This is a genomic window from Acidovorax sp. sif1233 (assembly GCF_019218755.1).
Classification (GTDB): Bacteria; Pseudomonadota; Gammaproteobacteria; order Burkholderiales; family Burkholderiaceae_C; genus Acidovorax.
Window position 1 is genome coordinate 1 of record NZ_JAHUWZ010000009.1, and the last position, 112,627, is coordinate 112,627.

Sequence of the window (112,627 nt, forward strand, 5' to 3'; positions counted from 1 at the left end):
CAATTACATCGAGATGTTTTACAACCCTAAGCGACGCCACGGCACTGCCGGAGATACTTCACCGGTAGAGTTCGAAAGACGCCATTTCCAACGGCTTAAAAGTGTCTAGGGAATCCGGGGCGATTCAGACAGGGATCGACGGTGTCAGCGAAAACGGTCTCTTTAGAGGGCAGGTGAGGCGGGGTCTCCACTGCGCGCTGTGGGTGGCACTAAAAGGCTGCTGAAATACTGGTTTGTCCATCGGCTGCCAAGAACATCGACCGCTCAAAACGGGCTACAAGCGATTTTTTCGAACCTGGCAAGGGGTGAGGCACCCTCAAAGTTTTCATTTTTCGAGTCCTCCGACAGTATTTCATCAGCCTGCTAAACACCTGTTGTAGCCAGAACGCACTGCTGCGCATGAGTGAGGCCAGTAGAGCAAGACAACCAGAAATGGGCAACTGAACAGGCTACACAAAGCCTTGTTGGGACGGGATGAGACCACTTGGCCTTCCAGAACACTATCAGCAGATTTTCTGATTAATGCGTATCCCCAGTTGATTCGTCATTTAGGTTTCCACCACCCAGCTGTCGAGTAACCCGAATACAACCGGCAAGCTATCTGCATACGTAGCGCTATAGCCATCCATCACAATTGTTCGATCGACATGCTGAAGTTCTTTCTTAATGAGCTCCCTATGTTCAACCCAGAAAGCTATCAGACGAGTTTTTGGAAATATTTTTGTAATTTCCGCCGTGAGTGATTCAACACTCGGATAACCCAAACTTCTATATCTAGAAACTCGAATAGCACGCAAGCAGAAATCACCAAATTCCTGAGCATTTTTTCGATCAATAATCGGACTAAAGCAAAATCCAAGAACATACTCTTGCATTGCAATATTAATGCCACCACAATCCTCAGATCCGGACTCATCATAAACACCACAACCGATTCCAAGACCACCTGTGCGGCTGTTGTTAGTCAACTGATAAATAACGAAGCCTTTGATATCAGAGCGCGCCTGTTCTAAGTCGAATCCTTCGCCCTTCATTCCAGATTCTTCTTCAAACGCAGCCTCCCCAAAAATATCCTTAGCACTCAACCCATTAACGGCATCAAAAAAATTAACCGCCTTATCGACATACTCGCTTCGAAAGCGCTTAAATATTTCTTGCGAAATACGACGCATGGAACTGAGAGAGAGCGCCACAACTTCGCCATCGCCACTAGCATTCGGATCTTCATATCGGAGCAAAGCCGTGAAGATATTATGAGTCTGACCACCGCGATCCATACTGCAGGTCAACCTGAACGACATCACATCGTTCCAACCTAAAACGCCGTTTGATGGAGATAACAGTTGATCAATAATCGATTGAGGAAATTTGTCTTTTTTTCCGAAAATTCGCTCAGCTATTTCTACTACTTCGGCAACTGCACTCGATCTCGCGCCCTGATCTTCTCCAAAACCGGCCCTATCTAACAGTTGTACTAATGCATATATCAAACGCGATCTGAGTCCGCGATCATCACTTCTACTGGATGAAAATTTGGGCAAGCATGCAATCAATTTACTAATTGACGCACTGACTGAAGCTTTGTCCAGACGATATGCGTTGTTAATAAGAATTCGCCAAAATTGATCCTGAGGCATTTCACCGTTTGCGAGAGCGAACTCCTTCATCGACAAAATCTCATCGATGCTCTTACGCCGGTGTAATACCTCGTCTACAGCCTCTTTATAGAATTTATAAGTCTCAATAGCCAATGGCACCTGGAATCGAACTATGAATTTCAAATATTTTTCCAAATTGCGACCTTGTCCATTGAAGCATGCACGCGAACGAGTAACACCTTCATCGAATTGATCGTTTCGAGTGAAAGAAATAGTAGAAACATCGAACAATTGACGCAACAGAAAAGCGGCAACCGAATCTGAATATTTAATCACCTCCTCAAGCCCTTCTGAATTCTCAATATTGATATTATTATTATTATTACTTGGACGTACAGAAAACGATCCGATTCTATTCTCTGTTTCCTCAAGGTAGATCTTTCGAAAGATTTTTGGATAATACAAGTTCAACAGAATTAAATGAATCAGATCGCAAATGTGAAAATCACTGCCTCCAAGGTTCGCCCGCTCGATCTGCAATAGAAGAGTTAAATTCACAAACCGTTTTACTTTGCGGAGATCACCGAGCAACGGGGCGTAGCTGGGGGCGTTCTTACCACTAACCATCTTCGCAACTTCCGACATGATCAATGACAACTTGTCTAGTGCGTCGGCCGGAATAGTCTGGAAACGCTCCGAATCGCGCTTCCAATCGGTTTTCAAGAACCGTTCGATAGCAGAACCATCTACAAAAAGACTCAATTTAACGGTTATAAATTTCTCCAAAAATTCACGCGCGCGTGCGCCCTCATCTTTACCTGCAATCAGCATCTCTGTGTCATAGCACAAGATGTAAGTCGCACGACTGAGATTGAACGTCCGCCGCACAGTAAACAGAACGTTATTAACTAATTTTTGGTCAAGCCGATCCAAATCATCGATGATTATTATCAAACGCTTTTTTACCTGCTTAAGGACATTATCAATATCCTCAAGGAGTTCATCCATCGTTTCTGTAGATGGTTCAAACGTAAGCTTCAACCCAAAAAAAGATAAATCAGTCTTTCCTTTGACCATCCGCGAGTAGCGAGTCGCCACTGGAGCAAATTCAGGTGTAAAAACTTTTTGTCGTATGCCGCTACAGAGCTCTCGAACAAATCGTTCCACCAAATCTGGGTCGGAGGCATAGCGCAATGGCTGAAACTTTATGACGATGACGGAACGATCTTCGCTCCAGCGCTGTTCTGCCAACTTCAGAAAACTGGTCTTGCCCACCCCCCACGGAGCATCAACACCAAAAACAAGTCCGGAATGTGCACCACTAGCAAGAACAGTCTCAGCGAATTGCTGAGCCTGGGGCCCAACCCCCAGGACATCCTCGGCAGAGCCTTCGATCTCAACATCGAGAAAAAAAGTGAGCTGTGCCTGGTCATCTCCTGATCGGGAAGCTAGCCCGCGGAGCAGTGATGCGCTCAATAGAACGAGTACTGCACACAGGACTGCTGGTGCGTATAAATCGTCCGCACCGGCAATTGCCGCGTGAAAACCTGCCAGCATCGGAGCCAATAACTGATTGGATAAAACACCGATCCCGAAAAGTAGGAATAGATCGATGCGCTGGCTCGCAATGATCCTCTTGGCAGTCGCAGGTACTTGACGAAAGCACGCATACGCCACAAGTATCAGGGCCCCACCGACAGTGATCACAATGGAGTTCGCTTGGCAGCTGTAACTGGCGACCACCACACCAAACGCTTCGCTTCCGACGTAGGCAACCCTGAAAATCTCGGCTAATAGGAAGCCCAAAAGAATAGATTTTGCAAAAACGGAGAACTCAGGCGTTCGGATGGGCAAGCTTTTAGTCAAAAAATTTACTCCTGAAAGGTTCCAACACGTTACAACTGATGGTATCGGCTACAGATGCCGACACCATTCTCCAGCGGTGGGAACCTTCCGCAAAACAGAAAAAGGGAACGATTGCACGCTCCTCGGCAGCGTCAGTCTGTGCAAACAGTGAATGTGCTATACGAGCTAAGAAATTCGCACGGCGCTTGTGATCTTGAGCAGCGATGGCTTGATCGCTGAACAACTTTTGAGCATCACGATGACGGAAGTTGGCTCATCACTCCCGCGCATTTTCGAGACAGGCTGCATGCATAGCCCTTGGCCGACCCGCGATGCATGCTCACCGTCATGCGCCTCCCTGTCCTGTGCAAACCCGCTTTGCGCGAGAGTCGCAGGATTAGATGACTTCTATGTTGAAACAGCACCTCGCAGTTCATCAAGATAGTCAGCCCATCGCTGCATCATTCGCGCGCGGTGAGCCATGTACTGCGTACGGTTGTAAGCGCGGCCATTGGCATCTCTTACGGCGTGAGCCAATTGAGCCTCAATCACCAACGGATCAACATCCAACCGCTCTGCCAGCATCGTGCGAGCCGTCGCGCGAAAGCCGTGCCATGTTTGCACTTCTGGCGTGTAGCCCATGGAAATCAGGGCGGTGCGTACTGAATTCTCAGAAATAGAGCGTTCATGGTTCCGCTCACCCGGAAACACCAGCTTGCTGCGGCCGGTCAAAACGTGCAGTTCGCCAAGAATAGCCACAGCCTGAGTCGGCAGAGGCACGAGGTGTGGCTCCCCGTGCTCTTTACCATCCTTGCCCCGCTTCATGCGAGCGGCAGGGATCGTCCAAAGCGCTGCTTTAAGATCAATTTCCGCCCAGGCCGCAGCCCGCAGCTCCCCCGGCCGCTGAAACAGCAAGGGCGCAAGCTGCAATGCAGTTCGCACGATTGGCCCGCCCCGGTAAGCCTGAATAGCGCGCAGCAACGTTCCAAACTGGACAGGATCAGTGATCGCAGCGAAGTGCCGTCCCCTGTAAGGCGAGAGTGCGCCCTTGAGGTCACCAGTGATATCCCGCCCCACGCGGCCCGTAGCGACGCCATAGCGCCACACCTGTCGCGCGAGCATGAGCCCACGGTCTGCCGTTTCTATCGCGCCGCGTTCTTCGATCTTGCGCAAGGCGGCCAGCAACTCCATGGGGGAGATATCGACCATGCGCCGTTCCCCAAGCCAGGGGAACAGATCGCGCTCGAACTGTCGAAGGGCTCTCGTAGCGTGGCCTTCGCTCCATATGGGAATTTGCTTGGTGTGCCACTCCAGGGCCACCATCTGAAAGGAATCGCCCTCGGGGTTCATTGCCTTGAGCTTTTCCACCTTGCGAGCCTGAACCGGGTCAACCCCGGTGGCCTTCTGTTGTTTTGCAGCATCCCTCGCCCTGCGAGCAGCCGTAAGGGAAACCATGGGGTAGCTGCCCAGCGCCAACTGCTTTTCCTTGTTGTTGATCCGGTACTTGAGAAACCAGCGCTTGGAACCGTTCGGGCTTACCTGCAGATAGAGCCCGGCCGAATCACTGAAACGGGCTTGCTTGCGCTCAGGGGGACAAATTGCGTTGCGGCACTCAAGGTCTGTCAGCATGGGGGTACAAAACGATGGATAACAGTAAGCGGTGGGGGTACAGATTCCCCTATGGCGAACCCCCTTCTACAGAGGGAAGTGGGGGTACAAAACACCGATTTCACCAGATTTCTCTGGTTGTACCCCCATTTGTACCCCCAGTTTGCGTTGGCTGGGGATGGACAAGCCTGGACGGCCATGGACGCTAAGTCCTTGATTTACCAAAGAAAAAGGGCGTCCACTGGATTAGTGTGGACGCCCTTGGACGGGTGTATGGTGGAGCTGGCGGGAATTGAACCCGCGTCCGCCCCAGTAACCATGCCGCCTGCCGGAGCGTGGTGTGAAATCGGTGTGATTTACGAGGACTCGCCACACACCATCAGACACTGCAAATTGTGAAGAATTGCAACTGAACAACGCTGGAGTTCGGGGTGAAATCACCTGCATAGCAGCCCAAAACATCGTAGATCGCCCACCCTACCGCCCAGGCATGGCAGACATCCATCGCCGCGCAACCAACTCATTTCGTGCCCGCTGGCGCCCACGGTGCAGCGCAACCGCAGAAGCCGGTCCTGACCAGGGCGCCGCACACCGAGAACATGATGTAGCCAGTGCGTCGCCAGCATCGCGGGCAGGAAGACAGGATCTGGAGTAGGCGTTCCATCACCAATCGCGCGTCATCCGTCGTCAGTCCTTGTGGCCGGCACACTTGCCATTGGCCTTGCGGTAGCCTGGGCCGCCACGCGAGCCGCAGCCACCTCGACCGCCTCCCCCGGTTGTGTGCGACCTGGAGCCACCACTACGGCGTCCCCGGGCTTGGGCCTCATTGGCGACCAACCCTGCGAGACCGGCAAGCAGCGCTGCACCGAAGAGACGGCGCTTCATTGCTTAGTGCCTTCTTTGCCAGTGTATGGATTCACATTTCCCTTGTGACTCCAATTATTGGACTTGGTGCTGTCTGGGTTCGTCGCACGATGCGGCGGGACATAGGTGCCGTTCTTGGTTGTGTGCCCTGCAACACTGTGGCTACCGCCAGAACTGTGCCCTCCGCTTCCTCCCTTTGCTACAGCCAGTGTGCAAGCGGCCAACGCCGCGACCAGGATCAGTGCCTTTTTCATATTGTCATTCCCTCCGCGCAAACAATAGCGCACTGAAATGGTGCACAAAGCAAAGCTATCGCACAAGGGAATTTTCGCCAACTTGAGCGCAATGGATTGCGACAGATCAAGAGAGGCCCTTGCCCGTCCTGCCCCATGCAAACATGGTCTCTTCCCGCTCACCCCACTCAGACGTTACCCCGGCCACATCCACGGGGCCCCAGGGGCGGCCATCGATTCGCAGGAACCGCCACCATTCACATGTGCGCTCCGACCAGGATGACGCACATCGTATTCCCAATGCGGCCACGGCATCGGCATCACGGAAATCACCGCGGACGGTCAGCCTTTGATCGCACCATGCAGCGACATCAGTCGCTGCGCGATGCCGTCGGGGTCGATTCGCATGTTGCTCATGGGGATAGTGCCCGCGCAAACGTGCTCATACCAGACGTGATACCCGGATAGATCCGGCATCGGCTGACCAGCGCACTGGCGGATGGCGGCAGCTATGCCAGGGGCGCCAAATTCGCCCAGCTCCTCACGGCCGTCAAATACTTGGGCCCGGTAGTTCCCGGGTTCGATCTTGTCGATGCGCAGGGTCAGAATCATCAGCAGTCACAGGATCAGGAAACGGCACAGCCACGGCGTGAAATGCGGTCCAGAACCACAGCCCGGTCTTCTTGCGAGGGCTGCTCTTGAGTCGGTAGGAGATCCGCACTTTGCCGAAATCAGAAGTATCTACTACGGCAGAAAGCTCGGGCGGCTGGCCCTCGCATGCGACAGGCAGCAGCTTTAAACAAGCCGAGATGTCATCTCCCCTGATCTTGACCAAAATCCCTCTGTCCACACCGAACTCGATCATTTCAGCCTGCTTTCTGGTGGCAGCGCAACGGTGGCCACGCCCAGGGGTTGCCGTGGCGCGATCCAGTGCACCCACAGGCCTTTAAGCCAGGCCAGCGCGCACACGACGGCCACCACGGCCACACCCCACTGGCCGCTATCCCACACCGCCCAGAACCAGAACGGCTGGCTCATCAGACCGACGATGCAGGCCCAGCGCTGAAAGCGCAAACTACGGCTCTGCGATAACCAGATCGCAGTCGGGCCCAACAGGGCTATAGCGGTTTGGACGATCTGATCGGACGGCATTTCCTGATTGTGCACTACTGTTTAAAAACCCAGCTCGATCAAAATCACTCCCCTAGAGAATGAACTGGACCGCACGGAGCCACTTTTGCACGCTCCTCTTGAGCCCGCCGCCTACCTGGGCCTGAACTCTGGCACTCACGTCGCCCGGCACTGGCGCGTGCGTGGACAGTATCTCGTTGGCTCGCTCGTCGGCCCGTGCGTCACGCTGGCCGCCGCGTGCGGGTGCTGCGTCGCGGGCTCGCTGATTTGCTAACCCGCGCAGGTCGTCCACGGAGTCGCTGCAGGCGCTGCCTCATGGACGCAGTCTCGCAAAGAATGTACCGAGTGACGAGACCCGGTCGGAAGGGCATCACCCGTCGCTTCGACGGAAGAAAAAACTTTCCCTCCTGCGGCGATTGCCCAATAATTTGTCGCAGGAGCGGATACCCGTCTGCCTCCGCCATAACAAATCATAGACTTGGGGGGGAATTACATGCGATACCTAAAACCATTATCCTATGCGATTATTGTTTGGACGCTTTTTTTCGCAAACATCGCAGCAGCTCAACCTGCCAACTTCAAACCAAATGGCTGTGGTTCAGGCTGGAATGTTTACTTAGTCCCTGACTCCATTCCATTGCTTAGCTGCAACTTTGCCAATTCATGCAATGATCACGACGCATGCTATTCAAAATGCATTAATTCAACTGAGGGAGATTGCGAATACAGAAAATGCAGAAAAGGAGGCGAGCTGTATGGCAATACGATCTGCTTCAGCGAAAATAAGTTCAACATACTAGAGGGAAAAGCAATTAATCGACGCCAAGCTTGCGATGATAATTTTTATACATCCATGCGCCAAGCAAACAAAGGAAAATGGGCATGTGAAGCCCTAGCAATTGTTTATCAAAAGGCGGTTAAGGATTTTGGACTTGATGCATTTATTGGAATGGGAGGTTTTTTAAAGATCACCGCATTGCAACAGCCCGAAAGCGAATACAACAAAGCTATCGCAGATTTTTTCAAAAAATCTTCGGAGCGAGATTTCCAAGAATTTGTCAAAAATTATGATGCAGGCAAGCCCTCTGTCAACCTTTGCGGAAAACTAAAATTCTCTGAAAATGAAGGCCTTACCAACGTAGACTCGGAGGATCAAGATGCATGCAAAAAATAACATTTTCCATCTGATAACATTGTGGCTAGCGATACTCTTTGCTGGAGTCACAATTTCGACGCAATCTCATGCGCAAAATTTGGAAGAGCAGATGTGGAAGCAGCGTGAACTTGTACACGGCCTTTGCAAAGACTCTATTAGAAAAGCGCTAACTTTACTTCGCCCACATCTCTCCGACCATCCAAAACTTCAAAACGACGAGAATCTTGTGGTTTTTGTGGAATGGATAAATTTTAACGCATACGCACAATACTCTCACCAAAGAATCTTTATTACAAGCGCATTTTGCGAATATACCTTTTTGTTAATGCGAGCTCAACTACTTGCACATCACTATGACATGCCCGCAAGCGCATTAGTGGAATACACAGACTATCTCGGACAGAAAATTCGCCACGGAGAACGAGAGGTCAAGAGAGGCGAACTATTCAAACACATCATAAATCCGTACGAAGTCTATTTCAATCTAGATTTATCGAAATTAAATCAAAAATCTCGAACTATAATTGATTCGGTAATTCAAGATGAAATGCCAAATTTTCTCCTTTCAGTTATTGGCCATGAATTGGGTCATTTAATAAAAAGCCATAAACCATATAGCGTAATTTCAAACAAAAAGGCTCGCGAGCAAGAGTACGAAGCAGACGAATTCGGCTACAACATCGTAACCAAAGCGTTAGGAGAAGCGCCCCATCCAGCATTATTTATAGGAGCATTACAATTATTTGGTGCCAGAGAAAAATTATCAGCTGCAAGCGGCGCAACCACCCACCCAAGACCTGAATGTCGACAGATTCGAATAATCAATTCATCAGGAATATTAAAGCAAATAGAAAATGATGAAAAGATGAGGCGGGATTTTGAAAAAAAATCTGATGTATCTTATGAAAAAACCGTTTGGGCAGTTAAAGAAGGTTTAAAGGCGTGCGCCGAGTAGGTGCGCTGTGGTGAAGTTACTCACCATGAGTCTGAGTCTTTGCCGTGCGACCAGGTTAGAGTAGGTTGTCTGCTCCACGCAGAAGTCTGGTGCCAACGAACACCCTGCGATTGATCCGGGACCCCCTCCCCAAAGGGCGCTGTGTGACGGTTGATATCTCTTCGCCTAGAGTCAATCCTGAGGACGTCCATCCCGCCCCCCAAGTTTCACTGGCCAGGCTTCCCGATGGGTTCGGACATCACTTGCGTGCCCATCAGCTTTTTCGACCATCCCTCCATACGCGGCGCGGCAGTCGTTGAATACGGCTCCGAGGGCAGTGGCGTACTCAAGGACGGCGGCGGGGGGAGCTGCAGCGAGTCGGCGGGCGGCTTCGGCGGATTGGTCCCGCAGGCCGTCAGAGACAAGGCGCAGATGGTCAATTTCAGTGCGCAATAGCGTTTCACGGGTACGGGCAGCATTCAGGGACTCCTGGTAGGTGGTGGTGATGGCGCGCTCCTCGGCGCGGGCTTCCTTGACGGCCTCGAGCTTTTCGCCCGCGGCCTGCACCTTGGCGCCGGCCATTTCCAGCCGGACATTGGCCACGGCGGCATCCATGCGCGCGTCCTGGTAGAACCAGGCGGCCAGGGCCGCGACGATGGCGGCGATCAGATGGGTGTAGATCACTGACTTCTCCCGTTGAGCCAGTCGCGCAGCGCACTGCGACGCCACTTCCCGCGCACGCGCAGGCAGACTTCCCACACGATGAACAACAAGGTGCCGGCCCACTTCAGGGCCCAGTCCCTCACCGCGCACCCCCGGTGTTCCAGCGCACGGTGCCTTCGATGCATAGCTGGTATTCCTTCCAGCGGCGGTTGAAGAGGCCCTGGCTGTAGGCGCCCCCGGCCCTCACCCACTGCAGCATGGCCAGGCATGCCCCGCCCTCGTCGCCCGCGTTGAAGCGGCGCACCAGGGTGGACTTGCGGCCGGACTTGAGCCAGCACCAGCCATCGGCCTTGCCCGGAGCGCCCAGGCCGGTGTTCACGGCCATGAGCGTCCAGCCGTCGTACTGGCCCTGCGTGGGCTCCCGGTCCAGGCAATCGAGCACGCCCTGGCCGAAAACCTCTGTGTGGCGCTTGAGCGTGGCGCGCGCCTCGGGCTCGGTGACCGCCTTGCCGGGCACCACGCCATGGGTGTTGCCGTAGCCGTCGGTCCACACCCCTGCGATGTCCTTGTACGGGAGGGCCATGAAGCCCTCCAAGGCCATCAGCAGCACAAACGCCCCGGCGCTCAGCGAGCGGCGGGGGTTGTCGCGGATGTATTGGCCGACCGTCACTCGTCGGCTCCCAGCGCGCCCAGGTCGGTTTCCACGGGCCGGCCGCGGCGACGGTCTTCCTGGCGCTCTTGATCGCGGCGCGCGTCGCGGCGCCACTTCCACACGAGGTAGCTGGCCTGCAGGGCGACGAACGCGATAGAAGCCAACACCAGCCAGTCGCTGAGCGGCAATCCCGCCATCCGGGCCCCGCCGGCTGCAGCCGCCCCGGGCGTGGCCTGATACGCGGCCGTGGCCAGGTCGTGCTTTTGCTCAGCGCTCAAATGCTGGTGGATGCCCAGCAGGGCGAGCAGGGTTGCGAGACGTTTGTTCATGAGCCCGGATGATTCCGGGCAATGCCAAGAAGGCCCAACCCTATACCGGGGGCGATTCGGGCGGAACGCTGGATTCGCTCGGCCACCCTGCGAGAACGTCGATCAGCTGCAGGGCCTGCGCATCCTCGCCCGCCGCATCAATCAGGTCCTCGATGCGCTGGCGCGCACCCGTGAGTGCCCCGTGGATGGCGCGGTAGGCGTCGTCCTTCGCTGCGATGCGCTGGGCAAGCACCAGGCGGTCGATGCCGCGCGCGGCGGCCGCACCGTCGATCCACGGAGTGAGCGCATGCGCATCGGCAAGCAGCGCACGCGCCTCCGAGGTCTGCACATGCCAGCTCTCGCGCTCGCTGGGCGGGTAGCCGGCCGCGATCACTTGCATGCGGCGCTCGTACTCGGAGGAAAGGGCAGCCAGCAGGTCCGCGCGGATCTGCGATGCGTTGGCGGGTGCCGGCGGCGTGTAGTCGGCCTCGCACTGCGCGATCAGCGCTGCATGCTCTGCAGCATCAGCGCCGAGGTCCGTCCGCAGCTCGTTCATTTGCGAAGCGTCGTAAGCGTGGCACTTCACAACGTCGCCGTTTTCATCGACCCATGTGGCTTCGATGGCAGGGGCGTTCTCATAGCGGATCAATTGCTTGAGGATCACGAGGTAGCCCCTTTCAGCACACGAAAATTGATGGTCAGGGCATCGGACAGCCCCGAGATCGTGGTGTTCTCGATGTAGACCGGGACGGAGCCCGTCGATGGCACACCGGTGCGCACCTTGTAGTTCTGCGGGCTGCTGCACCACACATCCACTCCGTCATCCGTCCCGATCAGCGAGTTGTTGAACGTGAAGGCAACGGAGGTGCCGCCAGGCAGCGATGCGTTGTGCGTCGTGATCCTGCCGCAGGGCTTGTTGAGCGTGACCGCCGTGGACTTGTTGGTGGGTTGCGTGACCGTGCCACCCGCCCCCGTCCCATATCCCAGCAATTGCGGAGTGCTCAGCTGCGCGCCCGCCGGGGTGACATTGAAATCCACGAGCGCCGCACCGACCAAAGTGTTGGCGGCGACAGATGGGTAGTTGCGTATGTAAACGCCACCGGAGCCGGCCTGGACTTCTGTTGATGCAGCCGCCCCTATGCTCGTTCTCCCGCCGGCCGCGAAGTAATAGTTGGCGCAGATACCAATGGTCTTGTTTGTGTCATGGCTCCACAAGGAGCTCCATGCTGTCACGAACTGGATAGGCGTCTTGTCGGTGTCCCAAGCCGAGGCCGCGCCACCGATGCTGAACTTGCCGGTCGTGCTGATCGTGAAGCGCGAGGTGTTGCTCGTGAGGAACGACAAAGGGAGGTAACTTCCGGTGCCGATCTGACCTGAGCGGACCAACGCCTCCGTTGCGCCGATCTCGAGGCGAATCAGGCTTGCGTTGTTCGGGTCTGAAGCGTTGTACGCGCGCCAGCCCGCTGTGGTCCCGGTGCCCGACGGCATCACGGCCACGTCGGTCACCGCGTTCGCCGCGGATGTCTGGAACACGAGGCGGTTGCCCGCCGTCGCGTTCGAGAAATCCCCGATGAAGCGGCGAGCCAGCCCATCGACAACGATGTTGCCTTCGATGCTGGCGCTGGTCCGCGACACAAAAAGCGATGCGATCCAAGCCTTCAAATTTGCGAAAGTCAGCTTCTTCAGGCCGTTGGTCGCTTCGCTGTCCACCAGGCCCAATTCGTCGGCATCCACCGGCGTGGTCTTGGCAGCGGCCGCGTGAATCTGCGGCGCTACGACTGCGTCGTCTTCCCGCAGCATCGCCTTGTAGGCGCCAACAGCGGTGCCTACGGCTACCCGCGACTCATCCGAAATCAAATACGGCTCGCCCTGCGCGAGCGCGTTTGCGCCCGCCGCAGTATCCAGCTGCGCACGAGTCCCGCGTTTGAACCGGATGGCCGCCATGGTCAGAACGTTCCGCCGTCCACCACGTTGACTGCCAGGGTCACGAACCCATTGCCGGCATCCTTTGTCCAGCTCATGCTGGCGTTCATGCGCATGACGCCATCAGTGCCGTCCGTGCCCCAGAGATACCCGGACGTGCCGCCGGCCACCACGGCGACTTTTTCGTCGGTCGCACCCGTGGGGATGTTCAACGCGGTCTTGAACGCGTCGAACGTCATCTTCTTTTCTTTTTGGCCCCCAGATTCGCTGGCGTCGTGGATGATCAGCAGGTCGTCCGCACCGGACACGCTGGCAAGCGTGGCCAGGTCGTCAATGGCGGGCACCACGGGGAGCTTTGTCGTCGCGTCCGTGGCGACGTGCAGCGTACCGCGGTCGGTGGTGACCATCGGCTCGCCGGCGAGCATGCCCGTGCTGGGGAGGTTGGCCTTGAGGCCGCGTTTGATCTGGATGCGGGGCATGGTGGCTCCTTAGAAAAATGTTCCGCCGTCAATGACCTGCAACCCTAGGTTTGTGCGGGCTGCGGCCTTCTTGGTCTCGTCGTCAAACTCACTCAGGCGATTCACGACGAGCAATGCGCCGCCTGTGGCATCGCCGGGCGGGCCCGGCGGACCAGGAATACCCCGGGTAACAACGACCGTGGCCGGCTCCGGCTGCTGCACCACGACGGTTTCGCCTCCCGGCTGCGTGATGACCACCGAGCGTTCGCTGTGGATCACCACGGCCTCGCATTCCTGCGGCAGCACCACGGCGTTCATGGCTCCTGCCTCCACGGAAAGAGCAGCACAGGCAGTTCGTACTGCGGTTCTGCTTCGCCCGTCGGGCGAAAGACAGTCACGCGCGCCACACATTGGGTCCAGGCCGGCGCCACTTCACCGTACTGCAGGGCCAGCGTCTGGGCCTTCGTCATCTTCAGCCGCAGCCATGCGCCGTCGAGCAAGATGCCTCCTTCCTCCGTCGTCAGGGTGAAGATCACATCCAGCGGATTGCCGTCGCGCAGGAACTCGGCGATGGCTGTGCAGCCCGTGTAGTCCTCGCGCGTGGCGTCAGACGCGGGCGCAAGGGCACCGCTGCATACTTTCACCAGACGACCACAGTCCAGGCGCACCGGATAGGGGTATGTGACGCGCTCCAGCGAGAAATTGAAGGTCGTGCCCCGATAGATGGGGGCCGTCAGACTGGCGGGGGAGTTCATGCCCGCCAGTCTCCGTCCGGGCCGCACATTGGCGAAACCCTATACAGGGCGCATCAGGCTTGCTCCTTCGCCAATTCCCGCATCTGCTGGCGCAGCGCCTTCGGCGCGGTGTCGGCGATCCGCTGGGTGCGGTCCTTGCCCATTTCCCGCACCTTCTTCCACACGTCGGGCATCTTGACCACGATGGGCTGCTCCGGGTTATTCCGGTTCCAGTCTGCAAGGCGCTCGCGCACCCGCTCCAGTGCTGCCTCGTCCTTGTTGAACAGCGCCTGCGCCCACTGGGCCTTGATGTCGCTGCTGGTCTGGACGTAGAAGCTCTTGGACCGCTGCATGAAGGAATTCGACTCCTGCACCTCGGCCACGCTGCGCGGCTGGAAGCCGATGGCCTTGGCCACCGCCTCGTCCAGCGTGGTGTCGATCACCTTGTAGCCCTTGGTGTCCTTGTAGATTCCGCTCGTGGCCATGTCGATGCCCTTGGCCGCATTGCGCACGGCGGTGGGCGCAACCTCGAGCGCCGCGCCCCCCACATCCCCGGTCAGCGCCTTGCGCGCCGCGCCGAAGCCGCGCGCCACCAGGTCGCCTGCCGGACCGGCCACTTCCAGCAGATCCCGCTCCCGGTTCGGTTTGGTCAGGAACAGGCCGGTGCCCGGGATCAGGTTGCCCATCCCCAGGCGGCCCGACACGTCGATGGGCGCCCCGGGCAGGCCGGACACGCCCTGCTCCATGAAGGTTGCCAACTCCTTGCCCAGCGCGTCGCGCAGCACCTGCTTGCGCCACTGCTTGGTGCTCAGGTTGTAGCCCATGAGCTGGCCCACGCCGTCGATCAGGTCTTCCAGGTCTTCCATGAACGGCAAGCCGCCCGCGCCGCCCATCAGCATCAACATGGCAACCGCCCAGCCGACGGCCCGGCGGCCCGCCGCGCGCTCGGGCGAGCCCGGTTCACCGGCGTTCCAGGTGCGCTGCATCAGCTCCAGGTAGGAGATGCTGTAGGTCTTGAAGGTCATGAGCGTGCCGCCCACGGCGCCCCGCCCCCACTTTGGCTTGTTGGCCTTGCTGTAGAGGAACTGGGTTTCGAGCACAGCGCGCCGGGCGAAGTCGGCCGGCCGGTCCAATCCCTTTTCCTTGGCCAGCCGGTACGCCGCGATGAACGTGCTGCGGCGATTGAACTGCTCGGCCAGGGCGAACGGCTGGCCCCATGCCACCTTCGCGCGTTCCCAGTGGTTCGCCGCCGTGGCGCGGGCATCGCCCAGCCGCGTGCCATCGCCGGTGCGCAGCGTGCCAGCGCCCCGAGCCTGCGCCATCAGCTGGTGGATTTCCTGCGGGCTCACCACGCCGTCGTCCTCGGCGTGCTGCAGCGCGGCGGCCAGGTCGGCCTCGTACCGGAAGCCCTTGGTGCCCATGTCCTTGAGTGCCCGGCCCATCTGTGTGCCTGCGGCGCGCATGCCGCCGAACTGGCTCAGCCACGGCAGCGTCACCGTGAAGGGCTGGGTGGTGTTCACGAAAGCGGACGCCAGCGAGCCGCCCAGGTACTGGGCGAACAGCATGCCGCGCACGGCCTGCCCCTCTTCCTGCGGATCGCGGATGTACCCCTGCAGGCCCACGGCCACGTCGCGCAGCTCGCCCTGCTCCTTGGGGATGTTGTTGATCGCGGTTTCCATCGTGCCCGCATTCAGCGCGCCCGCGCCCTGGCGGGCATTGGAATAGACAAACGAGGCCAGCACGCGGCCCACGTCCTCGGAATACCCGGCGATGCCCTTGCGGTGGATCAGGCGCTTGAGCGCGCTGTGGTTGTTCTTCGCCAGCTTCAGGTACTCCTGAAACGCCTTGTCCCGGGCATCACTGCCCTCGGCGCTCAGGCCCAGCATGTTCCCGAACATTTCCAGGCTCTCGGGCGTGATGCCCTGGAAGAGCTTGTAGGCTTCCTGGCTCATCGTGCCCGAGGTCACGGCGGCGCCCGGGAACGCGCTGGCCAGGCGCATCCGCATCTGGTTGGCCTCACGCATGGTCTCGAACATTCCGAAATACTGGCGCTCGCCCGCGGCATCCACCACGTCCACGGTGTACCGGCCAAAGCGCGACAGCGGTGCATAGCCCTCGGCCATCAGCTCCTTGGCGCGTTCGTAGCGGTCCACCACCTGGTTGTTCAGTGCCATCAGCCGGTCGGCCTGGTCAGGGTCGCCCCGGGCGTCATCCTGGAGCGTGCGGGTCAGCAGCTCCATCGCGTCGGCCAGGGTGGCCTGCTCGAGCACGGCGTCGCGCATCGGTGCGTACTGATCGCCCAGCGCGCGCAGCATGTCCGCCCGCGTGGTCACGTCGATAGAGCGGTCAATGGCGGCCCGCGCCTCCTGGTACAGGCTCACCTGCTGGTCCGTGAGGCCGAACATGCCCCTGAGCTCATCGCCCGTCCAAACCACCCCGGGCTTGAGCACCTTGCCCTCGAAACGGGAATTCACGCTCGCCTCGAACTGCGGCAGCGGCAGTCCGCGCCACATCTGCAGCACGCTGGGCTCGATCCGCCCGGCGGCCAGCATCAGCTGCGCCTTGTCGTCGGCCGACATGCTGGCGTACTTGGCCGTCAGGTCATCGGCCAGCACCGGCTTTCCGTCCACGTCGCGGCCCCACATCAGTGTGCCCTCGAACAGCGGCCGCGCCAGCGCCTTGTTGTCCTCCGCGCTGATGGGCTTCTTGGTCAGGTCGCGCCAGGAATCCACACGCGGCAGCAGGCGGGGCGCGAAGTCGGCGGCATCGTTCGCCAGCAGGGCCACGTCATCAATGAAGCGCTGCGCCGACTCGAACACAGGCTTGAACGCCGGCGCCCGCTCGCCCAGGTGGCGCATGGTGCCGACCGACTTGTCCCACAGCGACACCTTGCCGGGGTGGCTCAGCGCCTGCTGGATCTGGTCCAGGGCCGACGCTTTCATCTCCTGCAGCTTGCTGCGGCTGAACATGGTGTCGCCATCGTCCTCGGCGTTGCGCTGTTCGATCTCCTGCGCTAGACTGAGAACGTCCCCCGCAGAGCGGATGGAAGTCAGGTCAATGCCGTCGGCTTTGGCAGATGCGTCCACCCACACAGCTGCGGGGGATTTTTCGTTGAAGTCCACCGCCTCCACCGTGTAGAGCGGATTGGCATGATTGGCGTCCACCGTTTCCTTGACGGTGAGCTTCGCCATCAGCATGCGCCCATCCATATCCATGGGCACGAAGAAGCGGTGCACAGCCCGGACATTAGTGTTCCCGTCCCGGTCTTCCTTGCTCCACCCGAAGATCGCGCCTTGGTACAGGTGGTCGAGGTTTGCCACTGCGCGAGACTGGGCCTGGGCACTGGCCGACTTCTCCACCGCCTTGCGGCTGAGCATCTTGTCCAGCGTATTGCGCGACACATTGGCCTGCAGTCCCGTCGCCTCATTGGTGAGCGCCTTGCCCTGGAACTCCTGGGCTGCCACCCGCGCTTCCGTGAACGTGGATGCTTGGCGCAGCGGACTGTCATCCGCGCGAGAGAAGCCCGGGTCGCCACTCGTGCCGCCGCCGTCGCCGCCCCTTTCAACCCAGCCGCGCGCGGGCAGGATGTAGGCCTGGATGATGTCGTCGTCCGTCATCCGCAGATTGCGGAAGCCCGGCACATGGGCGCGCAGAAAGTTGCGGATCGCGGCCACGGCGCGCTGCACAAAATGCAGCCGGGGGTTCTTCTCCGCCATCTCCGCCAGCACTTCCTCGGCGGCCTCGCGCACGCTCAGCTCCCGCACGCCGCGCAGCCCGTACTCCTGGATCTTGGCCGCCACCTCGGCCTCGCGCATCGTGGCCACCTGGTTCAGAACCAGATCCAGCTCGCGCCCGAAATTGCCGCGCAGCCCGTGGTGGCCCAGCACCTCGTGGAACAACACGCGGGCGGCATCGGTGGGCGTGTTCAGCCGCGAGGCCATCAGGTAGGCCTTGCCACGGTAGTAGAAGCCCTCCGGCGCACCGCGCGCGCCGCCGCTGCGCTGGCGCAGATCGGCCCTGCGGGCAGCCTCCGGCACCCGTGGGTCTTGCATGTCGAAGGCCACCACCACCGCGGGCGCGTTCGGGCCCCATGCAGAGCGGATCGCATCCACCGTGGCGGACACGGAATCGACCGCCTGGCGCTGCGCCGCCTCCGAGTAGGCCGCCGGCCGCTGCACGACATTGAGGAACGCCTGGGCATCAAACTCAGCCGCGCCAGCCTCGCTCTCGGTTGCTTCCCGGCGGAATAGCGCCACGCCGCCGTCTTCGCCTTCGCGGGTCTGGATCACCTCCACCAGCCTGTCCAGCGACTGGTTGATTGCCGCGCGCTCGGCCCCGGCGGGGAACGGGCGCTTGAAACCCCACGGCGTGGCGATGACCGCGTTTTCCGGGCCATAGTTCAGGAAGGGGCTGCGCCCTCCCCGTTCGGCGATCTTGTCCTCCACGTAGCCCTGGAAGGCGCGCGCGGCCAGTTCGTGGGGGCGCGTCCAGTAGTCCTGCCCGCGGCCCTGGTCCAGATCCGTGGCGTTCATGACGAACTCCGTGGGCACCATACGCGACTTCTCGCTGGTGGCCTGCGCGTCCGCGAGCATCTTCAGCCGGGCGCTGTAGTTCTGCATACGGCCGCGCAGCCGGTCCAGCGGCCCGTCCTGGTCCGCGCTGAAACCCTGGCGGCCGCGTACCGCCTTCATCACAGCGCTGAGCCGATTGAGCGCATCGTTCGTCCAGCGGATGCCCGAAGTGATCGAGCGGCCCGAGCCCTTGGACTCCACGCGCAGCTCCAGCAGCTCCCCCGCGACGATCTTCTCCGCGACCGAATCGAACTCGGCCAGCTGCTCGGCCGTGGCCGCCTTGTTGTGGCGTTTGTAGTAGCGCGCATCGAGGTCGCGGGCCAGGTCGGCGCGGATGCCGTCCAGGCGCTGCTTCACCTCCTGGCGGGCGGTGGCCACGAACTTGTCCGCGCGGGCCGCATCCTCCACATAGGCCTCAGCCTTGCGCGAGATCGTGCGCATCACGTCCCCATAGGCGTCGCGTAGCTCGGGGCGCAGGCCGGAGCGCTCACCGCGCGTGCCACCGCTGGCCATGTCGTCCTCGGGAGCGTCATGCACCCGCAGGGAGCGGGTGCCATCCTTGGCCACCACCCACTCGGCGGGCGCCTTGCCGTCCTGGCGCCCGAAATAGTGGTCCAGCGCATGGAACCACTCGTGCGCGAGCGAGCCCGCGCCGTTCATCTTGGTCAGGTTGATGACCACCTTGTCCAGCTCGTAGTGCGCACGCGCGCCGCTCAGGCCATGGCCACGGGCACCAAACGCCAGCGCCAGCTCTCCGTTCAGGCTGATCGCGCGCGGCGGCACGTCCATCACCTCGGCCAGGTCCAGCAGGCCGTCATAGGCATCGTTCAGCAGTTCCTGACGCTCCTGCTGGTTGTTCCAATTGCCGAACTCCACGCCCCGAAAGCCGAACACCTCCGTGAAATCGCTATCCCGCGCGTCACCCGTGCGGCGCTCCGCGCCCAGGCGCTGGTCGGACGGCGGGCGCGGCAGATCCGCCTCGCCGAAAGTGGTGTTCGTCTCGATGATGGCCTGCGCGTTGACCACCATGTACCCCAGCGCCGCTTCGCGGGTGGGGAACACCTGGTCCACCACCTTTACGCGCTTGCGGTCGCTGACATCGCGCCAGATTTCATACCCCGCGCCGTCGCCGCGCACCGGCACCACGCGGTGCTTCTGGCTGACCGCCAGCAGGGGCACGGCCTGCTCGGCTTCCTCGCGCGTGGCGTAGGTTTCCCGCCCCATCTGGCGCGGCTGATTGAACGCATCGAGGCGGCGCGTGTCGCGCACCGCCCAGCGCCCCTCTTCGTCCACGCGGCTGCTCTTGACGATCTCGCTGATCTCGAATCGGCGCGCCCAGGCGGGGCGCTCGTCAGCGCTGCGCGGGCGGCGCACCTTCGCGGCGGGGCCGGCCTTGTCCTTGCGCGCGCCGCCAATTTTTTCACCGAAATCGGTGATGCGGTCGTTAGTGGGCGCAGGCGATTCCGCTACAGAATTTGCAGCATCCTGCGCAACACTGGCAGGCGCTGGAGCTGGGTTATTCTTCGATTCCTCGGCCCGCTGTTGCGTCTCCGGCAACTTCATCCGTGCCCGCGGCCCGACGCGCAGTTCCTGGGCCGTCGGCTCAGTGCCATGGTTGCGGGGTTGCGAACCCGGAGCGAATTCAAACTTCCCGGCACTGTCCTGGACCACCTGACGGACATCGACACTCCAGCGGTTTTCCTCGGCCGCCGGGTGGTAGGCCAGCACCACGTCGAACCCGCTGTAGCTGCGGACCACGTTGCCAGGGGTGAAGTAGGCCGCCCGCGCCTTCGCCTCGTTTTCTGCCTTCTTGGCCAGGATTCCGCGCGGCGCAGGCTTCTTGGGTGCTGCAGGCGCAGCTGGCGCGCTCGCGCCGGAGGCTGCGGCCGATTCCGCCAGCAACCCGCGCAGCGGAAACTGCAGGCGGTCCTGCCCATCCACCTTGATGTGCCCAATCTTCACGCGCACCGCGCCGGAGCCTCCCTCGAAGGTGTAGCCATCGTGCACGCCGGTGCGCATGTCGGCAGGGGGCTTCGCCCCGAGCCAATTCAGGTATGCAAGAGCGGCCTGCCGCGCGGCTTCCGGCGTCAAGGCATCACCGTGCGGCTTTGCAGCGCCCTTCTTTTCAGCTACGTTTTTGATAGCTTCTGGCGCTTTGCCATCAGGCGCTGCGGACTCGTTCCCGCCATCCTTTTGTGCGCTGGGCGAGTTTCTCACTGCCTCCAGCGCCTGCTCCACCGGCGCATCGAGCACGATGGCCTTCACAGGCTTTCCTTCCTCGGCGGCGGCCAGTGCCTGGTGGTGCCCGTCGATCACATGGCCATCGCTGGACACGATCACGGCGCGGTCCCCGGTGGCGGTCTTCGCTGCCTCCACCTTGGCGGGCGAGTATTCCGCCTGGGTGGGCTTCAGGTCGGCGGCGTTCACCGCGGTGGTTTCGTGCGCGATGCCCTGCGCGTTCAGGTGCTTGACCAGCCCGCCGTGCGACTGTGCGGGCACCTGCGGCATATCGGCGCGCGGGATGCCCAGGGTTCCCGTCTCCGGCGCGAAGGTCTGAACCGCCTTCGCCTCGGCGGCCCGGAGCTGATCCACCAGCTTCTTGCGCCGTGCCTTGAGCGTGACGGGCACCTTGCGGCTTTTCATCGCCGCTTCGATATCGCCGCCGCCCTGGCCCATGGCCGCCGGCGCCGTCTGCAGGATCTTGGCCTCTACGTCGCGCAGCTGCTGGCGCAAGGCTTCGGTTTCGCCGCCTTGCGCTTGAGCTTGCGCGCCAGGCGCTGGCGCTGCTTGCGCTCCAGGGTTCGTAGCAGCGGTGCTGCCATCAGCTACCCCTGCCGCGCGCGCGCCGCGCGGGCCTCCGCTTCCTTGAGCATCTGGTGCTGGGCGTGCGACTGCTGACGCTGCTCCGACTTGCGGCGGTTCCGTGCGAGCTTGCTGGGCTTGGGTGGCTTCAGGGCCATTGGAGGTTCCTTCGATGGTGGAGGTGGAAAGGTCTGCCGGCACCGGGCCGGCGTCCTCGCTCAGCGAGGCAAAAGCGGCATCCGCGCGCTCGGCGCCTGGCACGGTGCCCGCCTGCTCGGCGTCCAGCTCGGCCTGCAGGGCCTGCTTCTCACGCTTCGTGCGACGGCGCTCCAGTTCGCGGGCGAGCTGGGCCCGCACGCCCTTGTCCTGGGCCGAGCGGAAGGCGGTGGAGAGCTGCACGTCGCTCCAGGCAGAAAGGCCGGTCGCAATTTCCCCGGTGTCGGGGTCGATGCCATCTGCTGCGGGCTGCTTCTTGGCTTGCTTCGAGGCCTCGCGTTCCCGCTCCTGCTGCGCAGTGGCGAGGGCCGCGTCCGTCTCGATGGCGGCCTGCGTGTCGGCAGCGTTTTGCAGCTGCTGCGAAACGCCCGTATCCAGGGCCAGGGCCGCCCCAGCAGAAAGGGAACCCGCACGGGGGTCGATTCCCGCGCGCTGGCTTGGCGTTTGCTGCTCGTCGGCCAGCGCCAGGTTGCCCGTCTCGAAGTCACGCGTGAATTCCACGGTGTTCTCGCGGGCGGGTGCCGCCCCGGGCTGGGTCTCGAAGTCCGCTTCGGCCACCCGTGGGGCATTGGCGTCCACTGCAGCGCCCGTCACCGTGGGCGCGTTGGGATCTACAACGCCGGGAGCAGTCGTCCACGCGGGGACCGATGCCTCGGCCTTCGCCTGGGCATCCGCTGCAGCGGCCTCCGCAGCTTGCCGCCCGGTGACCGCCTGCGAAAGCGGGTCGGCGCCCTGTTGGGCACCGTGACGAAGGCCATCCAGCGCGCCCATGCCAGCGCCCGTGATTCCACCCAGCGCCGCGCCCATGGCAGCAGCACCAGCCACGCCCTTGCTCGGGTCAATGCTGGGGTCATAGGGCACGGCCGCACGTTGGCCCTCGTACTGGGTCACGCCTTCCTCGATACCCTCCTGCAGGGCCTCGGACGCGCCCGTCTTGAGCGCACGCGCCACCGTGCCGCCGGTGAACCCCTTGGCTCCAGCCAGGATCTTTTCCGCGCCAAAGGCGCCACCGGCGCCGCCGACAATGGCCGGGAACACGCTGGCCTGCCGGCCCGCCGCTACCGCCTGGTCCTCGGTGGCTCCCGCCTTGGTCGCCAGCTCGTAGGCAGTGCCAGCGGCATCGCCACCAGCCATCGCAGCCCCTGCAGCCACGCCGCCAGCGCGGCCCGCGAGTTCCATGGCCTTGGCGCCGCCACCCGCAACCCGCGCCGCCGTCGTGGCCCCCTTCACCGCAAGGCCCGGCCCCACGAAAGAACCCGCAGCCTGGGCTGCGGCCAGCACGGGGTTGTTCACGATGTGCCGCCCCACGGCGGCTACTTCATCGCCCACGCCCTCGGCGGCTGCCAGATCCGCGCCCAGCCGCTGCTTCTCGGCCTTCACCACATCGGATTGCTTGTCCTCACCCGCCTTGACGATGTTCTTGTCGATCCACTTGGACACATCATTGCCTGGCTTCACGAAGTTGGCAGCGGAAGACACGCCGCCGGCCGCCGCATTGGCGGCTTCGATCACGGTGTCGTTGATCGCCGCACCTATAGAACGCTTCGGGGGCTCGGCAAGAGATCCCTTTTCCCAGTCAGTTGCGGATTGCGTGGTGGGAGCTTGAATGCTGCCCTTTTCCCAGTCAGTATTTGCCATCCCCCCACTGTTCCGCCAAGGGGATCAGATGCGAAACCCTATGCTGGGATGAAGGTACGCACTGGACTACGATGGAACTCTCACACCACCATTACCAACGGGATTCTTCCTTAAGGGCTGGGGACAGACGCAATGAGCCCCGAAATCGCCTCTGGGTCCAAGCCTCGGGCGTGTTCGCAGTAGCTATCCGCCCGCTTCCGATCATCTCCATGGCGATAGAGAATGATCATCCGTCGGAGAGGCTGTGCGTAGGAGAGAAGACCAAGCTCTCTCACCATGGCCGGCCGTCAATTTAATTGCTCGATATCCGAGATGCTTTTGCATCAACTATTGCCCCGTAACCTACGGGAAGCTTCTCTTCACTAGCTTGGAATGTCTCTTCCTTGACAGCATTAAATTGCTGTTTCGCCGCTTGTCGCGCGGCCTCCAAAACCAACTCGCCCCTCAGCGTGTGAAGACTCAACATACCCTCAAACAACCCCCACATCTTAATGAACACAAAGGAAACAACAACAACCTCGATAAAACAGAGAATACGCCCAAGACTAACCACAAAGTCTCTGACATCAATTACAACAACTTCTTCCCTGCCCTTAGAAACTGCAGCAACAACAATTACCACAATCAAAGCTATCACAGTAGAAGCAAGTAGCCCCACCCAATAATACTGCTGCCGAGAAAGTGATTTTGTAAGCTTCTCAGCCTGACTCGGCGTTAGCTTATCTGCTTGAATGAAATTAGCGGTCAATGGCATTACCTGAACGAGGGACGCCGCAAGAAAACCAAGAAAAGCGATTAATCCCTCCTTCATATCAACCCAGACACCAATTGGCGTGCCCAATGCTGCCCCCGCCCCTACAACCAGGGGCAACACAATGGAAGCAATGGAACGCAATTTCATTCAATTCCGAACTTCAGTTCGCCTCTATTTTTCCTGATGTAACAAATTCTTGATACGCTTTAAACATCGAACGCCTAACATCAAAAGGATCTAGCAATGAGCCGATCATTTGATTATCATCAACTTGAGCACTCAACAGCCGCACCAAAGCAGGGAATTGCAATCGAATCTGACCACTAGTATCAAGCTCCTGATTCTTAGACTTGATTTGCAACTCACCATCGGGCAAATTACGAAGTCCTGTTTCCAATTGTTTAAGCGCCGTACGTTCTATTCTTCTTCGTTTGGTTTCAAATCCTATATGAACTCGAACCCGGAGATCAGCATCCGCGGGAACCGCACTGAGCAACGAATCAACGCTAGCATCCCCATCCATTAACTCCGACAATACTCTTGCAGCGGTGTTTCTGTTTATTCTCCTGGCGGCACCGACACTCTCATCGTTCCCCTGCGCTTTTTCCTGCGTACTAACATTTACAGGCCTAGCAGCAACGCCTCCAACAATAATCTCTTGAATGTCTTGCAAATCCCCACCGACCGCATCGGGATTAAATTTTGCAGCAAGAACCACGGGAAGATTTTCAGGAAGAATATTTGTTTTTTGACTTAAAAGCCATGAAAAGTAATTCTCGAGATCCGCTGTCCTAAGCGACATACTCTGAACCACAAAAACATGATCACCCTTGATCATCCAAAACATTTGGGAATGAACATACTCGCTCATTTCTGGCGCCTGCATCTGCTGCACGGGCAGCGCAGCTGCGTTCTCATCGGCTATCTGACACAGCGCTTGAAGATGCCCCCTTGTAAAATGAAGGATATCGCCGGAAACGCACATAAACTCCTGCGTGCCGGGCATGAACAAGTTAATGAAATAACTATCTGTTCCTATAACTTGCAACCGCGACTTATATCTTTCACGGATCCTCACACCTTCGCCATCAGCACTTTCCATGGCGGCTCTCACCATCTGTTCGAGCGTCTGAGGCGCACCAACAGGGCGCTGGTACTTCCGATAGTAGATCTTGACTGCTTTTTTACCCGCCATTGAAAATGCTCCTCCAGAAGAGAACCACATCGTAACGAAGTACAACACTTGGATACTGTATTTATTTACAGTATACGGGAGCGGCAGCGTAAGGGCAACGCCACGGACCGCTGGCGGTGTCTCACTACAAATTCGAAGAGGAAACAACATATGGGAACCTTCAGCCCTATCCACTGGCTCATAGTGGCTTTGACGGTAGCGCCCCTGCTGGCGCTCTTGATGGTCCCCACCTGGCGCATTCTGGAGCGCGCAGGCTACTCAGGCGCCTGGGCCTTGCTGATGTTCGTGCCCTTTGTCGGCTTCGCCCTTCTCTGGGTGCTCGCGTTCGTCAAGTGGCCCAACGACACACAAGGGAAGACACGCACCAGCGTCCCGTGGATCGTTGCTGGGATCGTGATGCTCCCGCTATCGATCGGTGCTGCGGTTGTCATGGCAAGTGCCGATGTGAGACGGGTGGCCACTGCGGAGCAGCTCCCTCAGTCGAAGTCCCCACCCCAGGGCGTCGACTGGGAGAAGGGCGTTATGACACCACCTCCCAGCAAACCCTAAGCGCGCGGCACCCACTTTTGTCCATCCCATACGGCAGTCTTGTCGCCGACGGTCGAGACGGTTCCTACGGGGCGTGAGCTAGGGTTCAACAAAGCAGGCCCGCTTTTCGGTGGCTCCGCTCCCTGCCCCTCCATCCGCTTCATCTCTCCGGTACGTTCGTTCACCGCACCCAGAATGCTCTCGGTCTTGTTGCCCTGAGCATCCGTGCCCCCCTGCAGCGCCACGGCCTTCCAGCTATCGCCCTTGCCCGTGAGTGCCTGCAGCGCCTGCTGGGCCTGCGTCTTTTGCTGCTGCGTGGAATTGGGGTCGGTCAGCACGCCACGCAGCTCTTCCTGCTGGAGCGCAGCCCGGGTCTGGAAGCCGCGCACTGCAATCTCGCTGTCAGCGCGGCGACCCTCGATCCCTACCCGCTGCTGGTCCACCTGGAAGCCGCGCACCGCGCGCTGCGTGGCGCCGTCCTGCTGCAGGCCCTCACGCTGCAGCGCGCCGTTCTGCCGCATGGCCTCCTGGTCCATGCCGGGCTGAAACCCGCGCGCGGCCATGTCCGACCGAAGCAGGGCCTGGTACTCCATCACGTCCGGGTTGTTCTCGGCGCCCTTTCCACCCCAGCGCCGCGTGTTGGTGATGCTGTCGGCGGAAACCTTGGCGCTGCGCAGGTCGTTGCGCGCCTGCCAGTCGTTGCCGCTGTGGCGCACGGTGGGAGCGGTGATGCCCGCGGGCGCAAACCCGCGTTCGGTCGATGGCGCCGGCGCAGGGGACCAGCTACCGGGCACGAAGCCACGCGCCACGTTGTCGCCAGCGCCCATGGACTGGGCGCTGGGCTGTCCCGTGAAGCCCGGGGCGAACCCCATCCCGCTGGCTTGGTCGCTGTACTGGCCGGGGCCGTGCTTGAACACGCCGGGCTGTACCTCCGCCCCCGTGGCACCGCCCGCTGGCGCCTGCGTTCCCGTCGCCAGGCGCTGGTCGGCGGGGTTCGGCGTGGCCACGGGTGCCGGGCGCGGCGTGGGCGTGGCGGCCGCAGGTGCGGCTGGTGCGGGCGGTTGCGCGGGCGAGCTCGTGGCCGCGTACAGCCCGGCGGCGCCGGCCAGCGGCGGCGCATAGCCCGCTACCCCCTGCGCGGCCGATGCGGCAGGGGCCGCGGCGCCGGCGAGCCGGCTACCTGCCCCTGCAACAAAGCCCACCGCGCGCGGCACAGCGGCGGCGCCGGGCAGCGCGGCCAGCGTGTTGGTCACGTTGCGGCCCACCTCGGTGTTCGCCGCGCTGTCCTGCGAGCCATCGGGCGCCGGCGCGGTCAGCCCGCCGGTGGGGATGGTGCCGACACGGCGGCGCAGATCCTCGTCAGCCGAACCACCCTGCGCAAAGAACATCTGCGGCTCGAAGCCACGCGGAACAATCGCCGTGTCGGGCGCGGGCTCGTGGGTGGCATCAACGGCCCGCTGCAGCGCCTCCGTGCCCCCCATGGCGTGCACGGTGTCGGGCGGCAAGACGAACTCGCCCGGCTTCACCATGGCGGGGATGCTATCGGGCGCCTGGTTCTGGGCCTGGGCCAGGGCCGCCTCGTGGCCGGGGGCAAAGCCCCGGACGGCGGGATTCGGTGCGGGCTCGCTGGCCTCGCGCTGTTTCTTAGGTTGAAAGCCTCGCATGGATGCTCCTGTTCATTCAATCCGCAGTCTCTGCTCCAAGGGGGCAACCGCATAACCCCATACGCGGCTACGCCAGGAGCGAGTCCCAGTCGGTCACGTCGCGCTCGGTGCCGCTGTAGCCGCCCTTGCCACTGACCTGGTTCATCAGCGTGGTGACCATGTTCCCGAACAGGTCCACCACCTCATTCGCGTTGGCCATCTTGAGCTTGCCCAGGAAGTCATTGCGGTCCTTGGCGGCCGTCTCATCGAACTTCAGACCGAACCTGCGCATGGCGGTCTTGCGCATCAGCCCGGTCAGCGCGCTGTCGAAGCGCTCGTTCAGGGCGATCACGTTGTTGGCCGAATCCACCACCTGGTTCTGGTCGTTGATCCACAGCCCGCGCGCGCGCAGCTTGAGCTTGAAGGCCTCGGCCACCTGCTGCTGCAGCTTCTTGACCCGCTCCATGCTGGTGTCCAGCGAGGCCCGCACGAGCCGCATCTTCTCGGTGCGCTCCTGCTCCAAGCGCTGCGCGTGCGCGCGGGTCAGCGCCTCGGTCGCCGTCGCGATGCTGCCGCCGTGCATGCGCGCCAGCGCATCCATCGCCTGGCCGGGCGCGAACCGATGCCCGGCTGTTGCCGCCGCTCCCAGGATCTCGCGCTCCTGCGCAAAGGACTGGCGCCGCGCGAGCAGGAATGCCGTCTCGGCGGGAGTGCTGTCCACGATCTCGCTGTACGACATGCCGATGGCGGAAGCCAGCGCCTGCCGAACGAAAGCCTCGGCATCCGCGCCGGCCGTCCCCAGCCCCGGAAAGAGCATGTCCAGCTTGTCCGTGTAGTCCTCGAAAAACGAGCCCACCACGTTGTCCAGGAACAGGGGCATGGCCTGGATATCGGGGTCGCGCCCTTCCAGGTCGGCCCGGGACAGGGCGCCCGAGGCGCTGTTGTAGAGGTCCGGAAAACTCACGTCCATCACGTCGGGGCGCGCCCTCACGCTGCGCAGCGCCCCGTTGATCTCCTTGTCGATGTTGGAGCGCATCGCATCGTCCGCCTTCAGGATCATTTCCGAGATCCGGTCGATGGCGGTGTAGACGATGGCGGCGGAGATGCCCTGCATCCCGATACCGGCTGATGTGGCCATGGCTTACCCCTCGGCGTCGATGTTGTTGGATTCCTGGGCCGTCGAATTCACGCTGACCCCGGCGCTGTTCAAGGCCGCCGCCGCCCGCGAGGAATACCGGCGCAGCAGCTTGATGTGCGCCTCGGCGGACATGCCGTCGATGGTGTTGGCGCGGTCGATGCTGGCTTTCAGCTTCTGAATCACCGCCTGGTGGGAGTCGTCGAACGTCATGATCCGCTCGTCCCAGCCCGACAGCTCCGCGGTGCGGATGTCCATGCGGGCCTTCACGGCCTGCTCGTGGCGCTGCATCTGGGTCAGGTAGTCGTTGTTGCGGCCGAACACGTCGAACATCAGGTGCATCTGCGTCATGACGTGTTCCATGGCCGCATCCAGCGCATCGTTGTAGGCCCGCAGCAGCGCCTCGGCGGCGTCCACGCGCAGCTTGTGCCTCTCGCCCGCGCGGTCGGCTCGCATCTGCACCCCCGCGCGATCCAGGTGCAGGCCGGCCATCTGCGCCGCCACGGCGCGGTGGGCCATGGCCGCGCCCGGGGGCACCGCCAGTGCGCGGGCGTCGGCCCAGCCCGCCACGGTGTTCGCATACCCGGTGCCCTGCTGCATCCGGTGGTCGTAGCCCAGATAGCCCAGGCCATCCCCGCCGTTCACGACCTTGCGCAGCCACTCCACGGCCACCAGGAAGCCCGGACCGACGGGCGCCACCGCGGAGATCACGCCCTGAAACTCCAGCGCCCACCGGTCAGCCACTTCCTTGAGCTGCCCGCGCACCGCCTGATCGTGCGCGGCCACCATCGCCGAGGCCTCGTCGCCGGCGTACCGGCTCAGGAAGGCCTCGATGCTGGGGGCACCGCCGCCCGCGCTCACGCCGGATACAGACCCCGCCGTGCCGCCCAGCGTGAGCGACGAGAAGTTCGATGCGTTCGCGTAGCTGCCGAGCGCCATGTTCCAGGCCCGGCCCAGCAGCCAGTCGAACAAGAGTGCCGAGGGCAATGCCCGTCCGTTTGCCATGTCAGATCCTCCGTTGCGATGCAACCACGTCGAACGTCACCGAATCCAGCTCAAACGCGTCGGCCTCGCTCGTCAGGTCGAACGTGAAGTAGTTGGCGCTCAGGCCCCGGCCAGGGTCGAAGCGCTGCGTCCGCATGTCCCTATCGACCCGGCGCGCGCGGTAGGTGTACTCCGAGCAGCCATCCTTGATCCGCAGGAACAGGACCCCGCGCGACGACACCCCCGCGTAGACGGCACGGAGGCTCTTGAGGGCCTGGGTGCCGAGATCGTGCTGGCCCAGTGCAATGCCGGAAGTGATGGGCGCGCCGGCGTCGTCCTCGCCCTTGAGCAGGTACACACCGTCCGTCCGAGCCCCGAAGTGCTTGCCGTTGACCACCGCGAAGCTATTGAAGCCGTACTGGTCGTAGCGCGTGCTGGCCGAGCTGCGGGTGTTGACCACCCATGCCTCGCCATCGTCCAGAAGCGCCCCGCCGTCGGCACGGTGGGCCAGCACCACCACGCGCTCCCCGGCGCCGATCAGCTCCACGGCCCCATCGAGCAGCGTGGCCGTGTAGCTGGCGGCATCCTGCGCCGTGATTCCGTTCATGGCCTGGGCCGTGACCGTGGCGTAGCCCACCGCCTCCACCGCGCCGCCCACGCGCTCGATGAACATCAGCGCGATGTAGGTGGACTGGTACACCGGCATGCGCGTGCCGATGCTCTCCACGATCTCCACCAGAGGCGTCATCTCGCCGCCATAGCCCAGGAACCGGAACCCGCGCATGGATGCGCGCAGCTCGGAATAGGACGCCTCGGACGATGCCCGCATCTCGAATCCGCGCATGGAGGCCTCCAGCCGGGCCGTGGGCGGGAAGGTCATGGACATGCCAAAGCGTTGCATCGAGGCCGACAGCACCGAGTAGGTCACACTGCCGTCGGGCTCGCCCATGCCGGCCACCATGGAGAACGGCCCGAACGAGCCCACCAGGGGCGTGTAGTTGGCGATGTCGGCCGCGATCATGGCGAACGGCCCCATGGAGCCCGTGATGCCCTCCCCCTCGCCAGCCTCCATGCCGAAGCCGCGCATGCCGCCGAAGAGGTTCCACACCACCACATCGGAGAACTGGGCCGCGAAGGCCTGCATCGGCAGGACCAGGCTGGTTTCCGGGGATGCGTCGGCGGTCATCTCGAACCCGGACATCACGCCGTTGAGCGAGCCATCCTCCAGGTCTCCCCACGCGCCTTCCTCGAACTTGGGGTTGTCCACGGCGTCGTAGGCCAGGTACAGCGTGGCGTCCAGCGCGTAGGGCCCGGGCATGCTGAACGGGCCCGCCCACAAGGTGAGCCCGTTCACGATCCATTTGATGAAGTTGCCGTACAGGAGGGCGCTCACCAGATCCCTGTCGGTGCCGGGCTCTCGCTCTGCGCGCACATCCGCATAGGGCGTATCGAGCACTGGCTCTCCGTCGTGGATCATCCGCACATAGTCGGCGGTGACCACCAGGCCGTAGCGCAGGTGGTCGTAGCCGCTGCGCCCCACGGTCGGCAAGGCCGACACCGGCACCAGGCCGACCGCGGCGCCGCCCTGGCGCGCACCCTGCACGTCCGGCAGGTCAAAGGAGATCATGCCGTTCCAGTCGGCCGGCACGGACTCGACGCTGTGCGCTCCGCTGTTCCAACCAGCGTTCAGGCTGACCGCGGGCTCTGCCTGCGCATCCTCGCCGTCCTCGCCAGCCACCACCACCGTGCCGTCGCCAGTGCCGGGGTCAAACACCGGGCCTGGGATGGTGCCCGGCGTACCGCTGATTCCCGACGAAGAGCCAGCGCCTCCACCGCCCCCGCCACCAGAGTCCGGTGGCTCGTTCACGCCATCCAGATCCCCATCGGGCCAGCACATGTACTCGAAGCGCGACGGCACCCCGGAAACGAAACTCGTGACCCACACATTCCCGCACGGCATTGTGTTTCTCCTTAGCTTGAGCGAACACCGCCAGGCTGCTGCAGCAGGGTGTAGTTGATCTTGATATGGCCGTTCTGGCAGGTGCCCCAGACCTTCCACACATAGTCATTTCCGAAGTCGGACACGCGCAGGTAGTCCACGCCTTTGTCCGGCTGCACATGGGTGATGATGTGGAAAGGCCACAGCTGGGCCACCTTGGCCATCAGGTCCCCATAGCACGCCGAGCCGGCCGGGGGCAGGCCGCCGCTTGGGCCGCCGCCCCCTTCGTCGTGCGAGCCGCCTTCCGCCGGGCCACCGCCCGCGGGCTGGACGATCTTCTCCAGCAGGTTAGACATACGCGGGCTCCTTGAACTGGTGGTGCGCCATCCAGGGGCGCGCGGGATTGGAAGGCAGAATCTTCCCGTCGCTGTCGCGCAGGGCGACCAGGGGGAGCAATTCGCCGCGGTTGTATTGCAGGGCCGAATCGGACAGGTCTTGCTCGAACCGGTATTCGTTGGCGATGGGGTGCCAATACTGGGCGCCGACCACCACCTGGCCATCGACCCAGGTATCCCCCGGGAGCCCTACCTGCGCGTCGGAGGCCTTCCAGGTGTCGCCGCCATTCTTCGAGGTGTAGACCGTGGCGCGCAGCGATGCCCCCGGCTCCTTGCGGGCCGCGTATACGGGCACGGCCAGCGTGCCCTCGTCAATGGACACCACGAACCCCGCGCGGAAGGACCATGGCGTGGGCAGCAGGCGGCGCGCCCAGGTCAGGCCCCCGTCGTCGGACACCAGCAGCATCGGCCGCGAGCCCGGGTACTCCAGCACCTGCGCCATCCCGTCCTTGTAGGCCCAGTACGGGTCGAACTGCATCCACAGGCGCTTCTTCTTGCCCTCGGTGGTCTTGAGGTAGGTGGCGCCGCCGAACCCGACAGGCACGTAGGGCACCAGCAGCTGGCCGGAGCCCGGCGTCATCAGCCCGGAGCTGAACGTCGCGCCCGGGATGCTGCCGATCTTGGCCGTGCCGCTGATGGTGATACGGTGCACCTCGACCTGCTCCGCGCCGAACTGCTGGAAGAAGGAGAACGCCAGCAGCGTGTTCTTGTCCTTCACCAGCATGCCGCCGTAGGGGAAGACGCCCAGGAAATTCAGCGCTGGCGCCACGTAGGTCCACGACTCCCCGTTGTTGGTGCTCCACATGAAAAAAGCATCGCTGGCCGAGGGGAAAATGGAGCCACCTGCGCCGAACTGCATCGCGTGGACGTTCACCCGCAGAACCACGGTGCTGGGCCCCAGCCGGTGCAGCGACATCCCGCGCGCAGCCAGGTAGTGCTGCGGCCGGCCCGCCACGGGCGGGAAGTTGATCTTTCCGAGCGCCACGCCGCCTTCGGGCGTGGTGCGCTTGAACGTCAGCCGGTAGGGGCCGGCGCTGCGCGGGTCATACACATCGTCCGGGGCCGGGTACACGGCGATGATGGAGGTGTACTCCCGCCCGTCGGCGGTCTTGGCCACGCCGGGCTCGCACACCGCGTAGGTGTCCGATGCATCGCCCCCGGGGGGCACGCGCGCGACGCTGGGTGATTCCAGCGTGGAGCCGAACATCACCCCCGAGAAGGCGGCGAACACGTTGTTGTCGTTGAACATGTCCGCGGTCGCCCGAATCGAATTCGAGAAGGACCGTGGCACCGGGTCGAAGCTCAGGCCGCTGTGCACGTCGAACGAGAACACCGGCGCGCTGGTGGTGCCCACCGTGGGGTTGAGCTCCACCACTTCCACGCGCGCCGCGCGCAGCCCGCGCTTCTTGGTGTGCGGCTGAGGCGTGCTGACGATGGCGCGCATGGAGTCGTTGAAATAGCGCGCGTCGCCTGGGATGACGACCTCGCGCACCAGCAGCACCTTGCCGTCGCCCTTGGGGAACAGGCGCCGCTTGCCAGCCTGGGCCGTGTAGTTGGTCTCGCCCAGCGCGTCATAGGAACGGGGCGCCGACTGCGTGGTGAAGCCGTGGTGCCGCGAGATCCGCGTCTGCGCCTTGAAGCCCCCGATTTCGCGGAACGGCAGATCACCGCTGAGCGGGTCGATTTCCGACATGTAGAGGCGCGAGCGCTTGCGCAGCTTGCTGTTTGGCGTCAAGTTCAGCAGCTCATTGCCGGTCAGGTCCTGGCCCTTGTCCGTGTAGGTCTGCGAGGTCTCGTGCACCAGCAGGAAGCGCGGCTGCGGGTCGCTCGTCTCCTTTTCGATGCGCACGAACTCGCCCGACCGCTGCACCGTGCTCTCGGAGTCGCGGTAGGTCATGAATTCGGAGCCGACGGCCACCATCGCCTGGAGCTGGTCTTTCTCCTTGCCGTCCGATGTGCCCTTGGAGTCATCGAAGATCAGCATCAGATGACCTCGCGCGCGCCAATGAAACTGGTCCAGAAGTTGGTGGGTGGTTCGGGCAGCGGATCGCCCGGGAACACCACGGCACGCCAGATCTTCATGCGCGTGAGGCTGGCGAAGAGCGCGTCGCTGGTCGAGTTGAGGTAGATGGACTGCCCGCCGTCCGACGACACGTAGTGACTGATTCCCAGGAAGGTGTCCGAGTCGATCTCGAATGAAGCAACGTCGGGTCCCTGCAGCTCCACCAGGAAATGGCTCGCCACGAACGGAGGGCCGCCGTCATCCCGGGTGCCGTTGTCGTAGGTCATGTTGACCTCGATGAAGCCCGCGTTCCCGTTGGCAAAGCTGATGCGTGGGTGGCCAGCCAGGATGTTGGGGCTGCCCAGGTCTCCGGGGATGGCGATGTCCCCCACATCGCGCGCGCCGGCGGCCGCCGCGGAAGCGACCGCGGAGCTGTACGAGATGATCTCGCCCCGGTTGACATCTCCGAAGTCCGAATAGAACCCGAAGTACGCCCCGCCAGGACTGACGGGCATGGTCATGGGCTTACCCCGGCAGGCTGATCGAGGCGAAGTTCACGGCCTGGGTGTTGCCGGACACCAGCGCCAGCGAACTGATGTTCAGCTCGGCGCCGGACACGCCCACGCGGCCCTGCTGGCGCGCCTCGGTGGTCGAGGCCGCGCCCGTGTCCCCGGGCGCCACGTAGCGGAAGAACACCGCATTGCCCGAGGCCAGCACCGTGCCTGCCCAGGTCTCGCCTGCGGCCTTGCCGATGGCGCGGCCGGCGGCCGTTCCCAGGTTCAGGCCGTCGGAAATGCCGTCGCCATAGACCGTGAGCAGCAGCGTGTGTACCGCGGGGTTGATCGCATCGTCTGCCGTCGCCGGAATGTTGGCCAGCGTGCTGTTGTAGACGTGGATGAAGCCGTTGGCCATGATGCTTTTCAAGCTCCCCGTGTCGAGCATCTTGTTGCACAAACCGGTGGATGAGAGCAGAGGCATGATAGGTTCTCCTTAGAGCGAGAGGGATACGAACTGGAAGCCGGCCAGCAGCTCCAGATAGACAGAGGAATCGAAGGCACGCGGGTTGGGGAAGCGCACGACGGAGAGCAGCTTTCCCGTGCCTGCGCCCTTGGCCTGGGTGGTGCTGATGAACGCGCCGTTGGCCGTGCCGGAGCCCAGCATGTCAAAGCGCGCCAGGCTGGCCGCGTTGGACAAAGCGCCGTCGGCGACCGCGCCCAGATCCAGCAGGAGGCGCCCGCCTTGGCTGTACTCGGTGACCTCCGTCACCAGGGTGTGCAGGCTGGCCGCCGTTTCCTCGCCATCCGGCATATGGGCACCGCTCCACAGGCCGATGTAGAGCGCCGCAGGGCCCGCGCCGCCCTTGAAATAGGCGGTAGCAATGTCGTTCAGGCCCTCGCGGGGCACGCGGTTCTTGGCGCCATACAAGGCTGCGAGAACCATGCCGTTGTCTTTGCGGCGGGTCAGCACGTCGTAGCTGAACCCGCACTTTGCGATTGCGTCCATGGTCATTCCTTCTTGACAATTCGGGCTTCGGCATAGGAGCCGACACCGGCACCCGTGCTGCTGGGCGACGACAGGGCCGCCACGATGGAAGTCATCCCGTCCGCCTCGCGCCACAGCGTGGCCGCCGCACCCGTGGCGGACAGGGCGATGTGCTCTTCCTGGAGGTTTTCAAACTCGCCGGCCTTCGAGCAGGACACCACCCCTTCACTGCTCATCCAGTGCGCCCCGCCGTCCTTGCGGTATCCGGGCTGCTGCGCGGGCGCGCCGTAGGCGAGCACTTCGGTGATGGTCTGCGCCGGGAAGCCGCCTGCGGCGAAAAATGTCTGCGCATCGGTTGTGACGAACACCCCGCCCTCCACCGCGATCACACTGGTGATGTCACCGGGGAACATTTCGTAGCCCGACGACAGGTCGCGCAGATTCGGCATGAATGGCTCGCTGAACACCAGAACCCGGCCTACAGCCACCAGCAAGCGTCCAGCGTGGTGCGCAATGCACGAGCCTGCTGGCATTGGCGTCAGCGCTTGGTCGCCCACCTGACGCGCCACGGTGCCCGGCCATGACGGCGTGGGGCCGGGCTTTGGGTGATACGAGCCGATGGCAATGCTGTCCGAGTAGTAGACGGCCTCGTTGACCTGGGCGTACCTCACCGGCGTGAGCATGCCGAAGCCAAGGGCCACCAGAGTGCGCGTCACGGCGCTGGTCGCGCCCACATCAGCCCGATAGATCGTGCCGGCGTCGCAATACAGCCCGTAGGCGCCGCCAATCGGCGCCCACAGGGAGTGGCAGTCCTGCCCGGCCCGGGCCAGGGTGTATCCCGCGCGGGTCTTCACGGACCCCCGCTGGGTCACATCCACATTCAGCGCGTCCCGCAACAGGTGGCCGCCGTCGGCCAGCTCCAGCTCGAAATCCGGCGCGCGGTTGTCCATCCCGAGAGGAAACGGGCCGATGCGCGGGGGCTTCTTGCTGCCGGGGGTCACGGGAGGATCGCCTGGTTGTGGTGGGCCTGATCGACCCGGGTCGTCCGGCGCGCGTCCGAATCCGGCAGCGGCCCGAAATACTTGGTGAACTCGCGCTCGGCCAGAACCGAACGGCCAGCGTCGAAGAAATCGGCGTCGGGGATGCCGAAGGCGCGATGCAATGCCCACTGCACGAGGTGCTGGTGGTGCATCGCGTGGATCTCGGGTTTGTCGCTGGGGTGCGCCAGCGCCTTCAGAGGCAACCGGTAGCACTCCAGCACCAGGGTGTCGCCGGTTTCAACGGCGCCCACCATGCGGATGGTCGTGTCGTCCTGGATGGCCATGCACGCAGGCCGGTCCAGCTGACGCCACTCGTGGATTTCTGCATCCAGCCACTCGCGCGACTTCAGATGCACGGTGCGCCTACGCCCGGTGGGAGAACCAGGGACCACCCACAGTTCGATCATTTCGTAGACCGAAGGGTGCAAGGGATAGGTATGCTTGCCCGCGGTCAGCGGCACGCGGCACACCGCGTCCAGCTCGTCTTCCCGGATCAGCCGCCCGCGCACGCAGGCCTGCGCCTGGGCTTCGTTGAGCCACTGCTTCACGTCGTCATCGGACGAGAAGTACGGCTGCACTTTGTCGCCCGACAGGGTGCGGAAGCTGCGGATCAGGTCGGCGAGGGACAGCGACATCAGGGACGCCCACCTTGAACCAGCGAGGTGACCTGGTTGCGCAGGTCATCCACCTTGCTCTTGAGGTCCAGTTCCACGCCGTAGTTCTGCTTGGCGTAGTCGCCCAGCGCGGGCTTGGACATCCGCGAAACCTCCAGCAGCGTGCCTTCGACTTGCTTCTTGGCCTTCTTCTCGCGTGCTTTCACCTCGGCCTGCGCCCTCTTGGCGAGCTCCAGCGCAGCGTTGTCAGCTTGGCCTTCGGCGGTGCCAGTGCCGGTGGGCGCATCGGTCTTCGCGTCCGCCTTCGCGGCCTTCTGGGGGGCTGCGTCCACCACGCGCTTGAACTCCAGGTAGCCCGCAAGGGCCCGGGCGTCGCGCTCGGACACCAGCTTTTCCTCGCCGGGCAACCAGGCGTTCTTGAGCGGCGTGCGGTCGGTGTACGGGGTCGTGCCCACGTACTGGATGTTTACGAACTTCATGGGGTGTGCCTCCAGGCGATGCAGGCCGGTCGCCCGGCCCGCACGCGGCTTACTTGACGCCTTCGGCGATGCCGAAGATCACGACCTCGATTTCCGACACCTGGTTGTTGCCGGCCGTCTTGACGGTCAGCATCAGGTTGGCGTCCTTGGGCAGCACGATGCTGGGATTGACGGTCGCGTTGCGCAGGCGCGCTGCGGTGGCCAGGGCCAGGCCCGCACCGAAGTAGTCCGCGTCCTGCGGCACGGCCGCGTCGTCCACGCCATCCTTGTAGGCAAAGCCCAGATCGCCGGTGACGGTCGCGGTCATGCCGTCGATCACGTTCACGAAGCTATCCAAGTAGCGAAAGCCCGCGGGCAGATGGCCCAGGTTCACCACGTCGTTCGCAGCAATGGCGGCCAGGGAGTCGGAATTGATGACAGCACCGGTTGCGCTGGTCTTGACGACGTAGCGCAGCGCGGAAAAATTGCCCCAGGGCGTGTTGCCCAGTTGCACGCCGTTGCCGGCGCCCTTCATGTTGATGGTTGCCATGGTCGGCCTCCGTTCTTGAATTGATGGGGGAGATGGAGGCGGGGCCACGAGGGCCCCGCGTGCCTATCAGCGTTCGCCCGGGATGAGCTTCACCACGGTGTCGATGGCCATGGCGCCGATGTCGGTCCAGTGCTTCTGGCCGTTGCCCTGATCCACGGCGAAGCGGACCTTTTGCAGGCCCTGGATCACACCGATCATCAGTTCGCGCTTGTCCTTGTGGTCGAAGGTTTCCTCGTTCCAGAAGAACGGCATGCCCGACAGACCCGAAGCCGCGAAGGCCTGCATCAGCGACTGGCCGCCCAGCAGGATCGCGCGGTCCACCGCGTGGGTGGCACCGAACGCCGCAGGCACCACGCACGAGCTTTCAGCCTCGGAAGTGAAGCTGTTGGCGTAGCGGATCGTGTTGCCGGCGTAGAAGCGCACGGGCTTGGGCTGCTTGAGCAGCAGGATGCCATTCCACAGGGCGGCTTCACCCAGGAACAGGGGATGCTTCTTGGCATTCGAGGCACGGTTGAGGGCCGCCACCTGGAACTTGCGGAAGTCATCGTCCTGCGCAAAGGCGTGGTACTGGGCGGGCGACAGCAGCAGCGCGCGCAGCGGTTCGTCCTCGGCGGCAATGTCGCCAGGGATCTTCACGCGGGGGGGCGGCAGCGGCAGCGACTCGATCAGGACGCGGATGGCGTCCACGACCGTCATGCTCAAGTCGTCCGTCGTCTGCAGCGCAGCCTCGCCGGCGTTCACCGTGAAGGCCTTCACGCCGTTGGTGCCGTCCGCCATGTAGTGGCGGTTCTTGGTGGGCGCCTTGACAGGATTCACCAGCAGTTCAGCGAACTCGGGGTCGTCCTCGGTAGGCAAGCGCCACTCGATGTTGTCGTGGAAGCCGCGGGCACCGGCCACATGGGTCAGGATCGACTGATCCAGGTAGGCATCAGCATGCGACTGCGCCACGGGGCGGGCCAGGCGCGTGAAGTCCACGGCCGAACGCAGGTTCGTCATGGTGTCGCCCAGCTTCACCGGGATACGGGCCTGATCCACGCGGGTGCGGGCCTTGTCGTACGCCAGGCCCTTGCCCTTGCCTTCCACCATGCGCGAGCCCATGGTGGGGCGCATCTTGGACGGCTGCACGAAGTGGAATTCCACCTCGTCGCCCATGCCGCGCGAAAGGTCCATCGACTTCACGATGGGGAAGTCCGCGCTGGACTGCTTGCGGATCATCTCCGCGACCTTGCCCTCACCCTTGGGCAGAGGGCCCGAGAGCTGGCCCAGGCGAGAACCCCGGTTTTCGGCCAGGGCGAACATGCCGGCCGCCTGGACGTACATGGCCTTGTCGGAGCCGGCCGGAACGTGGCTGTTCATGGTCATAGTGACCTCCTTCGATGGGATGGGGGCGACTCATCACGAGCGGCCCACGGGTTTCTTAAACTGCGTTCAACAAGCGCTCAATCTGCTCGTTGCTCATGTCCTGCATGCGCTCCATGAGCGCATTGGGGTTGGTCCCGGCGGAAGCCAGAACCTGCTGCGTCACGTCCTGGTGCTGCTCGCCCGCTGCCTCCGACAGCGAGTTGGGGACACGGCGTTGCACCTCCGGCGCGTTGCCCTTGCCCTTGTCCTGAGCGCTTGGCGCGGCGGCCTTGCCGGTCTGCGCCTTGAACGTGTCGATAATTTCAATCACCTGCTCGGCCGTGCCCCCCGTCTTGGGGTCAAACACAGCCTCCACAGAGCTGCGCGCGAAGCTCGGGAGCGACTGCTTCCAGGCTGCGAATTCAGACGACTGCACGACTTCATCCGCGTCGGCATGCTTGTCGTAGATCGAGCCGTAGTGGCCCTCCTTCGCCACCTTCTCATCACGCTCGCGGAGCGGCTTCAAGGTCTTGGCGCTTTCCTCCATCAGCTCCGCGCGCAGTTCGTCGCGCGTGCGCTGCACCAGCGCCGTGATCCCCTTGGCAATGTCCTCTTCCGTGAAACTGCCAAAAAGGCTCATGTCCACGCCCTGCGCGATGGCCGCCTTCGCTACATCCAGGTTCTGGTCTGCCGTGGTCTGTGCCTGCCCTGCATCCGCACGGGCTTGTGCACTGTCCTCGGCCTTGCCCAGGTTCGCCTGCTGCTTGGTGGTCAGCTCCGCGAGTTGTGCGCGAAGGGTCTGGTTCTCGCCTTCCAGCGTCTTGTTGCGCTCGCGCGCAGTTTCCAAACGCTCATAGGGGATGGTGTAGTTGCCGGACTTGCTGGCAATCGGTGCGCCCTTGGGCTCTTCGCCGTCGGCATGCTCGGTGCGGGTCTTGTCCTGCTCCGTCTGGCCCTTGTCGCCCTGCGCTGTGGAATCCACCACAGTGCCAGCGCCGGTGCCAGTACCATCGGCCGCGCCATCGTTGTTGCCTTGATTGCCTTGGTCGCCCTGACCGGCGTCATCGCCATCCAGCGATTCACCGTTGAGGGCCTTTTCGAGAAGTTCTGCGGGCGTGAGTGCCATGTCTGCGTGCTCCATCCCAGCTATCCGGCTGGGCCTGCATGGGCATGCGATTGAGGGCTGGCCAGGGCCGAAGCCCCAGCCTTCCACTCTCCTGCTGCGGGAAGTGCCACCTCATCCCGAGGTTGCGTATCGCCATCGGCTTGCGCGTCTGGCTTGAAGGGCAGTATCAAAGCGATGCCCTGAAAGGCTCCGCCCTATACCGGGCGGACACAAAAAAGCCGCCTCGGCGGGCGGCTTTCAAGGAGACATGAAGCACGTCTGGCTATGTGGATGGGCACATGCGCCACATCGGGGTCACGCGGGGGCGATCACGTTTGACCAGGCGCAGGATGAAAGCCTTGGCCGCCACGAGGGCAACGCTGGGCTCGCGCTGGTTCGGGCTCGCGGGCTGCACCACTGCATCCACACGGAAGCCGTCCAGCACAAAACTCCAGGCACGGTGCACGGCGGACACCACGTAGTCGCGAGAGGTGACGGCGACCGAGGCGAACGCACCGGCGGCGGCAGCGCAGGCAATGGCGGCGATGGCGAAGAGGCGGGAAGAACGGGACATGGTTGGTACTCCTGTGAGGTGCCGTGGCTGCAGCGAAACCCCTTGCCTTGACGGGGAAGCCCATGCTCAGGCCGGGGCCCCAGATTGCATCGCCCTATGCCGGGCGGCGCGCACAGATGCGCAGCGGGTACACGTCCACCCTGATCTGAACATCGTGGTGGTCACGCAGGTGGCAGATCGCGCGTCCTGGCTGGATGGTCCCGGTCCGAAAATCCATGCGATTGACCAGCTCCTGCAGCGCATCATTGACAAACGGTGCGACGTGCGTGCCTTCCGTGTTTCCGGTCACGGTCACGTCAATGCTCAGGCGAAGCTCGGGGCCCATCACTTCGAGCTCCGGGTCTTGCGGGCGGACTTCGCTGCAGGCGCCGAGGTTTCCGGACTCGGGAGCAGCACCAAGACGGTCGCGGGCACGGCCACGCTCGTAATTTGTGCACCTCCGTCGTATGGGCGCTCGAACACGCAGACCATTTGCCCATCGTCATCCAGGCCCGCCGCCACCATCACCTGCGTGCCACCCACAATGCACACGCGCTTGCCCACCATGGTCGCGTACTGTTCCGCGTCCCGGTCGTACACCTTGGCCAGGATGCTGCGCACGGTCCCGACCTCGACTTTCAGGTTTTCGACCGCTTGCAGCGCGCCAGCCTCCACGCTCGCCGCGCCGTGTTCGACTCTGGCCAAACGATGCTCGATGACCTTCATGCGCTCGAACAAAGCATCCGCTGCCTTCGTGGCGCCCTGGTAGGACTGAACCAGCCTGTCGCGCTCGGAGATGGCGCGGCTCATGGCGGAATTGATGACGGCGTTCACCCGTTCCTCGATGGCTTCGAGACTGGGCGGCATGGTGGACTTGGGGGGCATGAGCACTCCTGGGTAGTTGAGGGCTCCGATGCTCCGCGCGACATCGGAATTGCCCTCGCCCTATGCCGGGCGCCTCACTGCAGGTTGTCGGCCACGGCCGGCGTCTCGATGCCAGCCATCCCCTGCCCTGCTTCCTGCGCCACCGGTGGAAACGCCGGGCTGGTGTTCTCCCGCACGCCCGGCGCCGTGCCCGCTTCGGCCTGAGCCTCGGGTCCAGCCTCGGGCTCGGGCACCGCGGCCGCACCACCTCCGCCCTGGATGTACGGGCTCTTGATGTTCATGGCGGCAGTCACGTCCGGCGTGGGGAAGTTCGGATCCACGCCGCCAGGGCTTGGGCGATAGCCCGCGCCCTTCATCACCTCGTCGGCAATCGGCGCGATCATGGGCATCTGCGCGACCTGCGCCCCCGCCTGCATCGCGCTGAACGCCGACTGCACGCCCACCTGCACCGCCTCGCGGATCAGCTTCTCGATCTGGGCGTCGCCAATGCGTTCCTTCAGGTCCAGCTCGCGCACCTTGAGGTCGTGCATCAGCTCCAGCTTCACCTGCTTGCGGATCTGCTCCGGGTCTGCCTGCGCGCCGGCCTGGGCGATGCGGATCGCTTCCACCACCTGCTTCTTGCGTGGCAGGTCCATGAGGTCGATCATGAACGGCATCACCACCTGCTGAATCTCGGGAGTGGCGCCCTTCACCGCCTCGGACAGGGCATTGAGCTGCTGGGAACGGAAGCCGCTCGACGTGGGCACATCCTCCAGCGCCACCTTCAGGCGCGCGCGCTGCACGTCGTTGCTCATGAGCGTGATGCCCGTGTCCGGGTCCACCTCTGGCTTATTCAGCACCACGCTGCGCGGGGGGTTGAGCACATCGCCCTCGATCACCACCACGGTTTCCTCCTTGCCGATGTCCTCGATGATGAGGGCCATGAGCAGTTCGCCCACCAGCGTGCGCGAGTCCTGGAAGTTCTCCATGAGATCCGCCAGCGAAATCTGCGACTGCTCGACCTGGGTCTGCTCCTGCACGCCGCTGGTGGCCGAACCCGTCTGCCCCTGGAACGCCGGGGTCACGGGGCTGACGCGCGAAATGGCCCGGCGGCTGTCGTCCATCAGTTGGAACTGCTGGGCATTGAGCTGGAAGTCCCGCTTGCGCTCGAAGATCCCGCCACTAGCCATCTCGTCCTTGTCCAGCACGAAATCAGCATCGACGCGCGAGGCCATCTGCCGGAACTGCTGATCGTTCATGATCACCGCACCCTTCGTGCGGATTGTCTCGACGGACGACATGCCCCAGCGCAGCTTCGCAATGGTGCTGTTCAGGTTGTCCTGCGGGAAAAGCATGTCCCGCACCAAGCCGTAGGGGATGCCGGTCAAGTCCTCGGAGCACGCCATCACCCGGACATAGGGGAAATGGCGATGCGGGTACGGGCTTGGGCCATCGAACAGGCAGTGTGGGCCCATCCAGTAGGCGCGGCGCACCACCGGAATCAGTTCCTCGACCAGCTTGCCCCGGCCCAGGGCCAGGGCCGCCGCGTGCAGCTCATTCCCCGCGTCGTACTTGACCGCGCGGCCGTCCTTCATCTTGAGCATGACGGTTGTCACCCAGCGCCGGTACCACAGCTCGGTGATGCAAACCGTGTTGTTCTCTTCGTTGTAGTAGGCGTCCTCCTGCACCGTCCATGCGCGCTCCGCCTCGACCGCGGAGCGCAGGCCGGTGGACTGGCCGCCTTCCAGTTCCTGGATGGAGAACTCGGCGATCCACTTGTCCGCCCCGTTGAGGATCAGCGTCGCGTGGTCGCGAAACATGCGCGCGGCCCGGGTGCGGCTGATCCAGCGGCGGCGATACAGCCACCGCGCGTCCGACAGGTCGGGCTCGATGGCCTTCATGTCCCACCAGATCTCATTGCGGTGGATGTACCGGCACTTGTACGGGTACTCCAGCGAGTTGGCGGCGCGCGACACCTCCACCCAGCCGATGCCCACGGCCACCGAAGGACGGAAGGCCTGCGACAGCGCGCGGTCGGCCTTGCTGTGCCGCTCCGCCTTGTTGAGGCGGAAGTTCATGGCGTCCGCCATGTCCTGGCTGCCCTGATCGCCGTCCGGCGTCACGCGCCAGTCCTTGCGCGTCTTGGCCTCGTAGCCGCAGACCGCGCCGATGGCCGGGCCGATGACGTTCTCCTTCGCGGGCGGGATGCCCATGTCCTTCATCCGGCGCAGCAGTTCGGTGGACAGCTGGTTGCCGTCGGCATAGTCCGCCTCGTGGTCGGCCTGCGCGCGCCACGGCGGCTGCGCCAGGGCCTCGCGCACGATGGACGCGAACTCTTCCATGCGCATCGGCTCGTCGCGGCCGTCCTGCAGTTCGTCAATGGGTGCTTGGTGGGTTGCGTTCATGGTGGTGCGCCTCATGTGCGCCAGTCGGGTGCTGGCGGCATAGAAAATTCGTGATTGGTGCCGTAGGCGTCGTCGGTGGGCTGGTAGAGGCCGGATTCCTTGGCCTGAGCCCACTGCCGCAGGGCGTCCGCGCCCTCGGTGCAGCCGTTGCTCTTGTCGGGCTCGTCCAGGAACTTGGTCAGGGCCTGGCTGTACTTCTTCCGGTAGCCCCGCAGGCGCTCCAGCCCGAAGGCGCAGGCCTCCTTGTCGAACCAGGCGCCGCGCATGTGCTTGCGCAGGGTGTTCACGCCGGTCATGAGCTGGGTCACGCGCGGCACGATCACGAACTTCTGGCCCGGCATCAGGGCCTGCAGCATCTGCTTGGTGGACTTGTTGGTGTCACCCAGGCGCTTGTGGTCCGCGTCGTGCGGCAGGTAGTGCTTGCCGAAGACAAAGCCCAGGCTCTGCAGGTGGCGCACGTAGTGCTTGAGGTCTTCGTCGTGCTCTTCGTAGTAGCCGATGAAGCGGTCCTCGCCGCGCAGCTGCTGGGCGAACCAGATCGCGCAGCCATCCGAATTGCCGATGTCCCAGAACGAGTGCACGGGCAGGTCCAGCACCGGCACGTTCGTGATGCCGCCGCGCTTGGTCAGTTCGGTGATGGCCTTGGTGAGGTAGTGGCCCTCGGTGGACTGCTGGAAGGCTTCGCGCGGCGTGGACGGGTACTCTTGCCACATCCGTTCTTCGCGCCCTGGAAAGTCGGCCGATAGAGTTGCCGCGTACCAGGCCCGCTGCTCCATGTCCAGCTTGCTGCCCGTCTCCACTTCAATGTCTTCGAAGTAGTCATGGAGCTTGGGCGGCACCACCACCAGGCCAGCGTCCATGCGGTAGGTGGGCTCTTGCCACCAGGCGTAGAAGTGGAAGCGGTAGTCGCGCTCCGTGAGTTTCTGGTGGGCGTGGTGCAACGCCTCGGCGCGCGTGCACAGTTCGTAGAACTCCCCGTTCGCGCCCTCGGCCGTGGATTCGATCACCAGGAAGCCAGTCAATGGCACCGCGGGGATGGAGCCAGTCATCACCTCCTTGGCCTTCTGCGGGTACTTGGCGCAGATCTTCCCGAACTCCGACACATGCAGGCGATGGATCGTGCCGCCCCGTACGGACGTGGCCACACGCATGCTGCTGTTGTTGTGCGCGAAGCGGATTTCCTTCGTGCTGGCGCGGGCCAGGGGGAAGCGCTCGCGGATTTCCTCGGGCAGGTGGTCGTAGGCGAAGATCACCTTGTCCCGAAAGATCGACTCCGCTGTCTCGCGGTCCTGGGCGATCATCCCGCACCGCTGGTTCCCGTTGAACAACGCTTCATCCAGCCACAGGATGGCAATCAGGGTCGTGAACCCCAGTTGGCGGGCCTTGAGAATGATGTTGCGGTGCCACAGGCGCTTGATGAAGCGACGTTGGGCGCGGTTGGGAATGAACGGCTTGACGAAGGCCTCGTCGCCGTTGTCGCCCTTGACGATGATCTGATACAGGCACCCGCTGAACAGACGCCATTCCGGATCGGCGAGGCTGCGGGCCAGCTCTTCCTCATTGGTCGGGATGCGCGCGGCAGGCTGGACATGCACACGCTGCAGCTCTCGCGGCTCGTGGGGCCAGATCTTCGCGTCAAGGCCGCCCGCTTCATCACCTGGGCCAGCAACCCACAGGTTTTCGTCCTCGTCCACGCACTGATCCAAGAGAGCTGCGGCCATGTCAGCTCCCGTCGTCGTCGATGTCGTCCGGCTGCGCTGGCAGACTGGATGCGGGGCGCTCAGGGTCGTCGGCCACGGGCTTGAACCCATTGCCATTGCCCGCGGCGATGCGATGCAGCAGCGAGGCCAGCGGATCGGTCTTCTGCTGGTTGTCCTTCTCGTACAGGCCCAGGTGCTTGGCCAGCTTCTCGATGGCGTCCAGCTTGGAGTGCATCTTGACCTCGATGCCCTCCTTCGTCTGCTTGGCGCCTGCGTAGAGAGCTGCAGCGCGCGGGCTGAGCTGGCGGGTGTCCTTGAGCACCGTGCGTGCCTGGCCATCGCCGCCACAAATGGGGCAATCGGCCTTGGGCAGCAGCAGGGGGTTGAAGCCAATGCCGCCAGCTTCATCGAACTCGGCGGGGTTCTTGCCCTTCTCGACCCAGGCCTCGCGGTCGCGGTTCATCTCGCCCACGGTGCGCTGGTACTTGTGGCCCTCGCCATAGCAGCAGCGGCAGCAGCCGGTCTTCACCTCCACAAGGTCGCGCGCATCGGCGAAGGCCACATTGGCGATCTCCAGCAGCACCAGGTCCGCCGTCACGCCAGTGCGCGCCTGCTGGGCCAGCCGGGCTTCGGTGATCGCGGACTGGATGTACGGTTTTGACAGGTTCTCCGAGGCCATCTGCCGCGCGGTGTCGGCGCTGTAGCCTGCGCGGATTGCTGCCTGCGTGGCGTTCAGGTCCACCAGATACTCGTCCACGAAACGCTGCTGTTTCGCGGTCAGTCCCAGTTTTGGCGTGTATGCGGTGCTATCAATTTCGACTGATGGCGCAGGCTTCGGAGCGGCGGCGGCGCGCTTCACCGCTGGGCGTGCTGGCGCCTTCTTCTGGGTGGCGGGAGCCTTGGGTGCGGTCTTGGCAGGTGCTGCCTTCTTTGCAGGTGCGGCTTTGCCTGCGGCCTTCTTAGGGGCAGCAGGCTTCGGCAGAGTCTTCTTGAGGGGCGCGGGCTTCTTGCCCGCAGGGGGTTTGGCCATGCCCGGGAGTGTTCCGGTGCATGGCTGCGCAGCCTAACCCTATGCTGGGCGGCACATGAGCTGATGTGCGCAGTTACGCATGCGAGCTGATCTCTCTGCGTGCCAAGCGCGATTCCAGTTCTTCGACAAGTTTGCTCAACTTCCCAACCACCGATGTGCCACGACCCACGACCGCTGCCCGGACGTGGTCCGCCATTTCCGAATCTGTGCGAAAGACATCGACATAGGGGGCATACATGGCATGAAGCGAGTCCGCATACACGCTGTCACTGAGCCCTTTTTGATTCCCACCAAAAAAGGCGTGCGCCAAGAATCTCCAGTCCGTGACGACCATTGCGTAGATTCCGGGGCATGCCGTCTTAATCTCCTCGAAAGAAAACTCGCGCGTAGGCAAGATGTCGCTCTTTTCAAAATGCGTGGCAACAATTTCCCGAACCATCGCCTCCTCCCATTTCCGCCAACCCGCGCGCTTTTCAACTTCCGTTTCAGATAGCCGGCTAACTCGTTCTGCCATCACGCGCGAAGCCCTCCCATTTGCTTCGCTAGCTTCCCGAACAATTCTGCGTAGCCTTGCAGCAAACTCGGGGGCAACATCGATTGAGGAAGCCAAGCGTTCAAAATCGTTCAAGGCATCGAAATATGCATCGGTCAGCTGATTCCATGTAATTTTTTCTCGGGCGGCATCAATAAATTGCCGCTCTAACCCGGGAGGGCACGTTATCTTTCCGCGCTTAAGCAATTCGGCAACCTTGGCTGCATTCTCCTCGCGGTACATGCGCACCAGCTCCGGCAACGCCCTTCTTCTGAGCTCTCTACTTGCACCCCTTTCGCTGAGCTTCAGATTTGCTCTGGTCGTGCAATCACGCATCGTGAACTCGAGAGTGGGTAGCCAACGACCGCGTGGATCTACAACCGACGTAGGGGGGCATACACCTGCGTTAAGCGCGTGGACCTCAGCTTTCCCAACGTCGACTATCGACTGAAGAGCACGATTTCCGCATAGTTCACGCAACAAAGCCAACTTCTGTATTGCCAGAAAGACGGACTGCGAGTTCAGCGGCATCAGTTCAGAAATATGCGCTGAAGAAAAGTAGACGCAGATCCTTTTCTCCGCAACTGCAGTGCGAAGATACGCGAGTGTTTCCCTTAAGGCTGGCTCCCTGTCCAATAGTTTCGTGTTTGTGAGGTTCGAGTAATCAGAACTGTCGAGATATAGAGAAAGCATCACGGCACCGCTTAGTCAACCAAAGCCACATTTTCACCGCCACAAGAGCCCCGGATGCCGGGCCACGAACCTCCGCAAGAACTCCAGACCCCTACCCGTCACCCGCGCCACGCGGCTGAGCTGGCGCCCGTTGGTTTTCGTGTCGTAGTGGTGCACGGCTTCCTTGAAATAGCCCTGGGCCACGTAGCGCGCGGCCGGGGCGTTATCGGGCAGGATCACCCCCTTCTCGCGCAGCGCCCGCTCCAGCTTGCGCACAGGCACGCCGATGGTTTTGGCAGCGTCGCGCACCAGGACCGTGCCGTCGGCGTTCAGCATCGCGTCGGCGTAGACCACCTTGGGGCGGGCGGCGGCCAGCGCGGCCTGCTGCAGCTCGATCTGCTCTTGCTGCTCGGCGGCCAGGCGCAGGGCCTGGGCGAAGCTCTGCGGCACGCGGCCGGCCTCCAGCTCCTGCCAGCGCTTCACCACCTTCATGCGCGCCACCGGGTCGTAGCCCAGCAGCAGGGTGAGGCAGGTGTCCTTCTCGAGGGCGAATTCCTCGTAGGTCTGGCCGTTCTGGGGGTGTCTCCAATTCTGGATGGCCCCGCCGAACAGGGCGCCCAGCTGGTCACGCAGCGCGCGGATGTCGCGCATGACGTGGAAGTGCTCCTTGCCCACCAGGCCGGCGATCTCCCGGCTGGTCATGGTCAGCGGGCTGCCCGCCAGGTGTGTGAGTGCGTTCATGGGGGTCTTCCTTCCTGCTATGCGATCAGGGTGCCCTGGCGGTCGTCCGCCTTCAGGGACGCCTTCAGGGCCTTGATTTCCCGGCCCTGCTTCTCCACCACGGCGGCCAGCTCAGTGGCCAGGAACAGGTGGGCCTTGGTGCTCTCGATCACGCGGGCGTCCTCCGCGAAACCACCCAGCGCGCGGGCCGCGCGGCGTGCCTCAGTGGGCGTCAGGCGGACCATGGCGTCGCCAAGTTCCAGCTTCACCCACCCGTCCGACAGCATGGTGCAGCTCAGCTCGCGCGGCTCCGGGTAGCTCTCGACAAGCTCATAGATCCCGCGCAACAGGCGCTTGAGCTTGCCGTCATCCACCAGGGCGCGCAGGCGGTCGTCCACGATGGTCAGCTTCAGGCCCGTCAACTCCGCCACCGTATCGCGGGTGGCGATCTGATCCAGCTCGCGCAGGTCGCGCACGGCGTCGAACACCCGCTGGGTGCTGGTGATGTTCTTGGCTGGCTCTGCCGCGGCATCGGGTTGCTGGGAGGTGGTTTCAGTCATGAGGCCTCGTCGGTGGGGTACTGCGGAATGCGTGCGGGCCACAGGCCCAGGGTGTTGAGCTGGCGGCGCGTCTGCGCAGCCATGGCGCGGCCCAGGTCGATGTGGGCCTGGCGTCCGCCGGCAATCAGGCGGTATTGATCGAATGCGACGTGGCAGCCCTCGATGCCGGGGCGGGTGCAGCACAGGGGCATGGCGCGGCGGTCGTCCCGCTTCAGGCCCTTGCCCTTGCCGTCGTTCTCGTGGGCGTGCTGGCTATAGCCTGCGATGCCGCAGTGCGCGCACGGGAGACTGGCCACTGCGCGGCGGTACTGCTCGCTGCGCAAGGGTGCGGGGCTCTTGCGCATGGGCATGCCGGTGCTGCAGCCGACCATCAGAGCAGCGCGCGGCACTACGCTTTTGATAGCTGCATGCGCACGCGCATCAAGGCGTGCGTCTCGATCCGACTGGGATTTCGCGGTGGTGCTGCTGGCACGCGGCCAGGCCGAGCGCTTCATGGGGGTGCGGCGGGTCAGCACCGCGGCACCTCGGCAGAGATCCGGCGGCCATCCGGCGCGTGCACCAGCAGGCGGGTGCAGTACCCGTGCTGGATCTGCTCTACGGCAACCCGGTATTCGCCGAATCGCCCCCTCACGGTAGGTGGTGGCGTGCGCAAGCGCTGGCTGCCCCAGGGCGTCTCTGGCTGGACCACGTCCAGCAGCCGCTGCAGCATGGCGTACGGCTCCACCAGGGCGCTATTGCGCAGCTTCGCGGCGGCGGCTGCACGGCGGTTGAATGCCGGGCGCTTGACTGTGACGCGGCGGCTCAGCATGGAGCCCCCTGCCCTGCCCGGACCTGCATTTCGGCATCGGAACGCAACTCGGCCTCGGCCAGCGCCACCACACCGGCCGGGGTCTGGCGGCGGAAGCGCACCGCCGCAGTCAGCAGGTAGCGGCGCTGGGCCGGCGTCATCTCGTAGGGCTGCTCCTGCGTGGCGCACGCGGCCATGTCCTTGGCGAAGCGCTTGGTACCGCTGCCGGGCGGGAAGGTGCACGCAACCAGGGCGCGGGCGATGGTCTTTTCGTTTTCGGTCACCGGGTCGCTCCTTCCAGACGGCGGTTGTTCGCGTTTTCGCTGCGCCAGACCTCCACGCGCAGGCGCGCGGCCTCCAGGCGCCAGCGCAGCAGCTCTTCACGCTCGATGGCGGCCTTGATGCCCGCCAGCACCTCGATGTATTCGGGGTGGCTGTATGCGAACTGCTCCCGTGCCGCAATGGCCTTCTCGGTGCAGGCATTCATCAACAGCGCCTTCTTGCTCTTGCGGAAGTGCTCCAGGTGGGACCGTTCGGCCTTGGCCTGGGCGAACTCCTTGGATTTCTCGATCAGGTAGTCCACCGCCTTGTTCGGGTCGATCAGGTCAGCCATGGATTGCCCCCTGAGAGCGACGGAACGTCCACGCCACCATGGCGGCGTCACGCTCGTGCTGGTTGCTGCTGGCCTGCCAGCCGGTGTAAACCGCGAAGTTCTCCGCGCCGCGCTTCGGACCCTTGGCGGCCGGGCTGATGCCGTGGGCCGGGATGCCCAGCTCTTCGCACACGTCGGTGATGAGGCGGCACCACGCATCCACCTGGCCCAGGCTGCGCGCCGTAGCCAGCGCAACGCCCCGGGCGGCCTTGGCCTGCGCGGTCCAGGCGTGGGACTGCAGGCGCGAGTCCTCGAAGATCACCCGCGCGGGCGAGGCCTCCCGGATGGTGCGCTCGATGAGAGCGGGGCCGATGGTGTCCAGGCGCGTCAGCACGCCATCAACGAACGTGGCCACGCCAGTGTTGGCCCCCGGGTCAATGCCAAGGATGAGACTCATGTCCGCCCTCCCGAGATCAGCCCGGAGAACATCCCGCCGGCGGCGCGCACCGCGATGGACTCGCCGCGGCGGTACTTGCTCAGGACCGACGTGCTCACGCCCAGTTCCTCGGCCAGCGCAATGCCGGTCTTCTCGCTGGTCTGCACGTAGTTGACTTGCTCGGGGGTAAGCGCCGCTCGCTGACGACCTATCGCTCGGTTGGCCAGGATGCGGTTGGTCTGCCCCTTGAACTTGCCGGTGCGCTGCAGCCAGGCGCCATAGTCAACCTCGCTGGTGCACTTGATGTGCCCCGGGAAGCAACAGGCGCGCTCGTCGCAGGATCCGTACACGCGGTAGCCCTCGGGCACGGCCTTCTGGTTGATGCAATGCCACACCGCGCGCATGCCGCACTGCGTGCGCATCTCGCCTGCGGCCCGGGTGTAGTCCGGGGCGTAGATGTTCGGGCGGCCATCAGGACGCAATGCCCCGCGCCACAGCCAGTGGCCATCGCCGGTGATGACGCAGCGGCCCTTGATCTCTTCGAGCGTTCTCATGCAGCACCACCCTTCCCGCGCGGGAAACGCAGCTTGCCCACGGCATTGCGTTCCAGAAAGCCCAGGCGCACCAACGTGCGGATGTGCCAGTCAGCGCTGGAGAGCGCCAAGCCGAAGCGCACGGCGACGTTGTGCACGGGCGGGAGCTGGTCGTTCTCGGCCAGGAAGGTGCGCATGTACTCCAGCACCTGCAGCTGCAGGCTTGAGGCGACGGCGGCCTTCTGGCGGCGCAGCGTGGAGCGCGCTGGCTGCGAGCCAGGGCGCAGGCGGGCCGCGATATCGTTCGCTTCCTGCATGAAGTTGCTCACTGCCATGACATACGTCCTTCCAGGCCGAGGGCCAAGCGTGCATCCCGCAGGGCGGCACAGGAGACACTGCGATCTCCCGCCACCGCGCGCGCCACGATGCGGCGAGCCCAGTCCTTGCCGTCGCACCGCGGCTCCACCTGCACATCCACCGGCATGACCTCGGGCGCCGGCAGGCGCTTCCAGCCCTCCAGCTCGGCCACGGTCTGGCGCGGCATGGCCGCATCGCACAGCTTCTCGAACTGCGGCAGCGAAGGCGGGTACTCGGGGTGCGTGGCTTTCAGACGCTCGGCGGCCAGCTCGATGATGGGGCCGGGGTACTTGGCCAATGCCGCCGACCAGACGCGCAGCGCGGCCAGCACACCCTTGTCCTTGCCCGCCTCGTTCAGCTCGCCGGTAGCGAACTTGCCCGCGAACACATTGCCGTACTTGCCGTGCAGGACCAGGAACAGCTTGCGCACGGTGGTGTCCTGTTGGTCGGCCTCGTGGCCGGTGTGGCCGTGCAGCTGCTCATCGGCCATGGTTGCGATTTCGCGGCTCATACCCGGACTCCCTCGAAGATGGCGGCATGCGCGCCAGCGAACTTGTGCGCGGACTGCGCAGGCGGCGGCGTGGGCGGGGCTGCGCCGGTCTGGCACTGCGTTGCCCACTTCTCGGCGTCGGAAAGCAGCAGCTTGACGGGGTGCATCTGGTTGAGCACAAACGGCTCCTGCACCTTCGCCACGTAGTGGTACGCCACGCGGGCAGCGCGCTCCGCCCCCACCCGGTCGATCACCTTCGACATTTGCGCAGCCACCATGGCGTTCCACATCGGCCAGGCGCCGTAGCGGCCGTGGTAGGCGATGGCATACGCGCACCAGGCATCGTGGGTTTTGGCTTTGTCGCCGGGGTAGCGCAGCTCGGCGGGGATCTCGTGGATCACCCCCTTCTTGTCCGTCACCCTCATCGGCTCGGCCACGGCGTCAGCCTTGGCTGAGATAGGTGTAGTAGTCTTGTGTGTAGTCTCTGTACTTATGTCGGATTGCGCTTTGCGCAGTTCGTCGAACGACGATTTCGCAGTTCGAGTGCGACGCTTTCCGCACTTCGCGGGTTGCGTTTTCCGCATTTCCCGAAATGCGTTTTCGTCGTTCGGGAATTGCGCTTTTGTCCATACCTCGTAGGCGGCGTCAATGACGTCCGGAACGAGCTTGAAATAGACCTTGTGCTCCAAGCGGCGATTCGTCTCCACGAGGTAGCCCCCGTCGCGCAGCTGAGCCCGCGCCGTGGCCTGTTCGCGGTACGACAAGCCCGTCTCTTCTTCGAGTTCTCCGGAGGTCTTGTAGATGCCCAACTCGCTGTCGCTGCCACGCCCGTGCCAGTAGTGGAGCTGGGCGAACAGAATGGCGGCGTTCACGCTTCCGAAGAAGCGCGCAAGGCGCGGGTAATAGGCCACCGGGCGGCCAACATGGGAAAGGGATGCGAACAGGCTCATCAGTGCCCTACCCCCGTACCACGGCGCGCCGGCCGCCAGTGCGCTTCACCGCCTCTTCGCGGCCGAACTGGGCCGCCTGGTGCGCGCGCCCTGCTTCATGCGCAGGCGTGCCAGCCTGGGCGGAATGGATGTTGCTGTGCCCTACCCGGCGGAAGCTGGGAGGCTGGGTCAAGAGCTTGTCGCGTTTCCAGAGGCTCATGAGCCCTCCCCGTATTCGGGGCCCCCAAAAGGCCCTATGAGCTTCGCAAGCGCGTCGGTACGCTTGGCGTCATGACTCAACCGCTCCACCACCATCTGGTCGTAGCTCTTGCCGTGAACAAGGGCGTACACGCAATTGCGGATCTGGTTGGACGAATCGGTGCGCTGCATCGCGCACTGCTGCAGGAACAGCGTGTGCGTGTGCTCGTCAACCTTCGTTTTGAGCGGGTAGTCCAGCTTGCCCAGCGGTCCAGCGATGCCGCGGGCGAACACAGGGGCGTCCTCGGCATCAAGCTGGTCCTGGACCTTGGCCAGGATGCGGTCGCAGGCCTCGGGGTCGAAGTCGCGCAGCAGGTCCAGCAGCCGGTTGGCGGCGGCCTGCTCTTTCGCAGTCAGTTTGGGGGTGGGATGGGTCATGGGATGGTTGCCCCCCGCGTCGCGGGAGTCGCAGGGGAATGGGTGGATGGGTGGTCAGCGCGTGCGCAAACGGATGCGGCGGCCGCGTCAGGCGTGGACTTCTTCGGCGACCCGGCGCTGCGCTTCGCGCAAGGCCTGCAGGTGCTGCAACTCACGCTGGAAGAGCTGACCTGCGGCCGTGCCGATGGGCCACGCCTGGAACTGGTGGATGGGCTGCCCGGATTCGAGCGCCAGACGGGCGCGATCCAGGACGATGGAACGGGGGACGATGGGCTCGGTCATGGCTCACCCGGCCGCGATGGCGGTTTCAGGAGCTGCGCCGCTATCGGCCGCAGGCGGAGCAGTTGCGAGTTCAGGCCAGATGAGGTGCCAGTCGTCTGGGCGCAGGTCGCGCCGAGTTACCGCGCCGGAAGTGGCGCGTTCAATGGCTACGCAATGGGTTGGGCCAGGCCTGCGATTCGCATACCCGTGCTGCCATTGGCGTATCTGAGCATCGCTGGGCACGCCAGAGCGCTTGCGCAGTTCACCAACCGTGAGCGCCCCTGGGCTCGCTAAATATTCGGACAAGTTCATGATGCCCGAATCTATAGCATTTGCTACCTACATTCAAGTAGCCAATGCTCTTGTAGCGCCTGCTACTGTTCTCGGTATGGACGAACAATCAATTCAGACGTGGCGAATTCAGCGGCTGGCCGCTATGGTCGAGCGAGAGGGAGGGAAAGCCGCTGCGGGGCGGAAGCTCGGCTATCGCGACGGAGCTTTCGTTGGGCAGATGCTGCGCGGCGAACGGCCAATTACGGAGAAAACGGTCCTGGTTGTCCACGGGCTCTTGGGCTACGCCGGGTGGTTCGATCCACCGACAGCCGATGGCCGGGTTCCAGTCGCCGCGCCTCACGCCGCTCCTTCGTCAGACCCGTCCGAACCCGCTGACTTTGTTATCACCGAGTACGCCACTGGTGGGGGCATGGATACCCAGGGTCAGCTCTTGCTGGACGATCAACCCGGGATCATCAAGAGTTGGCGGGTGAGCCACGACTGGGTGCGCCTGAACGTCCCCTCACATACAGGCATCAGGAATCTCTGCATCGTGACCGGCTTTGGCCCTTCCATGCGTCCCATGTTCAACCCTGGGGATCCCCTTCTGGTGGATACCGGTGTGAACGTGGTCAACCACGAGGGGGTCTACTTCTTCCGCGTCGGTGAGGAAGGATTCATCAAGCTCATCCAGCGCGTGCCCGAGTTTGACGGACCAGGATTCAACCTGCGGATCATCTCCAAGAATCCGGATTTCCCGTCCTATGACCTCTCGCCCAAAAACCCTCACTTTCAGGTGCTTGGGAAGGTGCTGACGGTGTGGCGCAGCGAGCAATACTGATTCCCGGCAATCTGGCCGCTCTGTTCGTCGCCATGGCGTGCGTCTGGCCGCAGGCCGCCACCGCTCGCATCGAACGCGACCGCGCGCAGGTGCGCTCCTTCCGTGCCGAACACCCCTGCCCCTCCACGGGCCGCACGCGCGGAGCCTGCCCGGGTTGGCATGTCGATCATGTGATTCCGTTATGCGCAGGCGGGGCGGACAGGCCCAGCAACATGCAGTGGATCACGCGCGAGGACCACCGATTCAAGACGCTGGTGGATGTGAGGGAATGCCGGAAACACCGGCGAAAAGGACTTCAATGAGCACCTGGTACAGATTGGATGTAGGCGACCTCACACAAGCCGCGCCCCATGTGGCCAACACGCAGAGGGCATTCATGGCTCCGTATTTGATAGCGCCGGCCGGTTCTGGCCGTGCTCTCTTCCAACGCGAGAATGCCGAAAGCGGCATGGTTGAACTGTTCTTTACCCCTCAGGCGGGGGACGTCGCTGGCGCCTTGGGTGCAGTCCCGTGCGAAAAGCCCGGCATCGACAATGGACACATCTTCATGCTCGCAGGCGACGATGAGCTACGCACGTACTTCCCGGGGCAACAGCAGCAGTAGCGGCGCCAAACGATTCTCAAACTTAATGCCGGTGCCACTGATCCCCTCTGGCCCGTCCAACTTGAGGCGAATCTGCTGACCATCCGGCAGGTGCAGCACGAACAGCACATCCCTCTGTATCGCCTCCACGAAGCCACGCACTGTTTCCGCTTCCAGCTGAGTCTGCGCCCTGACTGGCCTACTGATCGACGGCTCCATATCACTCCTTCCAAAACCGCCCCAGGGGCGGTTTTTTGTTGCTCGCCCGGATTGAGCGTAGAGGCAGTTTAGAGAAAAAACCCCGACATGAGTAGCTTTTGCTATTGACTTAATAAGTAGCAATTGCTACAGTCCATCCGTCGTACCAACAAACGCGAAACGAACCGGCCCAGACGCACACAGGGCCACGCCGACCGGAGACGCGAGGGGTTCCAGGCCTGAGGGCTGCAGCGTGTTGGGAGCGATGGGCACCACGGTATCGACCAGGCCGCCCGGGCTCCTTAAAAAGTCAGCTGCCGATGTTGCTGGTCTCCCCTGCGAGACCTTCGTCCGGCAAATCGCACCTTCGGGCATGGGCCGAAGCTATGCGCGGTGTCTCCACCGTGCCCAGTCCGCCAAAGCGCGGTCACGGCCAAAGGAGTGAGGGGTAGACGCCCAAGAACAGAAACGGTCACGCCGGTTGGAATGCCGGCATGCCCTTCGCAAGAGGGGCGATCCCAGATGGCTTTGCGCTGAGCCATCTGGGATCGAGAAGATAAGACAGGGCGAGTGCCTGGAGTGCGTCAACACCCCAGGCACCCGCCTCCGCCGTGAGTGCTCACGGCATTGGCCAAGACCCTGCCACCTGATCAGGCCGGGGCATTATGGACTATGCCGCACATGCAAGAAGTGAGATGCGCCAGCTGCAATCGCAAGCTGGCAGAAGGACTTTTCCAACAACTGAACATCAAGTGCCCGCGCTGCGGGACGCTGAATTCCATGAGGGTCGAGAACCCCTCTCCGTCGAGAGTCGAGAACTCCGAACCAGAGTGCCAGCGAGCGCCTTCATCAACTTTGACTTAAAGGCAATCAAATGACGCTCTCTCTCAATGTGTCCAAGACTGTTGGCCCCGGCAACCCGGCAGGTTCGTATCTCAAAACGGACAACTACTCGGGCGTTTTCATCGACGTCGCCCCGGGCACGTTCGGAAGTTCGCCGGAGGCCCACTGCGGCGTCGCATTCTTCTGCGATGGGGTCCCGACTAACGCACCCGACAACGTGCCCTGGACGGGCCAGGCCCGTGGCATTACGTTCTACGCGGACCACAGGATCTGCTGGGAGGATTGGACAGGAAACGGCAATGAGAACCACGACCACATCCCTGGCGCTTACTGGGAGGAAGGTGTTATCTACCTCGTCACGGCGACGTACACGGCAACTGACGTGGGGCTGGGGGTATACAAAACCGACAGCACTGGCATTGTCGCTCTGGTTGCCAGTGCGATCCGCACCCGTCCATCCAGCGGCAAGGGCACGCATGCTTGCGTATTTTCCTCCGACGGCGGAACCATTGGCTGCTGCCCTAAGGCGCTGTACGGCTGATGGATAACTAGCCTCCTGCGCATGGAGGTTTCCCGATGGCGCATGCAGGCCAAAGGGATTTAACAAAGGGCCCGCTTCATGCGGGCCTTCTTACGCCCCTCGCAAGAGGGCCATCACACAACCGCCGAAGGCTCCTTGAGTAGCCTCCAGCCGAGCGCGATAGGTTGGAACGTGAAACCGTGGGGTTCGATTCCCCGGGCGGTTGTGTGATGGTGAATGCGCAGTGGTGATGCGCCAATGTCGCCGTAGCGGTGACGCTCGGGAAATCCGCGAGTTGGGGTTGTGCCCATGCGATAGACAGTAGACGGCGAGCCGGGACACCGGAGCCAGGCTGGGATCACCTCCGGCCACCATCAACCAGCAGCGGCAATACACGATTCGCCAGCATGAGCTCCCAATACTGCGACCTGGCCAGGCTTAGGCGGTTAGTAGGGGCAGGCAACAGTGCATTCTTTTTCGTGTGACACCTCGGAGAGACGAGGACCATCATTGAAGCGCGGCGAATAGGCGTAGTGCGCAAGGGAGGTGGGGAGCGCGCTGCAGCGTGTCCACTGGCTCTAGGGGTCTGGGGAATCGTGACGACCCAGGGCGCTTCAATGATGGTGACAACGCGAACGCCTCCAAAACCTGCACATCGGCGGGGCAGGCGCCATCAAGAGCGGGTCGGGGGGTTCCTGGCCGCGTGCGCAGCAGGTGGAAGCCCTGCCCTGCTTATCATTGTCCCAACGACGGAGGGACGTATGGCAAAGGCTTTCATGGTGATGATGGTTGCGGTGGTCGCACTCATGGGCTACCTCATTCACAAGCACGAGCAGAGCAAGCCGCCAAGCGACATCAGCGCGCCCTCTCCATTGAGCGAATCCCCAAGGCCCCGAACTGTTGACGTTGCACGTAGCGTTTCCAGCACTCCTCAGTACCGGTGCGACGGCAGAACCCATTGCTCCCAGATGTCGTCCTGTGATGAGGCGACTTTCTTCCTAAAGAACTGCCCCAACACCAAGATGGACGGGGACAACGACGGCATTCCGTGCGAGCAGCAGTTGTGCTAGCCCCGTTCAGCCAAACCGAATCCTGATTTCAGCCCGCCACGCGCGGGCTTTTTTCCGACCGCGCCGGGGAGTCTCCTCCCTCCCTCCCTTCTCAGTTCCCCCGGCACGCCCCGCAAGGGCAGCGGTTCTTTCTTCCCCATCGGCCGCGCACCCTGGCCGGCATTCCTTCCCCCTCGGAGATTCCTATGAACAACGTCAACGAGACGGTGCAGGCGTTCCTGCGCCCGCACCTTCCCTGGACCGCTGCGGAGCGCGAAGCGGTGGCCCAGGCCGAAGCCCGCCAGCGCGCCGAAGACCAGCGCCGCCAGGACCGCGCGCTGATGGACCAGCAGCAGAACTTCCGCTCCATGGGGGCACTGCGATGAACAGCCTCATCCAGCAGGTCCGCACCGCCCAGGTGCGCGCAGGCGAAGACGCTGTGCTCGCGAACCTCCGGAGCCTGGGCCTTGTCAACATCGACCCCGAGCCGATGTCGCAGCGCGAGCAGAACATGGCCATGTTCATCCGCCGGATCGTGTCGTCGGCGCGCCGCCATTGCGAGGACGGTTCGCCGGTTCTCCAGATCGCGAACGAGGCCTGGAAGTACCTGCACCAGAACGGCCTCCATGGCTCGCCACTGCGGGATGCTTCGCCAGATACCCCCGCCGTGCATCCGGAGGCTGCGCAGGTGGGCGCCACGCTAGATCCCGACTCCATCGAGCAGGGAGAGCCCACATGAAAGTCCTGATCGTCTGGATCCTGGGCCCCCTGATCGCCTTCGGCATGGCCGCAGTGGCGGGTACCACCTACAACGACCGGGCCGAGCTGCAGGACGCCCACCACTCCCGCGACTTTGCCGCCAGCGAGGTGTGCAAGGGCCAGCCCTTCGAGTGGGAAGGCGACGTTCTGATCTGCCTCCGGGAGCGGCCATGAAGCACTGCGCCGGACCGTGCCAGCAGGGCCGTCTGCCCTGCCCCAACCCCACCGACTGCGAATCCGACGATATCGAGCTGACGCACCTGCAGAGCCTGTGTCTATTGGCCGCTCTGTTGCTGACCTTCGCTGCGGTTCTCGGCTTCGCAGCCGCCTTCATCCCCTTTTTGCGCTGAACAGAGACTTCCATGACCGCAACATCCACCGACGAGAAGCACGCTGTAGGGCTCGCTTCCGAGAAGGCGTCCCTTCCGTTGGCTCCGCTTTCGGCCGGCCAGCTGGCGCCCACCTCCCCCGCCGGCCTCATGATGTCCGTGCTCGCCCAAGGCGGGAGCCTGGACCTGTTCGAGCGCATGCTGGATGTGCAGGAGCGCTGGGAGCGCCGCGAGGCCGAGAAGGCTTTCTACGACGGCATGACCCAGTTCCGTGCACGGAACATCGTGATCCCCAAGCGCCGGCTGGTGGAGTTCGACAGCCGCGTGGGGCACACCGAATACAAGCACGCCGTCCTGTCGGACGTGACAACCCGCATCGGGCCGCCGCTTTCGGAGCTGGGCTTCTCGTGGTCCTGGAAGATGCGCCAGGAAGGCGGCGCCATCACGGTCACCTGCGTGCTGCGCCACCGCCAGGGCCATGCCGAGGAGGTTTCCCTCACGGCCCCGCCGGATCCCAGTGGCGGCAAGAACGGCATCCAGGCCGTCATCTCGACCACCTCCTACCTGGAGCGCCACACGCTCAAGGCCATCACGGGCACGGCCGAGGCGGATGAGGACGACGACGGCAAGGGCGCGCCGCCCTTCGGTACCACGGACCAGGATCTCAATGCCGACGAGGCGCGTGGCAAGGTCACCGTGCTGGATAAGTGGTGCCAGGATGCCCGCGCCACCAAAACCCGGGCGGACCTCACCCGGGTGATGAAGGCCGGTGTCGCGGTCTTCAAGGCGGCCAACGACCGCGACGGCTACTCCGCCTTCAAGTACGCGATCGAGCAGCATGGCGCGACCCTGCCACCTGACGGCCGGAGCGCCGCAGCATGAACGACATCCTGTTCCGCTGCTCCAGCCTGGGCCACCTGATGCCCGACCCCAAGACACGGGCCGAAGGCGACCTCTCCACCGGCGCGCGCACCTACCTGCGCCAGCTGGTCAAGGAGGAGCTCTTCGGTGTGGAGTTCGACATCGGCGGCAAGGAGATTGAGAAGGGCATCCGCGTCGAGGAGGAGTGCATTGCGCTGCTCAACACCGTGCGCGGCCTGACGCTGGCCAAGAACACCGAGCGCAGGACCAATGGCCTCATCACCGGCGAGTGCGACCTGTTCAACGCGCCCCAGCGCCGCGGGCACGACATCAAGGCCCCGTGGTCAATCAAGACCTTCCCCGGCTGGCTGGTGGACTGCGTGACACCTCTCTACGACTGGCAGATGCGCGGCTACATGGCCCTGTGGGATGCCGACGAGTGGGAGGTGAACTACGTGCTGGTGAACACCCCCGAAGACCTACGCCGGGGCGAACCCCTCGACATGCATGTCGTGGACCACATCCCGCGCGAGCACCGGCTGACCACCTGGCTCATTGAGCGCGACTTCCAGAAAGAAGCCCTGATCCGCGAGCGGGTCGAGGCCGCCCGCTGGTACTACGGCCAGCTCATCCGCGAATTCGACGAAGGGCATCGCATCGACAGCGTCATCGACGTGATCGCCCGCGAAGTTTCAACCGCTACCCAGCAGCGCAACCAAGTGCGACTTCCCACCCTTTTCTGAGGCATCCCATGACCGAAACCACGAGCACCGCCGTTGCGGCGCCCCAGGCGCCCGGCGCCATCCTCTCCAAGCCCCTGTCCATCCGGGATACCGTGTTGGCCCAGTTCAAGGACACCGAGGCGGGCCTGCAGGCCATGGCCGACAAGTACCGCAACGTGGTCTACGACGTGACCACCACCAAGGGAATGAACGAGGCCAAGGCCGCCCGCGCCGAGCTGCGCGACGACGGCCGCCTCGCGATCACCCGCGCCGAGAAGAAGGTGAAGGCCGATGTCGCCGAGCTGAAGGAGGTGATGGGCACGGAGGTGGAGCGCCTGGTGGCCATCGTGAAGCCGGTGGAAGAATCCATCGACGCGCAGATCAAGGTCGAGGAGAAGCGCAAGCTCGACGAGAAGGCCGACCGCGAGCGCAAGGAGGCGGAGCGGGTAGATGCCCACCGGACGAACATCGAGCAGCTGCGCGCTTATGTGGCTCAGGCCGAAGGCCAGCCGCTGGAGATCATCAACGGCGCCATCGAGAAGCTTCTGGAGATGACCTTCGGCCAGGAGTGGGAAGAGTTCGCGCAGCAGGCCCAGGCCGAGCGCGACAACACCGTGGCCGGCCTGCGCAACCTGGTGCAGCGCGAACAGCAGCGCATCGAGAACGAGAACCTGCGCGCCGAACTCGCTGCGTTAAAGGCCAACGCCGCGCCGCCGCCAGCTTCATCTGCAGAACCGGAGCCCGCGCTTACCCAGCAAGCACCAAAAGCTATTGGATTCATAGCAGATAGCGCAGCCGATGCACCTTTTGAGGTGGACGACTGGGGCGCCATGGAAGCGCTGCAGGAGGCTCCCGCACCGGCGCATGCCCCTATCGCGGCCCCCGCACCGCCAGCCAGCTCGGAAAAGGCCTATGCACGCGGTGGGTGGAGCCGCGCCGCTGCAACCCCCTCTGCCGCCACGCCCACTGAGGCCTCTGCCCGGGATGACGGCACGAGGGTGTCGCTGTCCCAGCTCAAGGAGCGCATTGCCCCGCTGAGCATCGACGCCGCCGGCCTGGAAACCCTTGGCTTCAAGCATGTGTCCGCGGGGGGCACCAGCAAGCTCTACCGCGCCTGCGACCTCCCGGCCATCCGCGACGCGATGGTCAAGCACCTCCACTCCATCAACTTCTAGGAGCACCGCCTCATGAGCGAATCCCCGCCGCCCGGCACACACAAGGTCGTTACCGAAATCACCGACGAGCAGTGCACGCACGCTACGGTCAATCTGGGCAAACCCATCATCGACCTGCTCAACGAGTACAGCCGAGATCACGGCCACATGCTGGCCGTCTTCGGCGGGCTCTATGCGATGGGCTGCGCCCTGGCCAACATCGGCGCCAACCTGGAAGACCCGAGCACGCTTCAAGAATCGTTCGCGCCACTGCTGATGGGTTACGACGCCGTCATGGCGCAAAAACAGCACTGAGCCTCCACCGTTTCCCCCATCCGAATCCCGCCCCGTGCGGGCTTTTTTTTGCCTATTCACAAGGATTTCTATGAATGCAAACCGTTCTGCCCCGCCCATCGGCTCCCTGCTCGCCGCCATTCTGCTGGCCGAGTTGATGACCGCAAAACGCGGCCCGACTATCCGCCTCGGCCAGTTGTCTCCTGGCCAGGAAGATCTGCTCGCGGGCAAAAAATGCAGCGATCTCAGCTGCGACGTTTGCCACCCCGCAGCTGCCGACACCCAGCGCGCCGCAACTGGAGCGGGCGAGGACACGACCAAAGCCGAGGAAGCCCAGGGCGCGCGCGTCAACGGCGCCATCGAGATTTCGCCGGACATCGCCGAGTTGGTGGGTATCAGCACCCCGGGTTTCGACCCCGACAGTCTGGAGGGTAACACCCGTCTGCTCGCGGCCGCGTTCATCACCAACGTGCGCAAGCTGGGCGATAAGGCGGTCAACAGTTTTCCGGCCGCCGGCGCCAAGCTCAGCGGTATCCGCTTCGTGGAGAACACCATCCTCTCCGCGCTCCACACCTTCACCACTCTGGCAAAGAAATCGTGATGAGCGCCGCAGCCAAGAAGCAACCGGCCATTCCCATGGCTCCGGTCAAAAGCGCTCAGCTCCGGGCCATCGGGTACGACGTGGCCAACGGAGTGCTGGCCGTGCAGTTCCAGCGCGGCGGCGCCATTTACCACTACCCCGGTGTGGGCGCGGACGTGCACGCCGAGTTCATGGCGGCCAAGTCCAAGGGCGCTTTCTTCGCCCAGCGCATCAAGGCCTTGCCCTTCACGAAGCTCCCCGCGGCTCCTGAAGTTGAGCGCCTGCCAGCCGACGACACCGAGGGCGGCGCCCTGTAGGCGTTGACCGTTCCCGCAACCGCCCCGCCGCGAGCGGGGCCTACCCCCCCCACGTCTATGTTTCACAACCTCATCATCTACCGCATCGCTCCGGGCTGGGAGTCCGACGTGCAGACCGTCGGGGACGCCCTGGCCAAGGCGCCCTTCATCGAGTGCGGCGCCACGCAGGAAAAGTCCCTGGGCTGGGTGCCTCCCCGCGGCGAGGCCCACGGCGCCATGCTGGAGAGCATCGGCGGTCAGTGGATCGCCCGCTTCATGACCGAGGGCAAGACCATCCCCGCCAGCGTGCTGGCCCGCAAGGTCAAGGAGAAGGCTGACCGCATCGAGAAGGAAACCGGACGCAAGCCGGGCCGCAAGGAGTCCAGGGAGCTGAAGGACGAGGCGAAGCTGGACCTGCTCCCCATGGCCTTCACAAAGCAATCCACCATGTGGGTGTGGATCGACCCCAGTGCCCGGTTGCTGGTGCTGGACACGGGCAGCCAGGCCCGCGCGGACGAAGTCGTCACGCTGCTGGTCGAATCGCTGCCTGGCCTGTCGGTGTCGCTCATCAATACCCAGACCAGCCCGCAAGCGGCCATGTCCCACTGGCTCAAGGAGCAGGAGCCGCCGGCGGGCTTCACCGTGGACCGCGAATGCGAGCTCAAGAGCGCCACCGAGGAAAAGGCCGTGGTGCGCTATGCCCGCCACCCGCTGGACATCGAAGAGGTGCAAGCCCACATCGACGCCGGCAAACTGCCCACCAAGCTCGCGCTCACCTGGGACGACCGCGTGTCGTTCCTCCTGACGGAAGGCCTGCAGGTCATGAAGTTGGCCTTCCTGGACACGGTTTTCGAGGGCACAAAGACCGACGACAGCGGCTTCGACGCCGACGTGGCCATTGCCACAGGCGAGCTGGTCAAGCTGATCCCGGGCCTGATTGAGGCGCTGGGTGGCGAGGCCGAGACGGCCCAGGCGCTCCAGACGCAGGCAGTGGCCACCGCCAAGGTGAACCCCACCGGATCGCGCGACGTGTTGGCATGACCCCGCGTGCAGCCCTGTCCCGATGACCTGGAGCACCCATGGAGCGAAGACAAAAAGACATCTACACCATGGCCGAGCAAGCCGGCCTGTCCCCCCAGCGCTACGAGCGCAAGAGCAACCGGGGCTGCCTCTTGTGCGTCGCGGAGAACGGCGCCGAGCGCACCTTCGCCGTCAGCCTTGGCAATCGCATCGACCCGCGCGGCGACATGAACGAACTGGGTGCCATGAAGCGGTTCGCCCGGGAAAACAAGCTGCCGGAAAGGCCTGCAGCGCCACCAACCACCGCCATCAAGAAAGCGACCCTGACCATGCCCAAGGCACCTGCAGCGACCTCCCAGGCTACGACGAACGAGCAACTGCCCCCTGTCGCCTTCTACCGTGTGTGCGAATGGCTCAAGAGCCAGAAGCTCTCCAACTTCCCCAGCCTGGAAGCGCTCGCCTTGCAGGCGGCCCAGCACATCCAGACGGCCGTCTCCGAGTCGAATGTGAAGCTGGCCCTGGAAGTCACCGGCACCAAGGAGCCTGAGCACTGGTCTGATCCCACCGACCCCAATGCCATCATCGTTCGCGAGCTGTCCCGCATCATGAAGCAGCTGGGCGAGAAGCCCACGCCCGCTTTCGAGCGCTTGGCCACGGTCCTGTTGCCATGAGCCCGCCAGACCACTACGCCACCCTGGGCGTGGCCAGGGACGCCAATCACGCGGAAATCGTCCGCGCCTACCGCCGCGCGGCGTCGCACGCACACCCCGACAGGGGCGGATCCAAGGAACGCATGCAGGCCTTGAACATGGCCAAAGACGTGCTCACCGACCCGGAACGCCGCGCCCGTTACGACGCTGGCGAGGACGACACCCGCCAAGCCGCGGAAGACAAGGCGCGAACGCTGATCCTCAAGCTCTTCGCCGAAGCCATTGAGCAGGATGCGATTGATCCCGTAAAAGGCGTGCGGGCCGCACTGAACACCGGCATCGCGGAGGTCGCTGTGAAGATGCGAGCCCTGAGTCGGGCCATCGTGAGGCTAGGCGCGCAGCGCAACCGCGTGACTGCGAAGACTGAACGCAATGTGTTCAAGGAACTGCTGGACGCCGCCATTGCCAGCTCCGAGGCATCCATCCGCAAGCTCGAAGACACCCGGGAGACTGCACAGCGCGCCATGGACATCCTGGCCGCCGAGTACGAATCGGGGCCCGGGGCCACGCCACGCTCCCCAGACTTCAGCGACAGCCTTGCCTATGGCTTGTCGGTTCCAGGGTCGGCTTTTCGCCCAAATTGGAGGGAATTTTGATGACCACCATGCGAGCGGCAGTTGAGTCCGCCCAACCCGATGCGCTTGATGCCGACGCGCTGGACAGAATCCAAGCCGCGTTGATGATGACAATTGAGCCTGGAACCGCCACGGTTGCGATTGCGCTTCTCCGCGCCCAGGTAGCCGCCCTCTCGGCGCAAGGGGCAGCAGAGCGGGCGGTGCCTGCCGGGTATGTGCCAGTGCCGCAGGCAGTGTACGACGCGCTGCTGGGCTGGTACGACCCAAAGGGCGACAGCATGGCGGTCGTCCGCCCCCTTGTGACCGCGATCAGTGACATGCTCGCAGCATCCCCCGCGCAGCCAGCACCCCGGCCCGCCCCTGGGGTGGAATCGAACACGGCCGGGGCAACCTACGTAGCGGACTACTTCAACGCGCACGGGTTCTACCCGTCGTTACGCGAGACATTCGATGCCGGTCGCGCATCCCATGGGCAAGCACCCGCCCCCTCGCAGCAGGAATCGAACATGGCCGCCCCTGCGCAGGATGGGGAGCGCGAGGCGGAACGCGCAATGTTCAAGGATGCGCACCGTCACCTTGAACTTGACGAGGTGCCTGACGCCTGGGGGCGACCGATGTTCAAGCATTCCCACGTAGAAGCAAGCTGGCTCGGATGGATCGCCCGCGCAGCCCGTGCTGCAGCACCGGCAGCGCCAGCCCAGCCGGGGCTGGAGGGGGAGCGCGACCTGCCAAAGATCACTGCAGAAGATCGTTCCTTCCTGCACTACAACCCCAACACGGATGACATTGTGAAATGGGTCCATGACTACGCAAAGGTAGCCATCGACGCCGACCGAGCAGCCCGTGCCGCAGCACCGGTAGCACCAGCACCTGGGACGCCGAGCGAGGCCGTGAAATTCTCTGACACATCGACGGCTAGCCCCATCGAGAAGACAAAGCGCTACCTGCAGCATTTGGCCAACAAGAAGCCAAACAACCCGTACTTCTTTGACGATGGCTACCCAAGAGAGAGCATTGCTGACGATGCAGCGGCTGCTTTGGCAGTGTTTGAACAACTCGCCGCACCCCAACCAGCAACGGCAGATGCGGAGCTGTGGCCCGCCGCACGCGACGTGCTTTCCGAACGGCGCCGCCAAGTTAGCGCGGAAGGCTGGACACGAGCGCATGACGACAAACACTCTGACGGCTCATTAGCTGCTGCTGCCGCCTGCTACGCCATAGTATCCGTGCCAAGCAGGCGCGGCGAGGTGCCTGTTTCGCTCTGGCCGAAATCGTGGGCGCCATCGTGGTGGAAGCCGAGCGACCCACGCCGCAATCTTATCAAAGCCGGTGCGCTCATCCTGGCCGAGCTGGAACGTATCGACCGCGCCGCCCTGGCCGCCCAGCGGGGAGGTGCCTGATGGCCGACCTGATGACCAACCTCGCCGAACTGGTGACAGAGATCAATCGCATCGACCCGCAGCTGGAAGACCCGCTGCGCCACGCAAAACGCGATTGCAAGCGCGTGGCGTACACCATTCTGGAGCAGGCTGCCGGGCAGGCCTGGATGGCGCTGCAGGCGATTGAGTCGATGAAGGCCGCCGCCCAGCAAAAGGACCAATCATGACATCTGAATTCACAATACGCATGGTGCGAACAGGAACGCTACAACCATGCCCGTTTTGTGGCGCTGGCGAAACTCGCATTCACGTCAACCAGGGAACCTGGAACGGGCGCGGCCACGGCGAACCCGTTTCCGTGGAAGTTCGTCACTGGTGCTCGCCGGATGCGGGTCAGCCCTCGCGCATGATCGCCCGCGCAGGCCGGGACCAAGAATCCGCAATTGCCGCCTGGAACCGCCGTGCGCCAACCACCACGCAAGAGCCGGTAGTGCACTACCGGCTGCTGGTGCGCGGGCAGGACAGGATTCAGGCGAGCGACGAATTCCTGCGCGAGGACGGCGTGACTTGGCGCACCGACCCATCGGGCATCTTCGTCGGGTGCGTCTACGAGGGAAACATCCTACTTCCGGCGCGTCGCCCCATCGAGGCGGCCCATGGCATTCAAGGGGCCATCCATGGCTGACAACATCCGCCAGTTCCCTGGCGCCGAGGTGCCTGAGCAAACCCTTTCCGTGGAGCGCCGCCCATTCGGCTTCTGCGCCCACGAGAAGATCACGCTCGATGAGCACCGCCGCACCGTCAAGTGCACAGCCTGCGACAAGGTGTTCGACCCGTTCAACTTCCTGCAGACCGAAGTACACCGGCTGCAGGACGCCTGGGAGCGCCACCGCCAGGTGCGCGCAAGCCTGGCTGAGCACATCGACCGGGTGGAGGCCTTGAAGAAAGAAGAGGCCCGGCTGAAAGGCCGCATCAAGACCGCAAAGGCGAAGGTCGAGCCGCCCATCGACGTGCGAAACCGGGCACTTTGACCATGGCATCCAGACGTAGCCGCCCGCGCAGGGACCGCCGAGCGCCAGTCCTGATTTCGACCCACCCGAGCCCCGCCCACGAGCGGGGCTTTTTCATGCACAACATGCACGACTCAAAACACCACCCATGGCTTAACCACTGCCATTTCGGCGACGTGCGCGCAGTGCTGCGCCAGATGATCGCCGACGGCGTGAAGGTTCAGACCATCGTCACAAGCCCGCCTTACTGGGGCCTGCGCAGCTACCTGCCAGCCGAGCACGCCGACAAGGCGCTGGAGATAGGCGCCGAGCCGACGCTGGCTGAGTTCCTGGCCAACATGGTGGAGGTGTTCGGCCTGGCCCGCGAGGTACTTGCCGACGACGGCACGCTTTGGCTGAACATGGGTGACAGCTACGCCAACGATGGCAAGTGGGGAGGCTCCAGTGGCGGCAAACACGTCAAGGCCCTCCACGGAGACTCTGGCATAGGCCGCCAGAAGGTCACCTCCGGGCTCAAGCCAAAGGACCTGTGCGGCCAGCCGTGGCGCCTCGCCTTCGCGCTGCAGGATGCCGGCTGGTGGCTGCGCCAGGACATCGTCTGGCACAAGCCCAACCCCATGCCGGAGTCCATCAAGGACCGCTGCACGAAGGCGCACGAGTACCTGTTCCTGCTGGCCAAGTCGGAGAGCTACTACTTCGACCAGGGCGCGATCTCCGAAGAGTTGGAGGCCTCCAGCATTGCGCGACTGGCGCAGGCCGGCTGCGAAGAACAGGCCGGCAGTAACCGCGTGCCCGGCAAGACCAACGGCGCGATGAAGGCCGTTGGTGGCAGTCGGCGCAACAGCTTCGCCCGCGAAACCAAGTATTCCGATGGAGAGCACGGCCAGAAGCCCCAGGCCCGTGCAAATCGCGAAGACATCGACTACAGCGGCCGGCGCAACAAGCGCTCAGTCTGGACGGTCTCCACTCGCGGCTACAAGGGCGCGCACTTCGCCACCTTCCCGCCCGCCCTGATCGAACCCTGCATCCTGGCCGGCGCACCTGCCGGCGGCATCGTGCTGGACCCATTCTTCGGCAGCGGCACCACCGGGCAGGTCGCTCAGCAGCTCGGCCGGCAGTTCATCGGCATCGACATCAACACCGCGAACGAGCCTCTGCAGCTCGAGCGCCTGCGCCAGCCTGGACTGGTTCTATAGGCAGCGTCCAACCCTTCAACACTGCCCGCTCCGCGGGTTTTTTTACGTCTGAACATCCGATGCTCACCCCTCAGTTCATCCTGGCCCTGTCCGCCAAACTGGTCATCGACCTCTTCGCCGGCGGCGGCGGCGCGTCCACAGGCATCGAGCAGGCCCTTGGCCGCCACGTCGATGTCGCGATCAACCACGATGCCGACGCAATCGGCATGCACGAGGTCAATCACCCCCAGACCCGGCACTATCGCGAAGACATCCGCAAGGTTGATCCCCTGGCGGTCACACGCGGCGAGCTGGTGGGTCTGCTGCATGCATCCCCAGACTGCACGCACCACAGCCAGGCGCTGGGCGGCCAGCCGCGCTCGCAGGAGATCCGCTCTCTGGCCTGGATGGTGCACCGCTGGGCAGGCAAGACCCGCCCCGATGTCATCACGCTGGAAAACGTCGAGCAGATGCTGCAGTGGTCCCCGCTGATTGCCAAGCGCTGCCCCGTCACCGGCCGGGTCATCACGCTGGACAAGACGAAGGACGCGGCGGGCAAGACCATGTACAGGGTGGCCGCCCCCGGCGAGGTGGTGCCCCGCAACAACCAGTTCCTGGTGCCCGACCCCAGGCGCAAGGGCAAGAACTGGGAGCACTTTGTGGCCGGCCTGCGCGCCATGGGCTACAAGGTCGAGTGGCGCGTGATCTGCAACGCCAAGGTGGGCTGCCGCAGCACGCGCACGCGGCTCTACATGATCGCGCGATGCGATGGCCTGCCCATCGTGTGGCCCGAGCAGACCCACGCCAAGAAGCCCACGGGCAAGCTCAAGGCCTACCGACAGGCCGCCGAGTGCATCGACTGGAGCATCCCCGGCACCAGCATCTTCGGCCGCAAGAAAGAGCTGGCCGAGGCCACCATGCGCCGTATCGCCTACGGCATGAAGAAGTTCGTGCTGGAGAGTCCAGATCCGTTCATCGTCGAGGGCGCGGCCCGCACGTTGATCCAGATGGGATATGGCGAACGCAAGGGCCAGGCCCCGCGCGTTCTCGATACCCTGGGGCCGCTGGGCACCATCACCGCGGGCGGCCAGAAATTCGCCACCTCCTCAGCCTATCTGGTGCAGGCCGGCCACGGCGAGGGCCAGGGCGACAGCAAGCGCCGCAGCTACGGCGTGAACGATGTCACCGGGCCCGTGGGCACCGTCACCGCGAGCGGAGGCGGCCAGAGCTTGGCCACCGCCTTCATGGTGCAGGCCAACGGCGGCCACAACACCGTGCACGCCCGCGACCTGCGCGACGGGGTGTCCACCGTCACCACCAGCGGCAGCCAGCAGCAGCTCGCCGTGGCCCACCTCACAACGCTGCGCAAGCACAGCGTCGGCCGCGATGCGCGGGATCCGGTGCCCGTCGTCTCCGCCCGCGGCGAGCACCACGCCCTGGTGCAGTACGAGCTGAGCAAGGAAGACGAGGCCGGCGCCCTGCGCTGCGCCGCGTTCCTCATGCGCTACCACGCCAGCGGCGGCCAGTGGGCCGACCTGCGCGACCCCATGACCACCATCACGACGCACGACCGTCTGGCGCTGGTGACCGTGTGGTACCGGGGCGAGCCCTGGGTGATCGTGGACATCACGCTGCGCATGCTGGTGCCGCGCGAGCTCTACAACGCACAGGACTTCCCACCCGACTACGTGATCGACCGCACCTCCAGCGGGAAGGCCCTCACGAAGACCGCCCAGGTCCGCATGGCGGGCAACAGCGTCAGCCCGCTGCCCATGCGGCTGATCGTGGCCGCGAACTATCCGGAAGCGGCCAACAGCACGATGCGCAAGGCCGCGTAACGCTACCTGATCAGCGCTCTTAATGCTATGAATTTCGCAGCAGATAGTGCTTCAGCTTGCGTTAGGTACGGGCCGCCCGGTGGGTCTTCTATCTCGCGGCCAGGGACAGTTTCCAGATCGATGGACTGAATCAACCAGTACCCATTGCAACGCAGCGTCACAGAAATCTCGTGACCACTATCAAGCTCAACGGTCCTTGTCATGTGTCGCATGGCGTTCCTTTCAGCTTGGAGTATGCCGACTTCCAATGTCACGTCACAGCTACCTAATTCATAGCTACCGACGCTTATCAGTCAAGCGCTTGAATCAATTTCACCGCTACCAGGAGGCCCTATGGCCGAGAACACCAAGATCGAATGGACAGACCACACTTTTAACCCCTGGATTGGCTGCACCAAGGTAGGCCCAGGGTGCGATCACTGCTATGCCGAAAACCTCATGGACAAGCGCATGGGCGTGGCTGCCTGGGGACCGGGCAAGGAGCGCGTGCGCACCAAGGCGGCCAACTGGAAGATGCCGCTGCGCTGGAACGCCCAGGCAGAAGCGTTCATGGCCCAGCACGGCCGCCGCCAGCGCGTGTTCTGCGCGTCGCTGGCCGATGTGTTCGACAACGCGGTGGACCCGCAGTGGCGCGAGGATCTGTTCGAGCTGATCCGGGCCACGCCCAATCTGGACTGGCTGCTGCTGACCAAGCGCATAGGCAACGCCGCTGCGATGATCCAGGCCGCGCTGGACAACATGGACATCGGCTACTCGGTGCCCTTTGCAGCCTGGCCGTGGCCCAACGTATGGATCGGCGCTACGGTGGTCAACCAGGAAGAGGCCGAGCGCGACATCCCCAAGCTGCTGCAGGTGCCCGCCCGCGTGCGGTTCCTGAGCGTGGAGCCGCTGCTGGGGCCGGTGGACCTGACGCACATCGATGTCTGGGGCGGCGATGCGGAAATCTACCCACTCAAGGGCACAACCGACTGCGTGGACGATGAGGGCGCTCCGGCCGACGACGTTCCCGCTTTGGACTGGGTGATCGTGGGCGGCGAGAGCGGCCCCGGCGCGCGGCCGATGCACCCCGACTGGGCCCGCAGCCTGCGCGATCAGTGCGAGGCTGCTGGCGTGCCGTTCCTGTTCAAGCAGTGGGGGGAATGGCTCCCTGCCAAGGAGGGCCGCAGTATCACCGGGCGCACGCTGGTGCTGGAGGGCTCGGCGCCGTTCACCGACCACCCGCAGTGGCACGGCTTCGAGGACGGTCAGCAAATTGCCCGTGTAGGCAAGAAGGCCGCTGGCCGCCTGCTGGACGGCCGAGCCTGGGACGGGTTCCCAGCCCCATGACCGCCCCGCCCGACTGGCACGCCGCCGACAAGGCCTACCAGCTCCACCACACCACATGCCCACAGTGCCGCGCCGCCGGGCTCAACCCGGGCGGCCTCGAGCGCTGCCCCGACGGCGCCGAGCTGTGGGCCACCTATCAACAGGCGGGAGATCCGCCGCACTTCACCTGGCTGCGCAAGCGCCGGGGAGGAAAGAAGCCATGACCAGCACCCAAAAGCAGGCAAACAACGACACACATTTTGTTACAGAACCCGCGCAGGGTGGCAGCACAGTCCCACCCCAACCCGAATGGATTCTGGCCTCCAAGTACCAGGACCTGACGGGTGTCACCCGTGAAACGGTGAAGCAGCGCAAGAAGAGCGGGGTCTGGAAAGAGGGGCAACAGGTTGCTGTTGTCGCCAGGCGCCTTTACGTCAACATCAAAGCAGCCGACCAGTGGATAAACGACCAACTCCCCCAACCCCGCCGGGCGTAAAAATTCGGCCATTCGTGGCCGGCGACCGCCTGCAGATCGCATTCACGCTTGATGGAGTGCAGTGCCGCGAGCTGCTCCCACCCTGCCCCATCAACAAGTCGAGCATCCAGCGCGCAGCGTCATTGCGCGAAGAGATCAGGCGCAAGATCGATGAAGGGGTATTCGTCTATGCCGACTACTTCCCCGACAGTCCACGCGCCGCGGCCCCCAAGAGGGACAGCACACTCATGGAGCGACTGCTGAGAAAGCAGCTCGAAACCTACGAGCGCCAGGTCGCCAACAGCCAGCTCTCCCCCTCCACCTACAGTGGCTACAAAAAGGCCCTCACCGGGGAACGCATGCGCCGGTGGCATGGCCTGCAGGTGCGAGATGTCACGCCGAGCATGCTGCGCGAGTGGGTGGCAGAAATGGAATGCACCAGCAAGGCTATCCGGAACACCCTCACCCCCCTGCGCAGCGTTTTCGAGGACGCGCTGAACGATGAGCTGATCGACTTCAACCCGTTCGACCGCGTGGCCCTGACGAAGCTCATCCGCCAGACAGCCAAGGCCAGCGACTACGTGGTCAGCCCGTTCACATCCACGGAGCGGGCGGCATTGCTGGAGGCGTGCCGCCCGGACGAACGACCAATGCTGCAGTTCTGGTTTGGAACAGGCCTGCGCCCCGGAGAGCTGCAAGCGCTGGAATGGCGGCACATCGACTGGGACCGGTGCATTGCCCGCATCGAGCAGAACCAGGTGGCCGGCGTCATCAAGGCGCCCAAGACCGCCGCAGGCATCCGCGATGTGGACCTGGACGCCAGCGCGATTGCTGCCCTGAAAGCCCAGCGCCCGCTCTCCGAAGCCAAAGGCCAGCGCATCTGGTTGAACCCCAGGGACGGGAAACCCTGGTCCACCGACGCCCAGGTGCGAAAGACATTCTGGCTGCCGGTGTGCACCCGATCCGGCGTGGAGTACCGCAACCCCTACCAGGTCCGACACACCTACGCCTCCACGCTTCTGACGGCCGGGCAAAACCCCTGGTATGTTGCCGCCCAGCTCGGGCATGAAGACGTGGAGATGGTTTTTCGAACCTACGGGCGATTCATTCGGGAGGACTACCAGAAGCCCAAGCCTGAATTGCGCATTGTGGGAAGTTCCAGATCGGTGTGAATTCGGTGTGATTTCCGTGTGAATTCACCGACACCGCCAGACACTGCGGGGCAAAGAAAAACCGCCACAGACTGGAGTTTCCAGTGTGTGGCGGTGTCTTGTATGGTGGAGCTGGCGGGAATTGAACCCGCGTCCGCAAGCCTTCATCGGGCAGATCTACATGTTTAGCGGTCTGATTTGAATCTCGCTGCCTGTGTCGCACAGTCGCACGCTACACAGGCCGCCAGCACCCTATTTTCTCGCCCCAATCCAAGGTACCCGGATCAGGACCAGCCCATGTAATTATCCTTGCAGCCGGGAGGCACTGATTGCTCAGAACCCCCTTGCCCAGCCCATCGGCCAACTGTTGCAAGGCTCACTGGCAATTAAGCAGCGAGTGCGAAACGTTCGTCGTTTGCAGTTAGTTTTTTAAATCGAGATTTACGAGCGTGACTCAAGCTCGACATGCACCACACCGATTCCGAACCCACGTCGAAACCAGGACAGCCCCAGAGCCTCTATTTTAGGCGCTCCCCAGCAATTGCAAGAGCTCGAAGGGAGATTTAATTGCGGCATGGGCGCCCCACTCCATCGGATTGGTTTTTGCACCCAGGTAGCCATAGGTTGCGGCCACGGTCCCCATTCCTGCGGCCAAACCTGCCACGATGTCGCGCTCGTCATCGCCAACATAGATGCACTGCCCGGGCTCCACTTTCAGGCGCGCTGCCGCCTCGAGCAAAGGGGCGGGATGCGGCTTCGCATGGGGAGTGGTGTCCCCGCTGACGACCGCCCGCGCAGTGACGAACAGGGGAATGGAGCGGGTCAGCGGGTCCGTGAAGCGGGCTGCCTTGTTGGTAACCACGCCCCATGCCATGTTGCGTTGCAGTATCTGGGATACGAGTTCTGGAACGCCGTCAAAGATGCTGATGCGCTCCGTCATGCACGACTCATAGTTCACAAAGAACTCCTCGCGCATGGTCATGAAATCAGGATGGTCGGGGGCCATACCGAAGGCTTCGCCCAGCATGCCGCGCGCGCCGGCACCCGCCATGGGGCGGTAGCGCTCCAGCGGCAGCGACGGCAATCCGCGGTCCGTGCGCATCTTGTCGGCAGCGGCGCCCAAGTCCGGGGCACTGTCGATCAGCGTTCCGTCCAAATCAAACAACACCGCACGAATATTGTGAAACATGGGTGCGCCCTCAGGCAGTGCGCCGCGTGGCCACAAGATAGTTCACGCTGGTGTCCGCACTCAGCCAATAGCGCCGCGTGAGGGGGTTGTATTCCAGGCCCCGGGTATTTTGTACATGCAGGCCCGCGCTTCGGCAACTTGCGGCCAGTTCGCTGGGTCGAATCATCTTGGCGTACTCATGCGTTCCCCGTGGCAGCATGTTCAGCACATATTCAGCCCCTACGATGGCCAGCATGAAAGCCTTGGCATTGCGGTGGATGGTGGAGAAAAACACCCAGCCTCCCGGTTTCACGAGCTCTGAGCATGCCCTCACCACCGATCCTGGATCAGGTACGTGCTCGAGCATTTCCATGCATGTGACGACATCGAAGCTGGCAGGTTGCTCCTTGGCCAAGGCTTCCACGCTGATTTCCCGGTACTGGATATTGGTGGTCTGAGCTTCCAGCGCATGCAATTGCGCCACACGCAGGGCCTTGGAGGCCAGATCGATGCCCGTCACCTCTGCGCCCTTGCGGGCCATGGAGTCGGCCAGGATGCCGCCGCCACAGCCGACATCCAGAACGCGCTTGCCCGACAGGTCGCACTGCCCCTGGATCCAGTCAAGCCGCAAAGGATTGATCTGGTGCAAGGGACGGAATTCACTTTCAGGGTCCCACCAGCGATGGGCCAATTCGGAAAACTTGGCCAGTTCGGCCGGATCTGCATTGACGGTTTCACTCATGCCAGAGATTGTCCATGAAGGAAGGAAAATGGAGGATAAAACCCCCAGACGCAAAAAAGCCCCGTTGCCGGGGCTTTTTTGTGAAGCAATCCGAGGATTACTTGGAAGCGCGGGTACCGACCACTTCGATTTCCACGCGACGGTTCTTCGCACGGCCTTCGGCGGTCTTGTTGTCGGCGACGGGTTGCTTTTCGCCCTTGCCTTCGGTGTAGACGCGGTTCTTTTCGATGCCCTTGGACACCAGATAAGCCTTCACGGCTTCGGAACGGCGAACCGACAGCTTCTGGTTGTATGCATCAGAGCCCACGGAGTCGGTGTGACCCACGGCAATGATCACTTCCAGGTTGATGTCCTTGACCTTGGAAACCAGATCATCCAGCTTGGCCTTGCCTTCTGGCTTCAGCACCGACTTGTCGAAGTCGAAGAATGCGTCAGCGGCATAGGTCACCTTGGTAGCGACAGCAGGAGCTGGAGCTGGTGCGGGTGCTGGAGCGGCAGCGGGTGCTGGGGCGGCGGCTGGAGCAGCAGCGGCAGCTGGAGCGGGGGCGACGATCGCGCCATCGCAGCCAGGAGCAGCAGTGGCAGGCGTCCAGTTGGCATTGCGCCAGCAGTATTCGTTGGTGCCGTTCTTCCAGACCAGTTGGCCAGAAGCATCTCTCCAGTTGTCAACGGTTTGTGCGCCAGCGGCGGTTGCGAGCGCTGCAGAGGCAAACAACATCGCCACTTTGTTCAGTTTCTTCATGGTTCTCCTCTTGGGGAAAAAGCCGCAGCCGCGCTGCGAATCAGGACGCTTGGGGTGACCACCACCCGAAGCGTTCAAACGATTGTGCCATACGTAACAGGGCAAAAGCGGTGGAGGCTACCCAGGGCCCGTAGGACAAAACCGGAATTGCTTCGATATGTTGCGTGGTCGCTACACGGTCTTACCTCTAAAATGGTTCTCCTTCGCCGCCACCGCCGTCCCCAATGACCCAGTTTGCCAAAGAAACCCTGCCGATCAGCCTCGAAGAAGAGATGCGGCGCAGTTACCTCGATTACGCGATGAGCGTGATCGTGGGCCGGGCCCTGCCCGATGCGCGCGATGGGCTGAAGCCTGTACACCGCCGCGTACTTTTTGCGATGCACGAGCTCAACAACGACTGGAACCGGCCTTATAAAAAGTCGGCCCGTATCGTGGGAGACGTGATCGGCAAATACCACCCGCATGGTGATTCCGCCGTTTACGACACCATCGTGCGGATGGCGCAGGATTTTTCGCTGCGCCACATGCTGGTGGATGGCCAGGGCAATTTCGGGTCCGTGGACGGCGATAACGCTGCGGCAATGCGGTATACCGAAATCCGGCTGGCCAAGATCGCCCATGAAATGCTGGGCGACATCGACAAGGAAACCGTCGATTTCGGGCCCAATTACGACGGCAGCGAAAAGGAGCCGCTGGTATTGCCCAGCAAACTCCCCAATCTGCTGGTCAATGGCTCGGCCGGTATTGCCGTGGGCATGGCCACGAATATTCCGCCCCACAACCTCAACGAGGTGGTGGATGCCTGCCTGCACATGCTGCGCAACCCGGACGTGTCCATCGACGAGTTGATGGAGATCATTCCGGCGCCCGACTTCCCCACCGCCGGCATCATCTACGGCATCAATGGCGTGAAGGACGGCTACCGCACAGGGCGCGGGCGCGTGATCATGCGCGCCAAATGCCACTTCGAAGACATCGATCGCGGGCAGCGCCAGGCGATCATCGTGGACGAGCTGCCCTACCAGGTCAACAAGAAGACGCTACAGGAGCGCATGGCCGAGCTGGTGCACGAGAAGAAGATCGAGGGCATCAGCCACATCCAGGACGAATCCGACAAGTCGGGCATGCGCCTGGTGATCGAGCTCAAGCGCGGCGAAGTGCCCGAGGTGGTGCTCAACAACCTGTACAAGCAGACGCAGCTGCAGGACACCTTCGGCATGAACATGGTGGCGCTGATCGACGGCCAGCCCCGCCTGTGCAACCTGCGCGACCTGATCAGCGTCTTTCTGCAGCACCGCCGCGAGGTGGTCACCCGCCGCACGGTGTTCGAGCTGCGCAAGGCGCGCGACCGCGGCCACGTGCTCGAAGGCCTGGCCGTGGCCCTGGCCAACATCGACGACTTCATCGCCATCATCCGCAACGCGCCCACGCCGCCCGTGGCCAAGGCCGAGCTGATGGCCCGCCCCTGGGACAGCAAGCTGGTGCGCGAGATGCTCACCCGCACGCGCGCCGATGGCGGCGTGATCAACGCCGACGACTACCGCCCGGACGGCCTGGAGAAGGAATTCGGCATGGGCCAGGACGGCCTGTACCGCCTGTCGGAAACGCAGGCCCAGGAAATCCTGCAGATGCGCCTGCAGCGCCTGACCGGCCTGGAGCAGGACAAGATCGTGGCCGAGTACAAGGAAGTCATGGCGGTCATCGAAGACCTGCTGGACATCCTGGCCAAGCCCGAGCGCGTATCGGCCATCATCGGCGACGAACTCACCTCCATCAAGCAGGAATTCGGCCAGCACAAGCTGGGCGCACGCCGCAGCATCGTCGAATACAGCGCGCAGGACCTCTCCACCGAGGACCTGATCACCCCCACCGACATGGTGGTCACGCTCAGCCACACCGGCTACATCAAGAGCCAGCCCCTGTCCGAATACCGCGCCCAGAAGCGTGGCGGGCGCGGCAAGCAGGCCACGGCGACCAAGGAAGACGACTGGATCGACCAGCTCTTCATCGCCAACACGCACGACTACATCCTGTGCTTCTCCAACCGCGGCCGCCTGTACTGGCTCAAGGTCTGGGAAGTGCCGGCAGGCTCGCGCGGCTCGCGCGGCCGCCCCATCGTCAACATGTTCCCCCTGCAGGACGGAGAGAAGATCAACGTCGTGCTGCCGCTCACGGGCGACATGCGCACCTTCCCGGCGGACCGCTATGTCTTCATGGGCACCAGCATGGGCACCGTCAAGAAAACGGCGCTGGATGAATTCAGCAACCCGCGCAAGGGCGGCATCATCGCCGTGAACCTGGACGACGGCGACTATCTGATCGGTGCCGCCCTTACCGACGGCCAGCACGACGTGATGCTGTTCAGCGACGGCGGCAAGGCCGTGCGCTTCGACGAGAACGACGTGCGCCCGCTGGGCCGCCAGGCCCGCGGCGTGCGCGGCATGATGCTGGAAGACGGCCAGAGCGTGATCGCCATGCTGGTGGCCGAAGACGAAACGCAAAGCGTGCTCACCGCCACCGAAAACGGCTACGGCAAGCGCACCAGCATCACCGAATACACGCGCCACGGCCGGGGCACCAAGGGGATGATCGCCATCCAGCAGAGCGAGCGCAACGGCAAGGTCGTGGCCGCCACGCTGGTGCATGCCGACGACGAGATCATGCTGATCACCGACAAGGGCGTGCTGGTGCGCACCCGCGTCTCCGAGATCCGGGAACTGGGCCGCGCCACGCAGGGCGTGACGCTGATCGCTCTGGACGAAGGGTCCAAGCTCAGCGGCCTGCAGCGCATTGTCGAAAACGATGCCAACGTCGCAGATGCCGAGGCCGACGGCGAAGGCCATCCGGACAGCGCAGCCCCCACGGCCCCCGACACCCCGGAAACACCCGACGCCTGACCTCCCGGTGGATGCGGGGCCTGCGGGCCCCCTCCAGGAATGCTATTGAAAGTGAAGCTGCCAGCGCTTACGCCATAAGCGCCAGCAGCCTTTTTGACCAAGAAACATGATGCGCCCCTACAACTTCTCGGCCGGCCCGGCCGCCATACCCACCGAAGTCCTGGAGCAGGCCGCCGCCGAAATGCTGGACTGGCACGGCAGCGGCATGGGCGTGATGGAGATGAGCCATCGCGGCAAGGAGTTCCTGTCCATTTACGAACAGGCGGAAGCCGACCTGCGCGGGCTGCTGGCCGTGCCGGCGAACTTCAAGATCTTGTTCATGCAGGGCGGCGGCCTCGCCGAGAACGCCATCGTCCCGCTCAATCTCTCGCGCGCTGGCGTGGTCGATTTCGTGGTGACTGGCAGCTGGAGCCAGAAGTCGCAAAAGGAGGCGCGCAAGTACGCCAGTGAAGTCAACCTCGTCGCCAATGCCGAAGACACCGGGTTCACCACCCTGCCTGACCCTTCGACCTGGACGGTCAGCCGGGGGGCCAGCTACCTGCACCTCTGCAGCAACGAAACCATCAATGGCATCGAATTCCACCAGTTGCCCGACCTCAAGACACTGGGCAGCGATGCCCCGCTGGTCATCGATTTCTCGTCGCACGTTGCCTCGCGCCCGGTGGACTGGTCGCGCGTCGGCCTGGCATTCGGCGGCGCGCAGAAGAACCTGGGGCCCGCCGGCCTCACGCTGGTCGTGGTGCGCGAAGACCTGCTCGGCCACGCCCTGCCCGCCTGCCCGAGCGCCTTCGACTACAAGACCGTGGCCGACAACCAGTCGATGTACAACACGCCACCGACCTGGGGCATCTACATCGCAGGCCTGACCTTCCAGTGGCTCAAGCGCCAGACCGAAGGCAGCCTGACCGGCGTGGCCGCCATGGAGCAGCGCAACCTCGCCAAGGCCGACCTGCTCTACAGCGCCATCGACAGCTCGCAGTTGTATGTGAACAAGGTCGCCGCCAACTGCCGCTCGCGCATGAACATCCCGTTCTTCCTGCGCGACGAAAGCCGCAACGACGCCTTCCTGGCCGGGGCCAAGGAACGCGGCCTGCTGCAACTCAAGGGCCACAAGTCCGTGGGCGGCATGCGCGCCAGCATCTACAACGCCATGCCATTGGCCGGCGTGCAGGCGCTGGTGGACTACATGCGAGAATTTGAACAAAAACACGCCTGAGAAGGCGCAAAACGAACCCGGCATGCCCGTACGCCCCACGAAAGCGCCCTCGGACACACCGGATTCCTTTGCACCTTCTGAACGCCGGTGGCACACCGGTTGACGAGCAGCCCTGCACAGACATTCCCCATTCATGAACACTCCGCAAGCCTCACCCGACCTCGCCAGCCTGCGCGTGCAGATCGACTCCATCGACCAGCAACTGCTCACGCTGCTGAACCAGCGGGCGCTGGTGGCCGAGCAGGTGGGGGAAGTCAAGAAGCGCGAAGGCACGCCCTTCTTCCGCCCCGACCGCGTGGCGCAGGTCATCGAGAAGATCCAGACCGCCAACCCCGGCCCGCTCAAGGGGCCGCACGTGGCCGCCATCTGGCGCGAGATCATGTCCGCATGCCTGGCGCTCGAATCGCCCCAGCGCGTGGCCGTGCTGGGCCCCGAAGGCACGTTCTGCGAGCAGGCGGCCATTGAATTCTTCGGCGGCGCGGCCGACCTGATGTACTGCGCCAACTTCGACGAGGTGTTCCACGCCACGGCCGCCGGCAGCGCCCAGTACGGCGTGGTGGGCGTGGAGAACTCCACCGAAGGCGTGGTGACCCGCTCGCTCGACCTGTTCCTGCACACCCCCACCCATGTGGTGGGCGAAGTGAGCCTGCTGGTGCGCCACAACCTGCTGCGCACCACGAACTCGCTCGATGGCATCGAGGTGGTGCTGGCGCATCCGCAGGCGCTGGCCCAATGCCAGGCCTGGCTGACCAAGCACCTGCCCCATGCCGAGCGCCGCCCCGTGTCGAGCAATGCCGAGGGCGCCCGACTGGCCACCACCAACCCGGCCTGGGCCGGCCTGTCGAGCGAACGCGCGGCCCAGCAGTTCGGGCTGCACATCGTGGCCCACGCCATCCAGGACGACGCCTACAACCGCACGCGCTTTGCCATCATCTGCCTGCCGCACACCCTGCAGACGCCACCGCCCTCGGGCAAGGACTGCACCAGCCTGGTGGTCTCGGTGCCCAACCAGCCCGGCGCGGTGCACGACCTGCTGGTGCCGCTCAAGACCCATGGCGTGTCCATGACGCGCTTCGAGTCCCGCCCTGCCCGCACCGGCCAGTGGGAGTACTACTTCTACATCGACCTCGACGGCCATCCCGCCCAGCCCCATGTGGCACGGGCCCTGGAAGAACTGCGCAGCCTGTGCGCGTTCTACAAGGTCCTGGGCACTTACCCCGTGTCGTCCTGAGGAGCCACCGCCATGTTCGAACAATTGGGACTGATCGGCTGCGGACTCATGGGCGGCTCGTTCGCCCTGGCCATGAAGAAGGCCGGCCTCGTCAAGCGCGTGGTGGGCTACAGCAAGTCGCCCTCCACCACCGACCGCGCACGCCAGCTGGGCGTGATCGATGTGGAGGCGCCCTCGGCGCTGCTCGCGGTGGCCGGCGCCGACATCGTGCTGCTGGCCGTGCCCGTGGCCGCCACCGAGGCCACGCTCAAGGCCATCAAACACCTCGTCACGCCCCAGATGCTGATCATGGACGTGGGCTCGACCAAGGCCGATGTGGTCCAGGCCGCACGCCGCGCCCTGCGCGACCAGGTGGGCTCGTTCGTGCCGGCGCACCCGATCACGGGGCGCGAAGTGTCGGGCGTGGAACACGCCGAGGCCGACCTCTACAGTGGCCGCCAGGTCATCCTCACGCCCATCGAGCGCACGCTCACCGTACAGCTGCAAAGGGCCGACGACATCTGGACCGCGCTGGGTTGCCGCGTGACCAGCATGTCGCCCGAGTCGCATGACGCGGCCTTTGCCGCGGTCAGCCACCTGCCCCATGTGCTGGCCTTTGCGATGATGAACAGCATCACGGGCCAGTCGACCGGCGACGAATTCCTGTCGCTGGCGGGCCCGGGGTTCCGGGACTTCACCCGCATCGCGGCCAGCGATCCGAAGGTCTGGCGCGACATCCTGCTGTCCAACCGGGAAGAGCTGATCGCCCAGTCCAAGCTCTTCCAGCAGGCGCTGCACACCATCGAGCAGGCCATGGAAAAAGGTGACGCCCAGGCGCTGGAAGACATGCTGACGCTGGCCAGCGAGACCCGCGCGCACTGGCGCATGGGCGCGAAGAGAAAATAACCCCCCTGAGTCGCCTGCGGCGCCTTCCCCCAAGGGGGACGCCACCCGTGGCCTGGCAACGCCAGTTCCACGGTGGCACTGGCCTAGGACACGCCGGTGCACAGGCCATTGGCCTAACCGACAAAACACACCGATGTACAGCACCGCATTCCTCGACCTGCCTCCCCTGCAAACCGCGGCGGGCGAAGTCCACCTGCCCGGTTCCAAGAGCATCTCCAACCGGGTGCTGCTGCTGGCGGCGCTCAGCAACGGCACCACCACCGTGCACGACCTGCTGGCATCCGACGACACCCGCGTGATGCTCGACGCGCTGCGCCAGATCGGCTGCACCGTCGACGAAAACGGCAGCACCGTGCACATCACGGGCCTGGGCGGACGGGCGCCCCAATCGCCCGCCAAGCTCTTCATGGGCAATGCCGGCACCGCCATGCGGCCCCTGACGGCTGCGCTGGCACTGCTGGGTGGCGAATTCGAGCTGTCCGGCGTCCCGCGCATGCACGAACGCCCCATCGGCGACCTGGTGGACGCGCTGCGCCAACTGGGCTGTCAGATCGACTACCTGGGCAATGACGGCTACCCGCCGCTGCGCATCGCCCATGCGAACGGCGTGCCTGCCCTGGCGCTGGCGGCGCCCATCCGCGTGCGCGGCGATGTGTCGAGCCAGTTCCTCACCGCCCTGCTCATGGCGCTGCCGCTGGCCGCCGGCGCGCAGGCCATCGTGATCGAGGTCATGGGCGAACTGATCTCCAGGCCCTACATCGCCATCACGCTGCAGCTGCTGGCGCGGTTCGGCATCGTGGTCGAACACCGGGACTGGCAGCGTTTCACCATCCCCGCCGGCAGCCGCTACCAGTCGCCGGGCAGCATCCACGTAGAGGCCGACGCCTCTTCCGCTAGCTATTTCATAGCACTTGGCGCAATCGCAGCAAGCGCCAATGACCCAAAAGGCATCAAGATCCAGGGCGTGGGGCTGGATTCCATCCAGGGTGACATCCGCTTCGTGGAAGCCGCGCGCGCCATGGGCGCGGTGGTCACGGGCGGCCCCAACTGGCTGGAGATCCAGCGCGGCGCGTGGCCGCTCACGGCCATCGACCTGGACTGCAACCACATCCCCGATGCCGCCATGACTCTGGCCGTGATGGCGCTGTATGCCGAAGGCACCACCACCCTGCGCAACATCGCCAGCTGGCGCGTGAAGGAAACCGACCGCATCGCGGCGATGGCCACCGAGCTGCGCAAGCTCGGCGCCACAGTGGAAGAAGGTGCGGACTTCATCCGCGTCACGCCGCCGGCGCAGGTGCAGGCGTGGAAGGCCGCCAGCATCCACACCTATGACGATCACCGCGTGGCCATGTGCTTTTCACTGGCCGCCTTCAACCCGGCAAGCCTGCCCGTGCGCATCGAAGACCCCAAGTGCGTGGCCAAGACCTTCCCGGACTATTTCGAAGCCCTGTTCTCGGTCACGCAGGCAGCCACGGACCACATCCCGGTGATCTGCATCGACGGTCCCACCGCCTCGGGCAAGGGCACGGTGGCCGCTGCCGTCGCGCAGCGCCTGGGCTACCGCTTCCTGGACTCGGGGGCGATGTACCGCATCACGGCCCTGGCCGCCCTGCGTGCCGGCCTGGCCATCCAGCCGGAGGACGAGCCCCGCATTGCCGCCATGGCCCAGACGCTGCCCGTGCGCTTCGAGGGCGGCCGGGTGTGGCTGGGCAGCGACGACGTGACCGAAGCCATCCGCACCGAAGAGGCCGGCATGAACGCCTCCCGCGTCTCCGCCCTGCCCGCCGTGCGCGCGGCCCTGGTGGACCTGCAGCACAGCTTCCGGCGCCTGCCGGGCCTGGTGGCGGACGGCCGCGACATGGGCACGGTGATCTTCCCGGACGCCCCGCTCAAGGTGTATCTGACGGCCAGCGCCGCCTGCCGCGCCGAGCGCCGTTATAAACAGTTGATTTCAAAGGGTTTTTCAGCTAATATCGAAGACCTTCGCGCGGATCTGGAGGCACGCGACGCCCGGGACAGTTCCCGCAGCGTCGCACCCCTCAAGCCCGCGCAGGACGCTCTGGTCCTGGACAATTCCAACTTGACGATTGATGAAGCCGTCGAGCAGGTGTTGGCCTGGTGGCAGGAGCGTCAGCCCTTCGCAGCCTCTGCGCAGGGCTGACGGCGCGGGGCCCTGGCTGAAATCCGGGTCCCTCAGGCAAAGCCGAAAGGCCTTGCAACAGGCCCACGCAGCCCCTCTCGCGCGCCAGCGCACAGGCTGTGTGGATCGTTAACCTAACCCGCGGTTCTACCGCAAAAAACCACCGCAAGCAGCTATAAAAACAGTAGCAATGGTGCTACTGGAATCCTGTTTGTGGCAAGGAAACACATGTCCGAATCTTTTGCCGCCCTTTTTGAAGAATCCCTGCAGCGTACGGAAATGCGCCCAGGCGAAGTGATCACCGCTGAAGTCGTGCGCGTCGAGCACAACTTCGTCGTGGTCAACGCCGGCCTCAAGTCCGAAGCCTACGTGCCGCTGGAAGAGTTCAAGAACGACAAGGGCGAAGTCGAAGTCCAAGTGGGTGACTTCGTGTCGGTGGCCATTGGCTCCATCGAAAACGGCTACGGCGACACCATCCTGTCGCGCGACACCGCCAAGCGTCTGGCTTCCTGGATGAGCCTGGAAAAGGCCCTGGAATCCGGCGAATTCGTCACCGGCACCACGTCCGGCAAGGTCAAGGGCGGCCTGACTGTCCTGGTCAACGGCATCCGCGCGTTCCTGCCCGGTTCGCTGATCGATACGCGTCCGATCAAGGATCTGACGCCGTACGAAAACAAGACCATGGAATTCAAGGTCATCAAGCTCGACCGCAAGCGCAACAACGTGGTGCTGAGCCGCCGCGCCGTGGTGGAAGCCTCCATGGGCGAAGAGCGCGCCAAGCTGATGGAAACCCTGAAGGAAGGCTCCATCGTTCAAGGCGTGGTCAAGAACATCACCGAATACGGTGCGTTCGTGGACCTGGGCGGCATCGACGGCCTGCTGCACATCACCGACATGGCATGGCGCCGCGTGCGTCACCCATCGGAAGTGGTGACGGCTGGCCAGGAAATCACCGCCAAGATCCTGAAGTTCGACACCGAGAAGAACCGTGTCTCGCTGGGTCTGAAGCAAATGGGCGACGACCCATGGATGGGCGTGAACCGCCGCTACCCCCAAGGCACGCGCCTGTTCGGCAAGATCACGAACATCGCCGACTACGGCGCATTCGTGGAACTCGAACCCGGCATCGAAGGCCTGGTGCACGTCTCCGAAATGGACTGGACCAACAAGAACATCGCTCCCGCCAAGCTGGTTTCGCTGGGCGACGAAGTCGAAGTCATGGTCCTGGAAATCGACGAAGACAAGCGCCGCATCAGCCTGGGCATGAAGCAGTGCAAGGCCAACCCATGGCAGGAATTCGCACAGGACACCAAGCGCGGCGACCGCGTCAAGGGTCCGATCAAGTCGATCACCGACTTCGGCGTGTTCGTGGGCCTGGCTGCCGGCATCGACGGCTTGGTGCACCTGTCCGACCTCTCTTGGAACGAACCCGGCGAAGCCGCTGTTCGCAACTACAAGAAGGGCCAGGAAGTGGAAGCCATCGTGCTGGCCGTGGACGTGGACCGCGAGCGTATCTCGCTGGGCATCAAGCAGCTCGACGGCGACCCATTCACGACCTTCGTGACCGTGAACGACAAGGGCCAGACGGTGACCGGCAAGGTCAAGACCGTGGACGCCCGTGGCGCTGAAATCGACCTCGGCGAAGACATCGTGGGCTACCTGCGCGCTTCGGAAATCTCCCGCGACCGCGTGGAAGATGCCCGCAACGTGCTCAAGGAAGGCGACGAAGTCACCGCTGTGGTGGTCAACGTGGATCGCAAGACCCGCAACATCCAGCTGTCGATCAAGCAGAAGGACATGGCCGACGAACAAGGCGCCATGGCCAACCTGAGCCAGCAATCGAGCCGCGAAAGCGCCGGCACGACCAGCCTGGGCGCCCTGCTGCGCGCCAAGCTGGACAACTCGGAAAAGTAAAGCGCTGACCCGTTAAACGGTCAGACAGCGGGCGCCTCGGCGCCCGCTCTTTTTTCAGCCAAGACTGCCTATGTCCCAAGATTCCATGACCCGCTCAGACCTCGTCGAAGAACTGGCCGCCCGTTTCGGCCAGCTGACACACCGCGATGCCGAATACGCCGTCAAGACCATTCTGGACGCCGTGGGCGAGGCCCTGGTGCGTGGGCACCGCATCGAGATCCGGGGCTTTGGCAGCTTCTCGGTGAACCACCGCCCGCCCCGCATGGGCCGCAATCCGCGCAGCGGCGAGGCCGTGGCCATCCCCGAAAAGCGCGTACCCCATTTCAAGCCCGGCAAGGCCCTGCGCGAAGCCGTGGACAAGCGCACCGCCGAAATGGAAGAAAACTCCGGCACGGCAAGCAACACATCCATTCAAAAATGATAGCTAGCAGCGCTTGATGAGCAAGCGCCAAAGGCCTTTTTGATCTGGATACCAGCCCTCCGGGAGCCCCGCCGCCCCGCATGCGCAAGCTCTTAGAATCGCCCCACCACTGGGGAGACCGATGAAATACCTCCTGTGGCTGCTCAAGGCAGCCATTTTTTTTACGCTGTTTGCCTTCGCGCTGAACAACCAGCAGGACGCCACCGTGCACTTCTTCTTTGGCACCCAATGGCGCGCACCCCTGGTGCTGGTGGTGCTGACCGCCTTCTCGGCAGGCCTGGCCGTCGGGGTGCTGGGCATGGTGCCGCGCTGGTGGAGGCACCGCGCCGCCGCGCGCCGCGCCCATGCCGCGGTGGCGTCCCCCGCGCCGGCATCGGCCCCCGCCGCCGCGGCCAGCACGGCCCCCCCTGCCCCGCCACCACCGCCCGACCTGCCCTCCGCCCATGGAATTTGACCTGACCTGGATTCTGCTGGGCCTGCCCGTGGCCTTCGTGCTGGGCTGGCTGGCATCGCGCTTCGACCTGCGCCAGCTGCGCGCCGAGAACCGCCGCGCGCCCAAGGCCTACTTCAAGGGCCTGAACTTCCTGCTCAATGAGCAGCAGGACCAGGCCATCGACGCCTTCATCGAGGCGGTGCAGAACGACCCCGACACCTCGGAGCTGCACTTTGCGCTGGGCAACCTGTTCCGCCGCCGGGGCGAATACGACCGTGCCGTGCGCGTGCACGAGCACCTGCTCTCGCGCGGCGACCTCTCCCGCACCGACCGCGAGCGTGCCCAGCACGCGCTGGCGCTCGACTTCCTCAAGGCCGGCCTGCTCGACCGCGCGGAAGAAGCCCTGCACCGCCTGGAGGGGACGCCCTTCGAGGCCCAGGCCCGCCTGGCGCTGCTGGCCATCTATGAACGTTCGCGCGACTGGCCCCATGCCGCCACCATCGCCCGCAAGATGCACGACGCCGATCAGGGCGACTTCAGCACCCGCCAGGCCCACTACCTGTGCGAGCAGGCCCTGGCGCTGAGCACCCAGGGGGACCTGCCCGGTGCCCAGGCCCTGCTGGAGCAGGCCGTGGCCGCCGCCCCGGAGGCCGCCCGCGCGCGCATCGAGCTGGCGCGCCTGCAGCGCCTCATGGGCCAGCCCGCCGCCGTGCTGGCCACCCTGAAAACACTGGGCGAGCGAAACCCCGCCGCTTTGCCCCTGGCCGCCGCGCTGCTCGTCGAGGCCGCCACCGCCACGGGGCGCACACCGGAAGCGCAGGCGCTGCTGCAGGCGCACTACGCGCAGGCACCGTCCCTGGACGTGCTCGAAAGCATCGTGGCCATGGAGGCCGCCGACGACGCCACGCGCGGCACGGCACGGCAGCGCTATGTGCAGCACCTGGACAAGGAACGCTCGCTCGTGGCCGCCGCCAAATGGCTGGCCGCCGAGAAGCTGGAGCACGAGGAGTTCCACCCCCAGATCCAGCGTGCGCTGGAGCATGCCGTCAAGCCGCTCACCCGCTACCGCTGCGCGGCCTGCGGGTTCGAGGCACGCCAGCATTTCTGGCAGTGCCCCGGCTGCCAGACCTGGGACAGCTATCCGGCGCGCCGCGTCGAGGAACTCTGAAAGCCGCCGGGCCAGGCCGCGCCACCCCCACCAGGAGACCATTCGCCATGCTGAAGAAACTGCTTGCCCTCTTCGCCGCGCTGTGTGCCGCCGCGGCATTCGCCGCCGTGGACGTGAACACCGCCACCGAGGCTGAACTCGACGGCATCAAGGGCATCGGTCCCGGCCTGTCGGGCCGGATCCTGGAAGAGCGCAGGAACGCGCCTTTCAAGGACTGGGGCGACTTCATCGCCCGTGTCGGCGGCGTGGGACCCAAGAGCGCGGTGAATTTCTCCAGGGAAGGCCTGACGGTCGGCGGCAAAAAATACAGCGCCGCAGCGGCCGCCAGGGCCGAAGCGAAAAACCACCACGGCAGCAGGAAACAAGCCGTGGACCGCAAGCCCCACGGGGGCACGGGGACCGATGCGGCGCCTCCTGCCGCCACGGCGCCAGGGCACGCTGCCGCCGCCAGCGCTAGCAAAAGCTAAGCACGCTCTTCAGGCTTCAGGCCCGCCTCGGCGGGCTTGTCTTTTTGTACCCACCGGCTGCACAACGGCAAGGCCCGGGCAGGGGCTTTGGAGCGAACCCCTAAAATTGTTCGCGCATGTCCCTGATCACCCTCATTCTCCTTCCCTTCATCGGCAGCCTTCTGGCGGCCGTGCTGCCCGCCAATGCGCGCAACACCGAGTCCACGCTGGCGGGGCTGATCGCCGTGTTCTGCACCGTGCAGGTCGCGCTGTGTTTTCCCGAGATCGCCGACGGCGGCGTATTGCGGCAGGAGATCGAGTGGCTGCCCGCGCTGGGCCTGAACCTGGTCATCCGCATGGACGGTTTCGCGTGGATGTTCTGCATGCTGGTGCTGGGCGTGGGCAGCCTGGTGGTGCTGTATGCGCGCTACTACATGTCGGCGGCCGACCCGGTGCCGCGCTTTTTTGCGTTCTTCCTGGCGTTCATGGGTGCGATGGCGGGCGTGGTGCTGTCGGGCAACATCATCCAGATCGCGTTCTTCTGGGAGCTGACCAGCCTGTTCTCCTTCCTGCTGATCGGCTACTGGCACCACCGCAAGGATGCGCGGCGTGGGGCACGCATGGCGCTCACGGTCACGGGCACGGGCGGCCTGTGCATGCTGGCCGGCATGCTGGTGTTGGGCCACATCGTGGGCAGCTACGACCTCGACCACGTGCTGGCCGCCGGCGCACTGATCAAGGCGCACCCGCTGTACCTGACCGCGCTGGTGCTGATCCTGCTGGGTGCGCTGACCAAGAGCGCGCAGTTCCCGTTCCACTTCTGGCTGCCCCACGCCATGGCCGCGCCCACGCCTGTGTCGGCGTACCTGCACTCGGCCACCATGGTCAAGGCGGGCGTGTTCTTGCTGGCGCGGATGTGGCCCGCGCTCGCGGGCACCGAGGCATGGTTCTGGCTGGTGGGGGGGGCGGGCCTTTGCACGCTGCTGGTGGGTGGCTACGCGGCCATGTTCCAGAACGACCTCAAGGGCCTGCTGGCCTATTCGACCATCTCGCACCTCGGGCTCATCACCCTGCTGCTCGGCCTGAACAGCCCGCTGGCCGCCGTGGCCGCCGTGTTCCACATCATGAACCACGCCACCTTCAAGGCTTCGCTGTTCATGGCCGTGGGCATCGTGGACCATGAAAGTGGCACGCGCGACATCCGCCGCCTGTCGGGCCTGCGCACGATGATGCCCATCACCGCCACGCTGGCCATGGTGGCCAGCGCGGCGATGGCCGGCGTGCCGCTGCTCAACGGCTTCCTGTCCAAGGAAATGTTCTTTGCCGAAACGGTGTACGTGAACACCACGCCGATGCTGGAATGGCTGCTGCCCGTGGCCGCCACCGTGGCGGGCATGTTCAGCGTGGCGTATTCGCTGCGCTTCACGGTGGATGTGTTCTGGGGCCCGCCCGCCACCGACCTGCCGCGCCCACCCCACGAGCCGCCGCACTGGATGCGGGTGCCGGTGGAACTGCTCGTGCTGGCCTGCCTGGTGGTGGGCACGCTGCCTGCCTGGTCCGTGGGCGCCTACCTGGCCGCGGCCGCAGGGCCGGTGGTGGGGGGCGAGCTGCCCACCTACAGCCTGGCGGTCTGGCACGGGTTCAACACACCGTTCGTGATGAGCCTGGTGGCCCTGGGCGGGGGCATCGCGCTGTATGCCCTGCTGCGCTGGCAGCGCGAAAAAGGCGTGCTGGATGCGCCGCCGGTCATGCACCACATCAGCGGCCAGCGGCTGTTCGAAGGCACCCTGGCGGCCGTCACCCAGTGGGGCCGCCATGGCCGCCGGATGCTGGGCACCGGGCGGCTGCAGTGGCAGATGCTGTGGCTGGTGAGTGCCGCGCTCGTGGCCTGCGTGCTGCCCCTGTGGGCTCGTGGCCTGCCCATTGGCGACCGGGCGCAGCTGCCGCTGTCTCCGGCCTTCGCGCTGCTGTGGCTGCTGGGCGCGCTGTGCGCCATGGCGGCGGCCTGGCAGGCCAAGTACCACCGGCTGGCGGCACTCACGCTGCTGGGTGGCGCGGGGCTGTGCGTGTGCCTGACCTTCCTCTGGTTTTCAGCCCCCGACCTGGCGCTCACGCAGATCGTGGTGGAGGTCGTGACGACCATCCTCATCCTGCTGGGCCTGCGCTGGCTGCCGCGCCGCGACGAGGCCCTGCGCAAGCCCACGCTGGCCGAAGAGCGCCGCACCCAACTGCGCCGCTACCGCGACATGGCGCTGGCGCTGACCACGGGTGCGGGCATGGCCCTGCTGTCGTTCGCGATGATGAGCCGGCCCTTCCCCGACAGCACCTCCACCTTCTTCCTGGAGCGCGCGCTCAGCGAAGGCGGGGGCACCAATGTCGTCAACGTGATGCTGGTGGACTTCCGAGGCTTCGACACCTTTGGCGAGATCGTGGTGCTGGGCATCGTGGCCCTGACGGTGTATGCGCTGCTGCGGCGCTTTCGGCCCGCGCGCGAGGTGATGGACCTGCCGCCCCAGCAGCGCGCGCTGCCCGCCGATGTGGACACCGACCTGTCCAACCCGCGCCAGACCGCCGACACCGCCGTGGGCTACCTCATGGTGCCCGCCGTGCTGGTGCGGCTGATGCTGCCGTTCGCGACCCTCGTGTCCATGTATCTGTTCATGCGCGGGCACAACGAGCCCGGCGGCGGCTTCGTGGCGGGGCTGGTGTTCTCGGTGGCGCTGCTGCTGCAGTACATCGTCTCGGGCACCTCGTGGGTCGAAGCCCACCTGCCCCTGTACCCGCGCCGCTGGATCGGCGTGGGCCTGCTGGCCGCGCTGGCCACCGGCCTGGGGGCCTGGGCCTGGGGCTACCCCTTCCTGACCAGCCACACGGCCCACCTGCACCTGCCCTGGGTGGGCGAGGTGCACGTGGCCAGCGCGCTGTTCTTCGACATCGGCGTGTTCACGCTGGTGGTGGGCTCGACCATGCTCATCCTCACCGGCATCGCCCACCAGTCGGTGCGCAGCCACCGCTACAACAACGCACGCACGGCCGATGAGGTGCAGGCCGCCGCGGCGACACAGGGAGAAGGCCCATGGAACTGATTCTGGCCCTGGCCATCGGCGTGCTCACCGGCTCGGGCGTGTGGCTGCTGCTGCGCCCCCGCACCTTCCAGATCATCATGGGCCTGTCGCTGCTGTCGTACGCCGTCAACCTCTTCATCTTCAGCATGGGCCGCCTGGGCCTGGCCATCGACAAGGAGCCCGTGCTGCAGCCCGGCCTGCCCCAGGACCTGGCCCACTACGCCGACCCCATGCCCCAGGCGCTCACGCTCACGGCCATCGTGATCGGCTTCGCCATGACCGCCCTCTTCCTCGTGGTGCTGCTGGCATCGCGCGGCATGGCGGGCACCGACCATGTGGACGGCACCAAGGGCAAAGACGTGCAGGAAATGCCATGATGAAGAACACCCCCCTGAGCGGCTTCGCCGCTTCCCCCCGCTCTCGCAGCGCTGTGCGCTGCGGGCAGGGGCACGCAGCCCTCGCGGCGGGGCGGCCCTGGCTCGGCTGCCCTGGCCTGAGGCGCGCCCTTTTCATGCGCAGCGCCATGGAGTCCTGACATGACATCCGTGCACCTCCTACTGGAGCGGCTGATGCCACACCTGATCCTCGCGCCCATCGCGCTGCCCCTGCTCACGGCCGGGCTCATGCTGCTGCTGCGCGAGGAGCGCCAGCGCACCAAGGTCACGCTCAACATCGCCTCGACCTTCCTGGGCCTGGTGGTGGCCGTGCTGCTGCTCGTGCAGGCCAAGGACCCCGCCCTTCACAACAGCCTGGCGGTGTACCTGCCGGGCAACTGGCCGGCGCCGTTCGGCATCGTGCTCGGCATCGACCGGCTCTCCGCCATGATGCTGGTGCTCGCCAGCACCGTGGCGCTGGCCACCGTGCTGTTCTCGGCGGCGCGCTGGCACCGCGCGGGGGTGCACTTCCACCCGCTGTTCCAGTTCCAGCTCATGGGGCTGGCGGGCGCGTTCCTCACGGCCGACCTGTTCAACCTGTTCGTGTTCTTCGAGATCATGCTGGCCGCGTCCTACGGCCTGCTGCTGCACGGCTCGGGCCGCCCGCGCGTGTCGGCGGGGCTGCACTACATCGCCATCAACCTGGCGGCCTCGTCGCTGTTCCTGATCGGCGTATCCATGCTCTACGGCATCACCGGCACCCTGAACATGGCCGACCTGGCGCAGAACATCGCCGCCGTCGCGCCAGCGGACCGCGGCCTGCTGCACGCCGCTGCGGCGGTCCTCGCGGTGGCCTTTCTCATCAAGGCGGCGGTATGGCCCCTCAACTTCTGGCTGGTACCCGCCTACAGCGCGGCCACGGCCCCCGTGGGGGCGCTGTTCGCGCTGATGACCAAGGTGGGCGTGTACAGCGTGCTGCGGCTGTGGACACTGCTGTTCGGCGCCGAGGCCGGCGAATCGGCCCAGTTCGGCGGCCAGTGGCTCATCGGCGGCGGCATGCTCACGATGGCCTTCGGCGCCATCGGCATGCTGGGCTCGCAGCGCCTGGGGCACCTGGCGGGCTTCAGCGCCATCCTGTCGTCGGGCACGCTGCTGGCGGCGGTCGGCTTCGGGCAGAACCTGCTCACGGCCGGGCTGCTGTACTACCTGCTCAGCTCCACGCTGGCCGTGAGCGCGCTGTTCCTGCTGGCCGACCTGATCGACCGCTGGCGCAACGACGGCTCCAACCTCGCCCCCTACGAGCAGACCGACGACGCCCCGTTCCTGTCCGCCGACCTGGTGCCCACCGAAGGCATGAACCTCGACGACCAGGAGGAGGCGCTCATCGGCCAGGTCATCCCTGCGGCGGCGGCGTTCCTGGGGCTGGCGTTCATGGCCTGCACGCTGATCATCGCGGGCCTGCCGCCCCTGCCGGGATTCGTGGGCAAGTTCGCCATGGTCCACGCGCTCTTCAATCCGCTGGGCCTGGGGGCATCCCACGGATTCCAACTGGGGGCCGCGGGCTGGATGCTGGTGGCGCTGCTGGTGGGGTCGGGCCTGCTCGCGCTGCTGGCGCTCACGCGCGCGGGCATCCGCCATTTCTGGGCGGCGCACGACCGCACATCCCCCAAGCTGCTGGTGCTGGAAGGCCTGCCCATCGCCCTGCTGCTGCTGGCCAGCGCGGCCCTGGTATGGCAGGCGGGGGCCGTGATGCGCTACACCCAGGCCACGGCCGACGCGCTGCATGCCCCGTCCACCTATGTGCGCGCCGTGATGACCGCCGCGCCGGTGCCCAACCCGCCCCACGCGGATGCGCCCGCACCCCAAGGAACCACGCCCCCATGAAGCCCCGCAACACCCCCGTGCAGCGGCCCTTCAAGCGCCTGGTGCCCGCCCCCGTGCTCTCGCTGGCGCTGCTGGCGCTGTGGCTGCTGCTCAACCGCAGCCTGAGCGCGGGCCACATCGTGCTGGGCACGGTGCTCGCTCTGGCCATCCCGCTGCTCACGGCCGGGCTGCGCCCGTTGCCCGTGCGCATCCGCAAACCCGGTGCCGTGCTGCGCTTGGCATTCACGGTGGTGGCGGACACCACCCGCTCCAACCTGGCCGTGGCGCGCCTGCTGCTCGCGCCGGGCCGCCGGCGGCACCCCTCGGGCTTCGTGCACATTCCGCTGGACGTGCGCGACCCCAATGCCCTGGCCGTGCTGGCCACGATCGTCTGCATCACCCCCGGCACCGCCTGGGCCGAACTCTCGCTGGACCGCAGCATGCTGCTGCTGCACGTGCTGGAGCTGGACGACGCCGAAGCCATGGCCGCCAGCGTCAAGCAGCGCTACGAACGTCCCTTGATGGAGATCTTTGAATGACACCGATCCTGGATTGGGCCCTGCCCATCGCCCTGTTCATGCTGGCCCTGGCCATGGGCTGCGCGCTGATCCGCCTGCTCAAGGGCCCTTCCGCGCAGGACCGCGTGCTGGCGCTCGACTGCATGTACCTCAGCGGCATGCTGGTGATGCTGGTGCTGGGTTTGCTGTACGGCAGCAAGAACTACTTCGAGGCCGCCCTGCTGCTGGCGCTGTTCAGTTTTGTCGGCTCCATGGCCATGGCCAAGTTTTTGCTGCGTGGCGAGGTGATCGAATGACCGAAGCCGCCGCCATCGCCGTTCTTCCGCTGTGGCTCGAAATCATCGTGGCCGTGCTGGTGCTGTCGGGTGCGGGGCTGGCGCTGCTGGGCTCCACCGGCCTGCTGCGCCTGCCCACGTTCTTCGAGCGCGTGCATGCGCCCGCCATCATCGCCACGCTGGGCTGCTGGCTGATCATGCATGGCACGGTGCTGTACTTCTCGGTGGCCGACCGCAGCCTGGCGCTGCATGCGCTGCTGATCGCCGTGTTCGTGGCGATCACGGTGCCGATCATGTCGATCTTCTTGATGCGCGCGGCACTGTTCCGCGCGCGGCAGATGGGGCTGAATGTGCCCCCGAGCCTGAGCCAACCCAGGGCAGCACAGGAAACCGAAGACTCCTGAATTAATAGCTGCCAGCGCTTGATGGACAAGCGCCAGCGGCCATTTTCATCACTATTCTTGGCCTGAAGATCCGAATCCGCCGCCGCCCGGCGTGTGGATTTCAAACACGTCGCCCGGTTGCATCTCGGCCTGGCCGATGTGGTCCAGCAGCTCCACCCGGCCATCGCTGCGCACCACCTTGTTGATGCCCACGGCACCCGGCTGGCCGCCCGCCATGCCAAATGCGCCATGGTGGCGGCCGTTCGACAGGATGCTGGCCGTCATGGGCTCCAGGAAACGCACGCGGCGGATGCCACCGTCACCGCCCTTCCACTGCCCGGCGCCGCCCGAGCCCTTGCGGATCTCGTAGCCCTCCAGCCGCACGGGGAAGCGGAACTCCAGCACCTCGGGGTCCGTCAGGCGCGAGTTGGTCATGTGGCACTGCACGACGCTGGTGCCTGCAAAACCACCCGCCAGTTGCCCGTTGGCATCCCACACGCCCCCCGCGCCGCTGCCGCCCGAGATCGTCTCGTAATACTGGTAGCGCGTGCTGCCAAAGGTGAAGTTGTTCATGGTGCACTGCCCCGCCGCCATCAGGCCCAGCGCGCCATACAGTGCGTTGGTGATGCAGGTGGAAGTCTCCACATTGCCCGCCACCACCGAGGCCGGCGGGTTGGGGTTGAGCATGCTGCCGGGCGGAATGATGACGTTGAGCGGCTTCAGGCACCCCGCGTTGAGCGGAATGTCGTCATCCACCAGCGTGCGGAACACATACAGCACCGCCGCCATGCACACCGCCGTGGGTGCATTGAAGTTGTTCGTCTGCTGCGCGCTGGTGCCGGTGAAGTCGATGGTGGCGCTGCGGTTCTTCGCGTCCACCTTCACGGCCACGCTGATCTGCGCGCCGTTGTCCAGGGGCAGCGTGAACGCACCATCCTTCAGGCGCGTGATGACACGGCGCACCGATTCCTCGGCGTTGTCCTGCACGTGGCGCATGTAGGCCAACACCACATCCAGGCCGAACTCGCCGACCATGCGGCGCAGCTCCTGCTGGCCCTTTTCGTTGGCCGCGATCTGCGCGCGCAAATCGGCCATGTTCTGCTGCGGGTTGCGGCTGGGGTATTCGCCGCTTTCGAGCAGAGCGACCATCTCCGCCTCGCGCAGCACGCCGCGCTCGACCAGCTTCACGTTGTTGATCTGCACGCCCTCTTCCTCGATGCGCGTGGAGAACGGCGGCATGGAGCCGGGGGTGGTGCCGCCGACATCGGCGTGGTGGCCCCGGCTGCCCACGTAGAACGTGGGCGCGGCCTCGTCGGCAAGGTAGACCGGCGTGATGACGGTGATGTCTGGCAAGTGCGTGCCACCGTGGTACGGGTCGTTGAGCACATACACATCACCCGGCTGCATCTTGCCCGCGTTCTCGCGGATCACCGTCTTGATGCTCTCACCCATCGAGCCCAGATGCACCGGCATGTGCGGCGCGTTGGCGATCAGGTTGCCCGCCGTGTCGAACAGCGCGCAACTGAAGTCCAGCCGCTCCTTGATGTTCACCGAGTACGCCGTGTTCTGCAGCTGCAGCCCCATCTGCTCGGCGATGTTCATGAACAGGTTGTTGAACACTTCGAGCAGCACCGGGTCCACCGTGGTGCCCACCGCATGCTGCACGGCACGGGCCACGCGGCGGTCGAGCAGCAGATGGTCCAGCTCGGTCAGCCGGGCCTCCCAGCCGGGCTCGACGATGGTGGTGGCGTTCTTCTCGGCAATGATGGCCGGGCCGGGGATCACATCGCCAGGGCGCAAGTCTTCGCGCACCACGAGCGCGGCGTCATGCCACGCGGCCACGCCGTCGATGCCGCCGGTGTACATGCGCACGGTGCTGCGGCGCGGCACCTCGCGCGCGGGCTGCAGCGTGTGGCGCGGCTCCACGGGCGCGTCGCCGGGCAGCACGGCCTCCACCGACACGGCCTCCACCACCAGGCCCTTGCCCTGCATGAGGAACGCAAAGCGCTGGCGGTAGGCGTTCTCGAACGCGGCGGTGATTTCGGCCAGCGAGCCCAACGGGACGATGAGCGCGGAGTCGCTGCCCTCGTAGCGCACGTGCACGCGGCGGTGCACCACGGCTGTGCCTGCACCCGCCTGCTGGCGCTCCAGCTCGGTGCGCGCGGTGGTGGCCAGTTGTTCCAGCGTGGCTTCGATACCCGTCAACGCCTCGGGCGCCAACTTGGCCTCCACCGCCTGCTCGCGGATCACGTTCTGGTCCGCCAGGCCCATGCCGTAGGCACTGAGCACGCCCGCCAGCGGGTGCACGAACACCCGCGTCATGCCCAGGGCATCGGCCACCAGGCAGGCGTGCTGGCCGCCCGCGCCGCCAAAGCATTGCAGCGTGTAGCGCGTCACGTCGTAGCCGCGTGCCACGCTGATCTTCTTGATCGCGTTGGCCATCTGCTGCACGGCGATCTGGATGAAGCCGTGGGCGACATCCTCGGCCTTGCGCCCGGCCTGCGTGGCAAGGCCATCGAATTTCTGCACCACGGCATCGCCATCCAGCGCCTCGTTGGCGCCGTGGCCAAACACCTTCGGGAAATGCGCGGGCTGGATCTTGCCCACCATCACGTTGGCGTCGGTGACGGCCAGCGGGCCGCCCCGGCGGTAGCTGGCGGGGCCGGGGTTGGCGCCCGCGCTCTGGGGGCCCACGCGAAAGCGCGCGCCGTCGAACCCCAGGATGGAACCGCCACCGGCGGCCACGGTGTGAATGCTCATCATCGGGGCGCGCATGCGCACGCCGGCCACCTGGGTCTCGAACTCGCGCTCGAACTCCCCCGCGTAGTGGCTCACGTCGGTGGAGGTGCCGCCCATGTCGAAGCCGATCACCTTGGCGTGCCCCGCCAGCCCGGCGGTGCGCGCCATGCCCACGATGCCGCCCGCGGGGCCACTCAGGATCGCGTCCTTGCCCTGGAACACCTGCGCATCGGTCAGCCCGCCCGACGATTGCATGAAGAACAGCTTGACGCCCGGCATCTCGCGGGCGACCTGCTCCACATAGCGGCGCAGGATGGGCGAGAGGTAGGCGTCCACCACGGTGGTGTCGCCCCGGCTCACGAACTTCATCATGGGGCTGGTGGCGTGCGAGGCGCTCACCTGCGTGAAGCCCACCTCGCGCGCGATGCGCGCGGCGGCCTCTTCGTGCGCGGTGTAGCGGTAGCCGTGCATGAACACGACGGCTGCGCTGCGCAGGCCCGCGTCATAGGCGGCCCACAGGCGTTCCTTGAGGTGCGCCTCATCCAGCGGCTCGATCACCTCGCCGCGCGCGCCCACGCGCTCCTGGGCCTCGACCACGCGCTCGTACAGCAGCTCGGGCAGCACGATGCGCCGGTCGAACAAACGCGGACGGTTCTGGTACGCGATGCGCAGCGCATCCTTGAAGCCCTTGGTGGTGATGAGCAGCGTGGGCTCGCCCTTGCGCTCCAGCAGCGCGTTGGTGGCCACCGTGGTACCCATCTTCACGCACTCCACCAGTGCGGGTGTCACCGGCTCGCCAGGTGCAAGGCCCAGCAGGTGGCGGATGCCCGCCACGGCGGCGTCCTTGTACTGCTCGGGGTTCTCGGACAGCAGCTTGTGCGTGACCAGGCTGCCGTCGGGCCGCTTGCCCACCACGTCGGTGAAGGTGCCCCCCCGGTCGATCCAGAACTGCCAGCGGGACATGGGGGAAGGTTGGTTGGACATCTTTTGCTATGTTATTGATAGCTTTTTGCGCTTGTGCACCAAGCGCAGGAGCATTGTTGGATTGAAATACCGTGCGTGCCGCGGGTCACAGGGAGGCGGCCGAGCGCGCCGCCTGGTCGTACATGCCGGAAAGCACACGCAGCAACCGGGCCAGCTCGCCAATGTCGCGGTTGAGCGAATCGTCCGCCTGCAGCGCATCGATCAGGCAGCTCTCGCGGATCTCGCGGTAGCGCTGCACGTAGGCGCGGCCGGATTCGGTGGCGGCATAGGTCACTTCCTTCCCATTCTTCTGCGATGCGACGACCCCCAGGTTCTGCAGCTTCTTGAGCGCGTAGTTCACCAGGTGCGTGTCTTCCACGTTCATGATGAAGCAGATGTCGGCCAGGCGTTTGTCGCGCGCGCGGTGCGTCACATGGTGCAGCACCACCACATCCAGCGGGGTCAGGTCCTTCAGGCCGGCAGCCGACATGCAATGCACCACCCAGCGGTGAAAGGCATTGCCCGCGACGATGAGCCCGAACTCGAACTCGCTCATCTCCGCGCTCTGCGCCGACACCAGGTGCGCGGACGACACGATCGGACCGGAATCGCCCTTGGCCTTGGCCCCTGGTTTCATGAACACCGCCTCCACAACAGTCGAATCTGGCACGGGATATGCATAGGCCATTGTAGGCAACTCGACAATGATTTGTTGGCAATTTGTCAGCGTTTAGGCAAAACACCTATGCCACGGCCGATTGCTTTCTATACAGTGGCTTACCCCCACGATCCACCTTGCGGAGCACTCCATGAAGCGTCGAATCTTCTCCACCACAGCCCTGGGAATGGCCCTGGCACTGGGCATGTCTGCCACCTCGGCCCAGGCCCAGGCCAAATGGGACCTTGCGGCCGCCTACCCGGTGAGCAACTTCCACACGGAGAACCTGATGCAGTTCGCCAAGGACGTGGACACCGCCACCGCCGGCAAGCTCAAGATCACCGTGCATGCGAACGCCTCGCTGTTCAAGGCCAACGAAATCAAGCGCGCCGTGCAGGGCGGCCAGGCGCCGGCGGGCGAAATCCTGCTGGGCAACTTCGAGAACGAGAACCCGCTGTACGGCGTGGACGGCATTCCCTTCCTGGCCACCTCGTATGCCGACTCCAAGCGCCTGTACGACGCGCAGAAGGCCTCGCTGGACAAGCTGCTGGGCACGCAGGGCATGAAGCTGCTGTATGCCGTTGCCTGGCCGCCACAAGGCATCTACTCCAAGAAGGAACTGGCCTCGGTGGCCGACCTGCGCGGCATCAAGTGGCGCGCCTACAGCCCCGCCACCGCCAAGATCGCCGAGCTGATCGGCGCGCAGCCCGTGACCATCCAGGCGGCCGAACTCTCACAGGCCCTGGCCACGGGCGTGGTGGAAGCCACCATGACCTCCGGCTCCACGGGCTACGACAGCAAGATCTATGAAAGCATCAAGCTCTTTCACGACACCCAGGCCTGGCTGCCCAAGAACGCGGTCATCGTGAACAAGAAGGCCTTCGACGCGCTCGACAAGCCCAGCCAGGACGCCCTGCTCAAGGCCTCGGCCGAGGCCGAGACTCGCGGCTGGAAGGTCAGCGCCGAAAAGACCGAGTGGTACAAGAAGGCCCTCGCTGAAAAGGGCATGAAGATCGTCACCCCCGCGCCCAAGCTCATGGCCGACATGCGCCAGGTGGGCGAGATCATGCTGGCCGACTGGCTCAAGAAAGCCGGCCCGGAAGGCGAAGCGATCATCGCGGCCTACCGCAAGGGTGGCCCGGCCACGGCCGCTGCGGCCAAGAAGTAAGCCGTGACCATGCTGCGCCGCTGGCTCGACCGCATCTACCTCGCCGCCGGCGCACTGGGCGCGGCATTCATCGCGCTCATCTGCGTGCTCATGATCGCGCAGAGCATCATGCGCGAGCTGGGCCTGCGCACCGGTGCCATCAACGACATCGTGGCCTGGTTCTGCGCGGCCGCCGCGTTCCTGGCCATGGCGCATGCCTTCAAGCACGGCGACTTCGTGCGCGTGACGCTGCTGCTGGAAAAGCTGTCCCCGCGCCGCTGCCGCCAGCTCGAGGTGGTGTCGCTGGCCATCGGGTCCGTGGCCGTGGGCTACCTCATGTGGGCGGCCTGCAGCTACACCTACGAGAGCTGGGAGTTCAACGACATCTCCCAGGGCCTCCTGCCCATGCCGCTGTGGATTCCGCAGCTGAGCTTCGCGCTCGGCTCCATCCTGCTGTGGGTGGCCGTGGTCGATGAATTCATCATCGTGCTGCGCGGCGGCGTGCCGACCTTCGTGCGCGCCGTCGAAGAGCGCCATGCCAAGGGCGACTTTTCTTCTGATATCTAGAGAAGCCCCCCTGAGGCGCTGCGCGCCTTCCCCCGAGGGGAATGCCACTGGTGGCCCGGCGAAGCCGGCTCCACGGTGGCACTGGCGTTTGGCAGCGCCAGTTTTTGCGGTGCGCTGGAAGCGCATTGCGGTGTGAGTACCGATAACAACAGGCTGCATCGGGCATAGCGCTCATCGGCCCAGAAAGTTCGATATGGATATCTTGATGGTGGGTGGCGTGTTGCTGCTGCTCATGCTGGTGCTGCTGTCCGGCGGTGTGTGGATCGCCATGACCCTGGCGATCTGCGGCTGGGTCGGGCAGGCGTTCTTCACCTCCACGCAGCCGGCCAAGAATTTGTTCTCGGCGTTCTGGGAGAGCAACGCGAGCTGGGAGCTGGCGGCGCTGCCGCTGTTCATCTGGATGGGCGAGATCCTGTTTCGCACCAAGCTCTCCGAGGAGATGTTCGAGGGGCTGCGCCCCTGGCTCAACCGCGTGCCCGGCCGGCTGATGCACACCACCATCCTGGGCTGCGGCATCTTCGGCTCGGTCTCGGGCTCGTCGGCGGCCACCTGCGCCACCATCAGCAAGGTGGCGCTGCCCGAGCTCATGAAGCGCGGCTACGACGAGAAGCTGGCGCTGGGCGCGCTGGCCACGGCCGGCACGCTGGGCATCCTGATCCCGCCCTCCATCACCATGGTGGTGTACGCCGTGGCCGCCGATGCCTCCATCATCCGCATCTTCCTGGCGGGCTTCCTGCCGGGCATCCTCCTGATGCTGCTGTTCTCGGGCTACATCGGCTGGTGGAGCCTGCGCAACCCCGACAAGGTGCCCGCCGCCGACCCGCCCTCCTCCCTGCGCGAGAAGATCCGCAAGTCGGGCAACCTGATCCCCGTGGGCGTGCTCATCGTGTTCATCGTGGCCGTGCTCGTCACGGGCTACGCCACCGCCACCGAGTGCGCGGCCTACGGCGTGGTGGGATCGCTGGGCCTGGCGCTGTGGAGCCGCTCGCTCACCTGGCAGAACTTCAAGGAAGGCCTGATGGGCACCACGCGCACCAGCTGCATGATCATGTTCATCCTGGCCGGCGCCGCCTTTCTCACCAAGACCATGGCCTTCACCGGCATTCCGCGCGAGCTGGCCCAATGGGTCAATGCCATGCACCTGTCGCCGTTCGCGCTCATCAGCGTGCTGGTGGTTGTGTACCTGGTGCTGGGCACCGCGCTCGACGGCATCAGCATGATCGTGCTCACCAGCGCCGTGGTGCTGCCCATGATCCAGCAGGCCGGGTTCGACCTGATCTGGTTCGGCATCTTCATCGTGCTGCTGGTGGAGATCGCCGAGGTCACGCCGCCCGTGGGTTTCAACCTCTTCGTGCTGCAGAACATGACCGGCAAGGACAGCAACACCATCGCGCGCGCCGCCATTCCTTTCTTCCTGTGCCTGGTGGTGTGCATCGCACTCATCACGATCTTCCCGCAGATCGTGACCATCCTTCCCGACCTGGTCATGGGCGTGGAGAAGTAGCCGCCCTCAGCCGGTTCGCGCCGCCGCGCCCGGAGGGCTGCGGCGAGGCCGGCCCCGCCGTGGGGCGCAGGCCGTGAACGGCCGGCGTGGGCCACAATAGCGCCCGCATCCAATTTACGGGGAGTGATCGCACCATGCTCGCAGTCGTGGCTATCTGCATCGGCGCCAGTCTGGGCGCGCTGGCGCGCTGGCGGCTGGGCATGTGGCTGAACACCGTGGGAGCGCTCATGCCCTGGGGCACGCTGGCCGCGAACCTCGTTGGGGGCTATCTGGTAGGCGTGTGCGTGGCCGTGTTCCAGGCCCTGCCCCAGCTGGACCCGGTGTGGCGGCTGGCCCTCGTCACAGGCTTTCTCGGCGGCCTCACCACGTTCTCCAGCTTTTCGGCCGAGGTCGTGGGCATGCTGCAGCAGCAGCGCTACCTGCTCGCGCTGGGCACCACCTCCGTGCACCTGCTCGGTTCGCTCACGCTGACCGTGCTGGGCATCCACACTGCTACTCTTTTGCTAGCAGGGCGCGCCTGATCGTGCGTGATAATCGGGCACAACGGCCGCCAACCACCCCCCATTCAACCCACTGCCGACCCGCGCTCGCGCACCGGCCGGCCGCGTTTTCCTGATCTGCCATGGATGCCAACACCCAACTGAATGAACGCCGCCTGGCCGATGCCTGGGCGGAGCTGCAAAGCCACGCCGCCAACGGCAATCCGCTGCACGCCGACGCCTACCGGCTCGCGTTTGCAGACCCCGAATTCCTGTTCCGCCGCGAAACGCGCGGCATCCGCTTCCAGCTGGAGATGCTCAAGCCCGACCTCGGCCAGATCGAGCAGGGCATCGAGAACACCATCGTGGTCTACGGCAGCGCCCGTTTCGTCGCGCCCGACGAGGCCGCGTCCCAGCTGGCCGAAGCCGAGGCCAGCGGCGACGAAGTGCGCCTGCAGCGCGCGCACCAGGCCGTGCGCAACGCCCGCTACTACGACCTGGCCCGCCAGTTCGCTCGCATCGTCGCGGAACACAGCGAGCTGCAGCCGCCCGCCGACCGCATCTACATCTGCACCGGTGGCGGCCCCGGCATCATGGAGGCCGCCAACCGCGGCGCGCATGACGTGGGCGCGCTCAACGTGGGGCTGAACATAGCCCTGCCCCATGAGCAAAGCGGCAACCGCTTCATCTCGCCGACCCTGAGCTTCAAGTTCCACTACTTCGCGCTGCGCAAGATGCATTTCATGATGCGCGCCAAGGCCCTGGTGGCCTTCCCGGGCGGCTTCGGCACGCTGGACGAGCTGTTCGAGGTGCTCACGCTGGTGCAGACGAAAAAGGCCAAGCCCGTGCCCATCGTGCTGTTCGGCACGGACTACTGGAAGCGCCTGATCAACTTCGAGGTGCTGGTCGAACAGGGCACGATCTCGGCACAGGATCTGGGCCTGTTCCACTACACCGACGACCCGCAGGAAGCCTGGGGCCTGATCAAGTCGTTCTACCAGCTGTAGATCCGCGCTGCGTAGCGGCACGGTACGGCACCACCACCTGCCGGCGGCCGCGTGCGGGGGCATGCCCCGCCACGCTATTGCGGCCCGTGCGCTTTCTCCGGCTTCTCCCCGCCGATGCGCCACGCCAGCCGGGCGCCGCCCAGCCCCGTAGCGCCCACGGCCCAGAACAGGCCGCTGACCCCGATCACCGCGCCGGCCGACCCGAACAGCAGCGGCATCAGCACGCTCGATGCGTTGATGGCCATCAGCCGCAGGCCCAGCGCCTCGCCCTGGCGGTGCGATGGCGTGATCTGGTGCAGCAGGCTCATCACCATGGGCTGCCCGGTGCCCAGCGCAAAACCCAGCAGCACCGAGCACACCCCCATGGCGAATGCGCTGTCCAGCAGCGGATAGGCCCCGAACAGCACCGCCGTCACCAGCATGGCCCCCGCCATCACGCCGCGCTCGCGCAGGCGCTCGGCGACAAAGGGCATGAGCACGCGGATCACCGTGGCGGCGATCGCAAACGCGCCGAAGATGGTGCCGATCACCGCGGCCGACAGCCCACGCTCGTGCCCCAGCAGCGGCACCGCAAAAGCGTGTACGTCCCAGCATGAGGAGATCAGCCAGTTCACGATCAGCAGGCGGCGAAACGGCGGGTCGTTCAGCAGGTCCCACGCCCGCTGGGGCGGGCCGCCCGTGGCGGCGGCGACGCTGGGCAGTTCCTGCGTGCCGCGCACACAGAACCAGCTGAGCAGCGGCAGCAGCGCAAGCAGCACGAAGGCCGCGCGGTAGCCCTCCAGGCTGCCCGCCGCGCCACCCGCGTGGTCGATGGCCAGGCCCGCGCAAAAAGGCCCGATGAAGTTGGACACCGCCGGGCCGATGGACAGCCAGCTGAACACCTGCTTGAGTTCGGTGGCGTCATGGACCGCGCGGCCGGCGTGGCGCTGCACCGCTATGGTGGCCAGGCCCGCCGCCGCACCGGTCATCAGCGCGGAGACACACAGCACGGGAAAGGTCGGAAACACCACCGCCAGCCCCGCGCCCACGCAGGCCACGGCCACCGAATAGCCCACGGGGCGCTTGAGGCCGCGGCGGTCCGCGTACCGGCCCGCGGGCAAGGCAAGGAACACCTGGGTGAGCGCGAACAGCGCCACCAGCAGCCCCACCGCCGCCGCGCTGTACCCTTCGCGCAGCGCCAGCAGCGGCGCAGCCAGGCGCATGCCGGCCATGCTGGCATGCACGCAGACCTGTCCTGCGATCAGACGGGCCAGTGCCCGGTTCACAGCGGGTCGTCCTCCGCATCCAGTCCGGGCAGCGCCGCCGTGCCACCGCCCACGGGCAGCGGCAGGGTGGCGCCGGGGGGCGCCGGCAGGTCCTGCACATCACGCAGCTTGCGCTGGATGGCGCGGGTGCGCACCCCCACCTCGTCGAAACGCTTGGCCGCCGCGTCGATGGACTTCTTGGTGGCCTCCACCACGTCGCCAAACTTGGCGAATTCGGTCTTGACCATGCCCAGCAGGCTCCACACCTCCGACGAGCGCTTCTCGATGGCCAGTGTCTTGAAGCCCATCTGCAGGCTGTTGAGCATGGCGGCCAGGTTGGCGGGGCCGGTGATCATCACGCGGCAGTCGTTCTGGATGGCCTCGACCAGGCCGGGGCGGCGTATCACCTCGGCGAACAGGCCTTCGGTGGGCAGGTACAGCACGGCGAAGTCCGTGGTGTGCGGCGGCGAGACGTACTTGGCGAAGATCTTCTTGGCTTCGAGCTTGATCGAGGCCTCGAACGCGTTGCCGGCCGAGGCGATCAGCCCCTTGTCGGCCGCGTCCTGCGCGTCCATGAGCCGCTGGTACTGCTCCACGGGGTACTTGGAGTCGATGGGCAGCCACACCGGATGCTCGTCGCTCTTGCCCGGCAGGCGGATGGCGAACTCCACCAGCTCATCGCTGCCCGGCACGGTCTTGACGTTGCGCGCGAACTGGTCGGGCGTGAGCACGTTGTCGATGATGGCGCCCAGCTGCATTTCGCCCCAGGTGCCGCGCGACTTCACGTTGGTCATCACACGCTTCAAGTCCCCCACGCTGCCCGCCAGGGTCTGCATTTCGCCCAGGCCCTTGTGCACCTGTTCGAGCCGGTCGCTCACCAGCTTGAAGGATTCGCCCAGGCGCTGCTCCAGCGTGGCGTGGAGTTTTTCGTCCACCGTGCGGCGCATCTCCTCGAGCTTGGTGGAGTTGTCGGCCTGGATGGCCGCCAGCCGCTCGTTGAGCGCGTTGCGCAGCTGCTCCGCGTTTTGCTGGCTGCCCTGCACCAGCCCCGTGAGCTGCTGCGAGACCGCATCCTGCAGCACCGAGAACTGGTTCCTGATCTGGAAGCCATTGGCTTCCAGCTGGTCCTTGAGCGCGCTGGACATCGTGCCCAGCTGGGTCTGGATGTCGCCCTTGAGCGAATCGAGCGTGAGGCGCGTGGCCGCCTGCAGGGCCTCGAAGCGCTCCTGGATGCGCTTTTCGAACAGCGCGGCGCTTTCGCCCATCGCCTCGCGCGACTTGACGCTTTCGGCCGCCAGCGCGGCCGTGGTGGCCGTGAGTTCGGTGCGAAAGCCCACCAGGGTGGCCGACAGCTCGGTGCGCGCGGTGGCGGCATCGGCCTGGCCCTGCGCCAGATGGGCCAGCAGGGCCTTGCTGCTTTCTTCCAGCCGCCCGGCCACGGCATTCTGCAAGGCATCGAAACGCTGGGCCAGGGCCGCATCCTGCGCGGCCTGGCGCTGCTCCAGCCGCCCTTCAAACACTCCGAACGCCGCCAGCAGTTCAGCGCGGCCGTTGCGGGACTCGGCCACGGCCTGGGCCAGGCGCTCGTCCACCGCGTGGCGCAGGGTCTCCAGCGTGGCCTGCGTGGTGTGCGTGAAGCCGCGCAGCTGCTGGCCCATGCCGTCCAGCGCGCCGTCGTTCTTGGCCACGGCAATCTGCGTGGCCTGGGCGGTGTGTTCCAGCGCCTGCAGGCGGGCCAGCCACTCAGGCGGCAGATCGACGCGGGGGCGGCGCAGCATGAGCAGCACCAGCAAAACCAGCACGAGAGCCAGCGCGGCCAGCAGGATGAGGGTATCGGTAGTCAAGGCAGGAATACTATGTTTTTGATAGCTGCTTGCGCATATGAATAAAGCGCCAGCGGCCCTTCTTGCTTAAATTCTCGATGTCACTGCCGGCCACGCGGGCCGGGCACCGGCTGGTTCACCGGCGTGAGTGGCCCACGCCCCCCCAGGAAGGCGATCAGGTTGTCGGCCGCCAGGTTGGCCATGGCACGGCGCGTGGGCACGGTGGCGCTGGCAATGTGGGGCGTGAGCACCACGTTGGGCACGGTGAGCAGGTCGGGGTGCACGCCGGGCTCGCCCTCGAACACATCGAGGCCCGCTGCCGCGATGCGGCCTTCCCGCAGCGCCGCGGCCAGCGCGGCATCGTCCACGATGCCGCCGCGCGCAATGTTGATGAGCGTGGCCGTGGGCTTCATGAGCGACAGCTCGGCGGCGCCGATGGTGTGGTGCGAGGCAGGCGTGTAAGGCACCACCAGCACCACATGGTCCGCGGTGCGCAGCAGATCTTCCTTGCCCAGGTAGCTGGCCTTGCATTCGGCCTCCAGCGCGGGCGGCAGGCGCGAGCGGTTGTGGTAGACCACCTTCATGCCAAAGCCGTGCGCGCCACGCCGGGCGATGCCCTGCCCGATGCGCCCCATGCCGATGATGCCCAGCGTGCTGCCGTGGATGTCGCTGCCGGCGAACATGTCGTAGCTCCACTTGGTCCACCGGCCGGCGCGCAGGTAATGCTCGCTCTCGGTCATGCGCCGGGCCGTGGCCATCAGCAGCGCGAAGCCGAAGTCGGCGGTGGTTTCGGTCAGCACGTCGGGCGTGTTGGTGCCCTGCACGCCGGCCGCCGTCATGGCGTCCACGTCGAAGTTGTTGTAGCCCACGGCCATGTTGGCCGCGATCCTCAGGCGCGGCGCGGCGGCCAGCAGGGCCGCATCGATGCGCTGGCTGCCGGTGGTCAGCACGCCATCCTTGTCGGCCAGGCGCGCGGCCAGCTCGGCCGGGGTCCAGATCACGTCGTCCGGGTTGGCCTCGACCTCGAAGTGCGCGCGCAGGCGCTCCACGATGTCGGGGAAGATGGCGCGGGCGACCAGGATGCGGGGTTTGCTCATGAATCTTTAGTCTCCAATGTATCGATACGGTTGCCGTGCCTTGCAACTGGCGCGGCCCGCACCAGCGGCCACCGTGCAAGGGCCGCCCCGCTGCACTCTGGTGGCATCCCCCTTCCCATCGCGCAGCGATGAGAGAAGGGGGAAGCGGCGCAGCCGCGCAGGGGGATGGTCACTACCGGAACCAGATGAAGGTCATCACAATGAACAGCGGCACCAGAATGCCGCCCGACCACAGCATGTAGCCGAAGAAGCTGGGCATCTTCACGCCCCGGTCTTCCGCGATGGCCTTGACCATGAGGTTGGGGGCATTGCCGATGTAGGTGTTGGCGCCCATGAACACGGCACCCGCGGAAATGGCGGCCAGGGTGGGTGCCAGCGTGGTCATCAGCACCGCCGCGTCGCCACCCGCCGTGTTGAAGAACACGAGGTAGGTGGGCGCATTGTCGAGGAACGAACTCAGCAGGCCGGTGGCCCAGAAATACATGGCCGGGTCGGGCGCGCCGTCCGGCCGGGTCACCGCCGAGATGATGGCGCCGAACGGCCCCTGGTTCCCCGCCTTGAGCATCGCGATGACCGGAATGATCGTGAGGAAGATGCCCGCGAACAGCTTGGCCACCTCCTGCATCGGCGCCCAGCCGAACTGGTTGTCGGCATGCACCTGCCGGGGGGTGAGCCACAGCGATGCGAGCGTCACCAGCACAAGCCCCGCATCGCGCACGATGCCCGGCAGCCCCACCAGGGTGCCCGCGACGTCGAACGCCACGCTCGACTTCCAGAAGCCGCTGAGCAGCACCAGCGCGACGACCGCGCCCAGCAAGGCGAAGTTGATCTTCCCGTCGAAGCCGATGGAGCGGCTGTCGGGCGTCGGGTCGGCGGGCAGCACCTCCTCGCGGCGTCGGCAGTACCAGGTGTCCAGCAGGAAGAAGATCGCCAGCAGCGCACCGACCAGGAACAATGTTTCCGGAAAGATGTGGCCCACCGTCCAGAAGAAATCGACGCCCTTGAGAAAACCGAGGAACAGTGGCGGATCGCCCAGCGGGGTGAGCGAGCCCCCCGCGTTGGACACGATGAAGATGAAGAACACCACCACGTGGGCCACGTGCCGGCGGTTGTCGTTGGCGCGGATCAGCGGACGGATCAGCAGCATCGAGGCCCCCGTCGTGCCCATGAAGCTGGCCAGCAGCGCCCCGATCACAAGCAGGGCGGTGTTGAGCCCCGGGCTGCCATGCAGGTTGCCGCGGATGTAGATGCCCCCCGCCACGGTGAACAGCGCCGTGAGCAGCACCACGAACGGGATGTACTCGGCCAGCAGCGCATGCACCAGGCTGGCCCCGGCCACGCCAGGGCCGAAGGCGATGGCGAACGGCAGCAGAAACGCCAGGCCCCACGCGGCCGCGACCTTGCCGAAATGGTGGTGCCAGAAAATGGGTGCCAGCAGCGGCATGAGCGCGATCGATAGCAGGATGCCCGCGAAGGGCACGCCCCACAGCACCGACAGGGTGCTGCCGTCCACATCCGCGGCCACGGCCAGGCCCGGCAACACGAGCAGGGTGATCAAGAGGCCCAGCGCGCGGGGCGCCGGCATCCGGGTGGCGCGGGCCATCATGCCACCGCGGGGATATCGAACACCTGGCGCAGGTAGGCCAGGTATTTCTCGTCGTCGCACATGCCCTTGCCCGGCGTGTCGGACAGCTTGGCCACCGGCTGGTCGTTGCAGCGCGTCATCTTGATCACCACCTGCAAAGGCTCGTGTGCGGGCGGGCTGCCCAGGTCGTTGGTCAGGTTGGTGCCGATGCCGAACGCCAGCTGGCAGCGCCCCCGGAACTGCTGGTACAGCTCGATGGTGCGCGGAATGGTGAGCGCATCGCTGAAGATCAGCGTCTTGGTCAGGGGGTCCACCCGGTTCTTGCGGTAGTGGTCCAGGAGGCGCTCGCCCCAGGCGAACGGGTCGCCGCTGTCATGCCGCGCGCCGTCAAAGAGCTTGCAGAAGTACAGGTCGAAATCACGCAGGAAGGCACTCATGCCGTACACGTCGGACAGCGCGATGCCCAGGTCGCCGCGGTATTCCTTGGCCCACATCTCGAAGCCGAACACCTGGCTGTCGCGCAGGCGCGGCCCCAGGGCCTGGCAGGCCTGCAGGTATTCGTGCGCCATGGTTCCCAGCGGCGTCACGCCCAGCTTCATGGCATACAGCACGTTGCTCGTGCCCGCGAACTGGCCGGGGCCCGCGGGTGCGCCGGGGCGGCGGTCGCCCGTGCCCAGGCGGGCCACCAGCACCCGCAGCACCTCTTCGTGCCAGGCGCGGGAAAACCGCCGGCGCGTGCCGTAGTCGGCGATCTTGAGGTCCGACAGGCCCTCGCCCTGCAGCAGCGCGATCTTGGCATCCAGGCGCTTGCGGCCTTCCAGGAAGTCGGGCACCTTTTGCGTGTTGCGAAAGTAGACCTCGTTGACGATGGCCAGCACCGGGATCTCGAAGAGGATGGTGTGCAGCCAGGGCCCGCGGATGGAAATGTCAATCTCGCCGTTGTGCTGTGGCGTGACGGTGATGTACTTCTCGTTGAGCTTGAAGAGGCCCAGGAAGTCCACGAAGTCGCTCTTGATGAAGCGCATGGAACGCAGGTAGGCCAGTTCGGCATCCTGGAACTGCAGGCAACACAGCGAGCGGATCTCGTCGCGGATCTCATTGACGAACGGCGCCAGCTGCACGCCGGGGTTGCGGCACTTGAAGCGGTATTCGACCTGAGCCCCCGGAAACTGGTGCAGCACCACCTGCATCATGGTGAACTTGTACAGGTCGGTGTCGAGCAGGCTGGTGATGATCATGGACAGGGCAGGCCTCAGACCGCGGGCTGGTCAGCAAAGCATCAAAGTGTAGGCCATCGGGGCATCCCGCACCGTGCAGGGACTCTGCCCCCGCGCCACGGGCATGCGACGCCATGCGCTGGGGAAAAAGGCCCTTCGCGCCCTTGGGAGAAGCGCGAGAAGCTAACGGATCAATAGCAGGCCCGCCGGTGCTCAG

117 protein-coding genes and 1 other RNA gene (1 of these 118 cut by a window edge) are annotated in these 112,627 nt (G+C 64.5%); 54 read left to right on the forward strand and 64 right to left on the reverse strand.

Features of this window, described 5'->3' with window-relative positions:
* Positions 1–109 (forward strand): IS3 family transposase (locus KW843_RS27025; RefSeq protein WP_370628535.1); only part of this gene is annotated, 109 nt, incomplete at its 5' end.
* Between the two features lie 439 nt (positions 110–548).
* Here the strand turns inward: KW843_RS27025 and KW843_RS22575 are convergent.
* The 4 genes from KW843_RS22575 to KW843_RS22590 all read right to left on the reverse strand — a co-directional run bounded on the left by KW843_RS22575 (position 549) and on the right by KW843_RS22590 (position 7,300).
* Entirely contained in the window at positions 549–3,464 is a 2,916-nt protein-coding gene (locus tag KW843_RS22575; RefSeq protein ID WP_218297404.1) for a P-loop NTPase fold protein, read from the reverse strand.
* Between the two features lie 387 nt (positions 3,465–3,851).
* A complete protein-coding gene (locus KW843_RS22580) occupies positions 3,852–5,072 on the reverse strand; it encodes a site-specific integrase (protein ID WP_218297405.1) in 1,221 nt (406 codons plus the stop codon).
* A gap of 1,418 nt (positions 5,073–6,490) precedes the next feature.
* Positions 6,491–6,760, reverse strand: coding sequence for a hypothetical protein (locus KW843_RS22585; protein WP_218297406.1), 270 nt, complete (start codon positions 6,758–6,760; stop codon positions 6,491–6,493).
* Positions 6,761–7,009: 249 nt separating this feature from the next.
* Positions 7,010–7,300 carry a hypothetical protein gene (locus KW843_RS22590; RefSeq protein WP_218297407.1) on the reverse strand — a complete coding sequence of 97 codons (291 nt, stop codon included), beginning with the start codon at positions 7,298–7,300 and terminating at the stop codon, positions 7,010–7,012.
* Positions 7,301–7,772: 472 nt separating this feature from the next.
* On the opposite strand from KW843_RS22590, the gene KW843_RS22595 reads away from it, so the two are divergent.
* Positions 7,773–8,453: a hypothetical protein gene (locus tag KW843_RS22595; RefSeq protein ID WP_218297408.1), complete on the forward strand. Its 681-nt coding sequence runs from the start codon at positions 7,773–7,775 to the stop codon at positions 8,451–8,453.
* Positions 8,437–9,390, forward strand: coding sequence for a hypothetical protein (locus tag KW843_RS22600; RefSeq protein WP_218297409.1), 954 nt, complete (start codon positions 8,437–8,439; stop codon positions 9,388–9,390). The genes KW843_RS22595 and KW843_RS22600 overlap by 17 nt, the downstream gene beginning before the upstream one ends.
* Positions 9,391–9,561: 171 nt before the next feature.
* Here KW843_RS22600 and KW843_RS22605 read toward each other — a convergent pair whose 3' ends face one another.
* The 11 genes from KW843_RS22605 to KW843_RS22655 all read right to left on the reverse strand — a co-directional run bounded on the left by KW843_RS22605 (position 9,562) and on the right by KW843_RS22655 (position 25,313).
* Positions 9,562–10,053 (reverse strand): hypothetical protein, encoded by a 492-nt coding sequence (locus KW843_RS22605; protein WP_218297410.1) that lies wholly within the window; start codon positions 10,051–10,053, stop codon positions 9,562–9,564.
* 118 nt (positions 10,054–10,171) lie between these two features.
* Entirely contained in the window at positions 10,172–10,702 is a 531-nt protein-coding gene (locus KW843_RS22610) for a glycoside hydrolase family protein (RefSeq protein ID WP_218297411.1), read from the reverse strand.
* A complete protein-coding gene (locus tag KW843_RS22615; protein ID WP_255594884.1) occupies positions 10,699–11,013 on the reverse strand; it encodes a hypothetical protein in 315 nt (104 codons plus the stop codon). The genes KW843_RS22610 and KW843_RS22615 overlap by 4 nt, the downstream gene beginning before the upstream one ends.
* 40 nt (positions 11,014–11,053) lie before the next feature.
* A complete protein-coding gene (locus KW843_RS26855) occupies positions 11,054–11,656 on the reverse strand; it encodes a hypothetical protein (RefSeq protein ID WP_370628532.1) in 603 nt (200 codons plus the stop codon).
* Positions 11,653–12,936 (reverse strand): hypothetical protein, encoded by a 1,284-nt coding sequence (locus tag KW843_RS22625; RefSeq protein WP_218297412.1) that lies wholly within the window; start codon positions 12,934–12,936, stop codon positions 11,653–11,655. The genes KW843_RS26855 and KW843_RS22625 overlap by 4 nt, the downstream gene beginning before the upstream one ends.
* 2 nt (positions 12,937–12,938) lie before the next feature.
* A complete protein-coding gene (locus KW843_RS22630; RefSeq protein ID WP_218297413.1) occupies positions 12,939–13,394 on the reverse strand; it encodes a hypothetical protein in 456 nt (151 codons plus the stop codon).
* Positions 13,395–13,403: 9 nt separating this feature from the next.
* On the reverse strand, positions 13,404–13,691 hold the full coding sequence (locus tag KW843_RS22635) for a hypothetical protein (RefSeq protein WP_218297414.1): 288 nt from the start codon (positions 13,689–13,691) through the stop codon (positions 13,404–13,406).
* Positions 13,688–14,128, reverse strand: coding sequence for a hypothetical protein (locus tag KW843_RS22640; protein ID WP_218297415.1), 441 nt, complete (start codon positions 14,126–14,128; stop codon positions 13,688–13,690). The genes KW843_RS22635 and KW843_RS22640 overlap by 4 nt, the downstream gene beginning before the upstream one ends.
* 53 nt (positions 14,129–14,181) lie before the next feature.
* Positions 14,182–23,208: a PLxRFG domain-containing protein gene (locus KW843_RS27030; RefSeq protein WP_218297416.1), complete on the reverse strand. Its 9,027-nt coding sequence runs from the start codon at positions 23,206–23,208 to the stop codon at positions 14,182–14,184.
* A 418-nt stretch (positions 23,209–23,626) separates the two neighbouring features.
* Complete coding sequence (locus KW843_RS22650) at positions 23,627–24,235, reverse strand: hypothetical protein (protein ID WP_218297417.1); 609 nt, start codon at positions 24,233–24,235, stop codon at positions 23,627–23,629.
* Positions 24,236–24,248: 13 nt separating this feature from the next.
* Positions 24,249–25,313, reverse strand: coding sequence for a GP5 family envelope glycoprotein (locus KW843_RS22655; RefSeq protein WP_218297418.1), 1,065 nt, complete (start codon positions 25,311–25,313; stop codon positions 24,249–24,251).
* Between the two features lie 120 nt (positions 25,314–25,433).
* Here KW843_RS22655 and KW843_RS22660 point away from each other — a divergent pair, with 120 nt between their 5' ends.
* Positions 25,434–25,832 carry a hypothetical protein gene (locus KW843_RS22660; RefSeq protein ID WP_218297419.1) on the forward strand — a complete coding sequence of 133 codons (399 nt, stop codon included), beginning with the start codon at positions 25,434–25,436 and terminating at the stop codon, positions 25,830–25,832.
* Here the strand turns inward: KW843_RS22660 and KW843_RS22665 are convergent.
* The 37 genes from KW843_RS22665 to KW843_RS22845 all read right to left on the reverse strand — a co-directional run bounded on the left by KW843_RS22665 (position 25,829) and on the right by KW843_RS22845 (position 54,868).
* Positions 25,829–27,475, reverse strand: a complete 1,647-nt coding sequence (locus KW843_RS22665) for a hypothetical protein (protein ID WP_218297420.1) — start codon at positions 27,473–27,475, stop codon at positions 25,829–25,831. The two genes, KW843_RS22660 and KW843_RS22665, sit on opposite strands and share 4 nt — an antisense overlap.
* Before the next feature lie 67 nt (positions 27,476–27,542).
* A complete protein-coding gene (locus KW843_RS22670) occupies positions 27,543–28,592 on the reverse strand; it encodes a hypothetical protein (RefSeq protein WP_218297421.1) in 1,050 nt (349 codons plus the stop codon).
* A 3-nt stretch (positions 28,593–28,595) separates the two neighbouring features.
* A complete protein-coding gene (locus KW843_RS22675) occupies positions 28,596–29,594 on the reverse strand; it encodes a hypothetical protein (RefSeq protein WP_218297422.1) in 999 nt (332 codons plus the stop codon).
* Position 29,595: 1 nt separating this feature from the next.
* Complete coding sequence (locus tag KW843_RS22680; RefSeq protein ID WP_218297423.1) at positions 29,596–31,533, reverse strand: hypothetical protein; 1,938 nt, start codon at positions 31,531–31,533, stop codon at positions 29,596–29,598.
* 11 nt (positions 31,534–31,544) lie between these two features.
* Positions 31,545–31,868, reverse strand: a complete 324-nt coding sequence (locus KW843_RS22685; protein WP_218297424.1) for a hypothetical protein — start codon at positions 31,866–31,868, stop codon at positions 31,545–31,547.
* The gene (locus KW843_RS22690) at positions 31,861–33,891 is read right to left on the reverse strand and encodes a sialidase family protein (RefSeq protein WP_218297425.1); all 2,031 of its coding nucleotides are present in this window, start codon (positions 33,889–33,891) and stop codon (positions 31,861–31,863) included. The genes KW843_RS22685 and KW843_RS22690 overlap by 8 nt, the downstream gene beginning before the upstream one ends.
* The gene (locus tag KW843_RS22695) at positions 33,891–34,430 is read right to left on the reverse strand and encodes a hypothetical protein (protein WP_218297426.1); all 540 of its coding nucleotides are present in this window, start codon (positions 34,428–34,430) and stop codon (positions 33,891–33,893) included. The genes KW843_RS22690 and KW843_RS22695 overlap by 1 nt, the downstream gene beginning before the upstream one ends.
* A gap of 4 nt (positions 34,431–34,434) precedes the next feature.
* On the reverse strand, positions 34,435–34,887 hold the full coding sequence (locus KW843_RS22700; RefSeq protein ID WP_218297427.1) for a hypothetical protein: 453 nt from the start codon (positions 34,885–34,887) through the stop codon (positions 34,435–34,437).
* Positions 34,888–34,899: 12 nt separating this feature from the next.
* Entirely contained in the window at positions 34,900–35,412 is a 513-nt protein-coding gene (locus KW843_RS22705) for a hypothetical protein (protein ID WP_218297428.1), read from the reverse strand.
* 2 nt (positions 35,413–35,414) lie between these two features.
* Positions 35,415–36,392 carry a hypothetical protein gene (locus KW843_RS22710; protein WP_370628533.1) on the reverse strand — a complete coding sequence of 326 codons (978 nt, stop codon included), beginning with the start codon at positions 36,390–36,392 and terminating at the stop codon, positions 35,415–35,417.
* Positions 36,389–37,066, reverse strand: a complete 678-nt coding sequence (locus KW843_RS22715) for a hypothetical protein (RefSeq protein ID WP_255594885.1) — start codon at positions 37,064–37,066, stop codon at positions 36,389–36,391. Before KW843_RS22715 ends, KW843_RS22710 begins: the two co-directional genes overlap by 4 nt.
* Entirely contained in the window at positions 37,066–37,524 is a 459-nt protein-coding gene (locus KW843_RS22720) for a hypothetical protein (protein WP_218297429.1), read from the reverse strand. Before KW843_RS22720 ends, KW843_RS22715 begins: the two co-directional genes overlap by 1 nt.
* 49 nt (positions 37,525–37,573) lie before the next feature.
* Positions 37,574–38,053 carry a hypothetical protein gene (locus KW843_RS22725; protein WP_218297430.1) on the reverse strand — a complete coding sequence of 160 codons (480 nt, stop codon included), beginning with the start codon at positions 38,051–38,053 and terminating at the stop codon, positions 37,574–37,576.
* A gap of 66 nt (positions 38,054–38,119) precedes the next feature.
* Entirely contained in the window at positions 38,120–39,415 is a 1,296-nt protein-coding gene (locus KW843_RS22730; protein WP_218297431.1) for a DUF4043 family protein, read from the reverse strand.
* A 55-nt stretch (positions 39,416–39,470) separates the two neighbouring features.
* Positions 39,471–40,520 carry a hypothetical protein gene (locus KW843_RS22735; protein WP_218297432.1) on the reverse strand — a complete coding sequence of 350 codons (1,050 nt, stop codon included), beginning with the start codon at positions 40,518–40,520 and terminating at the stop codon, positions 39,471–39,473.
* Between the two features lie 262 nt (positions 40,521–40,782).
* Positions 40,783–41,073, reverse strand: coding sequence for a hypothetical protein (locus KW843_RS22740; protein WP_218297433.1), 291 nt, complete (start codon positions 41,071–41,073; stop codon positions 40,783–40,785).
* A gap of 94 nt (positions 41,074–41,167) precedes the next feature.
* Positions 41,168–41,398 carry a hypothetical protein gene (locus tag KW843_RS22745; protein ID WP_218297434.1) on the reverse strand — a complete coding sequence of 77 codons (231 nt, stop codon included), beginning with the start codon at positions 41,396–41,398 and terminating at the stop codon, positions 41,168–41,170.
* A complete protein-coding gene (locus KW843_RS22750) occupies positions 41,398–41,937 on the reverse strand; it encodes a hypothetical protein (RefSeq protein ID WP_218297435.1) in 540 nt (179 codons plus the stop codon). The genes KW843_RS22745 and KW843_RS22750 overlap by 1 nt, the downstream gene beginning before the upstream one ends.
* Before the next feature lie 74 nt (positions 41,938–42,011).
* Positions 42,012–44,321, reverse strand: coding sequence for a hypothetical protein (locus KW843_RS22755; protein ID WP_218297436.1), 2,310 nt, complete (start codon positions 44,319–44,321; stop codon positions 42,012–42,014).
* A gap of 11 nt (positions 44,322–44,332) precedes the next feature.
* Positions 44,333–46,042: a terminase gene (locus KW843_RS22760; protein ID WP_255594887.1), complete on the reverse strand. Its 1,710-nt coding sequence runs from the start codon at positions 46,040–46,042 to the stop codon at positions 44,333–44,335.
* Position 46,043: 1 nt separating this feature from the next.
* A complete protein-coding gene (locus tag KW843_RS22765; RefSeq protein WP_218297437.1) occupies positions 46,044–47,051 on the reverse strand; it encodes a terminase small subunit in 1,008 nt (335 codons plus the stop codon).
* Positions 47,052–47,124: 73 nt separating this feature from the next.
* Positions 47,125–47,919: a hypothetical protein gene (locus tag KW843_RS22770; RefSeq protein WP_218297438.1), complete on the reverse strand. Its 795-nt coding sequence runs from the start codon at positions 47,917–47,919 to the stop codon at positions 47,125–47,127.
* 390 nt (positions 47,920–48,309) lie between these two features.
* Positions 48,310–48,996: a phage regulatory protein/antirepressor Ant gene (locus tag KW843_RS22775; protein ID WP_218297439.1), complete on the reverse strand. Its 687-nt coding sequence runs from the start codon at positions 48,994–48,996 to the stop codon at positions 48,310–48,312.
* A gap of 17 nt (positions 48,997–49,013) precedes the next feature.
* Positions 49,014–49,535 carry a hypothetical protein gene (locus KW843_RS22780; RefSeq protein ID WP_218297440.1) on the reverse strand — a complete coding sequence of 174 codons (522 nt, stop codon included), beginning with the start codon at positions 49,533–49,535 and terminating at the stop codon, positions 49,014–49,016.
* Positions 49,532–49,885, reverse strand: coding sequence for a hypothetical protein (locus KW843_RS22785; protein WP_218297441.1), 354 nt, complete (start codon positions 49,883–49,885; stop codon positions 49,532–49,534). Before KW843_RS22785 ends, KW843_RS22780 begins: the two co-directional genes overlap by 4 nt.
* A 158-nt stretch (positions 49,886–50,043) precedes the next feature.
* Entirely contained in the window at positions 50,044–50,343 is a 300-nt protein-coding gene (locus KW843_RS22790) for a hypothetical protein (RefSeq protein WP_218297442.1), read from the reverse strand.
* Positions 50,337–50,606: a hypothetical protein gene (locus KW843_RS22795; RefSeq protein ID WP_218297443.1), complete on the reverse strand. Its 270-nt coding sequence runs from the start codon at positions 50,604–50,606 to the stop codon at positions 50,337–50,339. The genes KW843_RS22790 and KW843_RS22795 overlap by 7 nt, the downstream gene beginning before the upstream one ends.
* Positions 50,603–50,935 carry a hypothetical protein gene (locus tag KW843_RS22800; RefSeq protein ID WP_255594889.1) on the reverse strand — a complete coding sequence of 111 codons (333 nt, stop codon included), beginning with the start codon at positions 50,933–50,935 and terminating at the stop codon, positions 50,603–50,605. Before KW843_RS22800 ends, KW843_RS22795 begins: the two co-directional genes overlap by 4 nt.
* The gene (locus KW843_RS22805) at positions 50,928–51,371 is read right to left on the reverse strand and encodes a hypothetical protein (RefSeq protein WP_218297444.1); all 444 of its coding nucleotides are present in this window, start codon (positions 51,369–51,371) and stop codon (positions 50,928–50,930) included. The genes KW843_RS22800 and KW843_RS22805 overlap by 8 nt, the downstream gene beginning before the upstream one ends.
* Positions 51,368–51,904 carry a hypothetical protein gene (locus KW843_RS22810; RefSeq protein WP_218297445.1) on the reverse strand — a complete coding sequence of 179 codons (537 nt, stop codon included), beginning with the start codon at positions 51,902–51,904 and terminating at the stop codon, positions 51,368–51,370. Before KW843_RS22810 ends, KW843_RS22805 begins: the two co-directional genes overlap by 4 nt.
* Complete coding sequence (locus KW843_RS22815; protein ID WP_218297446.1) at positions 51,901–52,218, reverse strand: helix-turn-helix domain-containing protein; 318 nt, start codon at positions 52,216–52,218, stop codon at positions 51,901–51,903. The genes KW843_RS22810 and KW843_RS22815 overlap by 4 nt, the downstream gene beginning before the upstream one ends.
* The gene (locus KW843_RS22820; RefSeq protein ID WP_218297447.1) at positions 52,209–52,751 is read right to left on the reverse strand and encodes a hypothetical protein; all 543 of its coding nucleotides are present in this window, start codon (positions 52,749–52,751) and stop codon (positions 52,209–52,211) included. Before KW843_RS22820 ends, KW843_RS22815 begins: the two co-directional genes overlap by 10 nt.
* On the reverse strand, positions 52,748–53,680 hold the full coding sequence (locus tag KW843_RS22825) for a hypothetical protein (protein WP_218297448.1): 933 nt from the start codon (positions 53,678–53,680) through the stop codon (positions 52,748–52,750). The genes KW843_RS22820 and KW843_RS22825 overlap by 4 nt, the downstream gene beginning before the upstream one ends.
* 7 nt (positions 53,681–53,687) lie before the next feature.
* Positions 53,688–53,879, reverse strand: coding sequence for a hypothetical protein (locus KW843_RS22830; RefSeq protein ID WP_218297449.1), 192 nt, complete (start codon positions 53,877–53,879; stop codon positions 53,688–53,690).
* Positions 53,876–54,295 (reverse strand): hypothetical protein, encoded by a 420-nt coding sequence (locus tag KW843_RS22835; protein WP_255594890.1) that lies wholly within the window; start codon positions 54,293–54,295, stop codon positions 53,876–53,878. The genes KW843_RS22830 and KW843_RS22835 overlap by 4 nt, the downstream gene beginning before the upstream one ends.
* A gap of 87 nt (positions 54,296–54,382) precedes the next feature.
* Entirely contained in the window at positions 54,383–54,577 is a 195-nt protein-coding gene (locus KW843_RS22840; RefSeq protein WP_218297450.1) for a hypothetical protein, read from the reverse strand.
* A gap of 3 nt (positions 54,578–54,580) precedes the next feature.
* Positions 54,581–54,868: a YdaS family helix-turn-helix protein gene (locus KW843_RS22845; RefSeq protein ID WP_218297451.1), complete on the reverse strand. Its 288-nt coding sequence runs from the start codon at positions 54,866–54,868 to the stop codon at positions 54,581–54,583.
* Between the two features lie 76 nt (positions 54,869–54,944).
* Between KW843_RS22845 and KW843_RS22850 the strand changes: the two genes are divergently transcribed.
* The 29 genes from KW843_RS22850 (at position 54,945) to KW843_RS22990 (ending at position 74,517) form a co-directional block, all read left to right on the forward strand.
* Positions 54,945–55,670, forward strand: a complete 726-nt coding sequence (locus KW843_RS22850; protein ID WP_255594892.1) for a S24 family peptidase — start codon at positions 54,945–54,947, stop codon at positions 55,668–55,670.
* 32 nt (positions 55,671–55,702) lie between these two features.
* Entirely contained in the window at positions 55,703–55,972 is a 270-nt protein-coding gene (locus tag KW843_RS22855) for an HNH endonuclease signature motif containing protein (protein ID WP_218297592.1), read from the forward strand.
* A complete protein-coding gene (locus tag KW843_RS22860) occupies positions 55,969–56,274 on the forward strand; it encodes a hypothetical protein (protein WP_218297452.1) in 306 nt (101 codons plus the stop codon). The genes KW843_RS22855 and KW843_RS22860 overlap by 4 nt, the downstream gene beginning before the upstream one ends.
* Positions 56,275–57,132: 858 nt before the next feature.
* Positions 57,133–57,315 (forward strand): Com family DNA-binding transcriptional regulator, encoded by a 183-nt coding sequence (locus KW843_RS22865; protein ID WP_218297593.1) that lies wholly within the window; start codon positions 57,133–57,135, stop codon positions 57,313–57,315.
* A 10-nt stretch (positions 57,316–57,325) separates the two neighbouring features.
* Positions 57,326–57,835 (forward strand): hypothetical protein, encoded by a 510-nt coding sequence (locus KW843_RS22870; RefSeq protein WP_218297453.1) that lies wholly within the window; start codon positions 57,326–57,328, stop codon positions 57,833–57,835.
* A 785-nt stretch (positions 57,836–58,620) separates the two neighbouring features.
* Entirely contained in the window at positions 58,621–58,884 is a 264-nt protein-coding gene (locus KW843_RS22875) for an excalibur calcium-binding domain-containing protein (protein ID WP_255594908.1), read from the forward strand.
* A gap of 185 nt (positions 58,885–59,069) precedes the next feature.
* Positions 59,070–59,249: a hypothetical protein gene (locus KW843_RS22880; RefSeq protein ID WP_218297454.1), complete on the forward strand. Its 180-nt coding sequence runs from the start codon at positions 59,070–59,072 to the stop codon at positions 59,247–59,249.
* The gene (locus tag KW843_RS22885; RefSeq protein WP_218297455.1) at positions 59,246–59,602 is read left to right on the forward strand and encodes a hypothetical protein; all 357 of its coding nucleotides are present in this window, start codon (positions 59,246–59,248) and stop codon (positions 59,600–59,602) included. Before KW843_RS22880 ends, KW843_RS22885 begins: the two co-directional genes overlap by 4 nt.
* On the forward strand, positions 59,599–59,796 hold the full coding sequence (locus KW843_RS22890) for a hypothetical protein (protein ID WP_218297456.1): 198 nt from the start codon (positions 59,599–59,601) through the stop codon (positions 59,794–59,796). Before KW843_RS22885 ends, KW843_RS22890 begins: the two co-directional genes overlap by 4 nt.
* Positions 59,793–59,972, forward strand: a complete 180-nt coding sequence (locus KW843_RS22895) for a hypothetical protein (RefSeq protein ID WP_218297457.1) — start codon at positions 59,793–59,795, stop codon at positions 59,970–59,972. Before KW843_RS22890 ends, KW843_RS22895 begins: the two co-directional genes overlap by 4 nt.
* 12 nt (positions 59,973–59,984) lie before the next feature.
* A complete protein-coding gene (locus KW843_RS22900) occupies positions 59,985–60,833 on the forward strand; it encodes an ERF family protein (protein ID WP_218297458.1) in 849 nt (282 codons plus the stop codon).
* A complete protein-coding gene (locus KW843_RS22905) occupies positions 60,830–61,555 on the forward strand; it encodes a hypothetical protein (RefSeq protein WP_218297459.1) in 726 nt (241 codons plus the stop codon). The genes KW843_RS22900 and KW843_RS22905 overlap by 4 nt, the downstream gene beginning before the upstream one ends.
* Positions 61,556–61,563: 8 nt before the next feature.
* Positions 61,564–62,709 carry a hypothetical protein gene (locus KW843_RS22910; protein WP_218297460.1) on the forward strand — a complete coding sequence of 382 codons (1,146 nt, stop codon included), beginning with the start codon at positions 61,564–61,566 and terminating at the stop codon, positions 62,707–62,709.
* Between the two features lie 12 nt (positions 62,710–62,721).
* Positions 62,722–63,003, forward strand: a complete 282-nt coding sequence (locus KW843_RS22915; protein ID WP_218297461.1) for a hypothetical protein — start codon at positions 62,722–62,724, stop codon at positions 63,001–63,003.
* A 70-nt stretch (positions 63,004–63,073) separates the two neighbouring features.
* Complete coding sequence (locus KW843_RS22920; RefSeq protein WP_218297462.1) at positions 63,074–63,583, forward strand: hypothetical protein; 510 nt, start codon at positions 63,074–63,076, stop codon at positions 63,581–63,583.
* Positions 63,583–63,879, forward strand: coding sequence for a KTSC domain-containing protein (locus tag KW843_RS22925; RefSeq protein WP_218297463.1), 297 nt, complete (start codon positions 63,583–63,585; stop codon positions 63,877–63,879). The genes KW843_RS22920 and KW843_RS22925 overlap by 1 nt, the downstream gene beginning before the upstream one ends.
* A gap of 57 nt (positions 63,880–63,936) precedes the next feature.
* The gene (locus tag KW843_RS22930) at positions 63,937–64,899 is read left to right on the forward strand and encodes a recombination-associated protein RdgC (protein WP_218297464.1); all 963 of its coding nucleotides are present in this window, start codon (positions 63,937–63,939) and stop codon (positions 64,897–64,899) included.
* 38 nt (positions 64,900–64,937) lie between these two features.
* Complete coding sequence (locus tag KW843_RS22935) at positions 64,938–65,549, forward strand: hypothetical protein (protein ID WP_218297465.1); 612 nt, start codon at positions 64,938–64,940, stop codon at positions 65,547–65,549.
* Positions 65,546–66,184: a DnaJ domain-containing protein gene (locus KW843_RS22940; RefSeq protein ID WP_218297466.1), complete on the forward strand. Its 639-nt coding sequence runs from the start codon at positions 65,546–65,548 to the stop codon at positions 66,182–66,184. Before KW843_RS22935 ends, KW843_RS22940 begins: the two co-directional genes overlap by 4 nt.
* Positions 66,184–67,563 carry a hypothetical protein gene (locus KW843_RS22945; RefSeq protein WP_218297467.1) on the forward strand — a complete coding sequence of 460 codons (1,380 nt, stop codon included), beginning with the start codon at positions 66,184–66,186 and terminating at the stop codon, positions 67,561–67,563. The genes KW843_RS22940 and KW843_RS22945 overlap by 1 nt, the downstream gene beginning before the upstream one ends.
* Positions 67,563–67,769: a hypothetical protein gene (locus KW843_RS22950; protein ID WP_218297468.1), complete on the forward strand. Its 207-nt coding sequence runs from the start codon at positions 67,563–67,565 to the stop codon at positions 67,767–67,769. Before KW843_RS22945 ends, KW843_RS22950 begins: the two co-directional genes overlap by 1 nt.
* Complete coding sequence (locus KW843_RS22955) at positions 67,766–68,227, forward strand: Lar family restriction alleviation protein (RefSeq protein WP_218297469.1); 462 nt, start codon at positions 67,766–67,768, stop codon at positions 68,225–68,227. The genes KW843_RS22950 and KW843_RS22955 overlap by 4 nt, the downstream gene beginning before the upstream one ends.
* Complete coding sequence (locus KW843_RS22960) at positions 68,220–68,573, forward strand: hypothetical protein (protein WP_218297470.1); 354 nt, start codon at positions 68,220–68,222, stop codon at positions 68,571–68,573. The genes KW843_RS22955 and KW843_RS22960 overlap by 8 nt, the downstream gene beginning before the upstream one ends.
* Positions 68,574–68,677: 104 nt before the next feature.
* On the forward strand, positions 68,678–69,748 hold the full coding sequence (locus KW843_RS22965; RefSeq protein ID WP_218297471.1) for a site-specific DNA-methyltransferase: 1,071 nt from the start codon (positions 68,678–68,680) through the stop codon (positions 69,746–69,748).
* Between the two features lie 59 nt (positions 69,749–69,807).
* Positions 69,808–71,565: a DNA cytosine methyltransferase gene (locus KW843_RS22970; RefSeq protein ID WP_218297472.1), complete on the forward strand. Its 1,758-nt coding sequence runs from the start codon at positions 69,808–69,810 to the stop codon at positions 71,563–71,565.
* 333 nt (positions 71,566–71,898) lie between these two features.
* Positions 71,899–72,891: a phage Gp37/Gp68 family protein gene (locus KW843_RS22975; protein ID WP_218297473.1), complete on the forward strand. Its 993-nt coding sequence runs from the start codon at positions 71,899–71,901 to the stop codon at positions 72,889–72,891.
* On the forward strand, positions 72,888–73,094 hold the full coding sequence (locus tag KW843_RS22980; RefSeq protein ID WP_218297474.1) for a hypothetical protein: 207 nt from the start codon (positions 72,888–72,890) through the stop codon (positions 73,092–73,094). The genes KW843_RS22975 and KW843_RS22980 overlap by 4 nt, the downstream gene beginning before the upstream one ends.
* Entirely contained in the window at positions 73,091–73,366 is a 276-nt protein-coding gene (locus tag KW843_RS22985; protein ID WP_255594895.1) for an excisionase, read from the forward strand. Before KW843_RS22980 ends, KW843_RS22985 begins: the two co-directional genes overlap by 4 nt.
* A gap of 14 nt (positions 73,367–73,380) precedes the next feature.
* On the forward strand, positions 73,381–74,517 hold the full coding sequence (locus KW843_RS22990) for an Arm DNA-binding domain-containing protein (protein ID WP_370628534.1): 1,137 nt from the start codon (positions 73,381–73,383) through the stop codon (positions 74,515–74,517).
* Between the two features lie 103 nt (positions 74,518–74,620).
* Here KW843_RS22990 and ssrA read toward each other — a convergent pair.
* The 4 genes from ssrA to ompA all read right to left on the reverse strand — a co-directional run bounded on the left by ssrA (position 74,621) and on the right by ompA (position 77,148).
* Positions 74,621–75,007, reverse strand: a transfer-messenger RNA (tmRNA) gene (gene ssrA / locus KW843_RS22995).
* Positions 75,008–75,019: 12 nt separating this feature from the next.
* Entirely contained in the window at positions 75,020–75,685 is a 666-nt protein-coding gene (locus tag KW843_RS23000; RefSeq protein ID WP_218297476.1) for an HAD family hydrolase, read from the reverse strand.
* Positions 75,686–75,695: 10 nt separating this feature from the next.
* Entirely contained in the window at positions 75,696–76,406 is a 711-nt protein-coding gene (ubiG, locus tag KW843_RS23005; protein ID WP_218297477.1) for a bifunctional 2-polyprenyl-6-hydroxyphenol methylase/3-demethylubiquinol 3-O-methyltransferase UbiG, read from the reverse strand.
* A 97-nt stretch (positions 76,407–76,503) separates the two neighbouring features.
* A complete protein-coding gene (ompA, locus tag KW843_RS23010; RefSeq protein WP_218297478.1) occupies positions 76,504–77,148 on the reverse strand; it encodes an outer membrane protein OmpA in 645 nt (214 codons plus the stop codon).
* 224 nt (positions 77,149–77,372) lie between these two features.
* Between ompA and gyrA the strand changes: the two genes are divergently transcribed.
* The 16 genes from gyrA (at position 77,373) to mnhG (ending at position 96,401) form a co-directional block, all read left to right on the forward strand.
* On the forward strand, positions 77,373–80,045 hold the full coding sequence (gene gyrA / locus KW843_RS23015; protein ID WP_218297479.1) for a DNA gyrase subunit A: 2,673 nt from the start codon (positions 77,373–77,375) through the stop codon (positions 80,043–80,045).
* Positions 80,046–80,151: 106 nt separating this feature from the next.
* Complete coding sequence (gene serC / locus KW843_RS23020) at positions 80,152–81,261, forward strand: 3-phosphoserine/phosphohydroxythreonine transaminase (protein ID WP_218297480.1); 1,110 nt, start codon at positions 80,152–80,154, stop codon at positions 81,259–81,261.
* A 133-nt stretch (positions 81,262–81,394) separates the two neighbouring features.
* Positions 81,395–82,492, forward strand: a complete 1,098-nt coding sequence (gene pheA / locus KW843_RS23025) for a prephenate dehydratase (protein WP_218297481.1) — start codon at positions 81,395–81,397, stop codon at positions 82,490–82,492.
* A 12-nt stretch (positions 82,493–82,504) separates the two neighbouring features.
* A complete protein-coding gene (locus KW843_RS23030) occupies positions 82,505–83,377 on the forward strand; it encodes a prephenate dehydrogenase/arogenate dehydrogenase family protein (protein WP_218297482.1) in 873 nt (290 codons plus the stop codon).
* Between the two features lie 133 nt (positions 83,378–83,510).
* On the forward strand, positions 83,511–85,541 hold the full coding sequence (locus KW843_RS23035) for a bifunctional 3-phosphoshikimate 1-carboxyvinyltransferase/cytidylate kinase (protein ID WP_218297483.1): 2,031 nt from the start codon (positions 83,511–83,513) through the stop codon (positions 85,539–85,541).
* Positions 85,542–85,733: 192 nt separating this feature from the next.
* Positions 85,734–87,434 (forward strand): 30S ribosomal protein S1, encoded by a 1,701-nt coding sequence (gene rpsA, locus KW843_RS23040; RefSeq protein WP_370627717.1) that lies wholly within the window; start codon positions 85,734–85,736, stop codon positions 87,432–87,434.
* Positions 87,435–87,519: 85 nt separating this feature from the next.
* A complete protein-coding gene (locus KW843_RS23045; protein WP_255590831.1) occupies positions 87,520–87,855 on the forward strand; it encodes an integration host factor subunit beta in 336 nt (111 codons plus the stop codon).
* A gap of 121 nt (positions 87,856–87,976) precedes the next feature.
* Complete coding sequence (locus KW843_RS23050; RefSeq protein ID WP_218297485.1) at positions 87,977–88,309, forward strand: lipopolysaccharide assembly LapA domain-containing protein; 333 nt, start codon at positions 87,977–87,979, stop codon at positions 88,307–88,309.
* On the forward strand, positions 88,299–89,456 hold the full coding sequence (lapB, locus tag KW843_RS23055; protein WP_218297486.1) for a lipopolysaccharide assembly protein LapB: 1,158 nt from the start codon (positions 88,299–88,301) through the stop codon (positions 89,454–89,456). The genes KW843_RS23050 and lapB overlap by 11 nt, the downstream gene beginning before the upstream one ends.
* Before the next feature lie 47 nt (positions 89,457–89,503).
* A complete protein-coding gene (locus KW843_RS23060) occupies positions 89,504–89,923 on the forward strand; it encodes a helix-hairpin-helix domain-containing protein (RefSeq protein WP_218297487.1) in 420 nt (139 codons plus the stop codon).
* 116 nt (positions 89,924–90,039) lie between these two features.
* Positions 90,040–92,988, forward strand: coding sequence for a monovalent cation/H+ antiporter subunit A (locus KW843_RS23065; RefSeq protein ID WP_218297488.1), 2,949 nt, complete (start codon positions 90,040–90,042; stop codon positions 92,986–92,988).
* Positions 92,979–93,344 carry a Na+/H+ antiporter subunit C gene (locus KW843_RS23070; protein ID WP_142146595.1) on the forward strand — a complete coding sequence of 122 codons (366 nt, stop codon included), beginning with the start codon at positions 92,979–92,981 and terminating at the stop codon, positions 93,342–93,344. Before KW843_RS23065 ends, KW843_RS23070 begins: the two co-directional genes overlap by 10 nt.
* Positions 93,345–93,503: 159 nt before the next feature.
* Positions 93,504–95,225 carry a monovalent cation/H+ antiporter subunit D gene (locus tag KW843_RS23075; protein ID WP_255594897.1) on the forward strand — a complete coding sequence of 574 codons (1,722 nt, stop codon included), beginning with the start codon at positions 93,504–93,506 and terminating at the stop codon, positions 95,223–95,225.
* Positions 95,222–95,743: a Na+/H+ antiporter subunit E gene (locus KW843_RS23080; protein WP_218297489.1), complete on the forward strand. Its 522-nt coding sequence runs from the start codon at positions 95,222–95,224 to the stop codon at positions 95,741–95,743. Before KW843_RS23075 ends, KW843_RS23080 begins: the two co-directional genes overlap by 4 nt.
* A complete protein-coding gene (locus tag KW843_RS23085; protein WP_055402533.1) occupies positions 95,740–96,018 on the forward strand; it encodes a K+/H+ antiporter subunit F in 279 nt (92 codons plus the stop codon). The genes KW843_RS23080 and KW843_RS23085 overlap by 4 nt, the downstream gene beginning before the upstream one ends.
* Entirely contained in the window at positions 96,015–96,401 is a 387-nt protein-coding gene (gene mnhG / locus KW843_RS23090; RefSeq protein ID WP_218297490.1) for a monovalent cation/H(+) antiporter subunit G, read from the forward strand. Before KW843_RS23085 ends, mnhG begins: the two co-directional genes overlap by 4 nt.
* 51 nt (positions 96,402–96,452) lie before the next feature.
* On the opposite strand, the gene KW843_RS23095 is transcribed toward mnhG, so the two are convergent.
* Complete coding sequence (locus KW843_RS23095) at positions 96,453–100,103, reverse strand: hydantoinase B/oxoprolinase family protein (protein ID WP_218297491.1); 3,651 nt, start codon at positions 100,101–100,103, stop codon at positions 96,453–96,455.
* A gap of 85 nt (positions 100,104–100,188) precedes the next feature.
* Complete coding sequence (locus tag KW843_RS23100) at positions 100,189–100,719, reverse strand: winged helix DNA-binding protein (protein WP_218297492.1); 531 nt, start codon at positions 100,717–100,719, stop codon at positions 100,189–100,191.
* 172 nt (positions 100,720–100,891) lie between these two features.
* On the opposite strand from KW843_RS23100, the gene KW843_RS23105 reads away from it, so the two are divergent.
* The 5 genes from KW843_RS23105 (at position 100,892) to KW843_RS23125 (ending at position 105,444) form a co-directional block, all read left to right on the forward strand.
* Positions 100,892–101,908: a TRAP transporter substrate-binding protein gene (locus KW843_RS23105; protein ID WP_218297493.1), complete on the forward strand. Its 1,017-nt coding sequence runs from the start codon at positions 100,892–100,894 to the stop codon at positions 101,906–101,908.
* A gap of 9 nt (positions 101,909–101,917) precedes the next feature.
* The gene (locus KW843_RS23110) at positions 101,918–102,454 is read left to right on the forward strand and encodes a TRAP transporter small permease (protein ID WP_218297597.1); all 537 of its coding nucleotides are present in this window, start codon (positions 101,918–101,920) and stop codon (positions 102,452–102,454) included.
* 193 nt (positions 102,455–102,647) lie between these two features.
* On the forward strand, positions 102,648–103,958 hold the full coding sequence (locus KW843_RS23115; protein WP_218297494.1) for a TRAP transporter large permease: 1,311 nt from the start codon (positions 102,648–102,650) through the stop codon (positions 103,956–103,958).
* 134 nt (positions 103,959–104,092) lie between these two features.
* Positions 104,093–104,479, forward strand: a complete 387-nt coding sequence (crcB, locus tag KW843_RS23120; RefSeq protein WP_218297495.1) for a fluoride efflux transporter CrcB — start codon at positions 104,093–104,095, stop codon at positions 104,477–104,479.
* Positions 104,480–104,580: 101 nt separating this feature from the next.
* Positions 104,581–105,444 carry a TIGR00730 family Rossman fold protein gene (locus tag KW843_RS23125; protein WP_218297496.1) on the forward strand — a complete coding sequence of 288 codons (864 nt, stop codon included), beginning with the start codon at positions 104,581–104,583 and terminating at the stop codon, positions 105,442–105,444.
* A gap of 74 nt (positions 105,445–105,518) precedes the next feature.
* Here KW843_RS23125 and KW843_RS23130 read toward each other — a convergent pair whose 3' ends face one another.
* The 6 genes from KW843_RS23130 to KW843_RS23155 form a co-directional block, all read right to left on the reverse strand.
* Positions 105,519–106,709, reverse strand: coding sequence for an MFS transporter (locus KW843_RS23130; RefSeq protein WP_218297497.1), 1,191 nt, complete (start codon positions 106,707–106,709; stop codon positions 105,519–105,521).
* Positions 106,706–108,532 carry a DNA recombination protein RmuC gene (gene rmuC, locus KW843_RS23135; protein WP_218297498.1) on the reverse strand — a complete coding sequence of 609 codons (1,827 nt, stop codon included), beginning with the start codon at positions 108,530–108,532 and terminating at the stop codon, positions 106,706–106,708. The genes KW843_RS23130 and rmuC overlap by 4 nt, the downstream gene beginning before the upstream one ends.
* 80 nt (positions 108,533–108,612) lie before the next feature.
* Positions 108,613–109,608, reverse strand: coding sequence for a D-glycerate dehydrogenase (locus KW843_RS23140; protein WP_218297499.1), 996 nt, complete (start codon positions 109,606–109,608; stop codon positions 108,613–108,615).
* A 172-nt stretch (positions 109,609–109,780) separates the two neighbouring features.
* Positions 109,781–111,193 (reverse strand): sodium:proton antiporter, encoded by a 1,413-nt coding sequence (locus KW843_RS23145; RefSeq protein ID WP_218297500.1) that lies wholly within the window; start codon positions 111,191–111,193, stop codon positions 109,781–109,783.
* Between the two features lie 17 nt (positions 111,194–111,210).
* Positions 111,211–112,431, reverse strand: coding sequence for a nicotinate phosphoribosyltransferase (pncB, locus tag KW843_RS23150; RefSeq protein WP_218297501.1), 1,221 nt, complete (start codon positions 112,429–112,431; stop codon positions 111,211–111,213).
* A 192-nt stretch (positions 112,432–112,623) separates the two neighbouring features.
* Positions 112,624–112,627, reverse strand: the final stretch of a protein-coding gene (locus KW843_RS23155; protein WP_218297502.1) for a thioesterase family protein. 482 nt of this gene lie beyond the right edge of the window; the window shows 4 of its 486 coding nt (coding positions 483–486); its start codon lies beyond the right edge, outside the window — the gene reads right to left on this strand; the stop codon is at positions 112,624–112,626.

Bases quoted from the DNA above. Each gene is read 5' to 3' on its own strand.
- KW843_RS22655 (WP_218297418.1), bottom strand. From the start codon at position 25,313: ATGTGGTTCTCTTCTGGAGGAGCATTTTCAATGGCGGGTAAAAAAGCA.
- KW843_RS22635 (WP_218297414.1), bottom strand. From the start codon at position 13,691: ATGAACGCCGTGGTGCTGCCGCAGGAATGCGAGGCCGTGGTGATCCAC.
- KW843_RS23000 (WP_218297476.1), bottom strand. From the start codon at position 75,685: ATGTTTCACAATATTCGTGCGGTGTTGTTTGATTTGGACGGAACGCTG.
- KW843_RS22930 (WP_218297464.1), top strand. From the start codon at position 63,937: ATGTTTCACAACCTCATCATCTACCGCATCGCTCCGGGCTGGGAGTCC.
- KW843_RS23100 (WP_218297492.1), bottom strand. From the start codon at position 100,719: ATGAAACCAGGGGCCAAGGCCAAGGGCGATTCCGGTCCGATCGTGTCG.
- KW843_RS22820 (WP_218297447.1), bottom strand. From the start codon at position 52,751: ATGAGCCGCGAAATCGCAACCATGGCCGATGAGCAGCTGCACGGCCAC.
- KW843_RS23105 (WP_218297493.1), top strand. From the start codon at position 100,892: ATGAAGCGTCGAATCTTCTCCACCACAGCCCTGGGAATGGCCCTGGCA.
- KW843_RS22960 (WP_218297470.1), top strand. From the start codon at position 68,220: ATGGCTGACAACATCCGCCAGTTCCCTGGCGCCGAGGTGCCTGAGCAA.
- KW843_RS23085 (WP_055402533.1), top strand. From the start codon at position 95,740: ATGACACCGATCCTGGATTGGGCCCTGCCCATCGCCCTGTTCATGCTG.
- KW843_RS22965 (WP_218297471.1), top strand. From the start codon at position 68,678: ATGCACGACTCAAAACACCACCCATGGCTTAACCACTGCCATTTCGGC.
- KW843_RS22715 (WP_255594885.1), bottom strand. From the start codon at position 37,066: ATGTCGCTGTCCCTCGCCGACCTGATCCGCAGCTTCCGCACCCTGTCG.
- mnhG (WP_218297490.1), top strand. From the start codon at position 96,015: ATGACCGAAGCCGCCGCCATCGCCGTTCTTCCGCTGTGGCTCGAAATC.
- KW843_RS22665 (WP_218297420.1), bottom strand. From the start codon at position 27,475: ATGCGAGGCTTTCAACCTAAGAAACAGCGCGAGGCCAGCGAGCCCGCA.
- KW843_RS22615 (WP_255594884.1), bottom strand. From the start codon at position 11,013: ATGAACAAACGTCTCGCAACCCTGCTCGCCCTGCTGGGCATCCACCAG.
- KW843_RS22705 (WP_218297428.1), bottom strand. From the start codon at position 35,412: ATGGACGCAATCGCAAAGTGCGGGTTCAGCTACGACGTGCTGACCCGC.
- KW843_RS22595 (WP_218297408.1), top strand. From the start codon at position 7,773: ATGCGATACCTAAAACCATTATCCTATGCGATTATTGTTTGGACGCTT.
- KW843_RS22735 (WP_218297432.1), bottom strand. From the start codon at position 40,520: ATGGCACTCACGCCCGCAGAACTTCTCGAAAAGGCCCTCAACGGTGAA.
- pheA (WP_218297481.1), top strand. From the start codon at position 81,395: ATGAACACTCCGCAAGCCTCACCCGACCTCGCCAGCCTGCGCGTGCAG.
- KW843_RS23095 (WP_218297491.1), bottom strand. From the start codon at position 100,103: ATGTCCAACCAACCTTCCCCCATGTCCCGCTGGCAGTTCTGGATCGAC.
- KW843_RS22700 (WP_218297427.1), bottom strand. From the start codon at position 34,887: ATGCCTCTGCTCTCATCCACCGGTTTGTGCAACAAGATGCTCGACACG.
- KW843_RS22920 (WP_218297462.1), top strand. From the start codon at position 63,074: ATGAATGCAAACCGTTCTGCCCCGCCCATCGGCTCCCTGCTCGCCGCC.
- KW843_RS23115 (WP_218297494.1), top strand. From the start codon at position 102,648: ATGGATATCTTGATGGTGGGTGGCGTGTTGCTGCTGCTCATGCTGGTG.
- KW843_RS22765 (WP_218297437.1), bottom strand. From the start codon at position 47,051: ATGGCCAAACCCCCTGCGGGCAAGAAGCCCGCGCCCCTCAAGAAGACT.
- KW843_RS22730 (WP_218297431.1), bottom strand. From the start codon at position 39,415: ATGACCATGAACAGCCACGTTCCGGCCGGCTCCGACAAGGCCATGTAC.
- KW843_RS22825 (WP_218297448.1), bottom strand. From the start codon at position 53,680: ATGAGCCTGTTCGCATCCCTTTCCCATGTTGGCCGCCCGGTGGCCTAT.
- KW843_RS22815 (WP_218297446.1), bottom strand. From the start codon at position 52,218: ATGGCAGTGAGCAACTTCATGCAGGAAGCGAACGATATCGCGGCCCGC.
- KW843_RS23125 (WP_218297496.1), top strand. From the start codon at position 104,581: ATGGATGCCAACACCCAACTGAATGAACGCCGCCTGGCCGATGCCTGG.
- KW843_RS22660 (WP_218297419.1), top strand. From the start codon at position 25,434: ATGGGAACCTTCAGCCCTATCCACTGGCTCATAGTGGCTTTGACGGTA.
- KW843_RS22625 (WP_218297412.1), bottom strand. From the start codon at position 12,936: ATGGCGGCCATCCGGTTCAAACGCGGGACTCGTGCGCAGCTGGATACT.
- KW843_RS22695 (WP_218297426.1), bottom strand. From the start codon at position 34,430: ATGACCATGCCCGTCAGTCCTGGCGGGGCGTACTTCGGGTTCTATTCG.
- KW843_RS22970 (WP_218297472.1), top strand. From the start codon at position 69,808: ATGCTCACCCCTCAGTTCATCCTGGCCCTGTCCGCCAAACTGGTCATC.
- KW843_RS22910 (WP_218297460.1), top strand. From the start codon at position 61,564: ATGACCGAAACCACGAGCACCGCCGTTGCGGCGCCCCAGGCGCCCGGC.
- lapB (WP_218297486.1), top strand. From the start codon at position 88,299: ATGGAATTTGACCTGACCTGGATTCTGCTGGGCCTGCCCGTGGCCTTC.
- KW843_RS22720 (WP_218297429.1), bottom strand. From the start codon at position 37,524: ATGAAGTTCGTAAACATCCAGTACGTGGGCACGACCCCGTACACCGAC.
- KW843_RS22925 (WP_218297463.1), top strand. From the start codon at position 63,583: ATGAGCGCCGCAGCCAAGAAGCAACCGGCCATTCCCATGGCTCCGGTC.
- KW843_RS23110 (WP_218297597.1), top strand. From the start codon at position 101,918: ATGCTGCGCCGCTGGCTCGACCGCATCTACCTCGCCGCCGGCGCACTG.
- KW843_RS22915 (WP_218297461.1), top strand. From the start codon at position 62,722: ATGAGCGAATCCCCGCCGCCCGGCACACACAAGGTCGTTACCGAAATC.
- KW843_RS23140 (WP_218297499.1), bottom strand. From the start codon at position 109,608: ATGAGCAAACCCCGCATCCTGGTCGCCCGCGCCATCTTCCCCGACATC.
- KW843_RS22830 (WP_218297449.1), bottom strand. From the start codon at position 53,879: ATGAGCCTCTGGAAACGCGACAAGCTCTTGACCCAGCCTCCCAGCTTC.
- KW843_RS23060 (WP_218297487.1), top strand. From the start codon at position 89,504: ATGCTGAAGAAACTGCTTGCCCTCTTCGCCGCGCTGTGTGCCGCCGCG.
- KW843_RS22840 (WP_218297450.1), bottom strand. From the start codon at position 54,577: ATGACCGAGCCCATCGTCCCCCGTTCCATCGTCCTGGATCGCGCCCGT.
- KW843_RS22600 (WP_218297409.1), top strand. From the start codon at position 8,437: ATGCATGCAAAAAATAACATTTTCCATCTGATAACATTGTGGCTAGCG.
- KW843_RS22785 (WP_218297441.1), bottom strand. From the start codon at position 49,885: ATGCCCATGCGCAAGAGCCCCGCACCCTTGCGCAGCGAGCAGTACCGC.
- KW843_RS22780 (WP_218297440.1), bottom strand. From the start codon at position 49,535: ATGACTGAAACCACCTCCCAGCAACCCGATGCCGCGGCAGAGCCAGCC.
- KW843_RS22640 (WP_218297415.1), bottom strand. From the start codon at position 14,128: ATGAACTCCCCCGCCAGTCTGACGGCCCCCATCTATCGGGGCACGACC.
- KW843_RS22835 (WP_255594890.1), bottom strand. From the start codon at position 54,295: ATGACCCATCCCACCCCCAAACTGACTGCGAAAGAGCAGGCCGCCGCC.
- KW843_RS22740 (WP_218297433.1), bottom strand. From the start codon at position 41,073: ATGTCCCGTTCTTCCCGCCTCTTCGCCATCGCCGCCATTGCCTGCGCT.
- KW843_RS22755 (WP_218297436.1), bottom strand. From the start codon at position 44,321: ATGAACGCAACCCACCAAGCACCCATTGACGAACTGCAGGACGGCCGC.
- KW843_RS22810 (WP_218297445.1), bottom strand. From the start codon at position 51,904: ATGAGAACGCTCGAAGAGATCAAGGGCCGCTGCGTCATCACCGGCGAT.
- KW843_RS22955 (WP_218297469.1), top strand. From the start codon at position 67,766: ATGACATCTGAATTCACAATACGCATGGTGCGAACAGGAACGCTACAA.
- KW843_RS22675 (WP_218297422.1), bottom strand. From the start codon at position 29,594: ATGGCAAACGGACGGGCATTGCCCTCGGCACTCTTGTTCGACTGGCTG.
- KW843_RS22630 (WP_218297413.1), bottom strand. From the start codon at position 13,394: ATGCCCCGCATCCAGATCAAACGCGGCCTCAAGGCCAACCTCCCCAGC.
- KW843_RS22935 (WP_218297465.1), top strand. From the start codon at position 64,938: ATGGAGCGAAGACAAAAAGACATCTACACCATGGCCGAGCAAGCCGGC.
- KW843_RS22725 (WP_218297430.1), bottom strand. From the start codon at position 38,053: ATGGCAACCATCAACATGAAGGGCGCCGGCAACGGCGTGCAACTGGGC.
- KW843_RS23080 (WP_218297489.1), top strand. From the start codon at position 95,222: ATGAAGCCCCGCAACACCCCCGTGCAGCGGCCCTTCAAGCGCCTGGTG.
- KW843_RS22580 (WP_218297405.1), bottom strand. From the start codon at position 5,072: ATGCTGACAGACCTTGAGTGCCGCAACGCAATTTGTCCCCCTGAGCGC.
- KW843_RS22750 (WP_218297435.1), bottom strand. From the start codon at position 41,937: ATGCCCCCCAAGTCCACCATGCCGCCCAGTCTCGAAGCCATCGAGGAA.
- KW843_RS22670 (WP_218297421.1), bottom strand. From the start codon at position 28,592: ATGGCCACATCAGCCGGTATCGGGATGCAGGGCATCTCCGCCGCCATC.
- KW843_RS22875 (WP_255594908.1), top strand. From the start codon at position 58,621: ATGGGCTACCTCATTCACAAGCACGAGCAGAGCAAGCCGCCAAGCGAC.
- KW843_RS22865 (WP_218297593.1), top strand. From the start codon at position 57,133: ATGCAAGAAGTGAGATGCGCCAGCTGCAATCGCAAGCTGGCAGAAGGA.
- KW843_RS22770 (WP_218297438.1), bottom strand. From the start codon at position 47,919: ATGCGTGATTGCACGACCAGAGCAAATCTGAAGCTCAGCGAAAGGGGT.
- KW843_RS22685 (WP_218297424.1), bottom strand. From the start codon at position 31,868: ATGTCTAACCTGCTGGAGAAGATCGTCCAGCCCGCGGGCGGTGGCCCG.
- KW843_RS22590 (WP_218297407.1), bottom strand. From the start codon at position 7,300: ATGCCGTCCGATCAGATCGTCCAAACCGCTATAGCCCTGTTGGGCCCG.
- crcB (WP_218297495.1), top strand. From the start codon at position 104,093: ATGCTCGCAGTCGTGGCTATCTGCATCGGCGCCAGTCTGGGCGCGCTG.
- KW843_RS22650 (WP_218297417.1), bottom strand. From the start codon at position 24,235: ATGAAATTGCGTTCCATTGCTTCCATTGTGTTGCCCCTGGTTGTAGGG.
- KW843_RS22940 (WP_218297466.1), top strand. From the start codon at position 65,546: ATGAGCCCGCCAGACCACTACGCCACCCTGGGCGTGGCCAGGGACGCC.
- KW843_RS22950 (WP_218297468.1), top strand. From the start codon at position 67,563: ATGGCCGACCTGATGACCAACCTCGCCGAACTGGTGACAGAGATCAAT.
- ubiG (WP_218297477.1), bottom strand. From the start codon at position 76,406: ATGAGTGAAACCGTCAATGCAGATCCGGCCGAACTGGCCAAGTTTTCC.
- ompA (WP_218297478.1), bottom strand. From the start codon at position 77,148: ATGAAGAAACTGAACAAAGTGGCGATGTTGTTTGCCTCTGCAGCGCTC.
- KW843_RS23070 (WP_142146595.1), top strand. From the start codon at position 92,979: ATGGAACTGATTCTGGCCCTGGCCATCGGCGTGCTCACCGGCTCGGGC.
- KW843_RS22845 (WP_218297451.1), bottom strand. From the start codon at position 54,868: ATGAACTTGTCCGAATATTTAGCGAGCCCAGGGGCGCTCACGGTTGGT.
- KW843_RS23050 (WP_218297485.1), top strand. From the start codon at position 87,977: ATGAAATACCTCCTGTGGCTGCTCAAGGCAGCCATTTTTTTTACGCTG.
- KW843_RS22760 (WP_255594887.1), bottom strand. From the start codon at position 46,042: ATGGCCGCAGCTCTCTTGGATCAGTGCGTGGACGAGGACGAAAACCTG.
- KW843_RS22975 (WP_218297473.1), top strand. From the start codon at position 71,899: ATGGCCGAGAACACCAAGATCGAATGGACAGACCACACTTTTAACCCC.
- KW843_RS22900 (WP_218297458.1), top strand. From the start codon at position 59,985: ATGACCGCAACATCCACCGACGAGAAGCACGCTGTAGGGCTCGCTTCC.
- KW843_RS22870 (WP_218297453.1), top strand. From the start codon at position 57,326: ATGACGCTCTCTCTCAATGTGTCCAAGACTGTTGGCCCCGGCAACCCG.
- KW843_RS22855 (WP_218297592.1), top strand. From the start codon at position 55,703: ATGGCGTGCGTCTGGCCGCAGGCCGCCACCGCTCGCATCGAACGCGAC.
- KW843_RS23030 (WP_218297482.1), top strand. From the start codon at position 82,505: ATGTTCGAACAATTGGGACTGATCGGCTGCGGACTCATGGGCGGCTCG.
- KW843_RS22890 (WP_218297456.1), top strand. From the start codon at position 59,599: ATGAAAGTCCTGATCGTCTGGATCCTGGGCCCCCTGATCGCCTTCGGC.
- gyrA (WP_218297479.1), top strand. From the start codon at position 77,373: ATGACCCAGTTTGCCAAAGAAACCCTGCCGATCAGCCTCGAAGAAGAG.
- KW843_RS22885 (WP_218297455.1), top strand. From the start codon at position 59,246: ATGAACAGCCTCATCCAGCAGGTCCGCACCGCCCAGGTGCGCGCAGGC.
- KW843_RS23035 (WP_218297483.1), top strand. From the start codon at position 83,511: ATGTACAGCACCGCATTCCTCGACCTGCCTCCCCTGCAAACCGCGGCG.
- serC (WP_218297480.1), top strand. From the start codon at position 80,152: ATGATGCGCCCCTACAACTTCTCGGCCGGCCCGGCCGCCATACCCACC.
- KW843_RS23145 (WP_218297500.1), bottom strand. From the start codon at position 111,193: ATGCCGGCGCCCCGCGCGCTGGGCCTCTTGATCACCCTGCTCGTGTTG.
- KW843_RS22860 (WP_218297452.1), top strand. From the start codon at position 55,969: ATGAGCACCTGGTACAGATTGGATGTAGGCGACCTCACACAAGCCGCG.
- KW843_RS22880 (WP_218297454.1), top strand. From the start codon at position 59,070: ATGAACAACGTCAACGAGACGGTGCAGGCGTTCCTGCGCCCGCACCTT.
- KW843_RS22850 (WP_255594892.1), top strand. From the start codon at position 54,945: ATGGACGAACAATCAATTCAGACGTGGCGAATTCAGCGGCTGGCCGCT.
- KW843_RS22905 (WP_218297459.1), top strand. From the start codon at position 60,830: ATGAACGACATCCTGTTCCGCTGCTCCAGCCTGGGCCACCTGATGCCC.
- KW843_RS23065 (WP_218297488.1), top strand. From the start codon at position 90,040: ATGTCCCTGATCACCCTCATTCTCCTTCCCTTCATCGGCAGCCTTCTG.
- pncB (WP_218297501.1), bottom strand. From the start codon at position 112,431: ATGATCATCACCAGCCTGCTCGACACCGACCTGTACAAGTTCACCATG.
- KW843_RS22895 (WP_218297457.1), top strand. From the start codon at position 59,793: ATGAAGCACTGCGCCGGACCGTGCCAGCAGGGCCGTCTGCCCTGCCCC.
- KW843_RS23075 (WP_255594897.1), top strand. From the start codon at position 93,504: ATGACATCCGTGCACCTCCTACTGGAGCGGCTGATGCCACACCTGATC.
- KW843_RS22790 (WP_218297442.1), bottom strand. From the start codon at position 50,343: ATGCTGAGCCGCCGCGTCACAGTCAAGCGCCCGGCATTCAACCGCCGT.
- KW843_RS22585 (WP_218297406.1), bottom strand. From the start codon at position 6,760: ATGATTCTGACCCTGCGCATCGACAAGATCGAACCCGGGAACTACCGG.
- KW843_RS22745 (WP_218297434.1), bottom strand. From the start codon at position 41,398: ATGGGCCCCGAGCTTCGCCTGAGCATTGACGTGACCGTGACCGGAAAC.
- KW843_RS22800 (WP_255594889.1), bottom strand. From the start codon at position 50,935: ATGGCTGACCTGATCGACCCGAACAAGGCGGTGGACTACCTGATCGAG.
- KW843_RS22945 (WP_218297467.1), top strand. From the start codon at position 66,184: ATGACCACCATGCGAGCGGCAGTTGAGTCCGCCCAACCCGATGCGCTT.
- KW843_RS22805 (WP_218297444.1), bottom strand. From the start codon at position 51,371: ATGAGTCTCATCCTTGGCATTGACCCGGGGGCCAACACTGGCGTGGCC.
- KW843_RS22985 (WP_255594895.1), top strand. From the start codon at position 73,091: ATGACCAGCACCCAAAAGCAGGCAAACAACGACACACATTTTGTTACA.
- KW843_RS22980 (WP_218297474.1), top strand. From the start codon at position 72,888: ATGACCGCCCCGCCCGACTGGCACGCCGCCGACAAGGCCTACCAGCTC.
- KW843_RS22680 (WP_218297423.1), bottom strand. From the start codon at position 31,533: ATGCCGTGCGGGAATGTGTGGGTCACGAGTTTCGTTTCCGGGGTGCCG.
- KW843_RS22690 (WP_218297425.1), bottom strand. From the start codon at position 33,891: ATGCTGATCTTCGATGACTCCAAGGGCACATCGGACGGCAAGGAGAAA.
- KW843_RS22775 (WP_218297439.1), bottom strand. From the start codon at position 48,996: ATGAACGCACTCACACACCTGGCGGGCAGCCCGCTGACCATGACCAGC.
- KW843_RS23045 (WP_255590831.1), top strand. From the start codon at position 87,520: ATGACCCGCTCAGACCTCGTCGAAGAACTGGCCGCCCGTTTCGGCCAG.